Source organism: Brevundimonas variabilis, assembly GCF_014199945.1.
GTDB classification, from domain to species: Bacteria; Pseudomonadota; Alphaproteobacteria; order Caulobacterales; family Caulobacteraceae; genus Brevundimonas; species Brevundimonas variabilis.
The window spans coordinates 171,088-272,602 of the sequence record NZ_JACHOR010000006.1 but is presented as its reverse complement, the minus strand read 5'-3'; the positions used below and the strand labels follow the sequence as shown (position 1 = coordinate 272,602).

At 64.0% G+C, this 101,515-nt stretch carries 82 protein-coding genes (1 of these 82 cut by a window edge); 36 read left to right on the top strand and 46 right to left on the bottom strand.

The window, feature by feature from the left end; translation table 11 throughout:
• Together GGR13_RS16455 and GGR13_RS16450 are read left to right on the top strand one after the other, a co-directional pair.
• Positions 1-440, top strand: a 440-nt coding sequence (locus GGR13_RS16455; protein WP_183214677.1) for a response regulator, incomplete at its 5' end; no start/stop codon positions are given.
• Positions 437-892 carry a chemotaxis protein CheE gene (locus tag GGR13_RS16450; RefSeq protein WP_183214676.1) on the top strand — a complete coding sequence of 152 codons (456 nt, stop codon included), beginning with the start codon at positions 437-439 and terminating at the stop codon, positions 890-892. The genes GGR13_RS16455 and GGR13_RS16450, both read left to right, overlap by 4 nt.
• Positions 893-904: 12 nt before the next feature.
• On the opposite strand, the gene GGR13_RS16445 is transcribed toward GGR13_RS16450, so the two are convergent.
• Positions 905-1,879 carry a sodium-dependent bicarbonate transport family permease gene (locus GGR13_RS16445; protein WP_183214675.1) on the bottom strand — a complete coding sequence of 325 codons (975 nt, stop codon included), beginning with the start codon at positions 1,877-1,879 and terminating at the stop codon, positions 905-907.
• A 99-nt stretch (positions 1,880-1,978) separates the two neighbouring features.
• Here GGR13_RS16445 and GGR13_RS16440 point away from each other — a divergent pair, with 99 nt between their 5' ends.
• On the top strand, positions 1,979-2,848 hold the full coding sequence (locus GGR13_RS16440; RefSeq protein ID WP_343060470.1) for a LysR family transcriptional regulator: 870 nt from the start codon (positions 1,979-1,981) through the stop codon (positions 2,846-2,848).
• A gap of 61 nt (positions 2,849-2,909) precedes the next feature.
• Here GGR13_RS16440 and GGR13_RS16435 read toward each other — a convergent pair whose 3' ends face one another.
• Entirely contained in the window at positions 2,910-3,974 is a 1,065-nt protein-coding gene (locus GGR13_RS16435) for a TerC family protein (protein WP_183214673.1), read from the bottom strand.
• 739 nt (positions 3,975-4,713) lie between these two features.
• On the opposite strand from GGR13_RS16435, the gene GGR13_RS16430 reads away from it, so the two are divergent.
• The 3 genes from GGR13_RS16430 (at position 4,714) to GGR13_RS16420 (ending at position 8,373) form a co-directional block, all read left to right on the top strand.
• Positions 4,714-5,739, top strand: a complete 1,026-nt coding sequence (locus GGR13_RS16430) for an extracellular solute-binding protein (RefSeq protein ID WP_246347928.1) — start codon at positions 4,714-4,716, stop codon at positions 5,737-5,739.
• 62 nt (positions 5,740-5,801) lie between these two features.
• Positions 5,802-7,361, top strand: coding sequence for an ABC transporter permease (locus GGR13_RS16425; RefSeq protein WP_183214671.1), 1,560 nt, complete (start codon positions 5,802-5,804; stop codon positions 7,359-7,361).
• Positions 7,348-8,373 (top strand): ABC transporter ATP-binding protein, encoded by a 1,026-nt coding sequence (locus GGR13_RS16420; protein ID WP_183214670.1) that lies wholly within the window; start codon positions 7,348-7,350, stop codon positions 8,371-8,373. The genes GGR13_RS16425 and GGR13_RS16420 overlap by 14 nt, the downstream gene beginning before the upstream one ends.
• 28 nt (positions 8,374-8,401) lie before the next feature.
• On the opposite strand, the gene GGR13_RS16415 is transcribed toward GGR13_RS16420, so the two are convergent.
• Positions 8,402-10,465, bottom strand: coding sequence for a TonB-dependent receptor (locus tag GGR13_RS16415; protein ID WP_183214669.1), 2,064 nt, complete (start codon positions 10,463-10,465; stop codon positions 8,402-8,404).
• Between the two features lie 212 nt (positions 10,466-10,677).
• Here GGR13_RS16415 and GGR13_RS16410 point away from each other — a divergent pair, with 212 nt between their 5' ends.
• Positions 10,678-11,070, top strand: a complete 393-nt coding sequence (locus GGR13_RS16410; RefSeq protein ID WP_183214668.1) for a dihydroneopterin aldolase — start codon at positions 10,678-10,680, stop codon at positions 11,068-11,070.
• A 22-nt stretch (positions 11,071-11,092) separates the two neighbouring features.
• Here the strand turns inward: GGR13_RS16410 and GGR13_RS16405 are convergent, their stop codons facing one another.
• The 3 genes from GGR13_RS16405 to GGR13_RS16395 form a co-directional block, all read right to left on the bottom strand.
• Positions 11,093-11,662 carry a pyridoxamine 5'-phosphate oxidase family protein gene (locus GGR13_RS16405; RefSeq protein ID WP_183214667.1) on the bottom strand — a complete coding sequence of 190 codons (570 nt, stop codon included), beginning with the start codon at positions 11,660-11,662 and terminating at the stop codon, positions 11,093-11,095.
• Positions 11,659-11,871: a DUF2805 domain-containing protein gene (locus GGR13_RS16400; protein WP_183214666.1), complete on the bottom strand. Its 213-nt coding sequence runs from the start codon at positions 11,869-11,871 to the stop codon at positions 11,659-11,661. Before GGR13_RS16400 ends, GGR13_RS16405 begins: the two co-directional genes overlap by 4 nt.
• Before the next feature lie 157 nt (positions 11,872-12,028).
• The gene (locus GGR13_RS16395) at positions 12,029-13,564 is read right to left on the bottom strand and encodes an ATP-binding protein (protein ID WP_183214665.1); all 1,536 of its coding nucleotides are present in this window, start codon (positions 13,562-13,564) and stop codon (positions 12,029-12,031) included.
• A 498-nt stretch (positions 13,565-14,062) separates the two neighbouring features.
• Here GGR13_RS16395 and GGR13_RS16390 point away from each other — a divergent pair, with 498 nt between their 5' ends.
• Positions 14,063-14,386: a hypothetical protein gene (locus tag GGR13_RS16390; RefSeq protein ID WP_183214664.1), complete on the top strand. Its 324-nt coding sequence runs from the start codon at positions 14,063-14,065 to the stop codon at positions 14,384-14,386.
• Complete coding sequence (locus GGR13_RS16385; protein ID WP_183214663.1) at positions 14,386-16,017, top strand: methyl-accepting chemotaxis protein; 1,632 nt, start codon at positions 14,386-14,388, stop codon at positions 16,015-16,017. The genes GGR13_RS16390 and GGR13_RS16385 overlap by 1 nt, the downstream gene beginning before the upstream one ends.
• Before the next feature lie 99 nt (positions 16,018-16,116).
• On the opposite strand, the gene GGR13_RS16380 is transcribed toward GGR13_RS16385, so the two are convergent.
• Positions 16,117-16,782 (bottom strand): response regulator, encoded by a 666-nt coding sequence (locus tag GGR13_RS16380; protein WP_183214662.1) that lies wholly within the window; start codon positions 16,780-16,782, stop codon positions 16,117-16,119.
• Positions 16,779-18,695, bottom strand: coding sequence for an ATP-binding protein (locus tag GGR13_RS16375; protein WP_183214661.1), 1,917 nt, complete (start codon positions 18,693-18,695; stop codon positions 16,779-16,781). The genes GGR13_RS16380 and GGR13_RS16375 overlap by 4 nt, the downstream gene beginning before the upstream one ends.
• A 217-nt stretch (positions 18,696-18,912) precedes the next feature.
• Between GGR13_RS16375 and GGR13_RS16370 the strand changes: the two genes are divergently transcribed.
• A complete protein-coding gene (locus tag GGR13_RS16370) occupies positions 18,913-19,368 on the top strand; it encodes a peptidase S1 (protein ID WP_183214660.1) in 456 nt (151 codons plus the stop codon).
• Positions 19,369-19,509: 141 nt separating this feature from the next.
• Here GGR13_RS16370 and GGR13_RS16365 read toward each other — a convergent pair whose 3' ends face one another.
• From GGR13_RS16365 to GGR13_RS16290, 16 genes are all read right to left on the bottom strand, one after another.
• On the bottom strand, positions 19,510-20,781 hold the full coding sequence (locus GGR13_RS16365; RefSeq protein WP_183214659.1) for a TadE/TadG family type IV pilus assembly protein: 1,272 nt from the start codon (positions 20,779-20,781) through the stop codon (positions 19,510-19,512).
• A gap of 84 nt (positions 20,782-20,865) precedes the next feature.
• Entirely contained in the window at positions 20,866-22,662 is a 1,797-nt protein-coding gene (locus GGR13_RS16360) for a hypothetical protein (protein ID WP_183214658.1), read from the bottom strand.
• On the bottom strand, positions 22,659-24,821 hold the full coding sequence (locus tag GGR13_RS16355; protein WP_183214657.1) for a DUF4175 family protein: 2,163 nt from the start codon (positions 24,819-24,821) through the stop codon (positions 22,659-22,661). Before GGR13_RS16355 ends, GGR13_RS16360 begins: the two co-directional genes overlap by 4 nt.
• The gene (locus tag GGR13_RS16350) at positions 24,818-25,972 is read right to left on the bottom strand and encodes a BatA domain-containing protein (RefSeq protein ID WP_183214656.1); all 1,155 of its coding nucleotides are present in this window, start codon (positions 25,970-25,972) and stop codon (positions 24,818-24,820) included. Before GGR13_RS16350 ends, GGR13_RS16355 begins: the two co-directional genes overlap by 4 nt.
• The gene (locus GGR13_RS16345) at positions 25,969-26,856 is read right to left on the bottom strand and encodes a DUF58 domain-containing protein (protein ID WP_183214655.1); all 888 of its coding nucleotides are present in this window, start codon (positions 26,854-26,856) and stop codon (positions 25,969-25,971) included. The genes GGR13_RS16350 and GGR13_RS16345 overlap by 4 nt, the downstream gene beginning before the upstream one ends.
• A 7-nt stretch (positions 26,857-26,863) precedes the next feature.
• A complete protein-coding gene (locus GGR13_RS16340) occupies positions 26,864-27,865 on the bottom strand; it encodes an AAA family ATPase (protein WP_183214654.1) in 1,002 nt (333 codons plus the stop codon).
• A gap of 14 nt (positions 27,866-27,879) precedes the next feature.
• Complete coding sequence (locus GGR13_RS16335; protein ID WP_183214653.1) at positions 27,880-28,599, bottom strand: DUF4159 domain-containing protein; 720 nt, start codon at positions 28,597-28,599, stop codon at positions 27,880-27,882.
• Between the two features lie 11 nt (positions 28,600-28,610).
• Positions 28,611-29,936: a TldD/PmbA family protein gene (locus GGR13_RS16330; RefSeq protein WP_183214652.1), complete on the bottom strand. Its 1,326-nt coding sequence runs from the start codon at positions 29,934-29,936 to the stop codon at positions 28,611-28,613.
• A 22-nt stretch (positions 29,937-29,958) separates the two neighbouring features.
• On the bottom strand, positions 29,959-31,587 hold the full coding sequence (locus GGR13_RS16325; RefSeq protein WP_183214651.1) for a TldD/PmbA family protein: 1,629 nt from the start codon (positions 31,585-31,587) through the stop codon (positions 29,959-29,961).
• Positions 31,588-31,827: 240 nt separating this feature from the next.
• On the bottom strand, positions 31,828-32,262 hold the full coding sequence (locus tag GGR13_RS16320) for a Na+/H+ antiporter subunit G (RefSeq protein ID WP_183214650.1): 435 nt from the start codon (positions 32,260-32,262) through the stop codon (positions 31,828-31,830).
• Positions 32,259-32,540 (bottom strand): K+/H+ antiporter subunit F, encoded by a 282-nt coding sequence (locus GGR13_RS16315; RefSeq protein WP_183214649.1) that lies wholly within the window; start codon positions 32,538-32,540, stop codon positions 32,259-32,261. The genes GGR13_RS16320 and GGR13_RS16315 overlap by 4 nt, the downstream gene beginning before the upstream one ends.
• Complete coding sequence (locus tag GGR13_RS16310) at positions 32,537-33,028, bottom strand: Na+/H+ antiporter subunit E (RefSeq protein ID WP_183214648.1); 492 nt, start codon at positions 33,026-33,028, stop codon at positions 32,537-32,539. Before GGR13_RS16310 ends, GGR13_RS16315 begins: the two co-directional genes overlap by 4 nt.
• Positions 33,025-34,566 (bottom strand): monovalent cation/H+ antiporter subunit D, encoded by a 1,542-nt coding sequence (locus tag GGR13_RS16305; protein WP_183214647.1) that lies wholly within the window; start codon positions 34,564-34,566, stop codon positions 33,025-33,027. Before GGR13_RS16305 ends, GGR13_RS16310 begins: the two co-directional genes overlap by 4 nt.
• On the bottom strand, positions 34,563-34,913 hold the full coding sequence (locus tag GGR13_RS16300) for a Na+/H+ antiporter subunit C (RefSeq protein ID WP_183214646.1): 351 nt from the start codon (positions 34,911-34,913) through the stop codon (positions 34,563-34,565). Before GGR13_RS16300 ends, GGR13_RS16305 begins: the two co-directional genes overlap by 4 nt.
• Positions 34,910-37,768, bottom strand: a complete 2,859-nt coding sequence (locus GGR13_RS16295) for a monovalent cation/H+ antiporter subunit A (protein ID WP_343060473.1) — start codon at positions 37,766-37,768, stop codon at positions 34,910-34,912. The genes GGR13_RS16300 and GGR13_RS16295 overlap by 4 nt, the downstream gene beginning before the upstream one ends.
• A gap of 221 nt (positions 37,769-37,989) precedes the next feature.
• On the bottom strand, positions 37,990-39,168 hold the full coding sequence (locus GGR13_RS16290; RefSeq protein ID WP_183214644.1) for an SGNH/GDSL hydrolase family protein: 1,179 nt from the start codon (positions 39,166-39,168) through the stop codon (positions 37,990-37,992).
• A gap of 180 nt (positions 39,169-39,348) precedes the next feature.
• Here GGR13_RS16290 and GGR13_RS16285 point away from each other — a divergent pair, with 180 nt between their 5' ends.
• The 4 genes from GGR13_RS16285 to GGR13_RS16270 all read left to right on the top strand — a co-directional run bounded on the left by GGR13_RS16285 (position 39,349) and on the right by GGR13_RS16270 (position 44,846).
• The gene (locus GGR13_RS16285; RefSeq protein WP_183214643.1) at positions 39,349-40,515 is read left to right on the top strand and encodes an L-lactate dehydrogenase; all 1,167 of its coding nucleotides are present in this window, start codon (positions 39,349-39,351) and stop codon (positions 40,513-40,515) included.
• A gap of 166 nt (positions 40,516-40,681) precedes the next feature.
• Entirely contained in the window at positions 40,682-41,788 is a 1,107-nt protein-coding gene (gene bglB, locus GGR13_RS16280; protein ID WP_183214642.1) for a beta-galactosidase BglB, read from the top strand.
• An 18-nt stretch (positions 41,789-41,806) separates the two neighbouring features.
• Positions 41,807-43,459, top strand: coding sequence for an MFS transporter (locus GGR13_RS16275; RefSeq protein ID WP_183214641.1), 1,653 nt, complete (start codon positions 41,807-41,809; stop codon positions 43,457-43,459).
• Positions 43,460-43,472: 13 nt separating this feature from the next.
• Positions 43,473-44,846, top strand: coding sequence for an oligogalacturonate lyase family protein (locus GGR13_RS16270; RefSeq protein ID WP_183214640.1), 1,374 nt, complete (start codon positions 43,473-43,475; stop codon positions 44,844-44,846).
• Between the two features lie 13 nt (positions 44,847-44,859).
• Here GGR13_RS16270 and GGR13_RS16265 read toward each other — a convergent pair whose 3' ends face one another.
• Genes GGR13_RS16265 through rhmD form a run of 4 tightly spaced genes read right to left on the bottom strand, consistent with a single transcriptional unit; the run spans position 44,860 to position 48,590 of the window.
• Positions 44,860-45,765 carry an amidohydrolase family protein gene (locus GGR13_RS16265; protein ID WP_183214639.1) on the bottom strand — a complete coding sequence of 302 codons (906 nt, stop codon included), beginning with the start codon at positions 45,763-45,765 and terminating at the stop codon, positions 44,860-44,862.
• Positions 45,766-45,774: 9 nt separating this feature from the next.
• Complete coding sequence (locus GGR13_RS16260; RefSeq protein ID WP_183214638.1) at positions 45,775-46,524, bottom strand: 3-oxoacyl-ACP reductase FabG; 750 nt, start codon at positions 46,522-46,524, stop codon at positions 45,775-45,777.
• On the bottom strand, positions 46,521-47,393 hold the full coding sequence (locus GGR13_RS16255; protein WP_183214637.1) for a fumarylacetoacetate hydrolase family protein: 873 nt from the start codon (positions 47,391-47,393) through the stop codon (positions 46,521-46,523). Before GGR13_RS16255 ends, GGR13_RS16260 begins: the two co-directional genes overlap by 4 nt.
• Before the next feature lie 18 nt (positions 47,394-47,411).
• Positions 47,412-48,590 (bottom strand): L-rhamnonate dehydratase, encoded by a 1,179-nt coding sequence (rhmD, locus tag GGR13_RS16250; protein ID WP_183214636.1) that lies wholly within the window; start codon positions 48,588-48,590, stop codon positions 47,412-47,414.
• Between the two features lie 155 nt (positions 48,591-48,745).
• Here rhmD and GGR13_RS16245 point away from each other — a divergent pair, with 155 nt between their 5' ends.
• Genes GGR13_RS16245 through GGR13_RS16235 form a run of 3 tightly spaced genes read left to right on the top strand, consistent with a single transcriptional unit; the run spans position 48,746 to position 50,708 of the window.
• The gene (locus GGR13_RS16245) at positions 48,746-49,591 is read left to right on the top strand and encodes an IclR family transcriptional regulator (RefSeq protein WP_183214635.1); all 846 of its coding nucleotides are present in this window, start codon (positions 48,746-48,748) and stop codon (positions 49,589-49,591) included.
• A 14-nt stretch (positions 49,592-49,605) separates the two neighbouring features.
• Positions 49,606-50,367: an L-rhamnose 1-dehydrogenase Lra1 gene (gene lra1, locus GGR13_RS16240; RefSeq protein WP_183214634.1), complete on the top strand. Its 762-nt coding sequence runs from the start codon at positions 49,606-49,608 to the stop codon at positions 50,365-50,367.
• Entirely contained in the window at positions 50,364-50,708 is a 345-nt protein-coding gene (locus GGR13_RS16235) for an L-rhamnose mutarotase (protein WP_183214633.1), read from the top strand. The genes lra1 and GGR13_RS16235 overlap by 4 nt, the downstream gene beginning before the upstream one ends.
• On the opposite strand, the gene GGR13_RS16230 is transcribed toward GGR13_RS16235, so the two are convergent.
• From GGR13_RS16230 to GGR13_RS16215, 4 genes are all read right to left on the bottom strand, one after another.
• Complete coding sequence (locus GGR13_RS16230) at positions 50,699-51,391, bottom strand: DUF6250 domain-containing protein (protein WP_183214632.1); 693 nt, start codon at positions 51,389-51,391, stop codon at positions 50,699-50,701. The two genes, GGR13_RS16235 and GGR13_RS16230, sit on opposite strands and share 10 nt — an antisense overlap.
• Positions 51,392-51,474: 83 nt before the next feature.
• Complete coding sequence (locus tag GGR13_RS16225; RefSeq protein ID WP_221230774.1) at positions 51,475-52,341, bottom strand: glycoside hydrolase family 43 protein; 867 nt, start codon at positions 52,339-52,341, stop codon at positions 51,475-51,477.
• A gap of 56 nt (positions 52,342-52,397) precedes the next feature.
• Positions 52,398-53,588 (bottom strand): rhamnogalacturonan acetylesterase, encoded by a 1,191-nt coding sequence (locus GGR13_RS16220; protein WP_183214698.1) that lies wholly within the window; start codon positions 53,586-53,588, stop codon positions 52,398-52,400.
• Positions 53,589-53,614: 26 nt separating this feature from the next.
• On the bottom strand, positions 53,615-55,537 hold the full coding sequence (locus tag GGR13_RS16215) for a rhamnogalacturonan lyase (RefSeq protein ID WP_183214630.1): 1,923 nt from the start codon (positions 55,535-55,537) through the stop codon (positions 53,615-53,617).
• Positions 55,538-55,767: 230 nt separating this feature from the next.
• Here GGR13_RS16215 and GGR13_RS16210 point away from each other — a divergent pair, with 230 nt between their 5' ends.
• From GGR13_RS16210 to GGR13_RS16200, 3 genes are all read left to right on the top strand, one after another.
• Complete coding sequence (locus GGR13_RS16210; RefSeq protein ID WP_183214629.1) at positions 55,768-58,932, top strand: TonB-dependent receptor; 3,165 nt, start codon at positions 55,768-55,770, stop codon at positions 58,930-58,932.
• Between the two features lie 97 nt (positions 58,933-59,029).
• The gene (locus GGR13_RS16205) at positions 59,030-61,771 is read left to right on the top strand and encodes an exo-rhamnogalacturonan lyase family protein (protein ID WP_183214628.1); all 2,742 of its coding nucleotides are present in this window, start codon (positions 59,030-59,032) and stop codon (positions 61,769-61,771) included.
• Positions 61,772-61,815: 44 nt separating this feature from the next.
• Positions 61,816-64,224 carry a glycoside hydrolase family 2 TIM barrel-domain containing protein gene (locus GGR13_RS16200; protein ID WP_246347927.1) on the top strand — a complete coding sequence of 803 codons (2,409 nt, stop codon included), beginning with the start codon at positions 61,816-61,818 and terminating at the stop codon, positions 64,222-64,224.
• A 107-nt stretch (positions 64,225-64,331) separates the two neighbouring features.
• Here the strand turns inward: GGR13_RS16200 and GGR13_RS16195 are convergent, their stop codons facing one another.
• Entirely contained in the window at positions 64,332-64,919 is a 588-nt protein-coding gene (locus GGR13_RS16195; RefSeq protein WP_183214627.1) for a hypothetical protein, read from the bottom strand.
• A gap of 870 nt (positions 64,920-65,789) precedes the next feature.
• Between GGR13_RS16195 and GGR13_RS16955 the strand changes: the two genes are divergently transcribed.
• The 7 genes from GGR13_RS16955 (at position 65,790) to GGR13_RS16160 (ending at position 74,459) form a co-directional block, all read left to right on the top strand.
• Positions 65,790-65,876, top strand: coding sequence for a potassium-transporting ATPase subunit F (locus GGR13_RS16955; protein ID WP_332640023.1), 87 nt, complete (start codon positions 65,790-65,792; stop codon positions 65,874-65,876).
• 12 nt (positions 65,877-65,888) lie between these two features.
• Entirely contained in the window at positions 65,889-67,598 is a 1,710-nt protein-coding gene (gene kdpA / locus GGR13_RS16185) for a potassium-transporting ATPase subunit KdpA (RefSeq protein WP_183214625.1), read from the top strand.
• 15 nt (positions 67,599-67,613) lie between these two features.
• Entirely contained in the window at positions 67,614-69,683 is a 2,070-nt protein-coding gene (gene kdpB / locus GGR13_RS16180; RefSeq protein ID WP_183214624.1) for a potassium-transporting ATPase subunit KdpB, read from the top strand.
• Positions 69,684-69,706: 23 nt separating this feature from the next.
• The gene (locus tag GGR13_RS16175) at positions 69,707-70,492 is read left to right on the top strand and encodes a TorF family putative porin (RefSeq protein ID WP_183214623.1); all 786 of its coding nucleotides are present in this window, start codon (positions 69,707-69,709) and stop codon (positions 70,490-70,492) included.
• Positions 70,493-70,504: 12 nt separating this feature from the next.
• On the top strand, positions 70,505-71,083 hold the full coding sequence (kdpC, locus tag GGR13_RS16170; RefSeq protein ID WP_183214622.1) for a potassium-transporting ATPase subunit KdpC: 579 nt from the start codon (positions 70,505-70,507) through the stop codon (positions 71,081-71,083).
• Positions 71,084-71,168: 85 nt separating this feature from the next.
• Entirely contained in the window at positions 71,169-73,763 is a 2,595-nt protein-coding gene (locus GGR13_RS16165; RefSeq protein ID WP_246347926.1) for a DUF4118 domain-containing protein, read from the top strand.
• 6 nt (positions 73,764-73,769) lie between these two features.
• Entirely contained in the window at positions 73,770-74,459 is a 690-nt protein-coding gene (locus GGR13_RS16160; RefSeq protein ID WP_183214620.1) for a response regulator, read from the top strand.
• A gap of 59 nt (positions 74,460-74,518) precedes the next feature.
• On the opposite strand, the gene GGR13_RS16155 is transcribed toward GGR13_RS16160, so the two are convergent.
• The 3 genes from GGR13_RS16155 to GGR13_RS16145 all read right to left on the bottom strand — a co-directional run bounded on the left by GGR13_RS16155 (position 74,519) and on the right by GGR13_RS16145 (position 80,303).
• Positions 74,519-75,211, bottom strand: coding sequence for a fumarylacetoacetate hydrolase family protein (locus GGR13_RS16155; RefSeq protein ID WP_183214619.1), 693 nt, complete (start codon positions 75,209-75,211; stop codon positions 74,519-74,521).
• Positions 75,212-75,610: 399 nt separating this feature from the next.
• Complete coding sequence (locus tag GGR13_RS16150; RefSeq protein ID WP_221230770.1) at positions 75,611-78,064, bottom strand: TonB-dependent receptor; 2,454 nt, start codon at positions 78,062-78,064, stop codon at positions 75,611-75,613.
• Positions 78,065-78,449: 385 nt separating this feature from the next.
• Positions 78,450-80,303 carry a methyl-accepting chemotaxis protein gene (locus tag GGR13_RS16145; RefSeq protein WP_343060464.1) on the bottom strand — a complete coding sequence of 618 codons (1,854 nt, stop codon included), beginning with the start codon at positions 80,301-80,303 and terminating at the stop codon, positions 78,450-78,452.
• On the opposite strand from GGR13_RS16145, the gene GGR13_RS16830 reads away from it, so the two are divergent.
• Both GGR13_RS16830 and GGR13_RS16140 read left to right on the top strand, forming a co-directional pair.
• Positions 80,257-80,385, top strand: coding sequence for a hypothetical protein (locus GGR13_RS16830; RefSeq protein WP_281380636.1), 129 nt, complete (start codon positions 80,257-80,259; stop codon positions 80,383-80,385). The two genes, GGR13_RS16145 and GGR13_RS16830, sit on opposite strands and share 47 nt — an antisense overlap.
• A 372-nt stretch (positions 80,386-80,757) precedes the next feature.
• The gene (locus GGR13_RS16140; RefSeq protein ID WP_183214616.1) at positions 80,758-81,810 is read left to right on the top strand and encodes a DUF2332 domain-containing protein; all 1,053 of its coding nucleotides are present in this window, start codon (positions 80,758-80,760) and stop codon (positions 81,808-81,810) included.
• 139 nt (positions 81,811-81,949) lie between these two features.
• On the opposite strand, the gene GGR13_RS16135 is transcribed toward GGR13_RS16140, so the two are convergent.
• Entirely contained in the window at positions 81,950-82,957 is a 1,008-nt protein-coding gene (locus GGR13_RS16135) for a hypothetical protein (RefSeq protein ID WP_183214615.1), read from the bottom strand.
• 336 nt (positions 82,958-83,293) lie between these two features.
• Between GGR13_RS16135 and GGR13_RS16130 the strand changes: the two genes are divergently transcribed.
• Complete coding sequence (locus tag GGR13_RS16130; protein ID WP_183214614.1) at positions 83,294-84,907, top strand: NAD(P)/FAD-dependent oxidoreductase; 1,614 nt, start codon at positions 83,294-83,296, stop codon at positions 84,905-84,907.
• 84 nt (positions 84,908-84,991) lie between these two features.
• Here GGR13_RS16130 and GGR13_RS16125 read toward each other — a convergent pair whose 3' ends face one another.
• Positions 84,992-85,780, bottom strand: coding sequence for an SDR family oxidoreductase (locus tag GGR13_RS16125; RefSeq protein WP_183214613.1), 789 nt, complete (start codon positions 85,778-85,780; stop codon positions 84,992-84,994).
• A complete protein-coding gene (locus GGR13_RS16120) occupies positions 85,780-86,106 on the bottom strand; it encodes a nuclear transport factor 2 family protein (protein WP_183214612.1) in 327 nt (108 codons plus the stop codon). Before GGR13_RS16120 ends, GGR13_RS16125 begins: the two co-directional genes overlap by 1 nt.
• Before the next feature lie 103 nt (positions 86,107-86,209).
• On the opposite strand from GGR13_RS16120, the gene GGR13_RS16115 reads away from it, so the two are divergent.
• Complete coding sequence (locus GGR13_RS16115) at positions 86,210-86,572, top strand: winged helix-turn-helix transcriptional regulator (protein WP_343060463.1); 363 nt, start codon at positions 86,210-86,212, stop codon at positions 86,570-86,572.
• A 118-nt stretch (positions 86,573-86,690) separates the two neighbouring features.
• Here GGR13_RS16115 and GGR13_RS16110 read toward each other — a convergent pair whose 3' ends face one another.
• Together GGR13_RS16110 and GGR13_RS16105 are read right to left on the bottom strand one after the other, a co-directional pair.
• Positions 86,691-87,191, bottom strand: coding sequence for a thioredoxin family protein (locus GGR13_RS16110; protein ID WP_221230769.1), 501 nt, complete (start codon positions 87,189-87,191; stop codon positions 86,691-86,693).
• 188 nt (positions 87,192-87,379) lie between these two features.
• Positions 87,380-87,985: an arylesterase gene (locus tag GGR13_RS16105; RefSeq protein ID WP_343060462.1), complete on the bottom strand. Its 606-nt coding sequence runs from the start codon at positions 87,983-87,985 to the stop codon at positions 87,380-87,382.
• A 164-nt stretch (positions 87,986-88,149) separates the two neighbouring features.
• Between GGR13_RS16105 and GGR13_RS16100 the strand changes: the two genes are divergently transcribed.
• Positions 88,150-88,839 carry an ABC transporter ATP-binding protein gene (locus GGR13_RS16100; protein WP_183214610.1) on the top strand — a complete coding sequence of 230 codons (690 nt, stop codon included), beginning with the start codon at positions 88,150-88,152 and terminating at the stop codon, positions 88,837-88,839.
• Positions 88,836-91,355: an ABC transporter permease gene (locus GGR13_RS16095; RefSeq protein ID WP_183214609.1), complete on the top strand. Its 2,520-nt coding sequence runs from the start codon at positions 88,836-88,838 to the stop codon at positions 91,353-91,355. Before GGR13_RS16100 ends, GGR13_RS16095 begins: the two co-directional genes overlap by 4 nt.
• Before the next feature lie 128 nt (positions 91,356-91,483).
• Here GGR13_RS16095 and GGR13_RS16090 read toward each other — a convergent pair whose 3' ends face one another.
• Complete coding sequence (locus GGR13_RS16090) at positions 91,484-92,911, bottom strand: rhamnogalacturonidase (protein ID WP_183214608.1); 1,428 nt, start codon at positions 92,909-92,911, stop codon at positions 91,484-91,486.
• A gap of 632 nt (positions 92,912-93,543) precedes the next feature.
• On the opposite strand from GGR13_RS16090, the gene GGR13_RS16085 reads away from it, so the two are divergent.
• Positions 93,544-95,760: a putative bifunctional diguanylate cyclase/phosphodiesterase gene (locus GGR13_RS16085; protein WP_183214607.1), complete on the top strand. Its 2,217-nt coding sequence runs from the start codon at positions 93,544-93,546 to the stop codon at positions 95,758-95,760.
• 163 nt (positions 95,761-95,923) lie between these two features.
• Here GGR13_RS16085 and GGR13_RS16080 read toward each other — a convergent pair whose 3' ends face one another.
• A complete protein-coding gene (locus GGR13_RS16080; RefSeq protein WP_183214606.1) occupies positions 95,924-97,492 on the bottom strand; it encodes a DHA2 family efflux MFS transporter permease subunit in 1,569 nt (522 codons plus the stop codon).
• 183 nt (positions 97,493-97,675) lie between these two features.
• On the opposite strand from GGR13_RS16080, the gene GGR13_RS16075 reads away from it, so the two are divergent.
• Complete coding sequence (locus GGR13_RS16075; RefSeq protein ID WP_183214605.1) at positions 97,676-98,728, top strand: type III polyketide synthase; 1,053 nt, start codon at positions 97,676-97,678, stop codon at positions 98,726-98,728.
• Positions 98,725-99,228 carry an isoprenylcysteine carboxyl methyltransferase family protein gene (locus GGR13_RS16070; RefSeq protein WP_183214604.1) on the top strand — a complete coding sequence of 168 codons (504 nt, stop codon included), beginning with the start codon at positions 98,725-98,727 and terminating at the stop codon, positions 99,226-99,228. The genes GGR13_RS16075 and GGR13_RS16070 overlap by 4 nt, the downstream gene beginning before the upstream one ends.
• 121 nt (positions 99,229-99,349) lie before the next feature.
• Here GGR13_RS16070 and GGR13_RS16065 read toward each other — a convergent pair whose 3' ends face one another.
• The 3 genes in view from GGR13_RS16065 to GGR13_RS16055 are tightly spaced (at most 1 nt apart) and all read right to left on the bottom strand, a layout consistent with a single transcriptional unit that may run on beyond the window.
• Entirely contained in the window at positions 99,350-100,384 is a 1,035-nt protein-coding gene (locus GGR13_RS16065; RefSeq protein ID WP_183214603.1) for a DUF2891 domain-containing protein, read from the bottom strand.
• A gap of 1 nt (position 100,385) precedes the next feature.
• Positions 100,386-101,351, bottom strand: coding sequence for a DUF979 domain-containing protein (locus GGR13_RS16060; RefSeq protein ID WP_183214602.1), 966 nt, complete (start codon positions 101,349-101,351; stop codon positions 100,386-100,388).
• Positions 101,348-101,515, bottom strand: the 3' end of a protein-coding gene (locus tag GGR13_RS16055) for a DUF969 domain-containing protein (protein WP_183214601.1). Its footprint extends 558 nt past the window's final position; the window shows 168 of its 726 coding nt (coding positions 559-726); the start codon falls outside the window, past its right edge; its stop codon occupies positions 101,348-101,350. Before GGR13_RS16055 ends, GGR13_RS16060 begins: the two co-directional genes overlap by 4 nt.

The window sequence follows — 101,515 nt, the reverse complement described above, 5'->3', positions numbered from 1 at the left end:
TCCTCAAGCGCAAACCCGTCGACCTCATCCTCGTCGACTGCGCCATGCCCGAAATGGACGGTTACGACTTCGTCAAATGGCTCAGACGCGAGATGCCCTCGCCGATGTGCGAAACACCGGTGATCATGCTCACCGGGCACCCCATTTCCGCAAAGGTGTTCAAGAGCCGGGACTGTGGAGCCAGTTTCGTCGTGACCAAACCGCTGACTCCGTCAATCCTGCTCGAGCGGATTCGCTGGCTGTCGAAAGACACGCGTGCATTCATAAGCTGTGAAAGTTATGTCGGTCCCGATCGTCATGTTCGGAACCTCGGGCCCCCGCCCGGAACGACGGGACGCCGATCCGGCGATCTGTCGGCTGAGGTCGGCGAGGCGACGGAGGGCAATATGGATCAGTCGGCCATCGATGACCTGATGAAACCAAGGCGAGTGTCCCTATGACAACGGTCAAGATCACGCGGAGCAAGTCCAGCCTTTCCCGGAAGATGGCGCGTCCGGGCGGGAGAACCGTTCAGGAAGCCATCGACATGGCCGAAAAGGGTCTGGAGAGTCATCGCGAGGCCGGCATCGCCAAGATGACCAGCCTCCTGGTCCAGCTCGAGGAGGCCACAGCCCTGCGAAGCGCGGAAAGTCAGGTGGCGATCTATGCGCTGGCGGCCGATCTTCTTGATCTGGCGGGGTTCTTCGAAACAGGGCCCCTGTACACGGCGACCTTCAGCCTGTGCGACATCGCCGATCGCATGCAGGTCGACGGCACCTGGGACTGGCCGTCAGTCGCTGTCCATGTCGGTGCCATGCGTCTCATCATGAGCGACGGATGTCAGGCCAACAAGACGTCCGAAACGGTGCTGCAGGGTCTTGAGGCTGTGCGGCTGCGCATCCTGACCCACTGAGATCCGCCGCCCTCAGCGCCATAGCCACAGGGTCGCGGCCGTATAGAGCGCGATGCCGATCGTGAGGTTGAAGGGAAAGGTGATGGCGAGCGACGCGGTCACGAACACGCCCGTGTCGGCCTCGGGGGCCGCCAGCCGCATGGCTGCAGGGACGGCAATGTAGGATGCAGAGCCCGCCAGGATGGTCAGAAGCGCTGCATTGCCCAGATCCAGCCCGGCAAGCCGTGACAGCCCAAGCGCCATCGCCGCCGACAGGAGCGGGAAGCCGATGGCAAAGGCGACGACGGACGGCGTGAGCCTGCGTCCACCCTCCATCAGCCGGCGCGCCGCGGTCAGTCCGATATCCAGCAGGAAAAAACAGAGAGCTCCCTGGAATAGGGGGCCGACGAACAGCTCCAGCCGGACCATCCCGGCCGTGCCGGAGAGCATGCCGACCAGAAAACTCCCGAGCAGCATGACGGTCGCAGCCCCCACGAAAACCTCCTTCAGGACCGTGCGACGCTGGCCCGGGACGCCGCGACCCGCGCCATTGAGGAGCAGCAGCGCTGTGAGGATGGCCGGTGTCTCCATCAGGGCCAAGACAGCCGCCATATAGCCGCCCGATGAAAGACCCAGCGTCGCCAGGTGCTGCTGACCGGCGGCAAAGGTGACGACCGAGACCGAACCATAGGTGGCCGCCATCGCGCACACGGTCGACCGGTCCAGCCTCGGCAGTCGCTTCAGGAGCATGTAGGCGAGGAGGGGCATGAGGGCGCTGAGCGCCAGACCGAGCGCTGCGACCGCGAGGAAATCGCCGTTCAGGCCAGCCGTTCGGGCTTCCACGCCCCCTTTGAAGCCGATGCAGAACATCAGGTAGAGCGACAGCGCCTTGGCCACGGGCTCCGGGATCGACAGATCAGAGCGCGCAAACGCCGCAGCAGCCCCCAGAAAGAAGAACAGGATTGCCGGCGAGGTCAGCAGGGCCGCTGTTGCGGAGAGATCAGGCATGGGAGAATGGGCTCTGTCGATGGGATGCCTCCTCTGGCCTCGACCCGACCCTCGTTCCAGTTTATAGATGTAATGATTGCCATAACGGAGGCTAATGCCGTGTCCGCGCGTCAGGTCAACCTCGAGCTGGATCTCCTTCGCGCCTTCCTCACCGTTGTGGAGACGGGGAGCTTCACCCGAGCAGCCGGTCTTCTGGGCCGCACCCAGCCGGCCATTAGCCTGCAGATCCGCCGCCTTGAAGATCAGCTGCGTTCGCCCCTGCTGGATCGCTCTGGCAAGGGGATAGCCCTCACGACGGAGGGGGCAGGGTTACTGCCACAGGCGCGGCATCTGCTGCGCCTCAACGATGAGATCATCGCAACGCTCGGCGAGGGCGATCTGGAAGGCGAGGTACGGTTCGGTGCGCCCGAGGACATCGCAACCATGCACCTGCCGGGCATCCTGGGCGCCTTTGCCCGGAGCCACCCGCGCATCAGGCTTTCGGTGACGTGCGACTATACCGCCAATCTTCTGGACCAGATGTCGCGCGGATTGCTGGACCTGGCCCTGATCAAGCGGGAGCCTGTTGGTCCTGAGCTGGGCGTGCGGGTCTGGAGCGAGCCCCTTGTTTGGGTTGCGCTTGATCCATCGATCCTTGAGGCCTCTCCGTTGCCGGTCATCCTGGCACCTGCCCCGGATATCTACCGCAAGCGCGCGCTGGCCGCGCTCGAGGCCGCAGGGCTTTCCTTCCGTGCCTCGTTCACCTCGCCCAGCCTTGCAGGACAGATGGCAGCGCTCCGGGCCGGCCTCGGGGTCGGCGTCCTTCCAGCCGCGATGGCACCGCGGGATCTGAGTGTCCTGCGCGATATCCTGCCGCCGCTCAGCGACAGCGAGATCGCCCTGGTCTCGATGCGGGGCACGGGCGGGCCAGCGGCACTGCTGGCCCAGGAGGTGCTTCGCGCGCTGGAGCGCGGCCCCTTGCTGCCGTGATACGCGTATTTCAGGGACGAAGAGCGTTGTGCCGCCGATCACGCGATCGGCGGCACATCATTCAGGCCGGGTTCTGCTCGCCACGGGTCTTGATCCAGGAATAGGCCATGGATCCCCCGATCAGTCCGAGTGTGGCGATGAGAGACCACTGGGGTTCAAGGTAGGGCACAAGGGCCTCGCCCGTCATGTCCTTCCAGCCCTTGTAGAGCCCGAAGTTCCAGATGATCTTCACGCCGATCAGCACGAGCACCATCGACAGGCCGTACTTTAGATATTTGAAGCGCGCGACAGCCTCGGCGAGCATGAAATACATCGATCGCAGACCCAGGATCGCGAAGATGTTCGACGTGTAGACGATGAACGGATCCTTGGTGACGGCAAAGATCGCCGGCACGGAATCGACCGCGAAGATGACGTCCACGACCTCGACCATGACAAGGGCGAGAAAGAGGGGCGTTGCAAACAATACGAGCCGTCCCGAGCCTTTGGGATCGGGTTTCTTCACGAAGAAATTGTGGTTCTCGATCGTGTCCGTGATGTTCATCCGCTTCCGGAGGAATTTCAGAACCGGATTCTTGTTGAGATCCATCTCGTGATCGCCGCCGAAGATCATCTTCCAGCCGGTGTAGATCAGGAACGCGGCGAATATGAAGAGGACCCAGGTGAACTCGTTCACGATGGCAGCGCCGAGCGAGATAAAGATCGCCCGGAACACGATGGCTCCCATGATGCCCCAGAACAGCACGCGGTGCTGGTATTCACGCGGGACTGCAAAGAACGTGAAGATCATGCCGATGACAAAGATGTTGTCAAAGGCGAGCGCGGTCTCGAGCAGGTAGCCTGTAAAATACTGAAGGACGGCCTGCTGGTTCAGGTTGTCCGGGCTCATGTAGTAGAGCGGATCGGGCTCGTACACGAAATAGACATAGGCCCCGAAGGCGACGGCGATCGCCGAGAACGAAGCCCACATTCCAGCTGATTTTTTGGCGGAGACGACGCCATCCTTGTTGTTGACGACCCCGAGGTCGATCCAGAGCAACAGTCCGATGAACGCCAGAAAGGCTAGCCACAGCCAGATCGGTTGTCCGACATAGGTGGCAGCAAGAAACGAAAGGGACTCATGCATCCCGTACCCCTGATGTGTTGTAGAAGCGTCGCGTTACGCTATCCATACGGGGATCCGACATCGCAGCCGACGCCTCGACTGCCAGAGGGGCCCGGACCCGTGGAGATTGGTGTAATGGCGATAGATGTGCTGTAGGTCAACGCTTGGCCAGAAGAATAACGATCATCAGGCCTGCGACGGCATCTTTCTCGACGTCGCATAATACTGGCTCATGCGAGTCATGATGATTTCTTATTGGCGGCGCGGGACGTTTGGCTGCAGCTTGCTTGTGCGGCCCGGGCCCCTCTGACGATCGATGGCGATCGTGATGTCGGACCGCATCGGGTGCGCTCGATGACGGGGTCCGGCTGCATTTCCCCCAATCCGACCGAGGCTACGGCATCGAGCGCTCCCGACCAGAGAAGGAGAGGCTCAATGACCCGGAGTGGATATTGCTGAGCCTGTCACATGGCTGATGCACCAACCCGGGCACTGTCAGGACCTTGATCCGGAATTCGAGCGATCGGTCCTTCGCTGGAGAATCGCAAGATCTTCGCGGGCAGCCGTGAGCCTGAGCAGAAGGGCCAACTGACACTGATCGCCCGGCAATGCCGTGTTTCGGTCGGGAGAATGCGAATGGCCTGGCGGTCCCGTGCGGGTCTGCCAGCACGCAGCAACCGTGTCGCAGGGCGTTAGCCCTTGACCTCCCGAGCAATCGCACGGATTAGATCGCTTCATGCACATGCGAACCAACATCATTATGTCGATCGGCCTGGCGGCCTTGCTTGTGGCTTGTGGACAGGGGGAAACGCCCGCGCCGGACAAGGCGGGTGCCGGTGTCGTCAACCTCTATACCGCGCGCCACTACGACACCGATGCCGCGCTCTATGCGCGCTTCACCGAACAGACCGGTGTCCAGGTCAACGTGATCGAGGGCAATGCCGATCAGTTGATCGCCCGCATCACAAGCGAGGGTGCGGCCAGCCCTGCGGATCTGTTCGTGACAGCCGACGCCGGCGCGCTCTGGCGGGCACAGAATGCCAACCTGCTCCAGCCAGTGACGTCAGAGGTTCTGACCGCCGCCATTCCTGCCAACCTCCGCGATCCCGAGGGGCGCTGGTACGGTCTCAACCGTCGCGCCCGCATCATCGCCTACGACTCGACGAAGGTTCAGCCTGCCGACATCGACACCTATGAAGAGATTGCCTCGCCCCGGTTCCGTGGCAAGCTCTGCGTCCGCTCGGCCGACAGCGTCTACAACCTCTCTCTGGTCGGGGCGTTGATCGAGGCCTGGGGGCCGGAGCGGACCGGCGCGTGGACGCGTGGTGTCGTTGCCAACATGGCCCGTCCGCCTGAAGGCGGCGACCGTGACCAGATCCGCGCCGTCAATGCCGGGGTGTGCGAGATCGCCCTGACCAACAGCTACTACTATATCCGGATGGCGAACTCTGACGATGCTGCGGATCGCGACGTCACGACGAGGGTCAAGCTGGCCTTCCCGTCGCTGGACGGGCAGGGGGCGCATGTGAATATCTCCGGGGGTGGCGTCGCTGCCAATGCGCCAAACCGGGCGAATGCCATCCGTCTGCTGGAGTTCCTGGCATCGCCCGAGGCGCAGACCATGGTGTCGGCGGGCAACAACGAGTTCCCGGCCAGTCCGAATGTCCCGGCCCCGCCGCCGACCGATGCCTATGCCAACTTCAAGGCCCATCCGATGTCCGTGGCGACCTATGGCCCCCGTCAGGCCGAGGCTCAGAGCCTGATGAGCGCGGCGGGCTGGCGATAATCACGGCCGAGGCCAGAGCTGTTTCGGGCCCCCGCGCGCCACGCGTGCGGGGGCTGACGGTTTTGCGGCTGCTTGCCTTCCTGGCGGCAGCGGTCGCCATCGCACCCCTGATCGGTGTCGTGGCGGCCGCTTTCGGAGACGGTCGGGCGGACATCGCCGCTGCCGATCTCGTTCGCTACGCGCTGACGTCGATGGCTCTGGCTTTCCTGGTCGGCCTGTCCACGGCCGTGCTCGGCTCGGTGTCGGCCTGGCTGGTCGTGATGCACAGCTTTCCCGGGCGTAACATCTTCGCCTGGGCGCTGGCCCTGCCGCTGGCCGCGCCGGCCTTCGCTGTCGCCTATGCCTATGCCGACCTGTTCGATGTGGCCGGAGAGCTGAGGACCTGGATGCGCGCTGTGCCGGGCCTCGACTGGGGGCCCCAGATGCGCAGCCTGCCCGGGGCGGCGTTCGTGCTGTCCCTGGCCTTCTATCCCTATGTCTATCTGACGGTTCGCGCCGCGCTGGTGAACCAGTCGAGCCAGGCGATCGAGGCGGCCCGCAGCCTGGGGTGCTCTCCAACCCAGGCCCTTGTCCGGGTGGCCTTGCCCCTGCTGCGTCCAGCGCTCGCGGCAGGCGTCGCCCTTGCCGTCATGGAGACGCTGGCGGATTACGGAGCCGTCCAGTTTCTGAGCGTCCAGACATTGACCACGGGCGTGGTCCGGTCGTGGTTCGTTTACGGCTCGCTGGAGGCAGCAGCACGGCTGGCCTTGCCGCTGCTTGGGGCGGCGGCCCTGCTTCTGTGGATCGAGCGGCTCAGTCGCAAGGGGAGAACCGACGAGGCGGCGCGGGCCCGCTGGCGTCCGATCCAGCCTACCCCCCTGGAGGGCGGCCGTGGTCTTCTGGCGTTGGCCTTCTGCATCGGATTGCTGACACTGGGTCTCTTTCTCCCGGCGGGTTGGCTGGCGATCAAAGCGCTCGATATCAGCCCGGACTGGCCCCGGCTGGTGCGCGCGGCTTCCCACAGCCTCGGCCTCGGGCTCGGTGGTGCGATTGCGACGGTCATTCTGGCGACCTGTCTGGCGCTCTCGGCGGAACGGATGCCCTTCACGGCGCGCATCAGCAGTCTCGGCTACGCCACGCCGGGGGCCGTCATGGCGATCGGGCTTCTCGCCCCGGCCTCGCTGCTCTGGCAGAACGTCCCGGGCGCCGTGTCCGGGCTTGGCGTCGGCCTGCTCCTGCTGATCTATGCCTATGCCGCGCGGCTGATGGCCGCTGCTCTTGAGCCGGTCGAGGCCGGCCTGACGCGGGTCACGCCCTCCATGGTATCGGCTGCGCGTACCCTGGGGCGAAGCGAGACCGGGGCTGCGCTCGCTGTTCGTTTGCCGATCGCGTCCGGAGCCATGCTGACAGCCGTGCTGGTCGTCTTCATCGATGTGGTGAAGGAACTGCCTGCGACCCTGATCCTGCGGCCCTTCAATGTGGACACCCTGGCTGTTATTGCCGACAATTATGCCCGCGATGAGCGACTGCCGAACGCGGGATGGCCCAGTCTGATGATCCTTGCCTTGACGCTGCCCGCGGTGATCTGGCTGACCCGCAAGATTACCGCCTCGCGGCCCGGAGACCTGAATGGCCGACACTGACGCCATGGTTCTGGTGACCGGGGTCAGCCGGGTCTTTGGCCGGAGGATCGCGATCGATCGGGCCGACCTGACCCTGATGCGCGGCCGTATCCTCGGCCTGCTGGGGGCTTCGGGCTCGGGAAAAAGTACCCTGCTGAGGACGATCGCCGGGCTTGAGTCGATCGACGCCGGCACGATCGCCATCGACGGGCGGGTCGTGTCGACGCCTGGTCTGGCATTAGCTCCCGAGAACCGCAGGGTCGGGATGGTTTTCCAGGATTTCGCCCTGTTTCCCCATCTGACCGTGGCCCAGAATGTCGGCTTTGGCCTGAAGGGCAGGGCGGATCGTGATGCTGTGGTCGGCAGGCTTCTGGAGCGGCTGAGGATTGTCGACCAGAGCCAGGCCTTTCCCCATACCCTGTCCGGCGGGGAGCAGCAGCGCGTCGCCCTTGCCAGGGCTCTTGCGCGCGACCCGGCCGTCATCCTGCTGGATGAACCCTTCTCCAGCCTTGACGGGTCGTTACGCGGCGAGGTCCGTGAGGATCTGATGGAGACCCTGCGTGAAACCGGCACTTCTGCCATCGTCGTGACCCACGATGCCGAGGACGCCATGATCATGGCGGAGGATCTGGCCCTGATGGATGGCGGCCGCGTGATCCAGACGGGGACCCCGCGTGACCTCTATAACAACCCGACCTCGGTCGCCGCGGCCCGCTTGCTCGGCCCACTCAATCTTGTGGAGGCCAGGGTGCATCAGGGCGTCGCGACCTCGGTCCTCGGCCAGAAGTCTGCGATCCTGCCCGACGGTCCGGTGCGGATGGGGATCCGGCCGACCGACCTGCGACTGACCGGTCCCGCTCAGGGGCTTCAGGCCCGGGTGGCGTCCGTCAGCTTTGCCGGAGGCTATTGTGTGGTTCGCGTGAAGACCGACACGGTAGCGTTGTCTCTCCATCTCCCGGGCGAAGCCCCTCGGACAGGGGATGTCGTCGGCCTGACAGTGGATCCGGCACGGCTGATGGTGCTGCCAGATTAGGCATCCGGCTGCCCGGCCGGTCCACGCTTCAGAACCGTGTGCTGATCGTCAGCCGGGCATTCAGGGGCGCGCCTGTGGAGATGTTGGCGTTGTTGTGGGCATCCGGGAAATAGGTTTCATCGAACAGGTTCTCGATATTGAGCTGGACCTGAACCCGGTCTGACAGGTCATAGAAGGCGGCAGCATCGACACGCACGAAGCCGGGCAGGCGCGTAGTCGCATTGCTGGTCCGGATGGCCGCGAACTGGTCCGACTGGTGGGTTGCTCCCAGACCCAGGCCGAGGCGGTCGGTAACGTTGAACCGGTTCCACAGGCTGAACTGCTGCTCAGGGACCTGAGCCAGGCGGACAGAGTCATTGCCCGCGAGCACGGCGTCCTGCCACGCATAGCCGGCGCTGATCTGCCAGCGGTCGGTGATGTTGCCGGTCGCCGAGAGCTCAAGTCCCGTAGTCCGGGTCTCGCCCACATTGATGCTGAGCGCAGGGTTATTGGGATCGGGGGTCGTGGCATTGGTCCGGTCCAGCTGGAACAGGGCTGCTGTCAGGATCAGGTTCGGCCGGGCCTGCCATTTCAGACCGGCTTCCGTGTTGGTGAAGCGCTCCGGCTCGAGGTCTTCCTGGGCGCTCGTCAGGCTGAGGAACTGGTCGCCGGCACGCGGCAGGAAGGACCGGCTGTAGCTGGCATAAAGCGACAGGTCGGGTTGAGGCTTGAAGATCAGCCCGAGCCGGGGCGACACCTTTTCGTCGGTGCGCGCAAAGGGCCGGTCGACCGCCGGCAGGAAGTCGGTGCCGTCGATATCGAAGCGGTCGAACCTCAGGCCCGCGACGATGTCGAACCGCTCCCCGAGGCTGATCTGGTCCTGCACATAGGCCGACACGGTCTGGACGGTGGAAACCGTATCCCGGACCGGGGCACCGAAGGTCACGGTCGGGAAGACGGGGTTGGTCAGGCTCAGGGCGGAGTTCGAAAGGACCCCGTTTCGGCGCTGGTTCGCGGATGTCTGGTCGCCATACTCGAGGCCGAACAGCATGCGGTGATCCAGAGGACCCGTGCGGGTCTCCCAGAGGAGATTGCTCTGGACGAGGAAATTCTCACGGGTTGTCGGGTCCGTATAGGCCGACAGCGGCACCGTGCCCGTCTGGCTGGTCGCCGGACCACCGGGGAAGACGTTGGTGTAGAGCTTGTCGAAATCGCCGTAGAGCACCGTCGTTGACATCGAAAGGCCCGGTGCCAGGTCCCCGTCGATCCGCCCCTTCACGATGTGGGCTTCCAGCGTTGTCCGGTTGACGCCGGGCACGCCGAAGAACCGGTCGCGATACCCTTCGAGGGGACGGTTGTTGAGCGACGGCACGCCGCGGTCCGTGACCCGGTCATCATCGACATATTCGTAGGACAGGCCGGCACGCCAGCTGCCACCGAGGTCAGCCGCCAGATACGGATTCACCGCAAAACGCTTGCCCTCGTAGGCGTCCCGGTGATTGGCCAATTCCTCGTACATGGCATTGAGGCGGAAGGCGGCCCGGTCGCCGAGTGGCGTGTTGAGGTCGCCCGAAATGTCGTACGCCCCGAAACTGTTGGTCGAGACCCGAGCGTTGGCAAAGGCGCTGGCACCGTTGGGTGTCTTCTGGACGCGGTTTATGATCCCGCCACCACCCCCGCGACCGAAGATCAGGGCATAGGGGCCTTTCAGCACCTCGACGCGTTCGAGATTGTACAGCCCGCGGTAATACTGGACGTCGTCGCGCACCCCATCGAGGAAGAAGTCAGCGGTGGTGTTCTGGCCGCGCAGCGTGATCTGGTCGCGGTTGCCTTCGCCCTGTCCGACGGTCACCCCCGGGACATAGCGCAGGACATCGGAGAGGCTGTAGGCGGCCTGGTCGTCCAGTTGTTCGCGCGTGATCACACTGACGCTCTGGGGAACGTCGATCAGGGGCGTGTCGGTCTTGGTCGCCGTGACGGAGTTGACGGCGACATAGCCGCGCGTCTGCCCCGTGACGATGATCGTGCCCAGATCAGCCGCCTTCTCCTGCGCTTGGGTGCCCGTTGGCATGACCAGTGTCAGAGCGGCCGAAGCCAGAAGGAGACGCGACATGAACGAGAACCCGAGCTGAAGGGCGGTCGTGATACTGCGACACATTCCTAATTGCAAATACCAGATTGCCGCGCGCGGGGCAGGGTGCTGGCGGGCGACTGGAAAAACCCCTGCGATCCGATGCCACGCCGGCCAGACGTGTCGAAACTGGTGCCAGGGTCTGGCAGGCGATACGGCATCGCCCTTCATCAGTCCGGGATCAGGCGGCCACCATGCACAGTCAGATTGAGCTGCGGGACCTCGTACTGGACGTCGAGATCGGAACCTATGGTCCTGGGGATGTCGTCCCGGAGCGGCATCTTCTCGACCTGACCCTCACCATCGATGCTTCGCTCGTCTTCATCCCCGAAGACGGAATGGGCGCTGTCTTCGACTATGATCCTCTGATCGCCAGGATCGACCAGATTGCGAGGGCGACGCGCTTCGAGACTCAGGAGCGCCTGATCACACTCATCGTCGAGGCCTGCGCGGGTTATCTCGCGATCGAGGCCGTGGAGGTCTCCCTGCGCAAGACGCCCGTCCTGGCCGGAACAGGCACTCTGGGTGTGCGTCTCGTGCTGGATGGCGAGGGTCTTGCGCGGGTAAGGCGAGATCAGCGCGCGTGAGGCCGTGTCCGGGTCGCGCTGATCAGGGTGACAGCCAGACGCCTTGCCATTCACCTGCGCGCTCGAAGCGTGCCCGCCTGTGCTCACGGCCCAGATGCAGGACATCGATGGCGGTGATGCGGAGTTGCAGCACGGCAAAACGGGCGGGCTCCGCCAGCCTCGTGTAAGCCAGCCCGTCGTCAATCGGGCTTCCGGGAACGGGCGTTCCGCCATAGCTGGACCGGGATGTTTCCGGCACACGGGCCCAGATCTCGGCCACATCCGCTCCGGACGCGATCGTGACGTCGGCTTCTGCCCGGATCTGCAGATGGGCGGATCCATCCCAGACATGCAGGCTGGCGAACGGGGTTGCGTGCAACTCAGCCACCTTGGCGGAACGAAGATCCGTGTGGATGTCGAGCGTGCCCGAGAGGCGGTCCGCTCGGCGCAGGACCACTGTGCGGGCTCGCGGCCGGCCCTCCGGTGTAACCGTCGCAAGCGTCGGGTGCCGCGACGGCGAATGGCGATCACCAACGCCTCGGACAAGCCTTTGCCAGACCTGACTGTAGAGCGCGGGCAGATCCGACGCCCAGGGGTGCAGGGCGTCCGTCATTTGTAGACGTCCCGACGATCGCTGAACTGTCGGACGCGCTTGCGCCACGCCCGATAGCTGCCCGTCCTGAGGCGGCTGCGCATGAGCGCCTTGACCTCATCGGGGCCCATCCCGTGGAGCGCCCGGATATCCTCGAAACTGACATGGTCGCTCAGCGCCATCTCGATGATTTCGCTCTCGGTCGAAACATCGATCACAGGAGGGGGCATAAGCTCGAAGTTCCGTTCAAACGCATGTTGCGGCCAGGCGGTTTTCCGGGCTCGATACTATATCCTCAAGGGCATGAGCGGATTGCCGCGAGGACGGTGTGTCGCACTGGAGCCGTGACCGCTGGCCGTGCCGTGGGCAGCCGATCTGCACGCGCGCCTATGCCGCTGGTCTCAGGTCATCCAGCCTGGCGGCCTGTACGCAATGCAGGATGGTCGTGATCAGGAGCCCGTGCTCGATGGGCTTGGCCACAAAGCCGGCCGCCCCAACCTGCGACCAGGCCTCACGGTGCACATCGAGCACGTTGGCGGTCAGGGCGATGATGGGCGTCGCCGGGGCCAGGTTCTCGGCGATGATCTGTCGGGACGCTTCGAGCCCGTCCATGACGGGCATCTGCATATCCATCAGGATGACGTCGAACCGGTTCGTCCTGCAGTGGTCGACAGCGATCGCGCCGTTTTCGGCAAAGCTGATGACCGCCCCGAAGGGTTCGAGGACATGCGCGATGATCTTGCGATTCACCGGGTGATCTTCGGCCACAAGGATGGACAGCCCTGCGATGGACCCCGTGGGAACCTCGGTCGGATGCGCAGCCTCGACAACATCCGCGAGCTCGCAAGGCATCTGGGCGACGAAGCGTGACCCAAGACCGACTTCGCTGCGAACCACGAGGCTTCCGCCCATGAGTTCTGCCAGCCGTCGGCTGATGGCGAGGCCCAGACCTGTGCCGCCGAACCGGCGGGTGGTGCGGGCATCTGCCTGTTCGAAGACCTCGAAGATTGCGCCGAGGCGATCGGCCGGGATTCCGCAACCGGTATCCTCGACCTCGATCTCAAGCATGTTTTCGGCTGCCGACCAGTGTGCCCTGACGTCGATGTGGCCGTCCTGCGTGAACTTCACCGCGTTCGATACGAGGTTGAAGACGATCTGCTGGAAACGGAGCGGATCGAGATGCAGCGCTGACGGGACCGAGTCGTCGATGGTCAGTCTGAGGTCTGAGCCTGCCTGTTCTGCACGCTCCGACCATATCCTCTGCATGGCCTTCAGTCGCTCGGGCACATCGACCGACGCCGGGTTCAGCTCCATTTTGCCGGCCTCGATCTTCGAGAAGTCCAGGATGTCGTTGAGCAGGGCCACAAGGATGCCGCCTGAATCGAGCAGCATCTCGACCTGGTCACGCTGTGTTGCGTCCAACTGGGTGCGGTTCAGCGACTGACCTGCCGAGATGACGGCGTTCATCGGCGTGCGGATCTCGTGGCTTATGGTTGCCAGGAAATCGGATTTGGCGGAGCTGGCGATGTTCGCGCGCTCTGCAGCCGCGCGCGCCAGTTCATTCGCTTCCTTCAAGGCCTTGGTGCTTTGCGACCCCTGCCGGATCGTGACGCCCAGGTGAGTCATGTAGAGGATCCCGCCAACGGCAATCAGAAGGTCGAGCGGCTCGCGCGTCATGATCGACTGCACGATTGGCAGACCCAGAAAGTACAGGGTGTAGGGGATGATCGAAGCGATGACGAAGGCGCGAACGTCATGCATGTGGACGCTGACATGGAGCATTCCTCCAGCAAGCATCACCATTCCGAATACCATGCCGGCAGCATTTCCGGAAAACCAGAGGTAGATTGCCAGTGAGGCGTATACTGCAACGTTTACTGTAACGGAGCCGATCAGGATGGCGCGCAGGCGCGCAGAAGGCATGAAGCCCTCGTCCTGACGGAGCGGAGAAAAGAGCGTCGAATCAACAATTTGTGTAAGAAAAACAGCGAATAGCCAAGCGATCGGCCATGCTGAGGGTGCGAGGAACCATCCCGTCAGCGCGATGAAGCTCGCGATTGCAAGACGAGTTCTGAGTTCTCGCTGACGCGTAACGGCCAACCGGAAGTAACGCGACGGATCCGTGGACGGCGTGAACATGCCAAAGAACATAACGTCAGAACTAATAACAATGGTTTACCGAACGCCAATGGTCCTGGTCTCGTATGGATTGGGCGACGGTCGCAGGGCAGGCGGTGAGCCTCAGTCGGCTTGGCTTCGAGCCCTTGCCGCAGTAGCGGTTGCTGCGTTTCCAACGCCACGAACGCATTGTGATTGTCGATGCATCGTCCGGTCGAACCGAGTTAGGTAACAGTACCTAGGCGATTGTAACTTATCGATTTGTTCAGATCCTGCGCGCATCGGTCCTCAGCAGGAGTGCGTATGGATCTGACCATCCCCAGAAGACTGATCGAGCTCGGCGTGTCTGCCATGGCCATCCTGGCCAGCACTGTCGCCGTTGTTCTGGTGTCAGCGCCTCCGAGCTCGGCTTTCGTCGTGACAGCCGTCTTCCCACCCTGGTGGAGCGCTGCCGAGATCCGTCAAGCGGTCACGCCGATCGGTGTGGCTGCCTCGGTGGGGCGGACCGGAAATATCGTGACGATCTATGGCGGAGTCGACCTGCAGGCTCGCCTCCAGCGGGCCGGAGCCTGGCTCATTCTCGACCCTCGTCTGCTTAACTGTGGCCCCTCCCCGGAGCGAAACTGATGATTTTCCAGACCCGTGATCTTGCCCACCAGCGTGCCGTCGGGAGCACCGTGATCTTTTCGCTGTCCTGGGTGCTTGCAGCGGCTGGCCTGGCCCAGAGCCTGATGCTCGGGTCTGATCTTGTCAGGACTCTGTTGCCGGTCGTGCTTATCGCGGGGCTTCAGACGGTTGCCTGGGCAATGTTCCGGGCGCGCTCGATCGGGCGAATGCTTTCGGCCATCCTCCTGATGGCCCAGGTGTCCACACTGGTTGCGGCGCTCGCAGGCCATCCCTTCCAGACGGACATGCACATGGCCTATTTTGCAGCCCTGGCCGTCGTCGTGATCTACTGCGACTGGCGCGCCATCATCGGGGGTGCCGCAACCGTGGCCGTGCATCACCTCGTGCTCAGTTTCGTCTTGCCGGACCTGGTCTTTCCCGGGTCAGCGGATCTCGGTCGGGTCATCTTTCATGCCGTCATCCTGATCGTCGAGGCGGCCGTCCTGGCCTGGAGTGCGGCCAGCGTGACCGCCATGTTCGCAGCGAACGCGCTCAGTCAGGCCAAGGCGGACGAGGCCACGGCCCGCGTCGTTGATGCCTCTGCGGCACTGGCGGTTTCGCGTGCCGAAGCCGACCGCATCGCAGCAGAGAAGCAAATGCGTGATCTGGAGATTGCGCGCGAGCAGAGCCTGATCGTTGAACAGACCGCTGCCGGCCTCAGTGCCCTTGCCAGGGGCGACGTCACCTATCGGATCCCCGGGCGGTTCCCCGGCCAGTACGCCAAGCTTCAGGACGATTTCAACTCGGCGATCAGTGCGCTTCAGTCCGACCTGACTGTGATCGATGCCAATGCCCGATCCATCGTCTCTGGTGCCGGCGAGATCAGCTATGCATCCGACGATCTGTCCCGCCGGACCGAGCAGCAGGCCGCAGGTCTCGAGGAGACGGCTGCTGCGCTCGACCAGATCACCGCAACGGTAAACCGGACGGCATCCGGGGCCCGGGAGGCGTCTGCCACCGTCCAGGCGGCCCGAAGCGACGCGGAAACCAGTGGCGCGGTCATGCGGGAAGCCGTGTCCGCCATGGACGCCATCCATACGTCAGCTCACCAGATCACCCAGACCATCGGGGTCATCGACGAGATCGCCTTCCAGACCAATCTGCTGGCGCTGAATGCGGGGGTCGAGGCTGCGCGGGCCGGAGACGCCGGACGCGGCTTTGCCGTGGTGGCCTCCGAAGTCCGGGCCCTGGCCCAGCGATCGGCGATTGCCGCCAAGGAGATCAAGGTCCTGATCTCGAGCTCGACGACCCAGGTGAATGCCGGTGTCGCGCTGGTCGGCCAGACCGGTGAGGCGCTTCAACGCATCATGGGCCGCGTTGCCGAGATCGATGGCCTCGTGTCTGAAATCGCAGCTTCGACGCAGGAGCAGGCAACAGGGCTGCGCGAGGTCAACAGTGCGGTGAACATGATGGATCAGGTGACGCAACAGAATGCAGCCATGGTCGAACAGTCGACCGCAGCGAGTCAGAGCCTGACGACCGAAGCGGGTCAGCTGGTCAAACTCATCGCCCGGTTCCAGTTGGGCGATGTCGCTCGACAGGGATCTGTGCGTTCGTCCACCGGGCGTTTGGAGACACGGGCCGCAGCCTGATCCGGCTTTCGATACCGGCTCGGTCCAGTGTGAACCCTGCGGGCATCACGGTGGCTTGACGTCGACCGCCCTACCCGGCGCCTTTGCCCGCGCGCCGGGTCACACCTGCAGATCTCCCCGGCGGATCGCGGCATAGACAGCCTCTCCGCGCGAGTTGACCTCAAGCTTGCGATAGATGGCCTTGACGTGATTGCCGACCGTGAGCGGCGAAATGCCGAGGGAGCGCGCGGCCTCCTTGTAGCTCTGGCCGCGGGCGAAGACCCTGAGAAGTTCGATCTCCCGCGGGGTGAGATGCTCCACCCGCTGGTCCGGGTCCCCCACTCGCTCCGGCTCACGCTGGCGCAGGCGATCGAGGAGATAGACCGCCGCCGAGGCGCTGATGGGCGCACCGCCCATGAGGGTCACGTGGATACCTTCCAGGATGACCTCAGGAGAACTGTCCTTGAGCAGATACCCGTCCGCCCCTGCCGCGAGTGCATTGACCACGGTGTCACGATCGCCAAACGCCGTCACGACCAGCGTCTTGCACGCCGACCCGGCCTTCAACTCCGGAATGAAGTCGAGCCCGCTCCCGTCCGGAAGGCCGATGTCGGTCAGGACGAGGTCCGGATCCAGTGCAATCATCCCACGCGCCTCTGCGATCGAACTCGCCGTGGCGCATATCTCCATGGACGTTGAGGCCGAGATGATTTCCACGAAATGGGCGAGGACATCGGGATCATCCTCGAGGATCGCGATACGGCGGCGCGGCTCGATTTCGGTCATGGTTCCCTCGGAACAGGGCGCAGGATCAGAATGACATCGGTCCCGGCGTCGGACGCATCAATGGTCAGGCTGGCTCCGATCAGCGTGGCGCGCGTCCTCATGTTTCGAAGACCGTGGCCCGGGGTACTGGCCTCGCTGTAACCCTTGCCGTTGTCGCTGACATTCACGCGAACCGTGCCTGCCTCACCTCCGGGACCGACACCGATCTCGATCCGGTCCCCGCCGGAGTGTTTCAGCGTATTATTGACGGCCTCCTGCAGGATGCGGAAGACCTGAAGCACCACGCGAGGCGGATAGTCGGGCAGGGGCGTGTCCAGCAGGCTGTTCCACGTCAGGACGAAACCGGCCGCCTCGATGCGGGGTCGCACGCGATCCTGGAAGGTCGTCAGGGCAGACGCCAGCGACTCGCCCACCGAGTCCATGGAGTCGATCATCAATCGCATCTCGTCGATGACGGACTGCAATCCTTCGGCGATGGCGGCGGGCTCGGCCTTGCCGCGCCGGGCCGCGAGCAGCATGCCCATCAGCTGGCTGCCCAGTCCGTCATGCATGTCGCGCATGATCCTGCGCCGTTCGTCGTTGTGTGCCTGCAGGCGGACGCGGTCGTGTTCGCGGGCCTGCGCCGCCTGCAGTTCGATCTCCCGTTCGGCCAGTCGCTCGGCCAGATGGGCGTTCAGGTCCCGGGCGGACTGGAACAGGGTGAAATTCCGCTGAATGAAGGCGGCGACCAGAGCAAACAGGAGCACGGGCGCGGACTGGATCACATACTGGCCGCCGTTCAGGCCGAAATAGGTACCAAGCGCATCAAGCACGATGCAGACGGCCACCACACTGAGCAGGGCAGCCTCGATCCGGCGATCTTCTCGCACGCGGATGAAATGCCAGGCGAGGCGAAGTACCACGCCCACGCCCATCACAGTCGTGAAGACGGACCAGATCAGCGCAGGGGCGTCATAGCCCTCGGGCATGGGTCGATAGATCAGCCAGTAGGCTGAAACGAGCACCAGCGTGGTCAACGCCAGCACCGCCAACGGCTGAAGCCAGGGCAGTGGGCGGCGTGACCACGCATCGACAAAACAGAGAAGGGCCGTGGAGACCAGACTGTTGATCGCGAAGAAAGCGATCATCCTGATGGTGCCTCCCACTGGATAGTCCAGGACGAGCGCGTAGGCGGCCAGTGCGCTCCAGCTGAAACAAAGGATGGCCAGCCAGGCCGCAAAGCTGCGCTCGCGCGAGCGAAGGATTATCAACGTAGCCAGCAGACCGAGAATGAACGTCGTCCATCCGGCAAACAGTTGATACTCGCCCTGCTGCCAGAGACGGCGTGCAGCCCAGGGCTCGACCTGCTCAATCGGGGCCAGGATGGGTGGATAGAGGTCCGTATAGGGAAATCCGTCGCGAACGGTGATGAACGACAGGGTGTTGGCCCCGGGCCGAAGCAGGCCGGCGGGAATTCGCACCACCTGTCCCTTCTGGCCCTCAAACGTCTGACGGCCGAACTTCATGACGCCATCGGCGGCGATCACCGAGCCGTTGACCTGGATGATCATGTTGTCGACCTGATGATAGGCCAGCAGCCCGAGTCCCTCCGGGGGCACCTCGGCGACGGTGAAGTCGAGCATCAGCGACAGGTACACAGGGTCGCAGCACACGGTATGCGGCAGGGTGACAGGCTGGTGATCCGCCGCCGCCGCGGCCTCGGGCGTTGGCGCTGGCAGCTCCGAGAGCCGGATGTCGGTGAACGCGACACGGTCGAGCTCGGCGGATGGCGGCGTGCTCAGGAACGGCTGGTAGACGCCGAACCAGAAGATCGTCTGCACCACCAGGACGACGACGGCGAACAGCAGGAAGCTTTGCAGCAGACGGGTTTCGGTTTTCGCCATGCTGACGGAACTGGCCTTCGATACTGTCATGGGGTCGGACCGGGAATCGCTGAGAGTCACATCGTTCTATCCGAAAGCTTTGCTGTGACGGATTCGCCGGGCATGGGCGACCACCATAATCATGGTGGTAGCCGTTAAACATATCGCCGTTCTACATCGCTGTTCTCGGCCCCGCAGATAACCAGGTTGCAACGGGTGCCAGACTTCTGACGGACACCATGGTGTGTCGTTCTTTGGGAAAAAAGTGATGAAATTCCGTGTTTTGGCGTCAGCCGCTCTGGTTGCGTTCGTGGCTGGTCCGGCCTTTGCGCAAAACGCCGGGCTGAGGGCGGTCTCGGGCGAGATCAATCTGAGTGCCGGGTTCACGCCCGATCCGTACCGGGTCTCGGTGACCGCGGGCGGCAGCGTCGACGGGGCCCGTCTGCCCGGCTCGTGCACGGGCCGCATCAGCGACGCCCCCGATTTCGAGGTGACCTATTCTGCCGGCAGCCTGCCCCTCGTGTTCCGGACCGTGTCGTCGGAAGACACCACCCTGATCATCAACGGCCCGAGCGGCGACTGGTCCTGCGACGATGACAGCTACGGCGACGGCGATGCCGAGGTGCGGTTCAATCGGCCTCAAAGCGGGACCTACGACGTCTGGGTCGGGACTTTCGGCGGTGGCACAGCCTCGGCCACGCTGCTGATCACCGAGACGCCCTGACGCCCGAGGCTCAAGCGTGTTCAGGAGGGCCGGGATCGGGCAATCGCCCTGAGCCCGGCCTTCTTCGGTATGCCTGCTGTTCCTGCGGCCGCTCCGCTCGAGCTCGACGTCGACCGCAGCGGGAACGCGTCCGGTGGTCCACTAGTTTGTCAGTCGAGTGCCCGTCATGATGCCCCCGTTGGGACCAACGCCAGCGGGAACAGGGACGTCGCTTTTTTCGTAGTCGGCATTGATCTTGAGGCTTGCGTTCCCCGACAGCTGGATCTGGTTCGCGACCACGACGGTCCAGTCGCTCTCGCCGGCCGCTTCTCCGCTGCCGGTAACGCTCAGCATCCCCCGGCGCGCGTAGACCACGCCCAGCAATCTCTTGACCCGGCTGCCGGGGATATTGATGTCGGGCTGGTTGCCGGCGATCGTGGCCATGACCATGCCTGCGTAGGTCCCGCTCTTGCGACCGACCAGGTCTATCTGAATGTTTGGTCCTGTGAACTTTGGGTCGGAGCCGTGGTCAAAGAACAGAAAGACATCGTCGCCGATCAGCTTCGCCGACCCGAGGACGGAAAGGTCCTTGTAGAACAGATGCACGCCCGGCTGCAGGATCAGGGTGGTCGCGTTCCTGATGGTGATCGGTCGGCAGTGTAGTCCCGGCTCGAGATAATAGGTCGTGTTTTCGGGATAAACGATCGGCCAGGCCTGACCGTTGTTTGGATTCTGGGTGCGACAAGGCGTGAGCGATGGAAACACCATCGAAGAAAAGGGGTCCTCGATCGGAACCGCGCCCTGGTTCGCCGCCGGCGATATTCCGCTTCCCGTCGCGCCCTTGACCGTCTGGACGGCCGATGCCGTGATCCAGGCCGTGTTCCTGACGAGAATGTTGGCATTGGAATGCACCATGCAGTCCGGTGCCCTCAGCCGGGAGTCTCCGATGGTCAGAACGGAGTCCAGATCGTTGCCGCCGGTCCCGATCGCGCAAAGCGGGGTCTGGCCCACCGGGGAGGCTGTGGCGTCACCCGAGAAGTGCCAGCCGCCGGGCGGGAGCATGCTTCCGAAGAAGGATGGACGATGGCCATTCAGGGTCACGCGCAGGCGGCGACCGTACTTGTCCTCGATCACCGAATACGACGCCGTATAGGTCGGGGCTCCCGGCCACTGGCTCATCTCGGCCCGCACCATGTCCGCTGCCCGTTCTTCGGCCAGGACCTTGTCCGCCGCGAGAGTCAGCGAGCGCGCCCCGGCCAGGGCGGCGTTGTCAGCGATGGTCTGGAGCTGGGCCTGGGTCGATCGTACGGCCAACAGATCGACGGATCCGGCAACGATCAGCGCAATCACAGGCACAGCGAGGGCGAATTTGATCGCAATGGTGCCGCGACTGTCATCGGCAAGACGTCTGAAACAAACCAGGACGCCGTCCATTCGGAAGCCTCCACGGCACTCGTTTGACACGACAATGGTATGTGGGAACCGTCAAGCTTGGCTTAACGTGTAGCAGGATCGAAGTCAGGCCTTGGCAGGACGCCTTCGCTCCAGCCACCAGAGCAGGGCTGCGATGACAAGCAAACCGGCGAACCAGGGCCAGGACGAACCCGGTGAACCGGTCCTGCTGGTCCCTCGCGCCGGGCCGACTGCGCCGGTGAGGGCCAAGGTGGCCTGCCGGTCGGCCCAGATCGCGAGCGATGGAGCCGATGTTCTGGACTGGGCGTAGAAGGGTGTTTCCCGACCCTGCCCATCTCGAACGACATGCCATCCGTCGAGGGCGGGCCAATAGGCCCCGCAGGCCTGATCCCCGGATTGTGGATCAGTCAGCAGAGCGCCCTGCGTACCATCGGGGGCAAGGATTGTTGCGGTCCCTTCGATCCGACAGACCTGTGTCCTGCGGCCCGTGAGTACGAGCCCTTCGATTTTGGCAGGATTGTCGCCACTGGCCCGGGCAAGCGTGGAGAAGAGGTCGCTCCAGAGGTCTGCATAGCGTGCGTCATCGCCGGTGAGGACAAGGGCGTAGCTGTCGGTAATCGTCCACACCCCGATGCGGCCGCGTCCCCGCGAGCGCCAGCTGGCCAGGGCCACGCCATCGGCACTCCGCAGCAGCGAAACGGCATCGGATCCGGGATCGGCCAGTTCGCGTCGCGTCAGTTCCACAACGGGGTCACGCGTACGGGTGTCGCTCCGGCCAGCCTGTTCTCCGACGGCTGAAGGCGGGTCAAGTCGGGTCGCAACGCTGTCGCCTGCGCCGGTCAACGGAGCGCCCATTGCCGCCCATTCCCTGCGACTGGTCGGCGACAGGGTTCCTGTCGGGCGAAGCAGAAGGCCCAGACCTTCGGAGACGGCGTCCGTCAATATTGATCGCTCGCTCGCACCAAGGCCTTCCCAGCGGCGATCGTCAATCACGAGCAGATCGATGTCGGCAAGGGCGGCCCGTGTGATCGCAGTCCGGCCATCCCCGAGCTGCACGCCAGCACCGACATCGATATCCAGCCCAAGGTCGATGCCGGCTTCACCTGCCCACCGCCGCAGGAATTTGGTCTCCGGGCCGGGGGCACCGGCCAGCACGCGAACGCGAGGCGGAGCTTCATTTCGGGTCTGAACCGGCACGGTCATCTGTTCCACGGTGCCGCCGCTGGCATCACGGAGACGCAGGGTGAACAGCGCAAGCTCCGGGGTCCTCGCCGTTCCGGTGACGATGAAGCGGGTACCGGCGGCCACCGGTCTGCGACTGGCAACAGTCCCTGCCGGGTCAACCAGTTCTATCGACCCGCGGGGTAGCGACCCGATCTGGCCTCCCACGGAAAAACTCGCCCCGGCTGCGACCCGATCTGGCAGCGCGACCTCGATCAGGCCGCGCGGTGCGGCAGGCGGATCATAGACAAGGTCCTTTGGCGCGATGCCCTGATCTCGTGGGGGCAGACCTTGGCCAAGGATCCTGATTCCCGAGGCATCGGGGAACTGACGAAGCGCGGTTGCCAGATCGGGAACGCGCACTGCGCCTTCAATCGCTCCCGCTTCGGGCAGGGCCACGAGGATGTCGCCGGGCTGCAGATCAGAGGGCTGTTGTGTGGCCTCCGTAGCGACAAACAGGGCTCCGGCTCGCACCGTGTCGCTGGGCGGGAAGAGGCACAGGAACAGCAACAGGCCTGATGCCATTTGAAGACCGCCAAGCAGCGCGAGGCGCACGGGAGGCGACCGCTCTGCGACCGGTGCAGATCTCTGCCAGAGCAGCAGCCGAACGATGCCCAGCAGGACGCCAAGGCCAATGAGAACCAGGGTCCACGGGCGGGGATCGAAACCGTCGCCAATCATTCCAGCGCGTCCAGATAGCGGCGACCGCGTTCATTGAGTGCGTCGCGACGCTGCACCCTGGCTGTCGGCTGTTCGAGTGCTGTCCACAGAAGTGCGCGCAGGCGTCGGCGGCATGGGAGACAACCGGGCTCATTGCGAACGGTATCGATCGCTGCCGTCAGCGCGAGGGCATCCGACAGACGACCACGATTGCTGGCAACCCAGCGCTCAAGCTCCGAGAGGGGCAGCGGAGCGCCTTGCCGGGACCCCGGACGTTCTTCCAGCGCGCGCCATGCTCGGACTGGTACGGTATCCACGGGTGGCGGTGTCGGACGGATCAACCGGTCGGCCACAATGCCTTCCCGATCTCCGCTCAGCCGTCGGGACAGGTCGATCGGCGGGAGCCTGGATCCGATGCGCGGCAGGAAAATCCGTGTCGCCTGTTGGGCGTCCTTCAGCAGTTCAAGGGCACGGTTGGCGAAGGGCAGGGCATCCTCCGGCCGACCCTGACGCAGCGCACGTTCCGAACTCCACATGGCATCGAGGGCCTGGGCCAGTGTCGACCGTGTGCCGGGGTCAAAGAGGGTGGCGGACTCACCCGTGTCGTGGGCATGGCCGTACTGGGCGAGGACGGCCTCCGGTGAGCCGGGCTCGACGGGGTGTTCCCCCTCGGCATGGCCGTGACCCGAATGGTCCTCGACGGGAGCCGGGCGGCGAGGGGCGGGCTCGGCGTCATTTGTCGGCAGTGCGGGCCGCGCCGGTTCGTCGTTGGTCGGAAGCGCAAGGCCGCCACCGCCACCGCCTTCGGCCTCCTCGCCCATGAACTGGCCATAGCGCAGGCGTAGCTGGGCCTGATCCTCGCCGATGGCGTTGGAGCGGTCCACGAACTGATCGGCTGGGAGGCGGCGTCGCTGGGCGACCAGCGCTTCGGTATCGATGATGATCTGTCGCTGGCTGCGGAAATAGGCGGGCATGACGGGCTGAGCCAGGCCATCGAGCCCGTCCGCCAGCGCCAGATCGGAGGGCCAGCGCAGGATGATACTGGGGCCCTCCACGGTCTGGCGTTCCGGTGCGCGATTGTCGCTGACAACCAGCTGGACGATCAGGTCGCTGCCCGGAGCCATGCCCTCCCTCGCCAGATCGAGTGAGGTCGAGAAAAGCCGCGCGCGGGCCGGGCCGCTGCCGGTCAGGGTCGAGGTTCTTTGGATGACAGTAATGTTCTCCCCGTCACCCTGGGTCACGGTGATGCGAAGAAGCGCGGCAGACTGGACCCCATAGTCATCGGTTGCCTCGAAAGCCGGGGTCCAGCGGGTCTGGCCGGGGCGGACCATGACAAGCTGGCCGACCGTTCCTTCGGGTCGGACCTCGGGCGGCGCGTCGGCGACGACATCGATCCGGCTCAGCCGCTGACGGGCAAGGCCGGGCGCTTCGATCCGGTAGAGCATCGGCGCGTCGATCGTCCGACCGGCGGCCCAGCTAGAGGCCTTCCGTTGGAGCGCAACGGGCACACTGTCAGGAAAGGTCAGGGCGGCCGAGACAGGTGCGGGGTCCAGAGCCACTGTCCATTCGATTCGGGAACCCTGAGGCACGCGCGCGTCGAGGGTCAACTGCTCCCGCACGGGCAGACCGGTATAGGCGGGAGGCGTGATTCTGAGACGCGCGCCGGTGATCCGGGGCGGACCTGCGACAGCCTTCGAGTCCGTGCTGGCAAGCGGACCCGGAGCCCGATCGGTAGCCGGGACGACAAGTATCGCGACGATCAGCGCGGCACCGGCGGCCCACATCACGGTGATGGCTCTTCTGGACCAGTCTGGCGCGAGGTCGATCGACGCAGCCTGGGGGAGGCGTGACAGGAGCCGGTTGCGCTGGAGGGCCGCAAGGCCGCTGGCCTGCCCTGAATCCTGGAACAGCAGCGCGCTGCTGTCCTCGAACTGAGGCAGCCGGGCGTCCAGCTGCCGGATCAGCCAGTCCCGGTCGAGCGGCCGGATGCGGGAGAAGGCAAAGGCGGCGAGACCGGCACTGCCGACAAGGACACCGCCCGCCAGACCGGCCAGGTCGAACAGCCGCCAGCCGAGAACGGCCAGCAGCAGAGTGACAGGCAGGCCGATTGCGAGGGCATCCAGACCGGCGCGTCGCCGGGCTGCCATCTGTCGCGCACGCAGGATCGGTGCGGCGGTCATGGTGCAACGGCCCGCGCGGATCGCGTTGCCATCCACCGCTCGGCACCGAACAGCAGGGCGATCACGAGGGCCAGCCAGGGTCGAAGATCGAAGGGCGGCTGGTCGTACGGGCTGGCCCCTTCCAGCGGCGCATGAGCTGCAGCGGCCACACGGGACGGGGCCGGGGACGGGGTTAGAAGGCCGAGAAGAGTGTCGGGGAAGTCCGCCTCCAGCAACTCAGGCAGGGCAGACGGCTCCAGGGGTCGGGTCAGACGGATCACGCGACCCCGGCCGGCGGTCTCGGCGGTGGCCAGCGGTAGACCGATCGCATCGCGCCAGGCCACGGTCGCATGGCCCTCGATCGGAAGCCGGGTGTCCATCGACAGAAGCGCAGTTCCACCGTCCTCGATCCAGTTCACCACGGGTTCGGGCAAGGCTCCCGGAGCCGTCCAGACCAGAGCAACCGTGCCCCTGTCCAGAGGTACCGCAGCAGGTGCAGCCTGGAAACGAGGCCCGGTTCCCGGGGCGGCCCAGGCCGTTGCCGCAGCGCGGAAGTAGCGTACGGGATCGGTCACTCCAGGTGCGTGACGGACGACGAGCACTGGCACGGGGCGGGCCGATGGCCGCTGCGCTGCCAGGGTCGAGTCCGTGACCACCCATTCGACCTTGCGGGACAGAATGGGCCGCTGGGCATCGGCACCTTCGAGAATCTCGGGAACGACGAGCGTCAGCGGCGTCGCCGGGGGCAGCTCGGCATCCAGTTGCCGGATCAGGCTTACGGTGCCGCTGGTGCTGGCAGGGGGCGATCCGTCAAAGCGGGGAAAACCCGGAGTCAGCCAGACAACGCGATCGCCTGCGCCGGCCAGCGACTCCTTGATGCCGGAGGAAACGCCGGGCGCAACCGCGACAACCTTTCGATCGTCCGCAGCACCCAGGATGACGGGACGCGCAAGCCAGAGTGCCAACGCCGCCAGCAGCAGCAGCCGGAGGGCCAGAAGCAGCCGCTCGTCGATGCGGGGCCGCTGGCGGGGCTTGGGTCTGGCCTCAAGCCAGCGAAGGGCAGCGAAATCCACCGTGCGGCTCTCGGTGCGGCGCGCAATGTGGATGACCAGAGGGATCAGCAGGGCGGCCAGCGCGGCCAGCGCAGCAGGAAGGAGCAGGGCCGCGTTCATGGCCGCGTCGTTTCCCTGGACAGGGCCCGGATCGGCTGGTCCGGGCTCTCGTCTACGAAATGACTGACCAGCCGGATCCCTCGTCCAGTCAGCCGGCTTTCGAGTTCCGTCCGGGCTTTGGCAAAGCGCGTCAGGAAGTCCTGGCGCAGTGCGGGGCCGTCGCCCACCAGTGCCGCACCGCTCTCCGGGTCGTGGAAACGATAGCCCGTTGCGAACGGAAAATCGCGTTCATCGGCGGTCAGCACCTGGATCATGGAGACGTCACGACCGGTCGCGGCCAGTCGCTCCGCTGCGGCGATACAGGGCTCATCAAACCCGTCGGTGATGAAGAAGATCAGGTCGCTCGGCCCGATTCGTTCGCCGAAGATCGCGATGTCCCGCTCCCACTGCGCCACGCCAGCGGGCTTGAGGGGAGCGAGGGTCAGCAGAAGTCGGTCGCGGTGGCGAGCACCGGACCCGGGGGCAAGGACTATGGGTCCCTGTGCCGCTTCGACGATGAGACCAAAGCGATCGCCCTGATGAAGCGCGACCTCGACCAGGCTGGCTGTCATATGCCGCGCCGAATCGAAGCGAGACCAATCCGGGGTGGCAAGGTCGGCCTGGGCCATGGAGGCGCTGGCATCCAGCACGATCCAGATCGCGACAGGACTCTCGCGCTCCGCATCGCGGACGAAGAACCGGTCTGAACGCGCGTAGAGTTTCCAGTCAATCTGGCGCAGATCGTCGCCCCGCTCATAGGCCCGGTACTGGGCGAACTCGAGCCCGCCCCCGCGGTTGCGACTGTCGTGCATGCCGGCGCTGGCGAGGGCCGCTGGCCGACGCGGGACGATCGACAGGCGGCGCAGGCGGCTGCGCAGGTCCGGAGAAAGCTCGAGCGGCGACATGCCTTGCTCAGTCGGGCCCGGGGGCGGGCAGGGCCGAGAGCAGGGCCGCCACGACGTCGTCGGTCGTCTTGCGCTCGGCCTCGGCGGCGAAGGACAGGAGCAGGCGATGGCGCATGACGGGGGCTGCAAGCGCCGCAACGTCCTCGCGCGTCGCAGCCAGCCGACCGTGCAGGAGAGCGCGTGCCTTGGCCGCCAGAACCAGCGCCTGTCCTGCGCGCGGCCCGGCACCCCAGCGGACATAGTCTCGCACGGCGGCCGGGGCCTCGGGTCCGGGACGGCTGGACCGGACGAGGGCGGTGATCCAGGACAGCAGGCCAGCGCCGACGTGAACCTGCCGGACCCAGGCCTGAAGCGCGACGATGTCTGGCCCCGTCATGACCTGCGGCACGGCAGCGGTCGTCCCGCCGGTGGTCTGGACCAGGATTTCGCGCTCTTCGGCGGCGGTCGGATAGCCGACGCGGATGTTCAGCAGGAAGCGATCCAGCTGGGCCTCTGGCAGGGGGTAGGTCCCGGCCTGCTCCAGCGGATTCTGGGTCGCGAGGACGAAGAAGGGCTCAGCCAGGCTGTGGGTCACACCCGCATAGCTGACCGTGTGCTCCTGCATGGCTTCCAGCAGGGCGGCCTGGGTCTTGGGCGGCGTGCGGTTCAGCTCATCGGCCAGAAACAGGTTGGTGAAGACTGGACCAGGCTGGAACCGGAAATGACGGTGGCCGGTGCCGTGATCCTCTTCCAGAACCTCGGTCCCGAGAATGTCGCTGGGCATCAGGTCCGGTGTGAACTGCACCCGCCGGAAGTCGAGGGACAGCGCCTGGCCAAGGGTCCGGACCAGCAGTGTCTTGCCCAGACCCGGGACGCCCTCGATCAGGCAATGTCCGCCCGCCAGCAGCCCGACCAGCAACTGTTCGACGACGGCGTCCTGGCCGACGATGGCCTGGCCGATCGCGCCACGCAGCTGGCCGAGTTGATCCAGTCGGGCGGCGATGTCGGCTTCTGTGGGCGTTGAGGTCATCTGGGTTCCGGCCATCAGGCTGTCAGGGCGTAGATCACGATGTTCACGGCGAATCGGGTGTTGTCCTGAGCCAGGAAGCGCTTGTTCCGCCAGTCATAGTCCCACTCGCAACCGTAATCCTTGTTGCTGTAGAGCACACCCAGCCGGCCATTGATCTCGATCCCCTTCAGATAATCATGGACCAGATCATCGCCCCAGCCATTCAGCTCGAAGCTGGTTGCGGGCGGGCCGTCGAAAGCGAAGAAGCTGCGGTAGATCGGGTGTGTGTTCGGCAGTTTCTTCAGCGCAGTGGCTCCGAAGATGGCGGTCATCTGCCGTTCGAAGGACCGGGCAAACAGACCATCGATGTCGTGGTTGCAGTCGTCGACAAACACGAAGCCGCCGTTCCGGACATAACGCTCGAAATTGGCAGCTTCCGCGCTGCTGAACTCCACAAGCTTGTGTCCGGCCAGATAGCAGAAGGGCGCGGTCAGCATGGCGGGATCGTCAAGCCGGACCACCCGCTCTTCCGGATCGACGCGCAGGTTCGTGTAGTCGACGAGCGACGTCAGGATATTGGCCGGCATCCTCTGGTCGACGTCCCAGTCGCCGGAGTCATAGCGCAATCGTGTGAACCAGAAATCGAAGGCGGGCCTGGCCGCCGCCGGTGGCGAGAAGGCACCGGTCAGCAGCCCGGCCGCACTTCCGGTCAGCAGCCGCAGGCAGTCGGCGCGTGTCAAACGGACATTCGACACGCGCCCTCCGGTCAGACAGCGTCTGAGAGCGACGTGAAGGTGAAGTCGCGCAGGCGCATCGGCGGGATCATCATCGGTAGTCCATCGCCCACCCTGACAGGCCGGCCCAGTTCGTCGATGTTGTTCAGCATGATCACGGGCGACTCGTTGAAGCGGAAATTCTTCAACGGATACTTCAGTTGGCCGTTCTCGATGTAGAAGGTGCCGTCCCGGGTCAGGCCGGTCAGCAGCACCGTCTGAGGGTCCACCATCCGGATATACCAGGTGCGGGTCACCAGAATGCCCCGCTCGGTTTCACGTACCAGATCGGAAGTCGATTTGGTGCCACCGCCCATGATCAGGTTGCCGGGCTGGCCCATGGCCGTCTTGCCCTGCTTCTGGGCCCAGAAACGGGAATAGTTGAGGTTGGCGATCCGGCCATTCTCGACCAGGGCCATGCGCTCGCGGGGCAGGCCGTCACCGTCCCATGGCAGAACGGGCACATCCGGATCCCAGGGATCGGCATACAGGTTGACGCGCGGATCATAGACCTGCTCGCCGATCTTGTTGCCGCCTCCCGCCTTGGACAGGAAGCTTCGCCCCTCGTCGGCCTGACGGGCTCCGAAGAAGCCGCCCATGAAGGAGATCAGGCCTGCGGCCGCGGCAGGTTCGAGGATGACCGTGTATTTCCCCGGCTCCAGCGCCTGTGCCTCGACCGAGGCTGCGGCTTTGCGCATGGCGATGTTGACGTCGCTGGCAGCGTTGAAGTCGCTGACGTCCTGGAGGCTGCGGCCGACCCAGCCCGAGCCCTGGCCGTCCTCGGTGCGTACGGTGCAGGTGTAGTCCATGTCGGTCGCACGCTGGTAACCGAAATTGCCGTTCGAGTTGGCGAAGGCCGCGAAGCTCTGGTTGTCGGTCAGGAACCCTGCCGCGATCAGGTTCTGGGCCTTGCAGGGCTCGATCGAGGCCCGCGCAATCTCGGCCCGTTGACCCGGCGTGATGGCGGCGGTCGCCTCGACGAAGGTGTTGCTGGGACGATAGGTCTGCTTGTCGACCGCCGGCATGAACTCGGGGTTCTCGGGTGCCAGTTTGGCCAGATCCTCGGCACGCTTGACGACCCGCGCGAGGGCGGCGTCCGAGAACTCGTTGATCGTGGCCGTACCGACCCGCTTGCCGAAGGCGACCTCGACAACAAGGCCGGTGTCGCTGACGACACCGCTGGTCGAGACATTGTTGAGGGCGAAGCGGATATTGCCTTCGATCGATCCGCCCAGCCGTGCCGTGCACTGATCCGCGGTCGACAGCGCAACCACCTTGTCGAGGATCGTTTTCGCCTCGTCTTGCGTCATGATGCTCATTTGATTTTTCCCCGAGGTCAGATCAGCCGAGCGAACGCGCGGTGTTGATGACATTGATGCCGTCGAAACGCGTCGTGGGCGATCCGTGGCTGACGGCAGACGACTGGCTGGGCTGCCCCTTTCCATCGTTGAACGACCCCCACGAGCGATAGTCGCGTTCATCGCAGATGGCGCTGCAGGCGTTCCAGAACTCTGGCGTCCGCATCTGATAGGCGACATCCTCGAGCGGCTGGGTAATCTGGCCGTTCTTGATCTCGTAGAAGAGCGTGCCGCCGAACTGGGCATTGTAGCGCTGCTGGTCGATCGAGAAGGAGCCGCGACCCAGGATGTAGATGCCGTTGTCGACGCCGGCGATCATGTCGGCGACGCTCATCGGCACCTTCCCGGGCTGGAGCGAGACATTGGGCATGCGCTGGAACTGAACGCTCGACCAGGAGTCGGCATAGGAACAGCCATCGGACTCGGTCTTGCCCAGGATATGGGCCTGGTCCCGCGTGGCCTGGTAGTCGACCAGCTTGCCGTTCTCGATGAGAGGCCAGGACTTGGTCCTCACGCCCTCGTCGTCGTAGCCGACAGCGCCCAGCGATCCGACCTCGGTCTTGTCGGCAATCAGGTTGACGATCTCGCTGCCGTACTGAAACCGCTGCTCGCGCTTGTCGAGCGTAGCGAAGCTGGTGCCAGCATAGTTGGCCTCGTATCCCAGCACCCGGTCCAGTTCGAGCGGGTGGCCGACCGATTCATGGATGGTCAGGCCGAGGTGGTTGGGGTCCAGCACCAGATCGTACTGGCCTGGCCGGACCGACGTCGCCGTAAGCTTCTCGCGGGCCTGCCGGGCTGCAGCGATCGCGTCCTCGCGCATGTCGTAGGACTTGCCGTAGCTGACCACGCCGTTGGGCGCCGTGCTCTTGTGAGCGGCGTCGCCGTCCAGATATTCGTAGCCCATCCCCATGGGGGTCGACAGACCGTCGCGGGTCCGGAATTTTCCGGTGCTCCGATCGATCGCGGTGACGGTGAAGGGCGCGAAGATGCGGTGGACGTCCTGGTCGATGTAGGACCCGTCCGTGCTGGCGAAATACTTCTGCTCGTTCACCAGGAACAGCGACGAGTTGACGAAGCTGGCACCGGCGTTGGTGGCGGCCGCATTGACGCCCAGCAGCAGATCGACCTTCTCCTGAATTTCGACTTCCATGCCGTTGCGCCGGATAGGCGTACGCCAGCTGACTTCGCCGAGGCTGGGCGTCGGTGCCAGCCGGACGGGCGCCGTCTGGCTGCGGGCGTTGGCCTTGGCGATCTCGGTGGCCAGTCGGGCTGATGCCGCGACGGCCTCGGCCGACATGTCGTTGGTAGCGGCGAAGCCCCAGGCTCCGTCGGCGATGACCCGGATACCGACGCCCGAGGATTCGGTGTTCGTCACGCCCTGCACATTGGCTTCGCGAGTGACGACGAACTGGCGCATGTAGCGACCGATCCGGACGTCGCAGTAGGACGCTCCGGCGGCGGTCGCGGCGCTCATGGCCGCGTCGGCCAACCGTTTCTTGACCGCAACCTCGACCGTTTCGACCAACTGTTCGGCTGCGATTGCGCGAAACCCGGGCAGCAGGAGCCCCCCTGCACCAATGCCGCAGGCGGCCAGGAACTGACGTCTTTGCAAGTGTTTTCTCCCCCGAGCGATGCCGCGAACGGCAAACGAAAACAGAAGTCTGGCACCGTCACGCCCGGCCACCGTGCCCCAATCTCAGTCATCATTGACTGGGGTTTGTCCGGGGTCAAATGGCCGGGCGGAGATTTATGAAAATGCTGCGTCAGGGCGAGTGCTCTTCACCGCTGGTTGGTCAGGACCCGCGACACTCAGGCGCTGCGCACCGCCGAAAAGCCTCAGGATGGCGTGGGCTCAAGACCGCCTGTCGCCATCGGCCTCACCGGGTATCGCCGTGTCAGTTGTCGTGCCACCCGCAAAGGTCGCCCAGTCGGCAGTTCCGAGCGGAGGCGGGAGGCCATCGACGATCTGGTCGCTGGGGTTGGGATCGATGCGCCGCCCCTGTCGGTGCAGATGGGCCTTGGCGATCAGATTGGCAGAGACGGGCGCGGTCAGGAACAGGAACAGGGTGATCAGCAGTTCGTGGGCAGACCATGTCCCGCTGAAGAACGGAAAATAGATCATCGAGGCGATCAGACAGGCCCCGACGCCCAGGGTGGTGGCCTTGGTCGGTCCATGCAGTCGGGTCATGACAGACGGCAGTTTGGCGAGGCCCCAGGACCCCACGAGGACAAACACTCCGCCCAGCACCAGCAGGGCCGAGACCAGTATTTCGGCGAAGAGTGTCATTCGACAATGTCTCCCCGCAGCAGGAATTTGCAGTAGGCCACAGTGCCAACGAAACCGACCATCGCCAGCAGCAGTGCGGCCTCGAAATAGTCGGGCGTGGTGTAGGCAATCCCGAACAGCACGATCATGGCGATGGCGTTGATGGTCAGGGTGTCGACCGCAAGAATCCTGTCCGCCGACAGAGGCCCGCGCCAAAGTCGGAACAGGTTCAGCACGATCGATGCGCTGACGCAGACAAAGGCAAAGCCGAGGGCAATCGGCAGGATCGATCCGGTCATGCGAACACCCTCAGGAGACGAGCCTCATAGCGGCGCTTGATCCGTGCGACCTCGGCCTCCGGGTCGGCGACGTCGAGCGCGTGAACCAGCAGCGCCCGGCCGCACCCCGAGATGTCGCTGGAGACGGTGCCGGGCGTCAGGCTGATGGTGCCGGCCAGGGTCGTGATCGCCTCGGGCGACCGAAGCTCCAGCGGGATCACCAGCCAATGGGATCGCAGGTCCCGGTTGCGTCGCGTGACGATGATCCAGGCGACCTGGAAGTTAGCGATCAGGATGTCGTACAAGACGATCCCGACGTAGCCGATCATGTCGGGTCCAAACCGGACAACCGGCCTCGCTGGCCAGAACCGGCTTGTGAAAAGCGGGACCAGGACGCCGAAAACGAGGGCCAGAAACAGGGCGCCGAAGGTGAAATCATTCACCAGCAACAGCCACACGACCACCAGCATGGCGCTCAGGCCGGGGTGAGGCAGTATACGGCGGATCATCGCCGGCCTCCGGACTGGGGACCAAGAACGGCCGCTATGTAGCTCTCGGGTGCGAATAGCTGGTCCGCCGCCGCCGCGGTGTATCGGGTGATCGGGCCCGCCATGATGGTCAGCAGGGCAAGCGCAAGCAGCAGACTTGCCGCAGCAGCCATCCCGCCCCGCCTGCCACGCAGGGACCGGAGCGCAATCTCGCCATCCAGTGTCGCACTTTTCCAGAAGATCATGCTGCCGGCGCGCCCGAATGCCAGAACACCGAGGACAGTCGTTATCAGGATCACCGTCCAGATCCAGACAGCGGCAGGCGAGGTGCGCACGCCATCGAGCACCAGCAGCTTGCCCACAAAGCCCGAGAGCGGCGGTAGCCCGACCGTCGCGATGGCGGCCAGGAAGAAGAAGCCTGACAGAATTTCTATCTGGGTGAATCGCGGGGCCAGAGTGATGGCGTCACCGTGTTCTGCCCGCCTCTGTGCGATCAGGTCGACCACAAGAAACAGGGCCGCTCCGGCCAGCGTCGAGTGCAGGATGTAGTACAGGGCGGGTCCCATGGCCTGAGTGTCGAAGACGGACACGGCGCAGAGCAGGGTCCCCATCGATCCCACGACGGCCCAGGCCGCGAGATCCCGCAATCCCCGCGCTGCGAACATGCCCACGAAGCCGATGATGATCGTTACGAGCGCGGCCGGCAGCAACCACGGCGCGACCACGAATGCCGCGCCGCCTGCATCCTCGCCGAAGATCAGGGTGCTGGTGCGGATGATGGAATAGGCCCCGACCTTGGTCATGATGGCGAACAGGGCCGCGACCGCTCCACCGGTCGCCGCATAGGTGCCCGGCAGCCAGAAATGGAGCGGGACCAGAGCCGCCTTGAGACCAAAGACGGTGGTCAGAAGCAGGGCCGAGGCGGCGATGAGACCCTGATCACCCGGCGGTGCCGCCGCAACCTTCACGGCCAGGTCCGCCATGTTGAGGGTCCCTGTGACGCCGTAAAGAAGGCCCACACCGACCAGAAACAGGGTCGATCCCACCAGATTGATGATCACATACTGAACGCCTGCCTTCAGTCGCTCGCCGCCCTGGCCGTGCAGCATCAGGCCGTAGGACGCGATCAGCAGCACCTCGAAGAAGACGAACAGGTTGAACAGGTCCCCGGTCAGGAAGGCACCGTTCAGACCCAGCATCTGGAACTGGAAAAGGGGGTGAAAATGCCATCCCTGACGGTCCTTCCCCGTACTGATCGCATAGACAAGGACGATCAGGGCAAGCACGGCCGTCAGCAGGACCATCATCGCTGACAGGCGGTCCAGCACGAGGACAATGCCGAAGGGGGCGCGCCAGTTACCGAGCGCATAGCTCTGGATCGTCCCGCCGTTCGCTTCGTGCACGAGCATAACCGCGATGATGACCATCACGATGCACGACCCCAACGCGGCGAGGCGCGACAAAGCGAGGTGGTGACGAAGGAACAGGAGGATACCAGCCCCCACGACGGCGGGCAGGATCACGCTGGCGATCACCCACCAGGACACGATCAGGCTCATGGTTTGCCCTTCTCGTCGGGCATTCCGTCGACCCGGTCGATCCCGGTTTCCAGATAGCTGCGCAGCGCCAGCACCACGACGAAGGCCGTCATTCCGAAGGCGATAACGATGGCGGTCAGGACCAGGGCCTGGGGCAGGGGATCAGTGTAGCCGTCTGCCGCCTTGTCGTAGAGGGGTGGGCGGTCGATCACCAGGCGTCCCATGGCGAACAGGAAGACATTGATCGCATAGGACAGGAAGGCCAGACCCAGGACCACAGGAAACGTCCGTCGGCGAAGCACCAGATAGACGCCCGCCGCCGTCAGGACGCCGATGGCGGATGCCACGAGGAGTTCGAGACTGATCATTTGACCGTCTCCTCTGGAACCAACGGCGGACCGTCGCGCGATGGATCGATGTCCATGGCGGAGGGCGTCTCGAGGGGCTCCTGTTTCTCCGCGCTCTGGGCGACCTGGGAAAGCTGGGCGAGGGCCAGGATGACCGCGCCAATGACCGTCAGTGCCACCCCGACGTCGAACAGCATGGCGGTCGCCAGTTCAAACTCGCCAATGATCGGAAGGCTGAAATAGTCGAATGCGGTGGTCATAAAAGGCGCACCGAACAGCAGCGACCCCAGCCCCGTCGCCGCTGCGATCAGCACGCCAAGCCCGATCAATGTGTGATGGTCTGCCCGCAGCCGCTGTGCGGCAAACTGATATCCTGAGGCCATGTACTGCATCAGTATGGCAATGGAGATGACCAGACCCGCGATGAAGCCGCCCCCGGGCTGGTTGTGGCCCCTCAGGAAGATATAGAGGCCCACCATCACCGCGAGAGGCAGCAGCAGGCGCGTGGCCACGACCAGCATCATCGGATGATGCTCGGGCGAGCGCGGGGTATCGGGCTGCCATGCCAGGATCCGGCGTCCGCTCGCGCCTGTGCCGGCCGTTTCCAGCAATGAAAAGATGCCGAGCGCGGCAATGCCGAGGACGATGATCTCGCCGAAGGTGTCAAAGCCCCGGAAATCCACGAGGATTACGTTGACGACATTGGTGCCGCCACCGCCGGATTTGGCGTTCTCCCAGAAATAGCCCGAGATGCTGTCGACAGGGCGGCTCATGACAGCCCAGGCGGCACCGCCGACCCCGAGCCCGGCGAGCGCGGCCAGCCCGCCATCGCGAAAATGACGGGGCAGGGAACTCTCGCGCGGGCTGGTCTTGGGCAGCAGATTCAGCGCCAGCAGCATCAGCAGGATGGTGACCACCTCCACCGAAATCTGCGTCAGGGCCAGATCCGGCGCGGACAAGTGGATGAAGCCCAGCGAGATCACCAGACCCACGATACCGATGTAGATCAGGGACACATATCTCGCACGGTGGTTCACCAGCACCAGCGCCGTTGCCGCGATCAGCGCCAGCCATCCCACGACGGCCATGGGCGACGCCGCTGTCGTCGGCCGATTTCCTGCGACGAAATCCGATCCCAGAAAGCCTGCGAAGCCGACAACGATGGCCGTGCCGATGAACATCGCGATGTAGCGTTCCAGCGATCCGTTCTGTGTCCGGGCTGTGAAGGCCACAGCGCCGCGCGTCAGACCCGAAAGGGCTCGATCGAACAGGGCCTTTGCATCAGGCAGGGCAAGCCCGTGCCAGACCGCAGCGATCTGGCGGTGGGCGCTCAGGATTACCAACCCGATCCCGATGGCGGCGATGCTCATGAACAGGGCAGGCGTCACGCCGTGCCAGAGCGACAGTGAGTAGTACGGCGTCTGGCCGCCGATGACGGCCCGTGAGACCTGCTCGACCAGAGGGCCAGCGACGACGGCCGGGAACAGGCCGATGGAAACCACGAGCGCAACAAGCACAGCGGGCGGTCCCCACAGCCCGATGCCGGGATCATGGGGCGGCCGCGGATAGTCGTCGCGTTTCCTGCCGAGATAGACGTGGACGATGTAGCGAAAGGAATACGCCACCGAGAACGTCGCCCCCAGGGTCGCGAGGGCCGGGACCAGCCAGGGCTGGGTCCACCAGACAGTATGCGAGGCTTCTTCCAGCATCATCTCCTTGGAGATGAAGCCGTTCAGAGGCGGTATGCCCGCCATGGAAAGTCCGGCGACCACGGCCAGGGTCGCCGCGATCGGCATCAGGGTCGCCAGCCCCCCCAGACGCTTGATGTCCCGCGTGCCGGTCTCGTGATCGACGATGCCGGCGTTCATGAACAGTGCGGCCTTGAACGTCGCGTGATTGATGATGTGGAAGACCCCGACGACGGCGGCCATGGGCGTGCCGAAGCCGAACAGCATGGTCAGGAAGCCCAGATGGCTGATCGTGGAATAGGCCAGCAACCCCTTCAGGTCGTCCTTGAACAGGGCCACGACCGCGGCAAACACCATGGTCACCAGACCGGTCGTCGCGACGAGATAGAACCAGGTTTCCGTCCCGGCCAGGACCGGCCAGAGGCGTGCCAGCATGAAGATGCCGGCCTTCACCATGGTGGCGGAATGCAGATAGGCGCTGACCGGGGTTGGCGCGGCCATCGCGTGCGGAAGCCAGAAGTGAAACGGGAACTGCGCGGACTTGGTGAAACAGCCACCCAGGATCAGCAGAAGTGCCGGCAGATAGAGTGGCGACGCCTGGATGGCCTCCCGGTTCTGCAGGATGACCGTCAGGTCATAGGATCCGGCGATATTGCCCAGGATCAGCAGGCCTCCGATGAGCGACAGCCCGCCGGCACCCGTGACAGCCAGTGCCATCCGTGCCCCCTGCCGACCCTCGGGCAGATCACGCCAGAACCCGATCAGCAGGAACGACGTCAGGCTGGTCAGTTCCCAGAAGACAAGTAGAAGCAGGATGTTGTCGGACACGACAATGCCCAGCATCGCGCCCTGGAACAGCAGCAGATAGGTGAAGAACCGCCCCATCGGATCGGCCTTGGCCAGATAGAAGCGAGCATAGATGATGATCAGCAGGCCGATCCCCAGGATCATGCCGGCAAACATCAGTCCGAGTGCGTCAAGGAACAGATTGAGGTTCATGCCCAGCAGGGGCACCCAGTCGATCCGGACCTGCACCGTCTCGCCGGCCATGACCGCTGGGGCCAGCATCGCCAGCACGACCAGTGCCGCCAGCGTCACGGTACCGGCTGCCATCGCACAGGCATTGCGTCCGACTCTGATCGCCAGGGCAGGAGCCAGCGCTCCGACAATTGGCAACAGGGCAAGCACAAGCAGCAACGGGCACCTTCAGGAACAGGGATCGGGCGGTGACGGCCTCTGTGGAGGAGAGGTGTCGCGCGGACCTTAGCCGATGGGGTTGACCGGTGGCGACCCGGAACCGTTCACAAAAGGAACCGTCGGCATCACAGCCCCGCGCTCACGCACGCTGCGTCTGGCAGGCGTATTGGCCTGAAGACCGGTTTCCGGACCGTCAGGCCACCTGCGCAGTGTCAGTCGCAAACCCCGAGGGGTATGGCCTCGGCCATCGCCGCATAACCGGCATCGGACGGATGGAGGCGGTCGCCACTGTCGTAGACGGCGAGGAGCGAGGTTGGTCTGTCAGGGTCCCGTGTCGCCCTGTCGAAATCGATGAAGCCATCGGCCTCGCCGGCCGTGCGAATCCAGGTGTTGACCTGCTGGCGAATGGCTTCGCCGTTCTCGGAGAAATAGGGCGCGCCTTCGAAGGGCATGATGGTCGCGAAGACCACCTTGATCCCGGACGCGTCACTGCGGGCGATGACCTGCCGGTATCCGGCAATCAGGTCTTCAGCGGTGATGGGTTCATGGGCATAGGCGGCTTGCATGGGGCGGCCGATATCGTTGATCCCTTCCAGAACGATCAGACACCGGGCCCCTGGTACGGCAAGAGCGTCAGGGTCGAGGCGCTCCAGGCCCGACGGGCCCGAGCCACGGCGCAGGAGCCGGTTTCCGCCAATCCCGGCGTTGACGACCGACCACCGATCGGATGTTCCCCAAAGGCGCGACGCCAGGCGTTCAGGCCAGCCACCCGGCCCCCCTGGGGTGGCGCTGACGCCTTCCGTGATCGAGTCGCCAAAGGCGACGATGACGCTGGTGGAGCTGTCGGTCTGGACATCGATCCCCTGGAGCAGCACGCCGAAGCGGGCGGGGGCGCTGTCGTTCGGCAAGGGGCGAGGTGTGGTATTGCCCGCACTGACGACCTGGCGCAGCCGATGCGACGGAAGGCTCGTCTCCTCGGGGTAGAAGATGCTGACCCTAACGTCGTCCAGTGCCTTGACCGGAACCATGACGGGATCGGACAGTCGAGGTGCCCCGGCCGGGATGCTGACGCCGGACCGCCCATCAAAGGTCACCGGCAGACTGCGTCCATCGGAGAGCGACACGGTCACGGCCCCCAAAACAACGGGGGTCGCACCGTACCTGTTGGAAAGTCGGAGGCGGAGCGCCGATCCGGACGCCGTGACCCGCAGGGTCTGGGTCAACGTCTGATCCGTCACGGTGTCCGGTCCCAGCGGTCCGCGGATGTCATTGGGATTGGGCGGCGATGGCGGGGTTGCGGGCCCCATCGTCGTTGTTGGCACGAAGGTCCATCCCGAGATCCAGCGCGACTGGGCCGAAGCCGGTGCGCTGGCGATGATCGCTAGGATCAACCCAGCAAAGAGGCCGGCGGCAAGGGAATGTGGCAGGAAGAACCAGCCTATCGATCGGACGTTGCGGCGGATGCACATTCGGTCAGAATCTCGGTCAGGCTGACGTTGTCTAGTCCCAATATATGAACTATCATCCCGATATACGTTCGTCAAATAGCCGCTAGAAGGAGATCCGGCCGCATGATCCTCGCCGATGTCATGGACTATCGCGAAGCGGCCAGGCGCCGGATCCCGCAGTTTTTATTCGACTATATCGATGGCGGCGCCTTCGCCGAGACGACTCTGCGCGACAACATCGCCCGTCTTCAGGACGTCCGTCTACGTCAACGTGTCCTGACCGGAGCGGATGGGGTGTCGCTGGCCGGGACTTTGCTGGGTCGGACGGTGAAGATGCCTGTCGCTTTGGCGCCCGTCGGGATGGCCGGTCTGAACGCGCGTCGCGGCGAGGTGCAGGCCGCAAGGGCGGCCGAGGCGCAGGGCGTGCCCTTCTGTCTGTCGACTGTGGGGGCCTGTTCGATCGAGGAAGTGCGGGCCGGAGTGCAGACGCCGCCCTGGTTCCAGCTCTATGTCACACGGGATCGGGGCTTCATGCGGGACATGGTCGCCCGTGCCCACGCGGCAGGGTCCGAGACCCTCTTTCTGACAGTCGACATGCCATCGCCCGGGCCCCGGTACCGCGACAAGAGATCCGGTCTGTCGGGGGGCACGCCTCTCCAGAGGCAGTTGATGCGCATCGCTCAGGTCGTCACGCGTCCTGCCTGGGCCTTCGATGTCGGGCTGCTGGGCGGTCCGCATACGATCGGCCACGTGTCCACAGCCGTTGGAGCCGGAGCCGGGATCGATGACTACTGGTCCTGGATGGCCAGCAATTTCGATGCTTCCGTCACGTGGGACGATGCCGAGGAAATCCGTGCGCTCTGGCCCGGTCAGATGGTCATCAAGGGTATCCTCGACCCCGAGGACGCGCGCGAAGCAGCAAAGAGGGGCTTCGACGGCGTGGTCGTGTCGAACCACGGCGGACGCCAGCTCGATGGCACCCTCGCAGCCATAGATGCGCTTGGTCCGATCGCGGAGGCGGTGGGGGATCGGATGGCCGTCCTCATGGATGGTGGAATCCGTTCGGGCCTAGACGTTCTACGGGCCATGGCCAGCGGTGCGGACGGCGTTCTTCTGGGGCGGGCCTGGGTCTATGGGCTAGCCGCTGACGGACAGCGCGGAGTGGAGGGGGTTCTATCCCTGATCGCTGCCGAGATGCGCGTGGCCATGACGCTGGTAGGTGTCAACCGCCTCGATCAGATCGGCCCCCATCTGCTCGTGACCCAAACCGGCTCAAAAGCTCCGACTTGACGGATCAAGAACTACCACATTATGAGATAGAAAAGCATAAAATGAGATCAGGGTGCTGGTGGGGCGGAGGACCTGTCGGTGTCACGGCAAGACAAATGCCGTTTTCGATCCGGTGTCCACAGGGCAAGGAGCGGGAGCGATCGACCCCAGGAATCCGGACAAAGACATGCCAAACCTTGCCCATGACATCTCCCGAGACAGCCTCGACCAGACGCTTGCCCGGCTGATCGATAACCTGGTCAACATCAAGGATACGACGGGCGAATTCCTGCTGCGGCTTGATGACGGGCGGGTCATCGACACCAAGGGCTGGAACGACTGGGAATGGACCCATGGTATCGGCCTCTACGGGCTTTACCGCCTGTACGAGCAAACCGGTGACGAGGCTGTCCTGCAGATCATGCTGGACTGGTTCAGGAACCGCTTCGAGGCCGGCACGCCGACCAAGAACATCAATACGGTCTCACCCTTCCTGACCCTGGCCAATCTCTACGAACACACCGGCGACGAGACCTACATCCCCTACCTCGACACATGGGCCGAGTGGCTGATGGACGGTCTGCCGCGGACCGAGGAGGGCGGGTTCCAGCACATCGTGTTCAACGACGAGAATCCTCAGGAGCTCTGGGACGACACCCTGATGATGAGCGTCCTGCCGTTGGCGCGCATCGGGCTCCTGCTGGATCGGCCGCACTACGTGGAGGAGGCGAGGAAGCAGTTTCTGATCCACATCAAGTATCTGTTCGACAAGAAGACCGGCCTCTGGTTCCACGGCTGGAACTTCATCGGGCGGCACAATTTCGCGGATGCGCTGTGGGCGCGCGGAAACTGCTGGGTCACCATCGCCATCCCGGAATTCATCGAGATGCTGGACCTCCCGCCGGAAGACGCCCTGCGGCGCTTCCTGATCGAGACGCTGGAAGCCCAGGTCAAGGCGCTGGCTATTCACCAGGATGAAAGCGGCCTGTGGCGCACCCTGATCGACGATCCATCAAGCTATCTGGAAGCCTCGTCGGCGGCCGGGTTTGCCTACGGAATCCTGAAGGCCGTCCGCAAACGCTATCTTCCGGTCGAATATGAAGCGATGGCGGTCCGCGCGTTGAAGGGGGTCCTGGCCAATATCGGCGAGGACGGCGAACTCAGGCAGGTGTCGTTCGGCACGCCCGTATTCGATACCCTTCAGGGATATCGCGACATTCCGCTGACCTCGATGCCCTACGGCCAGGCAATGGCCATCATGGCGCTGGGCGAGTTCCGGCTTCGTTACATCTAGGTCGGGGAGGGCGTGACGATGGCGACCGTGCAGATGCGCAAGCCCACCTGGATCAACTACTGGGGTTGGGGTTCGGGCGACATGCTCGGCGCCGGGGCCCAGGCGGTGATCACCGGCTGGCTGTTCTACTTCTTCACCACCTTCTGCGACCTGACGCCGGTCGAGGCGGGGCTGATCCTGGGGCTGCCCCGGCTGCTGGAGGCGATCACCTGCCCGCTGATCGGCTACATCTCCGACAATATGCGGCACACATGGATCGGTCGCCGGATCGGCCGGCGCAAATTCTTCCTGCTGCTGACCATCCCCCTTCTGCCCAGCTTTGCCCTGCTGTTCATCACCGGCCAGACATTCACCTACTACCTGGTCGTCTTCATCTTCTTCGAGCTGCTCTACACGATGTTTCTCATTCCGTGGGAGACGCTCGCGGCGGAGATGACCAAGGATTACAAGGAGAAGGCCAAGTTTGCCGGAGCGCGTATGCTGGTCGCTCAGACGTCCGCGATCCTCGCTTCCTATCTCCCGACGCTGCTGATCAACAATTTCGGTGGCAAGGATTCTCCTTCGACCTTCCTGATCATGGCGGCCATCTTCGGCGTGATCTTCAGCGTGGTTGTCACCCTGGTGGTCCTGCTCAGCTGGGAGCGGCCGTATACCGAGGCCGAAAAGTCCTTCCAGCCCCCGCCCTTCAGTCTGAAACGGGCCGCACTCATTCCGGTGACGATGTTCCGGGATTTGTTCTCGACGCTGAAGATCCGGGCCTTCCGGCAACATCTGTCGATCTATCTGGGCGGCTACATCGCCCAGGACATCTTCAATACCGCCTTCCCGATCTTCGTCGTGACAGTGCTGCTAGGCGGAACCCTCATCATTTCCCAGCTGATGACAGCGATGTATGTCGCCCAGCTGATTTCGGTGATGATCGCGATCAATGTGGTGATCCGGACCGGACCGGTCCTGGCCTATCGGTTTGCGGTCAGCCTCTTCAGCCTGGCGCTCCTGCTCTATCTGATCTTCTATTTTGTCAAGCCGACCGGTTTCGGTGCCGGGCTCGAGGCGCTCGACGGCAATGTGCTCAGTGCCCTGAACCCGTTTGGTGCAGCCTTCAGCCCGACGCTGGTCTTCTGGCTGTTTGCACCTATCATCCTCGCCGGGCTTGGCCGCGGCACGCTGAATTTCGTGCCGTGGAGCGTCTACAACTACCTGCCTGACGTCGACGAGGCCGTGACGGGTCAGAGGCGCGAGGGCATATTCGCCGGTGTCATGACCCTGGTGCGCAAGGTTGCCCAGTCGGGGGCCATCATCGCCACCGGCTGGATCATCGGAGCCGGAGGATATGTATCGGGCACAGATGGCGTCACGGTCGAACAGACCCCTCAGGCCGTGAACACCATCGTGGCCTTGCTGATCGGCGGACCGATCGTGGTCATGTTCCTGGGCCTGGTGATCTCATGGCGCTTCCGGCTCAATGCCCGGACCCACGGCGTTCTCATGGCCGAGATCGACCGGTTTCATGCCGGCGAACGGACGCCATCCAGCCCCGAAGCCAAGGCCGTCGTCGAGGACCTGACAGGCTGGTCGTATGACCGTTTGTGGGGTGCCGGCAAGGGAGCGGCCGCCCCTCAATCCACCCGCACCGGCCCGGATATCGACCCGGGCGTCGGCCCCACCTGACCGGAGCCCAGCCATGCCCAGCCTGACACGACGTGCCGCCGCCAGTGCTCTCGTCCTTGCGGGCATCGGCAGCGCTGCCTCCGCAGCGGCCCGGACAAGTCCCGCAAAAACGGCCGCACCAGTACAGGCACCGGCGGGTGAACCGCCCCGCGACTGGATCGACCCCGATACGGGTCACCGGGTCGTCCGGCTGTCGAACGAGGCCGGCAGTGCAAGCCTCTATTTCCATCAGAATGCCTACCTTCCGGACAGGCGGACCCTGCTGATCACAACGCCAGGGGCGATCTCGGCTGTCGATCTTGAGACCCGCCAGGTTCGCCCGATTATCCAGGGGGAGGGGCTGGTTCTGCTGTTCGCCGGGCCTCGGACCGGAGACTTCTATTTCACGCGCACGACACCTGGTGACGGCTCATCGCAACCGCGGTCGACGACGATCTATGCCGCCAGCGCGACGACCGGGGCCGAGCGGACAATCGGGACGATCGCCTCGGGCAGCATTGGTTCTGTGAACGCTGACGAGACGCTGCTGCTTGGGCAATGGACCGAGCGGGACATGCCCCTTCAGCCGAACGCGACGCGGGGGCGCGACGGCCGCTATGACCAGGCAGCCTATGCCGCGTCCTGGCCGGACGGCACGCCGATGACCTTCGCCGATGCCAAGGAGGTGCGGCTGAACGACCGGCTGGAAGCGCGCATTCCGATGGAAATCTTCACCCTTGATGTCCGCACGGGCGAGCGAAAGGTCGTTCACCGGGCGACGGACTGGCTGAACCATCTGCAGTTCTCGCCGACGGATCCGCAGCAGATCATGTTCTGCCACGAGGGACCCTGGCACAAGGTCGATCGCATCTGGACCATCCGCACAGATGGTTCGGGGCTGACGCGTGTGCACGCCCGAACGATGAACATGGAGATTGCGGGGCACGAGTGGTTCTCGAGCGACGGACAGACCATCTGGTATGATCTGCAGACGCCAAGAGGCCAGAAATTCACGGTCGCGGGTTACAATCTGCAGACCGGAGCCCGGACCCATTATCATCTCGAACGCGATGAATGGTCGGTCCACTTCAACAGCTCGCACGATGGTGCCCTGTTTGCCGGAGACGGCGGTGACGCCGAGATGGTTGCGCGCGCGCCGGATGGCAAATGGATCTATCTGTTCAGACCTGAAGCCATTTCGGATGTCGCCGGCCTGCACGCCCCCAATGCCGACGACCTGATCCGCCCGGGTATCTTCCGTTCCGAGCGCCTGGTGAACATGGCGGCCCATGACTACAGACTGGAGCCAAATATCACCTTCACGCCTGATAACCGCTGGATCGTCTTCCGCTCGAACATGCACGGGGCCAACCACGTCTATGCCGTCGAGGTAGCCAAGGCTGGCTGATGCCCGTCTCGCCTTAGAGCCGGTAGATGGCAGTCGCCGTGCCGGCAAACAGGTTGCGCCGGTCAGCATCGCTGAAATCCGCTGTCAGGGCGTCATAAGCCTCATAGTGTTGGCTGAAGTCGCCATACAATCTGTCGACGGGGAAGTTGCTGGCGAACATGGTCCGCTCCGACCCGAACAGGTCGATCGTGGTCAGTACGAAGGGACGGATCGATTCCGTCGTCCACGACCGGTCCACCATGGCCAGGCCTGAAATCTTCACGGCCACATTGGGCTGGGCGGCCAGCAAGGCCATGCCGTCTCGCCACGCGGCGAGCCCGGTTTCATCCCGATCGGTCGGCATTCCAGCATGGTTCAGGATGATCCGTGTGTCTGGATGCCGTGCCGCGAGCCTCGCGGCCTCGGGCATCTGCGACGGATAGATCTGCAGATCGAACGACAGGTCGTGCTTGCGCAACAGGGAGAATCCCGCGCGCCAGTTGTCGTCCAGCAGAAGGTCACGCGGGCCGTAGGTCCGGGCCGGATCGGCATGCCAATTCACGATCTGGCGGATCCCCCGAACAGCCGCTGACTGGCGATGCGCACCCAGCAGGGCGTCGAGTCCGGCGAGAGGCTGGTTGAGTGCGGCGTAGGCCACGATGCCCGTCGGCAGGCCGCGGGCATCGGAGGTCTCCTGCAGCCAGCGGGTCTCGTCCAGCGCCTGATGGGCATCGGCGCCGGCATCGACATGGACCGTGCCGATCACGTTCCAGCCCGCGACGTCCGCCAGATAGTCATCAAGCCCATAGGGCCGCGCGATTGTCTTACAGTCCCCGGCAGGGTTCGGGGGCAGGGGGTCATCCATCAGCCAGCCGTAATGCTGACGGGTGAAATCCCACAGGTGCTGATGGGGATCGACGATCGGCAGTTCGTGCGCCATCCCGGTTCCTCAGTAGGTCGTGCGTCCGCCCGAGATATCGAAGGTCGCCGCCGTCGAGAAGCTGCACTCCTCGCTGGCGAGCCAGCAGATCAGCGATGCAACCTCGGCCAGCTCGCCCAGCCGGCCCATGGGAATCTTGGACTGCATGTAGTCGATCTGGCTCTGCGGAAGTTGCGCAAGGATAGGGCTCTTGAAGGTCGCCGGTGTGATGGCATTCACCCGCACGCCGGTCTGGGCCAGCTCCTTGCCCAGCGACTTGGTAAAGCCCAGGAGGCCCGCCTTGGAGGCTGAATAGGCGGAGGCGTTCGGATTGCCTTCCTTGCCGGCGACGGACGACACATTGACGATCCGGCCATAGTCATTCTTCAGCATGTGCGGGACCACCGAGCGGCAGCAGTAGAAGGCCCCGTTCAGATTGATGTCGATGACCCGACGCCAGCTGTCGATCGGAAACTCCCACACCGGACCCGTGGCTCCGGTCACGCCAGCCCCGACCACAAGGATGTCGATCCGGCCCATGGCTGCAGCACTGGCGTCAGCCGCGCGGGCCACAGCCTCGGGATCCGAGACGTCCAGAGCCTGATAGTTGATGGCGCCGATTTCGCCGGCGACCTGCGCAAGGATCGTTGCGTCCAGGTCCCAGAGGCAGACCTGTCCCCCTTCGGCGATAATGCGGGCTGCGGTTTCCCGGCCCACGCCCGAAGCGCCGCCGGTCACGACTGCGCAGCGGCCTTCAAATCGTTGTGCATAGGCGTTCACGCGACATCTCCCGATCCAGCGGCGCGCCAGGGCACCACGGTCTGTGATTGTTCTCCGAGCCCCTCGATGCCCAGTCGCATAACGTCGCCGGGTTTGAGGTAAAGGGGCTCGGGCTTCTGGCCAAGGCCAACCCCGGGCGGGGTACCGGTGGTGATCAGGTCGCCGGGCTCTAGCGTCATGAAATGGCTGACGTAGGATACGATCTCTGCGACGCCGAAGATCATGGTCCGGGTATTGCCGGTCTGCATCCGCTTGCCATTCAGGTCCAGCCACATGTCCAGATTCTGGACGTCCGCCACCTCGTCCGAGGTGACCAGCCAGGGACCAACAGGGCCAAAGGTGTCGCACCCCTTGCCCTTGTCCCAGGTGCCGCCGCGTTCGATCTGATAGGCGCGTTCCGACACGTCGTTGATCAGGACGTAGCCGGCGACATGGTCCAGGGCATCGGGCAGTTCGACGTAGGAAGCCGGCTTTCCGATCACGATGCCCAGTTCGACTTCCCAATCCGTCTTCAGCGAGCCGCGCGGGATCACGACATCGTCATCCGGACCACTCAGGCAGCTGATGGCCTTCATGAAGATGACAGGCTCGGAGGGTTCGGGCAGGCCCGACTCGGCGGCGTGGTCCGCGAAATTCAGGCCAATGGCAATGAATTTCCGGCTGCCGCTGAGCGGCACGCCATGGCGGACTGGGCCTTCGACAACCGGCAGGGAAGCCGGGTCGATCTGCATCAGCCGCGACAGCCCTTCGCCGTGGATCAGATCGGGGGTGATGTCGGTGACCTGCCCTGACAGGTCGCGGATCCCACCGCTGTCGTCCAGCAGGCCCGGCTTTTCATGGCCCTTCGGCCCGTAACGCAACAGTTTCATCGACGGTGTCCGGACGGTTCAGTGGGTGTAGGGGCGATGAAGCGGGACATCGGGATTCAGCGTCACCCCGAAACCGGGCGTGTCGGGCACCTTCAGCCTGCCGTTGACCGGCACGGGCTCACGCATCAGCAGAGGCTGGAACATCGGGACGACCTTGTCGGCCTTGGGTGCCATCATCAGGAACTCGGCGAACGGGCTGTTATGGCGCGTCACGACGAAATGGTAGCTGTAGACGCTCGAGCCGTGCGGGATGACCATCACGCCTCGCGCGTCCGCCAGGGCCGAGATCTTGATCAGTTCGGTCATGCCACCGCACCAGCCGACGTCAGGCTGGATGATGTCGCAGCAGTCCATCTCCAGCAGCATGCGGAAGCCCCAGCGGGTGGCTTCGTGTTCGCCGGTCGTGACCAGCATCCCCTTGGGAGCATTGGCCTTGAGGTCGCGATAGCCCCAGTAGTCGTCCGGGCTGAGCGCCTCCTCGATCCATTTCAGACCGTACTCATGGGCCTTGTGCGCCAGCCGGGTTGCGTAGTTGAGATCCAGAGACATCCAGCAGTCGAACATCAGCCAGAAGTCCTCGCCGACGCGATCGCGCATCGTCGCCAGTTCCTCGATGTTCTTGCGCATCCCCTCTTCGCCTTCAGCCGGCCCGTGGTGAAGCGGCATCTTGCCCCCGATGAAACCCAGCGACTTCGCCAGGTCCGGGCGCGCGCCGGTGGCATAGAAGGTCAGTTCGTCACGCACCGCTCCTCCCAGCAGGTGGTGCACGGGCTCGCCCCGAAGCTTGCCCATCAGGTCCCAGAGCGCCAGATCGACACCGCTGATCGCGTTCACGACCAGTCCCTTGCGACCGTAGTACTGGGTCGAGAAATACATCTGGTCCCAGATCTTCTCGATCTCGTTGGGAGCCCGGCCTTCGAGGAAACGGGCGAGGTGCTTCTCCACGATATAGGCGGCTGGCTCACCGCCCGTCGTCACGGCGAAACCGATCGTCCCGTCCATGGCCTCGATCTCGACGACGAGGGTGCCCAGCACATTGATGCCGAAACTCTGGCGACTTTGCCGGTACTCGGGATAGCGCGACATGGGCGTGGCGATGTGGTCGTCGATCCAGTGGCCTTCGCCCTGGTCGTGATAATCAGCCCCGCCACCGCGAACGACAAAGGCCCGCACGTGACGGATCAGGGGAAAGGCCATTGCGGCGTGGTCTCCGGATGTCAATATATGAGATTAAGGGTCTGCGACTCGGCGAGCGCGTCAACATCTGTACGAGCTGGCATGTCCGGATCCCCTACAACTCACAGGCCCAACGCTTGTGCGTCGTGTCAACATATGAAATAGGACGTTACGAGATGAGAATATCGGCGTCAACACAGTTAGAGGCCGGCGAGGGGCAGGGCGCGGGCAAATCGTCCAGCAGCCAGACGCTGCTGCGCGGGCTGGACGTCATTGAGGCTGTGTCGGACGGTGTCATCGGTCTGGCGGAATTGGCCACCCGGCTCGGGTTGACGCGCAGCACGACGCACCGATTGGCCGCGGCCCTCGTCGAGCGGCAGTACCTGAATTTCCTGCCGCGCGAAGGCTACGTCCTGGGGCCGAAACTGCTCGAGCTCGGGTTCAAGGCGCAGCAGCAGAAGGACCTGCCGCGGGTCGCCAGGCCCTATCTCGAGGCTCTGGCCGCCGTGACGGAAGATACGCTCCATCTCGGTGTGCTGGACAAGGGTCGGGCCCTCTATCTGGACAAGATCCCGGGTCGGCGCAGGATCGAGATCAGTTCGCGCGTCGGCGAACGCCAGCCTCTTCGATCCACCGGTCTCGGCAAGGCCCTGCTTCTGGATGAAACCGAAGTCCGCTGGGCCGAGATGTTCGACACCGAAGAAGCGATCAGCCGCAGTGCCGTGGATCGGGAAACCTGGCTGAACCGGATGCGAGACTATGCGGAAGCCGGCCATGCCTTCGACCTCGAGGAGAACGAGGACCGGATCCGCTGCGTGGCGGCGCCCATCCGCGATGTCGCCGGTCGCATCGTCGGGGCAATCAGTCTGTCCAGTGCGGCACAGTATATGGACGATCGCCGCATGGCCTCGTTGCCCCATCAGGTCCGCGAAACCGCCTATGCCATCAGCCGTGAGCTGGGTTGGCGTGAAGATGCGTCGACTGACAGCGCACCGCATTCCAAGCGTTCCACGCGACCCTAGCAACCGGAGGCCCCATGCTGCTCGAAGGAAAGACCGTCCTGATCACAGGGGCCTCGGGTGGCATCGGACGGGCGGCCGCCATCGGCTGTGCACGGCATGGCGCCAACGTCGCAATCAACTATCTGAATGATCGCGAGGGTGCAGACAGCGCGGTCGCGGAAATCGAAGCCCTGGGACTGCGCGCGATCGCCGTGCGGGGGGACGTCTCGGACCCGGCTCAGGCTCCCATCTTTGTCCAGGCTGCCGTCGATGCCTTTGGCTCTGTTGATGTGTTCGTCAGCAACGCCGGCATCTGTCCATTCCACAGCTTTCTGGACATGCCGCTGGAAGTGCTCGACCGGACATTGCGCGTGAACCTGCACGGAGCCTGGTACATGACCCAGGCGGCAGCCAACCGGATGGTTGATCAGGGGCGCGGCGGGGCCCTGATTGCGGTTTCGTCCATCAGCGCCCTAGTAGGGGGCGGAATGCAGACGCACTACACCCCGACAAAGGCGGGCGTGCATTCTCTCATGCAGTCCTGCGCCATTGCGTTGGGCCCGCACGGCATTCGCTGCAACTCCGTCCTGCCGGGCACGATCGAGACCGACATCAACCGCGAGGATTTGGCCGATCCGAAGAAGCGCGAATACATGGCCGGCCGAATCCCGCTGGGACGGCTGGGCGAGCCTGACGATCTTGCGGGCCCGATCGTCTTTCTCGCGTCGGACATGGCGCGCTACGTCACGGGCGCAGCGCTGCTCGTCGATGGCGGTGCCTTCGTGAACCTGCAATGAGCGCCCCTGCCGTCGAGACGGTCGCCTTCCGGATGACCATGAATTCGGGGCAGGCCGAAGAATACCGCCGCCGCCACGATGAGATCTGGCCAGACCTCTCGAACGCGCTGATCGCAGCAGGGGTGGTGGACTATAGGATCTTCCTTGATCCCGTGAGCGATGCCCTGTTTGCCGTTCTTACCCGACGGGTCGATCACAGTATGGATGAGCTGCCGCGAACACAGATCATGCAGGACTGGTGGGCCATGATGGCCGACATCATGGAAACGGGTCCGGACAATGTGCCGACCCAGGTCGATCTCCAGCCCGTGTTTCGCCTGGGCATTGCGGATCAACGTTGATGGATTGAGGCCTCGGGTTGGCGCATGCTTTCGGCAGGGGTCAAGGCGTAGACCCTGAACTGGCTGATCCTTAGATGGCTGGCCGTTGTGCGAATCCCGAACCAGCCTCTGCGGTACGGGGTCGGATCATCCATCCGGAACACCCGTCGACCATCGCGCCAGTATTCGATCCGATGCCCGTCCGCCACCAGACGAACCCTCTGCACGACATTGGGTCGGAGCAGGTCCTCCGAACCGGACAGGTCGTGGCCTGCAAGCAAGGGCCGGTTTGCCGCCTCGCCGACATAACGGCGCATACGGGTCGTCGTGTTGCCATTGCCACCCTGGCCCACATAGTAGGTCAGCAGGGTGTCATAGCTTGCGAATGCGCCTGAGCGCGGAAACGGAATACCGTCCGTTCTGGACGGGTCAGTGGCCATCCAGAACGCATTCAGGTCGCTGACGCGATCGTTGGCTCCGCCTTCATCGACAGCCACGGCCTGATACTCGATCATGACGGGGCCCTGCAGCGCTGTCCGGAACCAGACCGTTGCACCCGCCGGCACATCGATATGCATCGCGCCGGCCTTGGCTTCCACGCGCCCGCCTCGCTCCAGATCGACAGCCCAAAGGGACAGCCCCGACCTGAAATCGTCGGTGTGGATCAGCCTCCCGGAGACGGCTTCGACCGATGGGCTGCTCATGGGGCCCCCTGGGAAGGTCGTACAGGACGACAGCACGAACCCTGTCATCACGGCCGTTACTGCAGCTAGACGGGCCAGCCCGGTCACGGCGCCTCTGACGGCGTCTGTTTCAGCACCGTGAAATGGCGGACGGTGCCGGACAGTCCGACCAGTTCCCGGCGCGGGGTCCATTGGACGAGGTCGTCGCTGTCACTGTACCAGTAACGCCGCTCTACATATTCGTCGAAGTAGATGCGCCATCCACCATCGGGACGACGCACGAGAGCAGGACCCTCGGTCCACGACCCCCAGCCAGCCCAGTCTCCCGTTCCGACATGCGTCCAGGGTCCTTCCAGTGAAGAAGCGGTGGCGCGTTCGATCAGCTTGGTCGTCTCGTTCTTGACGAAGGCCTGATAGCGGCCGTCATGATGCACAATGAAGGTGTCGATGGCGTTGGGCCCCAGGCCCTGCATCGGGCGCGGCGGGCCCCAGCCGCCCAGGTCTCTGTCGAGGGCTGTCATCAGGTGCGGGACGAACGGTCCCCCGGTGCCGCTGCGCGACAGCGAGACGACGATGTGGGTTGAACCATCCAGGTCGACAAACCACTCCGGAGCCCAGGCATTGGTGATGCCGTCCAGCGGGAGATGCAGGTTCTTCTGGTACTCCCAGTGCAAGAGGTCGCGGCTGCGGGCGAAGCCGATCTCCGAACCGTTCCAGTCCGTTGTATAGACCACATGATACCAGCCGTCGGAGTGTCGGATGATGCTGGGGTCGCGGATCAACCCTGTAGGCGGACTGTAGACGGCGAGCGCCAGCGGCGTGAACGTGGCGGCGTCGTTGGATGTATACACACTCATCGCCCGGGCATTGCCGTTGGCAAATGAGGTCAGCACATAGCGGTGAGGATCAGACTCGCTTTCCTGTGCGGCGGCGCCCGATCCTGAACTGGTGCCGAACAGGGCCAGGGACATGACGAGCCAACGACCGATCGACCGCCCTGACCGACGTTGCTGAAGACCGCTTGAGATCATGATCCGGCAGGCTTTTCGCTTGCCACCGACAGCATGGGCCGCAGCGTGAAGTGTTCCGGACCGGGGGGATGATCAGGGTCCAGCGGAGGACCATCCGTTATGACCTGGGCGACGGGATCATCCAGACCCCGAAGGCCATCAGCCACTGCCCAGGCCAGCATATAGGCCCCATAGGCATTATGATGCGTCCGGTCTCGCCCACTGTCGGCGAAGGCCAGATGTGCTCGATCGGTCCCGAGCGCCTCATACAGGCGGGCGCTGGCGAGCGTGAGATCGATCAATGGCACGCCCTGCTCTTCGGCGACCGCGCGAACGGCGTCCGGATAGCCGCCGTGGCTGTTCACGATATGCCCGTCCGGATCGAACGTTCGTCGATGGGGTGACGTCACCAGCACGGGTCGAGCGTCCCGCCTGCGGATTTCATCGATGTAGACCCGCAGGTAGCTGCGAAAGGTCGTCGCTGCATCGGCGTAGGTCTGAGGCCACTGGACCTTGGAGTCGTTGTGGCCGAACTGAACAAGGACGATGTCGCCGGGCCGCAGCTGGCTGAGTGCCTTGTCCAGCCTCAGTTCCGTGATGAAGGACTTGAGGGTCTCGCCCGACTCGGCGTGATTGGCCACGGATGTCGTGCCGTCGACGAAACGGGGCAGCATCTGGCCCCAGCTGGCATAGTCGCCACCGGGCTGGTCGGCGACCGTGGAGTCACCCAGCAGCACGAGACGCGTCGCCTGAACCGGCTCAATCTCGATCCTGGCGACAGGTCCGTCCAGGCCCAGTGTCAACCGGTCGTCCCAGGATCGCGAACCTTGCTCGCGCGGTTTGAGCCGGACCCGTTCTCCGCCCGGCGCATTGTCGGGCAGAGTTGCAAGTTCGGGGCGTCGGACATTGATTGTGAACCGCGCCGGGCCTGCGGCGTCCCGCACCATCAGTCGTCGGCTTTCGGCCCATACGGTCATCGGTCGGTCGTCCGCGGGCCAGACCGTCACGCGATAGTCGCCCTCGGGCACGGCGACCGAAAACAGGGTGTCTCCGTTGCCTCGCGGTTCGAACCCATAGCCGGAAGCCGGGTCATAGACCGCGTCGGGTCGAACGCTTTGCCAGCCGGGGCGGGCGATCTCCGAGGTCAGATCGAACCGTTGGGTCTGAGCGACTGCGGGCAAGGCATAGACCATCACACCGGCTGCCATCGCCAACAGTAGACGTCCATCGATCTTCACCTCGCCGGCAAAGCCATGCCGTCCCCCAGATAGAAGCCAGTATGCGGAGGCTGGTTGTAGGCTGTGTTCTGCCAGGCGACCGCCAGCCGATAGACGGGATCGCTCATCAGGGTGATCATGCGGATGTCGGTCGGATGCGGCGTCAGATAGATGCGCAGTTCAGAGTTGTCCTCGGCCCGCAGGATCAACTCCTCGCGCCAGTCGCCGAGAATGTCGGCGGACAGCACGGGGTTTGCCTTTGTGCCGTTGTTCGATGCTGCGCCGGTAGCTGTCAGTAGCGGGCTCGCGTCTTGCGTATCCCAGTTCCACTTCGAGATCGTGGTCCCGTCAAGCAGTTCCCGCAGCAGGTCGCCGTCCCACCAGATGCCGAAATTCTGCTGTCGGGGTCGACGGCCTATCGGTTGGCCTTTCACATCGTAAAGGATGTCAGACCCGCTGGCCCAGGCCTCGGCGCCCGGGTGACGCGGATCGATGTCCATGGCGACACCGCGACCCGTGTCCCTGTCAGCGGGTGTGCTCCACAGTATTTCGCCGGTGCGGGCGTCCAGCATGGCCGACCCGATGCCACCGTTCCGGCCCGGACTCTCATGCACGCCGAACTTTTCGAGACCGGGCCGCGACGGGTCCAGGTCTGACAGATGCATGGCGTCTCCGTGGAACAGTCGAGCGCTCCAAAGTCCCCGACCATCGTCGTCGATGGCCATGGAACCGTAGACGATCTCGTCGCGACCATCCTCATCGAGATCGGCGACACTCAGCTGGTGATTGCCCTGTCCCGAAAATGCGTCATCCGCGCTGCCGGTATCGAACATCCAGCGTTGTGCCAGCCGGCCGTCACGCCAGTCCCAGGCCGCGACGGTTGTCCGGGCATAGTAGCCTCGCCCCATGATGATGCTCGGTCTCGCACCGTCCAGAAAGGCTACGCCAGCCAGATAGCGGTCGGATCGGTTGCCGTAGGCATCTCCCCAACGTGCCGTTCGCTGCTCCGCCGTCGGGTTCGCGTGTTCGGGGTCTCGGGCGGGCGTGAAGGGCTCCGTCGCAAGCGCTCGGCCTGTCCGACCGTCGAACACGGTCAGAAACTCGGGACCGTTCAGGATGCGACCGGTCAAGTCGGCATAACGACTACCGTCCGCCCTCACTGCGGCACCGGTCCTGTCGGACTGCGGGGCCTCGCCGCCGCGCTCGCGCCAGTCTGCGGCCGCGTCGCCAATGATCACGCCCTCGCCATCGACCGTGCCGTCGGCAGTCTTGGCGACCACTTCGGAGCGTCCGTCGCCATCGAAATCGAAGACCAGAAATTGCGTGTAGTGGGCACCCGCCCGGACATTGGGACCCAGATCGATGCGCCAGAGCCTGCGGCCGTCCAAGGTGTAGGCATCCAGCAGTGCCGAGCCGGAATAGCCGGAAAAGGCATTGTCTTTGGAGGTGGTAGGGTCCCACTTCAGCACGATTTCGTATCGACCATCACCGTCGAGATCGCCGACGCTGCCGTCATTCGCGGTGTAGGTATAGGCCTCTCCGGCTGGCGTCGTGCCGCCCGGCGGCTGCATCAGCGGTATGGACAGATAGCCCCCGGCCCGAGCGCTCTGGACCTTTTCTGATCTCGCCTCGGAAACTATGCGCACGTCATAGGTGTCGTTCGGTTGTCCGTTCGGATCGACCAGATTGGTGCTGGTCGTGATGGGGTCCACGTTCACCTTCTGGCCATTGCGATACACGTCAAACGCCAGATCCGGCGCGTCGCTCGCCCGCAGTCGCCAGCTCACCAGCATGCCACCATTCGCGGCTGGCGCAGCCACCGCGCCTCGGTCGAGGTCCTCCTGCTGCCGTCCTGTCCCGGTCTGTGCGAGGGCATTGCTGCAGACCATGGTCGCAAGGATCAGCGCATTGGCTGCCACAAGGGTTGGCCTCAGCGTCATCGGATACTCCTCATAACTTTGATCAACCGAGCTGTGGACCGCCGATCTCCTACGACGATCTGTTCCATAGAATGCATTGACATGTCACCATATGACATTAACGTCCATCTCGTCGAGACCGAAGCCTTTGGGACGGAGGGTGTTCGACAGGGAGGGCGCAAGTCCAGATCGCCCGCAAGAGGCGAACGGCCAGCGCCCATGGACTCGCGTTCGGTATAAAAGGGGCTTCCATGTCGAAATTCTCACCCACTCGCCGGCGCGCCATCAATGGCACCTGCCTGACCGCTATCAGCCTGCTGGCTCTCGGCACGGCGGGGGCCGCTGCTGCCCAGACGGCAACGCCGGCTTCAGGCACAGAGCCAACGACGACCGTCGAAGAGATCATCGTGACGGGCACGCGCGGAAGCCTTCGCTCGGCCATTGATCGCAAGCGGACGGCCAACACGACTGTTGACTCCATCGTTGCCGAGGACGTTTCGCAGTTCCCGGACAAGAATGTCGGCGAGGCGCTGCAACGGATCACGGGCGTCTCCCTGACCCGGGACCTTGGCGAAGGCAGCCAGATCAGCATTCGCGGGGTCGAGCCCGACCTGAACCGCGTCGAGATCAACGGTCTGAGCGTTCTCAACAACAACGGGACCGGCGCGCGCGGCGCGAGTTTCCAGGAACTGGCGTCGGAACTGATCGCCTCCATCGACGTGTTCAAGGGCTTTACCGCCGACATGACGGAAGGTGGCGTCGGCGGGACGGTCAGCATTCGCACCCGTCGCCCTCTCGACCTCACGGAGCCTCTGCTTTCGGCCTCGGCCTCCGGCCAGTATTTCGACCTGCTGGAGACGACGAAGTTCCGCGGCAACATCACGGCCGGGACCAAATTCCTCGACGACCGTCTCGGGTTCATCATCAACGTCACCCGTGACGAGAACGATACACGCGGTGATTTCCTGCGCGGTACCAACTGGATCCGTTTCCCGACGACGGTCGGAACAGCAGGGGCAACTCTCGGCGTCGTGACGGCGTCCGGTGACTACGACAACTCGCCGGACCGGACTTTCGTCAATCCGCTCTATGCCTCGGCTGCCAGCAAGGCCCAGTGTCCCACGGATGCCAGCACGGCCAGCGGGCGCGCGGCGATCCAGGACTGCCTGGCCCAGTGGAACGACTTTGTGCCGGCGATCCCTCGCTATGGCCTCTGGTTCCGTGAGGACCAGCGGACCTCGGCAAACCTGTCGACCCAGTTCCGGGTCAACGATGCCCTTTCGGTGTTCGTCGACTACACGGTCAACGACCGTCAGCAGCATCTGACCGACTTCAACTATACGGTTGATGCCTCTGCACAGAGCCGCCTGAACGCCACCACCTACGGCCGGAACGGCCAGGCCATAACGACGGCTGGCAACCAGGTGGCGACAGTCGATGCGGACCACAATGTGGTCGGATTCAACACCGCAGCCCGCTCGACCAGCGGGACGGTTGGTGCCGCCAACATCTTCAGCACCCAGAACCGCGAGTTCGACTTCTCCTATCGCTCCGAATATCTGTCGGGTGGTTTCCAGTACAAGGGTGATAACCTGACGCTGGACGGTGTGTTTGCTCACACCACCGGTGCCGCCTACAGCGACAGCAACTCGGTCACCTTCAACGCCTCCATCCCCAATATCCGTGTCGATATCTCGGATCGGGGCGTTCCTGCCTTTACCTTCCCCACCGGCTTCAGCCCAGCCGATCCGGCGACCTACGGCATCTTTGCCAACAACGGTGCCGGGACCAACTATGCGACGACTGCGGTCGTGGTGAACTACGAACCGTCTGAGACCGATACGTTCGAGGACACGGCCAAGCTCGACCTCGACTACAATTTCGACTCCGGCTTCTTCACCAAATTCGAGTCCGGATACCAGTATCGCTCTGCCGGAACGCTCCAGTACTCCGTCGGGGGCTATACGAGACCGGACGGGACGATCGTTCAGGGCGCACGCGCGCGTCACAACCTGGTGCTGACGCCGGGCGCAACGGCCAATGGCGCGACCCTGTTCAACCCCCTGACGCTGCCGCCGACCTACAACACGCCCTATACCCAGGCGAACCTGATCGCTCTGCTCAGGAACATTTCCCGGTCCACACCGACCAACTTCTATCAGGGCGGGCGGGACGATCCGGGCGTTGCCCTGCCGAATGGCTGGTTTGCCCCCAGCTATGGATTGACGGCGACGGGGGCCAATCTCGACCTGTCCCTGTTCGATCGCGAGAACATCAGACGCGCGCCCGGCTATACGGCGGCAGGCGTGCTGGTCGGCGAGTTTGATCAACCACCCGCACTCGACGTCGTCGAGGACGTCCATGCCGCCTATGCCCAGGCCAGCTGGGCGGGCGAGATCTGGAACATGCCGATCAGCGGCAATTTCGGGGTTCGCTATACGAAGACCATTCTCGATGCGACCGGGGCCTATCTCCAGCGCGAGACGGTGGACAATCCGGCGATACCGGGCACGACCATTACCCGGAACCTCGGGACGACGATCACCACCCTCAACAACGAGTATGAAGACTGGCTCCCGACGTTCAACGTGGCGCTCGACGTCACCGACAAGATCGTGGCCCGGTTCGGCTATGCCAAGGTCCTGGCCCGACCGAACCCTACCTTCCTTGTCCCGGCCGCGACCTGCACGTTCAATCGTACGGCAGCGGGTCTGGTCGATGATCTCGAGGACGTCTGCAGCGCGGGTAACCCGGCGCTACAGCCCTATCGGGCGGATCAGTTCGACCTGAACATCGGCTGGTTCCAGAACCGCGACACGCTCCTGAACGCGGGCTTCTTCTACAAGAACATCGAGTCCTTCGTGGTCGGTCCTGTCGTCGTCCAGAACGTCGATCTGTTCGGCGACGGCACCCTGTTCGATGTGACCCAGCGGATCAACGGCAACGGTGCCAAGATCCAGGGCGTCGAACTGTCGGCGCAGACCGCATTTACCTTCCTTCCGTCGCCGTTCGATGGCTTCGGCGGGATCGTCAACTATACCTACAGCGAAGCCAAGGATGTCGGCCTGTTCTCGACATTGACCCAGGAAGAACTGCCCTTCCCGGGACTTTCAACGCACACCTACAACATCATCGGATACTACGACAAAGGACCGATCAACGCCCGCCTGGCCTACAATGGACGCAGCGGTTATCTTCAGACCGCCATCGATGCCCGCGGCAATCCGGTCTATCGTGACAAGACCGGCTACCTCGATGGCCGTGCGGCCTACAAGATCTCGGATCAGCTGACGGTCTTCATCGAAGCGCGAAACATCACGGGCGAGAACGAGCGCAGCACGAATGACTCCATCCGGCTCGTGGAGGATGTCTATTCGGGCAAGCGTTACTTTGCCGGTCTGACGTACCGCTACTAACGACTTCCTCTCCTGGAACACCTGACGGCGGATCTTACGGGTTCGCCGTCATTTTTTCCGGGGCCCGTGTCTGCTCGGTTTGTATCGGATCCGCGTCATGACCAGTCTATCGCTTAGTCGCAGGGGATTGATGGCCTGTGCAGCGACGACCGCACTGGGGGTGATCCCTGCGGCAGCCAGGGCTGAGCAGGGCGCAACACTCGATACTGAACTCGGGTGGCTGGACGGCATCCCGCCCGCCCGCCACGAGGGACTCACCTGGGGTGTGCCTTGGCCCCAAGGCGTCCACAGACGGGGACAGGCCTTTGCGGCCCTGGATGCTGCCGGACAGCCGGTTCCGCTCCAGACCTGGCCATTGGCGACCTGGCCGGATGGCTCCCTGAAGTGGACGGGCCACAGCGTTCCAGCGTCGAAGGCGCCTGCTTCCGCCCTCAGGATCGTCAGCGGTCGTCCTGTGCTTCCCCGGAATGCCGTGACTGTGCGCACTCTGGCGGGCTGGTTCGAGGTCAGTGTCGGACCCATCGTCTGGACAGTCCCGCATTCGGGATCTGCCCTGATTGCGTCTGCTACGCGAGACGGACGGACCGTCATGGGTGATGTTCGACTGGTCTGTCTGCGACAGGACCAGCCGGAACTGTCTGAAACCGCTCCACTGGTCCAGCAGCGGTTCGAGAGCGAAATCAGAGAGGCCGTCCTGGAACAGTCCGGGCCCGTCCGGGCCGTCATCCGGCTTGAGGGCACCCACCGGTCTGGCGATCGTTCCTGGCTGCCCTTCACCGTGCGGCTCTACTTCCATGCCGAGGGCGAGGCTGTACGGATCGTGCACAGCTTCATCTTCGACGGAGATGAAAACCGTGACTTCATCCGGGGGCTGGGAATCGAGGCTTCCGCGCCGCTTCGCGATCCCTTGCACGAGCGTCATATCCGCTTCGCAGGCGAGGGCGGTGGTCTGTGGGCCGAGGCGGTGCGTCCCCTCACGGGCCTTCGGCGCGATCCAGGCAAGCCGTACCGGGATGCCCAGATCGCTGGCCAGGCCGTGCCACCGGTCGAGCAGATGGATCCGCGGGTCCGGGATCGGCTTGATCTGATCCCGGCGTGGGGTGATTTCACTCTGTCCCAGCCGACCTCGGACGGCTTTGCGATCCGTAAACGCACCGGACCCGGTCATGGCTGGATCGATGCGGCAGGCGGCGAGAAGGCCCCGGGCCTGGTCTATGTCGGCGGAGTTTCGGGCGGCGTCGCCATGGGCCTCGCCAATTTCTGGAAGGCCGGACCCTCTCGGCTCGACGTCCGGGGCGCCGCGGAAGACGAAGCGCGCGTGACAGCCTGGCTCTGGTCGCCCGACGCCCCGGCCATGGACCTGAGATTCTACCACGACGGTCTCGGCATGACGACGCATGCGCGCCAGAATGAAGGCCTCGAGATCACCTACGAGGACTATGAGCCCGGCTGGGGAACACCCTATGGCGTGGCCCGGACCAGCGAATTGACGCTCTGGGCTCTGGGCGAGACGCCGTCGCGCGACGCCCTTTCGGAGATGGCCCAGGGCGTCGAAACCCCGCCGCGCCTTGTTTGCGCGCCCGCCCGGATCCGTTCCGTCGAGGTTTTCGGCGACTGGAGTCTGCCCGACCGGTCAACGCCCTTGCGCACGCAGATCGAGCACCGGCTCGACGGCCTTCTGGACCTCTATCGCGACCAGATCGTCCAGCGGCGCTGGTACGGATTCTGGAACTACGGTGACGTCATGCACAGCTATGACGCCGACCGCCACGAATGGAAGTACGACATCGGCGGGTTCGCCTGGGCCAACTCTGAACTCTCGCCGGATCTCTGGCTCTGGTACAGTTTCCTGCGCACGGGCCGTGCCGATGTTTTCCGGATGGCCGAGGCCATGACCCGCCACTCCAGCGAGGTCGACTGCTACCATATCGGACCGCACCGGGGTTTCGGCACACGTCACGGCGTGCAGCACTGGGGCGACAGTTCCAAGCAGCCGAGGGTCAGCAACGCCGCCTTCCGACGGATCTATTTCTACCTCACGGCCGATGAGCGGATCGGCGACCTGATGCGATCCCTTGTCGGGTCGGACGAGACACTGACGCGCGTCCAGATCCGGCGAAAACGCCCGGCTGCGGGAGATCCCGCTCCGGGCGGACCGATCGTCGATGCGGGCTTCGGCACGGACTGGAGTTCCTTCCTTGCTGCGTGGATGACGGAATGGGAACGCACCGGCGACACCCGCTGGCGTGACCGGATCGTCACCGGAATGCGCAGCCTGGCCGCCCTGCCGCGTCGCTGGTTCCACGGCGGCGGGCATTATGATGTCAGGACCGGACGGTTCGTCAGTGCGGGAGACGGGATCTCAATCTCGCATCTGAATGCCGTGTTCGGGGCCGTGGAAACCCACTCCGAGCTGCTGCGGCTGGTGGATGTGCCCGGCTACCGTGCGGCATGGATCGAATACTGCAAATGGTACAATGCGCCGGCGGCCGAGCTTGAGGCCCATCTGGGCGGACGGGTCGGAACGCGTGGCCTGCCGCAGGGTCATTCCCGTCTGACGGCCTATGCTGCTCACCACCTGCATGATGAACCGCTTGCCCGCAGAGCGGCGCACGAGTTCCTCGACCAGACCCATTTCGAGGACTTCCGCCTGGAATCCCGCCGGCGAACGGTCGCGGGCTCTGACGTGCTGAACACCGTGGAAGAGGACCCGGGGATGTCTACGAACGGCGTGTCGCAGTGGGGCCTCGCCGCGATCCAGACCCTCGCCCTTATCCCGGATGCTCTCGACGCTGTCGGCACTTCAGACCCGTCAGCAACGACCGGGCGTCCACATTGAAGCCTGCGCCGAAGCCGCTTGAGTAGCATTTCAAAGGAGGGGACATGTCCTCGATCAGATCGTGGTTGATGGGACTGAGCGCAGTTTCAGTCCTGGTACTTCCTGCCGCGGCAACAGCCGAGCCGCGCATCACGACCCCACTCGCCGATGGCTGGCGGTTTTTCCAGGGCGACCCTGAGGCCACCGAGCGCCGTGACTTCGATGACAGTGGCTGGGCGGTGGTTTCCGTTCCGCATGACTGGGCAATCGCGGGCCCGTTCGATCAACAGGCAAAAGGGGCCGGCGAGAACGGTTTCCTGCCGACCGGCGTGGCCTGGTACCGTCGAGACCTCGACATCCGGCCAGAGCCCGGTCGTCGCTATTTCGTCGAACTGGACGGGGTGATGGAGCGCAGCGGCGTCTGGATCAATGGCCATCATGTCGGGTTCAGGCCCATGGGCTATGTCAGCCTTCGCTACGATGTGACCCAGCACCTGCGGACCGACGGCCCCAATGTCCTTGCGGTGCGCGCCGATACCTCGGCTGCCCCATCCTCCCGCTGGTACAATGGGTCAGGCATCTATCGCCATGTGCGGTTGATCGAGACCGATGACGTGCACATCCCCCAGGGTGGAGCGTTCGTGTCGGCGCGTGATCTGACCGCCGACCACGCCACGGTCACCGTCTCGGTCGAGGTCCAGAATGCTGCCACGCGCAGTCGCCCCGCCATGGTCGAGACGACGATCCTCGACCCGACAGGCCGTGAAATCGCGAGCACGCGCAGCCCCGTGACGACGATCGGTGACGGCCGGACAGAGGTGCTGACGACTGAAATGGATGTGGCCAATCCCGCGCGCTGGGACATTGACAGCCCGACCCTTTACCGGGCTGCGGTCCGGGTGCTGGACGAAGACGGCGACGTTCTGGACGATCAGGTTGTTCCCTTCGGCATCCGCGAAGCGCGTTTCGATCCCGCGACGGGTTTCTGGCTGAACGGTCGGAACCTCAAGATGAAGGGCGTCGCCCTGCATCATGATGGCGGAGCCGTGGGGGCCGCTGTTCCGCTGGACGTCTGGCGTCAGAGGCTGACGGCGCTGAAGGCGCAGGGGGTGAATGCGATCCGCACCGCGCACAATGTCCCGGCACCCGAGTTTCTGGACCTGACCGACGAGCTTGGGCTGCTGGTCATGAATGAGCTGTTTGATCAGTGGAACGTCGCCAAGACCCCGAACGACTATCACCTGTTCTTCAGCGACTGGCACAAGCGGGACGCAGCCGACATGGTGCGTCGAGACCGTAATCATCCCAGCATCGTCATCTGGAGCGCCGGGAACGAGATTCACGACACGGCCTATCCTGTCCAGGCCAAGGCTGCGCTGCGCAGCATCATGGACGTGATCCGGGCAAACGACCCGACCCGCCCCCGGACCCTTGCCCTGTTTCGCCCGAACGTGACCGGCGATTACGAGAACGGTCTGGCCGACATGCTGGATGTTGTCGGGCAGAACTATCGCGAGAACGAATTGATCGCGGCCAATCGACAGAACCCGGCGCGCAGCATTGTCGGCACCGAGAACGGTCACAACCGGTCGAACTGGGTCCCGGTGCGGGATTATCCGGCCTTCTCAGGCATGTTTCTATGGACCGGGATCGATTATCTCGGCGAAGCCAATCGCTCGGGCTGGCCCAACATCCAGAGCCCTTCCGGACTGCTGGACCGTACCGGTGCGCAACGGATACGGGGAATGGAACGTGAAAGCTGGTGGTCGGAAAAACCCGTCGTCCACGTCGTCCGCAATGCCAACACGAACGCAGCCGGTCCGGCAATCGATGGCGCGGGAGGTCCTAACCAGCCCGCCGTGCCGACGATGATTGCCGTCGCAACCCCACCTGCGCCCGTGGCCCTGTTCGACGACTGGACGCCCGAGGCACTGACGCCCGGTCCTCAGACCATTGAGGTCTACAGCAACTGTGAAAACGTCGAGGCCTTCCTGAATGAGCGGTCTCTCGGGCGCATGCCGATCAATGCAGACGCCTCTCCACGGCGATGGTCTGTTGAATTTGTGCCTGGGTCGGTCAGGGCCATCTGTGTTGATACAGGTGTGCAGGGGGTAGAGGACCGGCTGGACACGGCCGGCCCCCCTGTGGCGATCGCCCTGGTGCCGGATCAGAACGAGGTCGGCTCCAGTTTCGACGACCTCGTCTATGTTCGGGCCCGCGTGGTCGACGCAGCAGGGGTGACCGTGCCGAGGGCTGACCACCGCCTTCGGTTCTCGGTGAGCGGCCCTGGAGTTCTGGTTGCCACAGACAATGCCTCATCCACGGACCACACACCGTTCGGTTCACCGGACCGGGACGCCTTGGGAGGCGTAGCCGTTGCGCTTGTTCGCGGAGCGGGGCGGGGAGCGGTGACGGTAGAGGCCCGTGCGGATGATCTTGAAGCGGGCCGGGTCACGATTTCGGCGGTCGAGTAGGTTCGCATGCATCCAGCATCAGCCCGATGCTGGCGACCCCATCAACGGTTTCCTGATCGAACTGCGACGGGTGCCCCACAGCGCCGGCTATCGGCTGACTGCATTCGTCATGGCATCAGCGGGTGCAGGGGCGTCTCTGAGGGAGGCGTGTGGACGATGACGCCCGCCCTGAAGAGTTTCCAGACGGTCTGGCGAGTGCTGACGTCGGTCTGGGTCTGAAGATCCACCCAGGGGATCATGCGAGCGGGATCGGAAAGGTCGATGACCTTGCCGCCATCCCGTTGCGTCACGGCGCCCATTTTCTCGAGTTTCAGGATCTGACGTCTTACCGTCTCGTGGGGTAGGCGGGTGAATCGAGACAGACGCGACACGGACACCGCCTTGAACGTGGGGGCCAGATACGCCAGACGCCCAGCGCCTTCGGGAAGGCCGGGCTGGACGCGCAGTGCCGCTCCGGTCAGGTGAGCGAGCGCAAGCGCGATGTATTGAGTGGACAGACTGACGGACGGGTTCAGGTCTGTGGCACTTTCGATCCCTCGCAGGACGTGTGCCGTCATCAGTCTCGTGGTGATGCCACCGATAGACCACGGCGGGTTCGCCATGCGGTCTGTGCCAAGTACGCCGCAGGCTTCAAGAACAGACAGGCCCGAAACAAACCTCGAGGTCGCGCTGAGATAGCTTGCGATTGCCATCATGAATGGCTCCGACAGGATAACGGCGGAGCTCAGGAAGATCCCGTCTCCCTTTCTCGTCAGCACGCCCCGGTTCACCAGGTCCGCCAACTTCCTGCGCGCAGTTTCTCTCGGAATTCCCAGAGACAGCGCGATGCTCACCGCGTTGACCGGTCTGCGTTGATCGTCCGGCAAGTCGCTCGGCGTCGGATAACGATCAAGATCTCCAGGATGCAGCTGGGTCGCTTCGATGTTTGCGATCGAGACGCCCGCCACGAGCAGGGCCGACAGGAGATCGCCGTCAATCGATCGTCGCGAGGCGTCAATGAACTCAAGCGTCAACCGGACATTCAGCCAGGCGACTTGAGCTGCTCGAGTCCCGGCCAGCATTTTTGCTAAAAACTTTCAATCAGCTAGGCTGAGTATGGCCGTCGCTCAGTTCTCTTTGGTAGTCCATGGCCTTTGTCCCCAAATTGGTGACTTTCAGCGAACTTCGGTTGATGGCCCTTGGCGGGGCCTCCGCCGGGCTTCGCCCGCATGCGGCGTATACGTGGTTTGAGGCATGAGGCAGGCCAAGCCGACTTTCGACTGATGCCGCTGCCTCACGGGCCACCGACCTTCGTCGACCCCCCTGGCACACACTGAGCATAAGCTGTCTCGAGCAACACGCCGGCGTGTGCTCCTGACGTTTGCCAATCCGCTCTCCCGAATCTTTACGCCCGCCTTATGCCCATGGCCCGTTTGCACATGGAGGGCTTACGCGCATCGGTGGTCTGCTGACGGTTCAAACTGAGCTGGAGGCATCGGCATGGCCGATCTGATTTTTCTGGCGATCGGCGGCGGGGCGTTTGTCGCCTTCGCCGTTCTCGCCGTTGCATTGAAGCGGGTGTGACGATGCTGGTCGCCATACTCTGGGGGGTCGGCGCGGTCGTCGTCGCTGTTTACATGGTCGCGGCGCTGCTGCGCCCCGAGCGTTTCTAGGACGCCACAGCCATGAACATACAAGGATGGGCGGAGATCGCCCTGACCCTCGGTCTCGCCGCGCTTATCGGCTGGCCGATCGGACTCTATATGTCACGCGTCTGGAATGGCGAACGGACCTGGCTCGACCCGGTGATGAAGCCGGTCGAGGCCCTGTTCTATCGCGCAGCTGGCGTGAGCCCCCGGCAAAGCCAGGGCTGGCTAAGCTATGCGGGTGCCCTGCTGACGTTCAACGCGGCGGGCTTTCTGTTGTTGTACGCGATCCTGCGCCTGCAGGCTGGTCTGCCCCTGAACCCTCAGGGGTTCGAGGGCGTGTCTCCGCATCTGGCCTTCAACACCGCCGTCAGCTTCGTCACCAACACCAACTGGCAGTCGTATGGCGGCGAGACGACGATGTCTACGCTGACCCAGATGACCGGGCTGACCGTCCAGAACTTCCTTTCGGCCGCGACCGGCGCGACGATCGCCGCCGCTCTGGCGCGGGCCTTCGTGGCAAGTCGAGGGGAGGGGGTGGGCAATTTCTGGGTCGACATGACCCGCACCACCCTGTGGGTTCTGCTTCCGCTTTCGGCGATCTTTGCCGTTGTCCTGGTTGGCCTCGGCGTGACCCAAACCCTGCAGGCCTCAGCCGCCGCGACCGGACTTGAAGGCGGATCCCAGACCCTGTCCCTGTTCCCGACCGCGAGTCAGCTGGCGATCAAGCAGCTGGGCATCAATGGTGGGGGCATCTTCAACGTCAACTCGGCGCATCCGTTCGAGAACCCGACGCCGCTGACCAACCTGCTCACGGCCATCTCGATCAATATGCTCGGCTGGGCGGCCTTCTTCGCTTTTGGCCGTACCGTTCTGGCCAGAAAGGACGTGCGCGCGCTCGCCATCGCGGCTCTGGTCCTGCTCAGCCTGTCGGGCGCGGCCATGTATGCCATCGAGACCCAGCCGGCGCCTGCCCTTGTCGCGGCCGGTGTCGACGCTTCCGCGAATATGGAGGGCAAGGAGGTCCGCTTCGGTGTGCCCGCCTCCGTCGTCTGGGCTGTCCAGACCACCGGCGCGTCCAGTGGCTCGGTCAACTCCATGCACGCCAGCTACATGCCGCTCGGCGGGGCGCTGCAGATGTTCCTCATGCAACTCGGCGAGATCCTGCCCGGCGGCATCGGGTCAGGCATCGCCATCATGGTCGTCATGGCCGTGCTGTCGGTGTTCGTGGCCGGTCTGATGGTCGGGCGAACGCCCGAGTATCTGGGCAAGAAGATCGAGGCCCGGGAAATCCAGTTCGCCATGATCGCGGTGCTGGTCCTGCCCCTGGCCGTTCTGGGATTCACCGCTGTCGCAGCTATCCTGCCGGCGGCGCTGGCCGGGCTTCTGAACGACGGTCCTCACGGTCTGTCCGAGATGCTCTATGCCTACACCTCGGCGGCGGGGAACAATGGTTCGGCCTTCGCAGGGCTGACGGCCAACTCGCCCTGGTGGAACACGACCCTGGGCATCGCCATGCTGATGGGGCGGTTCGTTCCGGCCATTGCCGTCCTGGCCATCGCGGGCAGTCTGGTCGCCAAACCGAAGCTCGCTCCGAGCCCCGGCACCCTGCCGACCCATGGCCCGCTGTTCATCGGTCTGGTGATCGGCGTCATCCTCATCCTGGGCGGGTTGCAGTTCTTCCCGGCCCTCGCCCTTGGTCCCATCGTCGAACACTTCCAGGTGCTCGATGCCGTGGCCCGGCTCTGATCCGGAAATCCTGACATGACCTTCGCAAACCCCGAGCTTCCGGGCGATCCCCGCCCGTCCGCTCCCCTGGCCGGTGGATTGTCCGGCCCATTGCTTGGCCGGGCCATCGGCGACGCCGTCGTCAAGCTGGATCCCCGCAGACTGGTGCGGAATCCGGTGATCTTCACGACCTGGATCGTGGCCCTGCTGGCAACGGTATCGGCGATCGCGGCTGTCATGGCCGGCGAGGCGGCAGGCTTTGCCATCCAGCTGGCCATCTGGCTCTGGGCGACAGTCCTGTTCGCCAACATAGCCGAGAGCGTCGCCGAAGGACGCGGGAAAGCCGCGGCAGACTCATTGCGCGCCACCCGCGTCACGACCAAGGCCAAGCTGATCGTCGATCCGGCGACCGGGCTGACGGTGCCAACGCCGGCCGGCGATCTGGAGGTCGGCTCGATCGTGCTGGTCGAGGCCGGCGACGTCATCCCTTCGGACGGAGAGATCGTCGAGGGCATTGCCTCGGTGAACGAGGCGGCCATCACGGGCGAGAGTGCGCCGGTCATCCGCGAAAGCGGCGGCGACCGGTCGGCGGTGACCGGCGGCACCACCGTCGTGTCGGACTGGATCAAGGTGCGCATCACCTCGGCTCCCGGTTCAACCTTTCTGGACCGGATGATCGCCATGGTCGAAGGGGCCAATCGGCGCAAAACGCCCAACGAACTGGCCCTGTCGGTGCTTCTGGCCGGTCTGACGCTGGTCTTCCTGATCGCAGTGGTGACGCTGGTGGGGCTCGGTGCCTATTCCGGCATCGATCTCGACCCCATCGTGCTTGGCGCCCTGTTCATCACCCTGATCCCGACGACCATCGGCGGGCTGCTGTCCGCTGTCGGGATCGCCGGGATGGACCGGCTGCTGAAGGTCAATGTCCTGGCCACATCGGGCCGCGCCGTCGAGGCAGCCGGCGACGTCGATACCCTGCTGCTCGACAAGACCGGGACCATCACCTTCGGCAACCGCATGGCGACCGAGGTCATCCCGAGCCCCGGGGTTCGCCCGGAAGCCGCAATGCGCGCAGCCGTCATGGCATCGCTGGCGGATGAAACACCCGAGGGCCGTTCGATCATCGAGCTGGGGCGGAACGCCGGCGTGGTCGTCGACCTTCCGGCGGGGGCCAAGGCGATCGCCTTTTCGGCCGCGACCCGCCAGTCCGGCGTCGATGCGGACAGCAAGTCCTGGCGCAAGGGCGCGGTCGACGCCGTGCTTCGGTCGCTGGACCTGACGGACTCACAGACACCGGCCGAGTTTCGTCAGGCGGTCGACCGGATCGCCCGCTCCGGAGGCACGCCGCTGGCGGTGGTCGAGGATGGCGTTCTCGTGGGGATCATCCACCTGAAGGACGTGATCAAGCCCGGCATGAAGGAGCGGTTCGCCGACCTGCGCCGCATGGGGCTGCGGACGGTGATGATCACGGGCGACAACCCGGTCACAGCCGCCGCCATCGCATCGGAAGCCGGGGTCGACGACTACCTTGCCGAGGCGACGCCCGAGGACAAGATGCGCCTGATCAAGGCGGAACAGGCCAAGGGGCGTCTGGTCGCCATGTGCGGCGACGGGGCCAACGATGCTCCGGCACTGGCGCAGGCCGATGTCGGCGTTGCGATGCAGACCGGGGCTCAGGCCGCGCGCGAGGCCGGCAATATGGTCGACCTCGACAGCGACCCGACCAAGGTCATCGAGATCGTCGAGGTGGGCAAACAGCTGCTGATCACGCGGGGTGCCCTGACGACCTTCTCGATCGCCAACGATGTGGCCAAGTATTTCGCCATCATCCCGGCGATGTTCGTGGTGGCCCTGCCGGCGCTTGGCGCGCTGAATGTGATGGGGCTGCACAGCCCGCAGAGCGCCATCCTCTCGGCGGTCATCTTCAACGCCCTGGTGATCGTGGCCCTGATCCCGCTGGCCCTGCGTGGGGTGAAGTATCGGGCCATCGGAGCTGGAGCCCTGCTGTCCCGGAACCTGCTGATCTATGGCCTCGGCGGCCTGATCGCGCCGTTCGTCGGCATCAAACTGATTGATCTCGTCATCTCGGGGCTCGGCCTCGCATGACCTTCCAAAGAAGGACCATCCCCATGTCGCGTAGATCCCGCCCCAAGGCCTCAGGCTCGAACGACGCCTGGTTTGCCGGAGCCTGTCTTGTCGGCATTATCGTCTTCGGCCTGGCCTCCAGCGCCCGGGCCCAGGCCATCGAGGCGACATCAGCCCAGAACCTGTCTCAGGCCGTAGCCGAACCTGCCACGCCCGCCATTGCCTGGAACGTCGCCGTCGGGTCCGACTATGTCTTCCGGGGCGTGAGCCAGACCGAGGAGGACGCCGCAATTTCAGGCGGCGTGGATCTGACCAGCGGCACCTTCTACGCCGGGGCCTGGGCCTCCAACGTCGCCTTTCCGGGCGATACGGATACGGATGCAGAGATCGACCTGTATGCGGGCATTCGCCCCGAGTTCGCCGGCTGGAACTGGGACGTCGGCGTAGTCGGCTATCTGTATACGAGCCAGCCTGACGCTGCCGACTACGACTATGTGGAAGCCAAGGTCGCGGCCTCGCGCGCCGTCGGCCCCGCCACCATCGGAGCCGCTCTTTACTGGTCGCCGGACTTCTTCGGGGCGGCCGAGGACGAGGCCACCTATGTGGAGGCCAATGCCGCCTTTTCACCGGCGGACAAGTGGACGATTTCGGGAGCCGTCGGACGCCAGTTCGTGTCCTCGGACTTTGACTACATGACCTGGAACCTGGGCCTGGCCCGGCAGCTGACGGACACCCTGGCTCTGGATGTTCGCTATCACGATACCGATGAGCACGACTTTGGCGACATCTACGGCAGCCGCGCCGTGGTCTCGCTGAAGGCCAGCTTCTAGAGGACGACGCCCATGCTCAGCCAACTCCGCCCCGCGATCGTGATGGTCGCCCTTTTCACCCTGTTGCTCGGTGTGGCTTATCCGCTCGGGATCACCGGCATCGCCCAGGCCGCCTTCCCTGGCCAGGCCAATGGCAGTCTTGTTCGTGACGCAGATGGTCAGGTCGTCGGCTCGGCCCTGATTGGCCAGCCGTTTGCCGAAGCACGATATCTGCATCCCCGGCCGTCTGCTGCCGGCGATGGCTATGACGCCTCGGCCTCGTCGGGATCGAACCTGGGGCCTCTCAACACGGATCTGGCAGACCGGGTGAAGACCGATGCCGATGCCATCCGCGCCGAGACTGGCACGCAGGTCATTCCTGCCGATGCAGTGACCACCTCGGCTTCCGGCCTCGACCCGCATGTCTCGCCGGCCTACGCTCGGCTTCAGGCAGCGCGGGTGGCGCGGGCCAGAGGGGTCGATGTGGCGGCGGTGCAGGCAGTGATCGACGACCATACCGACGGTGCCCTGCTTGGCTTCATTGGCCAGCCACGTGTCAATGTGCTGCTGACCAACCGGGCGCTCGACGTCCGCTTCCCCGTCGGAACCTGACTTGCCGCAGCCGCCGCCCCAACCTGATCCCTTGAAGGTCGCATCGCAGCGACCCCGGCGAGGTCGGCTCAAGGTGTTCCTCGGCATGTCGCCTGGGGTGGGCAAGACCTATGAAATGCTGCGTGCCGCCCGACGCCGAAAGGCCGAGGGCGGCGACGTCGTTGTCGGGGTCGTCGAGACCCACGGCCGACGAGAGACCGAGAGCCTGTTGCGCGGCATGGAGGTGATGCCGCGAGCTCCGATCGACTACAAGGGGCGCGCCCTGATGGAGTTCGATATCGACGCGGCGCTGGCGCGCAGACCGGGGCTTTTGCTGGTCGATGAATACGCCCACTCCAATGTCCCGGGCTCACGACATCCGAAGCGATGGCAGGATGTCGAGGAAATCCTCTCGGCGGGCATAGACGTCTGGACCACGCTGAACGTCCAGCATCTGGAAAGCCTGTCGGACGTGGTGCTCCGGATCACCGGGGTGCGACAGCGAGAAGCCGTTCCTGACAGCGCGCTGAGCCGTGCCGACGACATCGAGGTCGTCGACATCACGCCTGACGAACTGCGCAAACGCCTGTCAGAGGGCAAGGTCTATGTGCCCGAGACCGCGCGCCTGGCCTCGGAGAATTTCTTCAAGGTCGAGAATCTGACGGCCCTGCGCGAGATGGCGCTTCGCCGGGCCGCGCAGACGGTCGATGACCAGCTGCTGGCGACGTTACGCGAGCGCGGTGTCGAGGGGCCCTGGGCGGCGGGCGAACGGATCCTGGTGCTGGTCGGAGGGGATGCCATCGCCGCGTCCCTTGTCAGGGCGGGGCGCCGACTCTCCGACATGATGATGGACGCACCCTGGACCGTCGCGCATGTCGAACGACCGAACCGACCGGTGTCGGGTCCCGGGACGGGCACCCGATTGCGCGAGGCCTTCCTGCTTGCCGAACAGCTCAGCGGACGGACGGTGGTCCTGACGGGTGACGACGTGGTCAAGGCGGTGATGGATCACGCTCACCGCAACAACGTCACCCAGATCGTCATCGGCAAGAGTCGGGGCAGTCGCATCAACGATCTGCTCGGGCGCTCCCTGGCGGTCGGCCTCCTGCGCTCGGCCCGGGGCGTGGCGATCCATGTCATCACAGAGCCCGGCGGAGCCCCCGTCGAGCGTCGGGAAAAGGTCCGTTCGATCGCCCGTCCTCACCATTGGCGAGGCTATGCCGTCGGGGCCAGTTTCATCGGGGTAGCAACGGCGTTTGCCCTGTTTCTGGACCGGACGTTTGCACGGGTCGATCTGGGGGTGATCTACCTTTCCGCTGTCCTGGCGGCGGGGGTCCTGTACGGCCTTCGTCCGGCCCTGGCGGCCGCGACCGTTGCCTTTCTGGTCTACAATTTCCTGTTTCTGGAGCCCCGCTACAGTTTCGCCATCGGCTCTCCCACAGACCTTCTGACGCTGGTTGCCTTCTGGGCTGTTGCACTGGCAACCGGAACCCTGGCAGGACGCGTCCGCGATCAGGCTCTGAATGCCCAGCGCCGCGCCGCAGCCGTGTCGGCCCTGCTGGCTGCCAGCCAGGCCCTGTCGGCCGCGGATGACCCGCTGGACACTGCGACCGTTCTTGCCGAACAGACCGCCGCTGCGACGGGCGCAAGGACGATTGTCCTGTTGCCGCGTGACGGTGACATCACGCCGGTCGCCGGTGCTCCGGCCCTTGAAACCCTGGGTGCCACGGCCATGGCGGCCGCCCGATGGGCCTGGGAGCGCGGTGAGCCTGCAGGGCATGGAACGGGCACGCTTCCCCAGACCAGCTGGACCTTCCGACCGTTGCAGGGCGTGCGTGCCCGTTCGGGCGTGGCAGGGATCGAGGCCGATGCCCTGGCGCCGGGCTCCGACGAGGAACGGCTGGCTCTGGCCTTGCTGGAGCAGGGCGCCGTGGCTTTGGAGCGGGCGCAACTGGCTGGCGACGCCGTGGAAACCGAGACGCTTCGCCGGACAGATCGCTTCCGCGGTGCCCTGATGAACTCGGTCAGCCACGATCTGCGCACGCCGCTTTCGACCGTCCTCGGGGCCGCTACCACCTTGATCGACTATGGAGCGACCCTGAAACCGGCGGTCCACAAGGACCTGCTGCTCAGTATCCGCGAAGAGGCCGAGCGCCTCAGCCGCTATGTGGGCGATCTGCTGGACATGACCCGGCTCGAGGGCGGTGCGCTCAACATAAAGGCCGACTGGACCGATGTCCGGGATGTATTGAACGCGGCCGCAGAGCGTGTGTCGCGCCGGCTCGGATCACGCAATCTGACGCGCGACTTTCCTGCCCAGCTGAGCGCCGTCAGCCTCGATCATGGCCTTCTGGAGCAGGCACTCGTCAACATCCTGGAGAACGCCATCGCCTATAGCCCCGATGGCTCCACCATTGAGCTGGCCGCCTATGAGGACCGGGGCTCGGTTGTGATCAGTATCGAAGACGAGGGTAAGGGCATTCCCACGGCCGAACTGGAACTGGTTTTCGATAAATTCCGCCGGATGGAGGAACAGCCGGACCGCTCCAAGGGGGCCGGGCTCGGTCTCGCCATCGCCAAGGGCTTTGTCGAGGCGATGAATGGCCGGATTGCTGCCGCCAGCCCCATTCACAACGGGCTGGGAACCCGGGTTCTGATCAGTCTGCCCAAATCCGTCGCCACCCATCCGAACCTGTTATAAAGAACGATGTCGGCCGTCAGACCCCGTATCCTCGTCATCGACGATGAACCGCAGATCCATCGCTTCCTGTCACCCGCGCTGGACGCCGCTGGGTATGAGCCGAAACGGGCTGACAGCGGTCAGGAAGGGTTGCGCGGCATTGCGCTGTGGAGCCCCGATGCCGTGGTCCTTGACCTTGGGCTGCCTGACCTTGACGGCAAGGACGTGCTCAAGCGCGCCCGCGAATTCTACAAAGGGCCGATCATCATTTTGTCGGCTCGCGACCGCGAGGCCGAAAAGATCGAGGCTCTGGACCTTGGGGCAAACGATTATGTCGAAAAGCCCTTCGGCGTGGGCGAGTTACTGGCGCGCATCCGAGCCAGCCTGCGCCACGGTGCGGATACCGCCGCACCCAAGGGTCCGGTCGTTGCCGGGGACGTCACGATCGACCTCGATCGGCGGCTTGTGACGCGAAACGGTCAGCCCGTACGGCTGACGCCAAAGGAATACGACCTGCTGGGCCACCTTGCCCGGCACGCGGGCAAGCTTGTGGGCCACTCGGATCTGCTCACAGCCATCTGGGGCGCGGCCCATGCCGCTGACACTCAGTATCTCCGGGTGGTCATCGGACAGCTTCGACACAAGCTGGAAGCAGACCCAGCCCAGCCGAGCCTGATTCTGACCGAACCCGCCGTAGGCTACAGGCTTCAGGTCTAGACGGACGCGACGTCAGTTTCGTCTCACCCGATTGCCGCGCAGGTTGATCGACTGAACGTTCAGGCCGCGAGAGGGCCAACGGTCACCGTCAATTCGCCAAGGCCGTCGATGGCTCCGACCAGAACATCGCCCGGGACCACGGGGCCTACACCCGCTGGGGTCCCCGTGTAGATGAGGTCGCCCGGCTCAAGACGATAGAATTTCGAAAGGTGAGCGATCACTTCCGGAACTGACCAGATGAGGTCGGCCAGGTCGCCAGTCTGTTTCGTCACGCCGTTGACGGCAAGCGTGATGGCTCCCTTTGATGCGTTGAAGTCCGCCGCTGGATGGATCGTACCTAAGGGTTTGGACCCCTCTACGTTCTTGCCTGCGTCCCAGGGTCGCCCGGCATCGCGAGCGATAAACTGCAGATCGCGCCGGGTCATATCCAGACCGATGGCGTAGCCAAACACGAGGTCCAGCGCGTGATCAGTGGAAACCTCCCGACCGGACTTGCCGATGGCGATGACCAGCTCGATCTCGTGCTGATAGTCCGAGGTGGCCTGAGGATAGGCGATGATGCTGCCATCCGGTACGACCGTCTCGGCCCAGGCGGTAAAGAAGAAGGGCGGCTCGCGATCCGGATCCTTGCCCATTTCACGCGCGTGCGCAGCGTAATTTCGGCCGATGCAGAACAGACGGCGAACAGGAAAGTAGTCACTCGTCGTGGTCGGGGCCAGCACGGGCGGTACCGGTTGAAAGGTCAAGGTCACGCGGCTTCTTCTCTGTGAGTATTGATCTCTTCCTTGCAGGCCTGGTCCGAATCTCCAAACATGACAAGGGCGGTGACTGGATCGATGTGTGATGTGGTCAGTGACAGGTTGCGTCGGCGTGCATCATCCGACGCGGTGTCTCCATCGGTGGTCACGGTGAGTGAACAGCGGCAGACGGAGCGAAGTGGATTTCGCCCGGTTGTCGGTGGCAAACGTCAGACGGGTATCTGAATCTCCTGAAGCAGCACAACAAAATGGGGCCGCCCCGGTGAAGAGCGGCTCTGATTTGGCTGAACAGCGACGGCTTCCCAGGCAGATCGGTTGTGTCCAAAGATCATAGTGGGGCGCGCGATAAATGCGCGCCCCGCCAGTATCTTTCTAGATAACAGGGAGTTCCGGTCAGAAATAGAAGCGGACGTTGGCCGAGACCGTACGCCCCGGCAGCGCCTGCACCAGGGTCACACCGCTTGTCGGCAGCGAGACCGAAGCGACGTCCGTCAGCGCCAGTTCGTCAAACAGGTTGGTGGCGGTCAGCGACAGCACGACCCGATCGACCAGGCGAACCTGCACGAAGGCATTCACGGTCGTGTAGCCGGGGATCGTGAGCTGGTTCTGGTCCTGGCTGAAGCTTTCCGTCGTGCCCACCAGGCTCGCGCCGACCGTGAAGAGGTCGGTCTCGTACTGGGGGACCAGCTGGAAGATCATGTCGGCCTGGCGGCGCGGCGTATTGCCGATCAGTGCCCGGTCGGCGGCTTCCGTGATCTCGGCGCTGGTCAGCGTCGCGCCTGCCGTGAGGCTGAACGGACCCCGGCGGATACCGCCCTCGATCTCGGCACCCTTGGCCGTGTAGCCCTGGGTCACCAGGACCAGCTCGGTCTGCCCGCCGGCGCCGGGGCGGATCTGCTGGTTCGTCTCGCTGACCTCGGCCCAGAAGCCGGTGAGGTTGGCGAACAGGCCATCCGTGCGGAACTTGAAGCCGATCTCGGCCTGGTCGACCGGGTCATAGGCTGTGTCCTGCAGGGTGAGGCTGCCGTTGGCGGGGTTGATGGCCGCCGTCCGCAGGATCTTCTCGCCCGCCGCACGCCCGCCGCTGCTGTAGCGCGCAAATGTCGAGAACTGCTGCGAAACCCGATAGTTGGCACTGACCGAATAGGAGGTGTAGTCGTAGTCATAGTCGACCGGGATGGCGTTCGCAGCCGGGGCAAAGGCAAAGCTTCGTTCAGCCTCGGAAAGCACCCCGTCGTTGTCGACATCAATGGTCCGCACGTTCGTGGGGCCGTTGGCGGTGGTGAAGCCACTGACCTGGCCACTGTCGAACCGCACCGAGCCACCGACCGCCAGCTTGCCGATCCGGTAGTTCAGCGAGCCGTAGGGGGCCATGACACTGTAGCCGACATCATAGCGAACATTCGAGCCCGGGTTCGCTGTCGGCCCGAAGAAGTTGTAGACGCCGTCCTGGGTGCGGGGCGTGCCGTTGGTGTTGATGATATCCACGTGGGCGGAGTTCCCGCCGCCGACAACATCCTGGAAGAAGGGGATGTACTGGCGGTCGAACTGCACATCCTGTTCCGAGTTGTAGACGCCGACCGTCGTCGTCAGTTCGCCCCCGCCGATGTCCCAGACGCGGCTGGCGCGCAGATCGTTGGTGAAGTTGTTCAGGCTGCCGATCTGGGTATTGACCAGGGTCGAATAGGCAATCAGTCCATTCCCGTTGAGGGTGGTCGGATTGGTGATCGGCTGTCCCTGCCGTGGGCCGGAGGCATAGGCCAGGCTCCCGGGTCGTGCACCGAAGGCCAGCGGCAGCAGGCCGGCCGGGGCGATCGCCAGAGGGTAGTTCAGGACCTGGCTGCCTGACTGGTCCGCAAAGCGCATGCTGTCGGAAATGCTCCATCCGCCGAGGGTGAAGCGGGTCTGGAGGCCGATCGACTTGACCAACGCATGGTTGCCCGTGTCGAGGTTGGCCCGGCTCAGTTGGCCGTCGCCATTGAGATAGGGGAAGCTGGCAAGGTTGGCCGTCGTCAGGGTATCTTCCGTGATCGAATAGTTGGGGACGTCCCTGTATTGCGGGTCGTCGTTGCTGCCCGTGACCAGCATTGGCGCAGGCGCATATCCGATGACGCGATCATCCAGCAGCTTGGCCTCCAGACGGATGAAGCCGCCCTGGAACTCCTTGGTGATGTTGGCCTTGATCTGACCACCGCGATTGCCGTCGAAACCGGCGTTCCGGACACCTTCGCCCTCTCGGTAGAAGCCGCCCACGTGGAAGCGCAACGTATCCGAAAGGTGGCCGCCGTAGCTGAAGTCGCCGCGATAATTCTCGTAGTCCAGGCCGGTCGAGGCCTGGAACGACCCGCCTTCGACTTCACCGGTGTGCGAGATCAGATTGATGACCCCGCCCGGTGCATTGGAGGCGAACGTCGAGGACGAACCACCACGGATCGACTCGATCTGGGCGACGTTGAAGTCATAGCGCATGAAATAGTCGGGCGTCAGCGCCAGGATGTCGCCAAACTCAAGGATCGGAAGCCCGTTCTCCTGGAACTGAAGGTATTTCGCACCGCTACCCACCATCGGCAGGCCCCGGATGGTGTAGTTGCCGTTGACCTCGCCATAGGCGGCCTCGGCCCGAATGCCGGGGATGGTCCTGAAGATGCCGCTGATCGAGGACTCGCCGATCTTGACGATGTCGACGTCGGTGATCGAGCTGGTCGAGGTCGCGCTGTCCAGACGGTCTCGCGCACGGGCCACGCCCGTGACCACCATTTCGTCATTGGCCCGGGTGCGACTGGCTTCCCAGGCCGTCGGCCGGGCTTCCTTCTGCTCTGTTTGGGCATAGGCGGGCAGAGCAAGCAAGAACGGCGCGATCGCGACCGAAACGTACAACGACTTCATAGAATTTCCCAGACTGAAAACAAAGCCAGCTTCAAATGCCGCGCTTATGGCCAATCTAGTTCAAACTACTTAAGCTACTCTGAAGTGATGTATATGTATATTGTCGTACTTGGGTCTCTCCGACCCCATAGGCTCTCAAATATCAGTTTAAAAGCCCTGAGATCGATTTGACTCGGGTGCACCGATCAGGATGGCCGTGAAGCTCAGGTTCCGCCTCGGCCTTGCTGTTGAGGGCCAAATTCTGAAGCCGCCAGCAATCGACTGGGCTGGGCTGCTGTCCGGTTGACGAACTGACGGCCCTTTCCAACGCGCTCCTGCTTCTGAAGCTTGCGTGAGACTGGGTTCGTCAGAACTCTTCCCATTGGTCGTCACTCGCGGACGGGCTCAGCGCCAGGTTGCCAGAAATCCGGGGAAGACTGCGGGGCGTTCTGGTCGTGTCACGGGCCGGGGCTGGCTTGGCCTGGGGTGTAGCGGTTCTTCCGGCATTTGCTCTTGGCGCCTTCAACCGGAAGCGCGCCACCAGAGTGGCCAACTCGTCGGCCTCGGTCGCAAGCAGCCCCGCGCCGGCGGTGGCCTGCTCCGCCATCGCCGCATTCTGCTGGGTCATGTTGTCCATGTTGGCGACCGAGCCATTCACCTGTTTCAGGTTCTCGGCCTGGGTCTGCGCGCCTTGTGCGATCTCCGTGATCAGGGCGTTGGTGTCGCTGATCTTGGCGACCACGCGCGCCAGCATCTTGCCGGTCTCCCCGACCCGATCGACGCCGCTTTTCACCTCTTCTGACGCCCTGTTGATCAGGCCCTTGATCTCCTTGGCGGCATCGGCCGTGCGCTTTGCGAGCTCACGCACCTCTCCAGCCACCACAGCAAAGCCCCGACCAGAGTCTCCAGCCCGCGCGGCTTCGACGCCAGCATTCAGAGCCAGCAGATTCGTCTGCAGGGCGATGGCATCGATCATGTTGATGATCTCGGCGATCTTCTGTGAGCCGGTCTCGATCGCGCCCATGGCCGAGATGGCCTCATCGACAATCACCCGGCCGTCCGCTGCATCGCCATTGGCGACCGTGATGGCAGCCTTGGCGTTGGTCGCGCTGTGGGCCGTCTCGCCAACCATGCGGGTGACCTCGTTGGTCGCCATGGTCGTTTCCTGCAGGCTGGAGGCCTGCTGTTCGGTGCGGCGCGACAGGTTCTCCGACGCGGAGTAAATCTGCGTGGCACCCGAACGGACACTGTCTGCAGAGGCAGCCACCCCGGAGATGCTCTGCTCCAAACCCTCCACCGCAATGTTGAAGGCCTTGCGCAAGCGCTCATATTCGGGCGCGAACGGCGTGTTGATCACATGGGTAAGATCGCCGGCCGCCAGGGCGTCCAGGGCTGTGTCCAGGGCTTCCACGACGTGACGCTGCGCCTCGTCGGCCTCCGCCTTGCCACGCTCTGCCTCAGCCTTGGCTTGGTCTGCCAACGCCTTGGCGGCATCGGCTTCCGCCTTTGCCAGAGCGGTGTCACGGAACACCAGAACAGCCCGCGCCATCTCCCCCAGTTCATCGGCCCGGCCGGAGTCGACCTCGATGTCATTGTCGCCCCGGGCCAGTTGCTCCATGGCCTCGGTCAGCGTCGTGATCGGACGTGCGATCGTCCGGCTCAGCAGGATCGACAGGGTGACCGCGATGAGAATGAGGGCGATGCCGCCGATGACCAGAGCGACGATGGCCGTAACGATTGCGGTTTCCTGACGCTTGCCGTTGGCCGCCGTCAGCTCGGCCTCGCCCTCGCGCAGCTCGCGCAGTGGCAGTACCGCCGCACTGACGAGGACCGCCGTGCCGGCATCACGCACGGCCTGCTGAGCCTCTTCTCGCCGGCCCGCCCGCACTTCGGCGATCATGGCGTCGCCCCAGTCGCGGCGCCACGCAACCGTCGCCACGCGCGACTGCTCAATCAGTTGCAGTTTGGCCGGGTCTTTCAGAAGTCCCTGGAGCGTGACGACAACCTCGTCATAATCCGTGCGGCCTTCGTCATAGGATTTCAGGTAGCTCTCGTCTCCTGTAACCAGAAAACCCCGAAACTGGCTGTTCTGGCGCAGGATTGCGGTTTCGAGAGACATGGCGTGAGCTTCAATCGACCGGCTGAGATTATTGCTCTCCGTCGAGCTGCGAATCATGAGTATCGTTGCAAAGAATACTGCCATCATGACGGCAGCTGACACACAGATCAGCACGAATGACAGGCTTAGCTTTCGCGGTATTCTCATAGCTGAAATCACGATACGTCAGTCCATTGGTTTATGATCGGCATATATCGAAAACAACTCGCCGCCGCCCTATCGAGCGCGATCCACTCCGACCTGGAAGTGCAGGTGGTTCTGCGGCAAGACGAAATCGAACCCGAAAGCCATGGGTGTTCTAGGTGTGCGCAGTTGAAGGCATCGTTAACAGCAGCAGCAACGAGCGCGCCATTTCGCAGATGAACTTTATAAGTCCGGCGAGTTTCTATCGGTTCACCGGCCGTTAAAGGAATACGACTAGCTATTAGTAGTTCGGTTTCGCCTACGTAGAACTACTTATATGGGCATAACTTGAATTGAGGCCCTCTTAGCTTCAGCACGGGGGCGTTTCGCGCAAGAAATTCAGGAAGCGTATGCCTATGCCGTTGGTGATTCTATGAATGGTCTCGCGGCTTCGGTTGATGAAAATGAGTTCCTGAAGCAAGCTCGGCGATGCCGTTCGATGGGGTCCTCGTTCGTGGCCTCTGTCCTCGAGGCCGCTGACCGGCAGCTGGCTCAGGCACCTGTGACCGCCCAGATGATTCATCAGTGGCCTGGTGATCCGGCTGCTGCGGCCTTGGCGATGCGGGTGAATGCGGCACTTCATGCCCTGGCCCGACGCGCGACCCCGGAAAATCTCGCGAGCTTGTACAGCGGCGAGCATAACGATTTTGATGGTGCCATAGCCGAGGCGTTTGCGCAGCAGGACGCGTTTATCGCAGGCTGGATCAGCACACCCACTCAGACAAATGAGGTCGCGCGCGCCGGTGCGATCATGTCTGCCCTGATGGCCGCACCGCTGGCGCGGCCGATGCCGTTTGAACTCCTCGAAGTGGGTTCGAGCTGCGGCCTCAATCTCAACCTTGCGCGCTATGCCTATAAACTCGGGCCGGTCTCCGCCGGTGACCCATTATCGGCTGTCAGGATCGAGCCCCGTTGGCGAGGTCTGGCGCCTCGCCTGTCCCCCGTGTCAATTATCGCGGCTCGTGGCGTGGACCTCCAGCCGCTGAACGCTTCGCACGCTAGGGATCGCGAGCGTCTGCTCGCCTTCGCCTGGGCGGATCAGCCGGCGCGCTCCAAGCGCCTCGATGAGGCTCTGAAAATCGCTGTCGAGCATCCGCCGCGGGTCGACTGTGGTGATGCCGCGACCTGGCTGGCCCGGCGCATGGTCGAGCCGCAGAGGTCAGGGACCTGTCGTGCCGTCGTGCACAGCATGGTCCTGCAGTACCTGCACGAACATGAGCGCGAGGACATTGCCGCGACCATGGCTGCTGCAGGTGCCCGGGCGACCGATGATCGCCCGCTCGTCTGGGTCAGTTTTGAATGGACGACAGATCGCCGCGAAGTCCAGTTGCGCCTGACGTGGTGGCCGACCGGAACCAGCGTGGTCCTGGCCCGGTGCGACCCGTATGGTGACTGGCTGGAATGGCTGGGTGCCAGCCTCAACTAGAGCGCGGCTGACCAGGTGGGGTCCATCGGCTTCCCCGTATTGTGCTGAAGCAGTTCCCTTGCACACAGACACCTGACCCGCCGCGCATGTTTGTCACCCATCTACGGGTTGCAGTTTCGTTCAAACAGTCCGGGACAGTTCATTCCGTCGTGTCGAAGCGTTGAGTTCGTGTGTCCCACTTCAGCCGAATATTCGGACAAGATGAGTCGGATCCGCAGTCTGGATTGCTGATCAGGATCGCCGGTCTGGACGCTACGTCATAGAGGGGCTGCTCTCCAGCCCGTGACGTGAATGCGAGTTCCGGATCCTGCCCGGCACGGGACACGTATATCCTGTAGGGCTGCTGCTCCCCGTATGACGTATCGTTCCCCGGACACTCCGCGGGTGCCTGGAAAAACCAGTCACGGACGCGATCTCCATCAAGATCAGGGACTGAATGGATTGTCGCGTACGCGACAGACAGGCCTTCGTCGTCTGTTGGGGCTGGGCAGGCTTTGGCGGTATCGCGCCAGAGGCGTTGAAGCGCTTCAGGAGCAGCCTCTGGAAACTGAGAGCCCGCTCTCTGGGAAGGATCCAGAACGCCGATGGGCGCGCGCACCAGGGTTTCTCCTCGCCGATTGGGGCGCTCGACCAGTCGCTTCAGCGCAGGGTCCCAGGCAAAGGCGTAGGTGCAGTCATCGTTGAACGGCGAGCACATGACTCGATGGACTGATACATCGATGACCCTCTCGTCATTCCGGTCGCCGATCGCAAAATCCAGGGTCTGGTCGTCAAAGGCCAGGATGTAGCCAGTGTCCGCATCGCTAACGAACAGGCTTTTGAGACAACCACCGGTACCGCAGTAGTTGAGGCCAGATTTCGAATAATCCACCAGCCAGTCCGCGACACCATCGTCTGACACATTGACTTCGATTATGACGCCTTCTGGTACTTCCCTGATTGGGGCTGACTGTTCAAATGGATATGAGCGGTCGAAATTGGCACCGTTGATCTCGTGCAAGACCATCCACTCGAGAGACTCACGCGGCCCCGGTCCTGATGACAGTGGAGATTGACCCTCCGCTTCCCTGGAGCAAGCTGAAGCAAACAGCATGGCGCTGAAGGCAAAAAAGGTCGGCAGGTTTCGATGTCTAGGCATCAGTTCCATTTTTAAAACCTCTGACAAGTCAATTTTTATAGTTGAATCAATTCAAGATAACAGCGCTTTTTTGTAGATGGTTGGAGGGGGAACGCTCGGCAGCACAGTCGCGGTCGACCGCGTCCCTTAGGGGAGTACCGGGTACCGAGGTCTGTGATACCGTTGTCGCTGGGCGTCTCAACGGCACCTCCCGCTGTCGATGGTTTGTTTGCGCTCCTGACCGATGGTCCTACACGCCAATAGCAGGCAGGCAGTGGCAATCTGACTGCGCCATGTCGGGTCTGACGATCGTTCTGTTTGGCTGCCTGGATGCGTTCGTCGCTGCGAGGCGCTACAAGCACGCCGATGCTACGCCTGTCAGAACTCAAATTGCCGCTCGACCACCCTCCAGAGGCGTTGCCAACCGCGATTGCCGCCCGGCTGGGCGTGTCGTCGGGTGATCTTGTTTCATGGTCGATCTGGAAACGGGCGCACGACGCGCGGAGGAAATCCGCGATTCTGAAAGTCTATATCGTCGACGTGGAGGTGAAGGGTGAGGCAGCGGTGCTTGCGCGCTTCGCAAACGACACACACGTATCGCCCACACCGGATGTCGCCTATCGCCCGGTCGCTGCTGTCCCCAAATCTGGGCGTCTGCGTCCTGTCGTGATTGGCGCCGGGCCGTGCGGCCTTTTCGCCGGGTTGATCCTGGCGGAAATGGGCCTTGCGCCGATCATCCTCGACCGTGGCAAGGTGGTGCGCGAACGGACCAAGGATACTTGGGCGCTTTGGCGGAAAGGCCGGCTGGACCCTGAGTCCAACGTCCAGTACGGCGAGGGCGGTGCAGGCACATTCTCGGACGGCAAGCTCTACAGCCAGATCAAGGATCCACGCTTCCTGGCACGCAAGGTGCTGACCGAGTTCGTCGCTGCCGGGGCACCAGCGGACATTCTGACCGAAGCGCACCCGCATATCGGCACATTTCGCTTGGTGACGATGGTCGAGGCCATGCGGGCCAAGATCGAGCGGCTGGGCGGCGAGTATCGCTTCGAGCACCGCGTTACGGACATCGATCTGGACAAAGGCACCTTGCGGGGCGTGCGCCTGCAGACCGGCGAGACTCTCGAGGCCGACCACGTGGTCTTTGCCATTGGTCATTCGTCACGCGATACCCTGCACACGCTCTACGACCGCGGCGTCCATGTCGAGGCCAAGCCGTTCTCGATTGGTTTCCGGATTGAGCATCCGCAATCGTGGATCGACCGGGCCATGTTCGGCCCCTGTGCCGGCCATCCCGATCTGGGCGCAGCGGCGTATACGCTCTCGCATCACTGCAGCAACGGCCGAACCGTCTACAGCTTCTGCATGTGCCCGGGCGGCACGGTGGTGGCGGCGACCAGCGAACCCGGGCGCGTGGTGACCAATGGCATGAGCCAGTATTCGCGCAACGAGCGGAACGCCAACTCCGGCTTTGTGGTCGGCATTTCGCCGGAAGACTATTCAAGCGACCACCCTCTGGCAGGCATTGATCTGCAGAGGGACCTCGAGAGCCGCGCCTATGCGGCGGGGGGCGGCGACTATTTTGCGCCGGGTCAGCTGGTCGGAGACTTCCTTGCGGGCCGGCCTTCGACTGCGTTGGGGGAGGTCGTTCCCAGCTACAAGCCGGGCGTGCGTCCAACAGATTTGGCACCGCTGATGCCCGACTATGTCATCGCTGCCATGCGCGAGGCCTTGCCTGTTTTCGGCCGCAAGATCGCCCGCTACGATGACGCCCAGGCGGTTCTGACCGGCGTAGAGACCCGCAGCTCGTCGCCGGTTCGCATGACCCGCGGGGCTGACTTTCAGAGCCTGAACGTGCGCGGCCTGTTTCCCGCTGGCGAAGGTGCAGGCTATGCTGGCGGCATCCTGTCTGCTGCCGTCGACGGCATCAAGGTGGCCGAGGCTGTTGCCCTTTCCATGGCCGGCAAGGCAGCGGCATAGGCCGAAGGAGCCGGGTCAGCCGGACTTTCAGACGGATAGGGCGCGGCACACTTCACAGCCACTGAAGGCCCGGACGGGGCCACACTAGATCGAGGGCATGGTACCTCCATCGATCACGAAATTGCCCCCGTGAATCGCTGTGGCCCGGTCCGAGGCCAGAAAGGCGATGAGCTCGGCAACCTCCTGCGGGTCAGCAGGCCGGCCGAGAGGAATCCCACCGAGGCTGGCCAGGACGCTTTGTCGGGCGTCCTCGATCGTGCCGCCTGAGCCTTCAGCGATCCGCTCGAGCAGACTTCCAGATGCCTCCGTCATGATCCAACCGGGCGAGACCACATTGACCCGCACGCCCTTGGGACCAACCTCCTTGGACAGCGCTTTGCTGTAGGTCGTCAGCGCAGCCTTCGCTGCAGCGTATGCCGTCGTCGAGTCCGGGAGTGGCAATCGACCCTGAATGGAAGCGAGATGGACGATGACACCGGAACCACGCTCGATCATCTGCGGAACAAGCAGCCGGTCGAGGCGAACGGCTGGCATGAGGTTGATGTCCAGCTCCGCTCGCCAGTGATCCTCCGTCAGAGCCGCAAAGCCGCCTGACGGCGCGGATGACCCGCCAACGACGTGAACCAGGGCATCAATGCCGCCGAACCGAGAGAGGGCAGCCTCGGCGAGCGCCGCGGCACCTTCGGGGGTCGTCAGATCAGCCTTGATGAACTCTGCGCCTGTTGGCTCGTCCGGTCGGGAGCGTGCGGCCGTGATGACCTGAGCTCCGCCAGCAAGAAAGCGCAGGACGGTAGCCCGACCCGTGCCCTTTGTGCCTGCGGTGACGAGTACCCTTTGGCCCTTGAACTCCGAGGGATCCGGTCCAGACGCCATCACGAAATCTCCAGCGCGCGGATGAGGCTGTCTTCGAGTGTGAATCGCAGGGTGAAGCGGATCGGGCTGCCCTGGAAATTGCCGTGGGTCAGACCGTTCAGCACCACCTGTCCGTTTTCCTCCTGACAGGTGTCGGGCGTGAAGACCGCGCTGGCGGCCAGCGTAGCGTCCCTGATCCAGCCCCGTAGCGCCTGCCGGCCACGATGCTCGCCGCCGTCGTCACGCACCACTGCGTCGCTGGCGAAGGTCTGGAGCATACCGTCCAGGTCGAGACGCGCATTTGCCGAGACGTAATCGGCGATGGGCTTGGGAAGGGTGGGCGTCATCTCGGTCTCCAGTTGGGGAGTTGTTTCGACACCAAACTGGAAATAAGCTACCTCAATGGCAAGTACAGACAAAAAAGTAAGGTACTCACCTGACGGTGAGCGGGTGGACTATACGGCTCAGACTGCGGCCTCGAGCGCGCAGAATGTCATTCGAATCCTGGAAGGACGCTGGAAGCTGGTCATTCTGTTCCAGTTGTTCGGCTCGAACGTACGCCGCTTTTCCGAGCTGGAGCGCGCGATCCCGGAGGTCTCTCAGAAGATGTTGATCCAGCAACTGCGGCAGTTGGAACTGGACGGGGTTGTGGCCCGGACTGTCTATCCGCAGGTCCCGCCCAAGGTCGAGTATCGACTCACGGAGTGGGGTCAGTCCCTGTGTCCAGTGCTGGACAAGCTCCTCTCATGGGCGGAGACGGCACCCGTCGAGGTCCGCGAGCGGCTGATCGATGCAGAACAACGCCCCGAGTGAGCCGTCCTGAGTGAGTATCAGCAGGGAGGGGTTCGCAGAGGCTGAGCCAAAGTGTGAGGGGGCAGGCTCTGACGCAATGACGTCAACCGCCGCAGTCTGGTCGTTCGGTTATGTTGGATCAGACCGGCAGATCAGCCAAGGTCGCCAACTCGGCGTAGATCGCTTCGCCCGTCCGGGTCTCGGCGTTTCGCCAGGTCGTTGCGGTCGTCGGGTTGACCAGAACGCCTTCGCTGGTGAGCACAAGAACATTCGGCGAGCCCGGCAACTCTGGAACGCCGAAGCGACGCGCGATCTCCAGGTTGGGTCTGTCACCATTCCTCGGCATCCCGATGTCGACGAAGACCATTTCGTATTTCCGTTCGACCAGCTCCGCGAAACGATCGGTTGCTAGCCAGCCGGCGAGGACCCGGCTGTCGTGGCACCAGTTGGCTCCCATCACGAGTAGAACGCGTTTGCCCGACTGTCTGGCGCGGGCCAGCGCTGCGTCAACGTCGGCCGACGCATTGTCACTCATGTGATAGGCGCGGGCCTCAGGTTTGGGTGCCACCGTCTGTTCGGGCACTGCGGCGCACGCTGCTAAAGCCAGTGACACTGAGACGATCAGGAAAGCGCGTTTCACCCGGCAAACTCCCAAGGACGATGCGGTCAGCAATCGACCGGCCTACGGAACGCTCTACAACCCTTTCAACGTCCAGCGCCATCTGAACAGCAGACCCGCACGTCTGCCCGATTACGCTGGTGCGGCCCAGACGCGACCGGGGGAGGGGACTTGCCTCGGTCCCTCTCCGCAGCAATGTGAAGGCATGCTCAGGGTGGTGCCGACCGTCCAAGCGCCTCGATCACAACAGGTGCAAGACCCAGAGCGATGATTTCAACGCCCCTGGCATTGGGATGAATGCCATCGGCCTGGTTCAAACGGGAATCCAGGGCGACGCCCTCGAGCAGGAAGGGATAGAAGTCGAGGCGACGACTGCGGGCCAGATCCACGAACACCGCGTCGAACTCCTCAGCGTATCGCCCATAGCTTGGCGGCGCACGCATCCCGGCAAGGAGCACCGGTATCTTTCTGTTCGCCAGCCTGTCGAGCAGCGCCGCCAGATTAGACCGCATCGCTGCGGGCTCGATGCCCTGAAGAAGATCGTTACCACCCAGCGCAACGACACACAGGTCGGTATCGTCCTGAACACTGAAGTCTACCCTTGCGAGACCGCTCGCCGAAGTGTCGCCCGAAACACCTGCAGAGCGAACGCGAACGTTCGTGCCGAGATCTGACAGCGCTTCTTCCAGCCGCACCGGGAGGGCGTCGCGCGATGGAAGGCCAAAGCCTGCGGTGATGGAGTCACCCAGCAGCGTTACGACGCGCATGTCGACCTCGGGCGCGCCGGGCGCCGACGGATCCGGTGCGGTGGGCACCGGATCTGAACGTCGCCTGTCACAGCTCGAGAGACCGAGCGCTGCGGCACCAAGCAGCATGGCGCGACGTGGGAGGGAGGGGTCTGATGCGGTCATGAGGCGTTGGCGTATATAGGACTCGCGAACGGGCTTTGAATGGCCCTTTCTCAACTGGAGCGACATGGATGCCTCATCCCCTCGTCCTCGACTCGGTCACGCTTGATCTGTCCTCTCAGGCAGGCGTGGTTCACATCCTCCGGGGTGTCGATTTCAGCGTTCATTCCGGCGAGACGGTTGCCGTGATCGGTCCTTCCGGTTCGGGCAAGTCGTCGCTGATCGCGGTCGCTGCGGGGCTGGAGAAACCGTCATCGGGCCGGGTGACCCTGTTCGATCGTGATCTCGGCACCTTGAGCGAGGATGGACGTGCCCGGCTGTGCCGGGGGCGCGTCGGTCTGGTGTTCCAGAACTTTCATCTGCTGCCGAACATGACAGCGCGCGAAAACGTGGCGGCTCCTATGGAGCTTGCCGGTCGCGCAAACGCGATGGCTGAGGCGGAGGAATGGCTCGAACGAGTCGGGCTGGGGGCCAGAAAAACTCATTATCCGCACCAGCTTTCGGGTGGAGAGCAACAGAGAGTGGCTTTGGCGCGTGCTCTCGTGGTTCGTCCCGACCTTCTGTTTGCCGATGAGCCCACCGGGAACCTGGACGCGGAAAACGGCGTCAGGGTTGCCGACCTCATGTTCGATCTGGTGCGAGAAACAGGCGCGGCCATGGTCCTGGTGACCCATGATGATCGCCTGTCCCTTCGCGCGGACCGGACGCTTCGGATGCTGGACGGACGAATGTCGGCAGTCTCGTCCGGGGTAGCCGGATGAGGATCGCGCTGCGCTTTGCCGCGCGAGAGTTGAGATCGGGCGTGGCGGGCTTCCGCATCTTTCTGGCCTGTCTGGCACTTGGCGTGGCTGCGATCGCGGCGGCGGGGTCGACGGCCGAGGCGTTCCGTCAGGGACTTTCCAGTCAGGCTCGCGAAATCCTGGGCGGCGACGTTATCTTCACCGTCGAGCAACGGCGGTTTACCGCAGACGAGCGGGATGTGTTTTCGGCGTTCGGACCCACCGCCTATTCCGTTAGAGCCAACGCCATGGCCGAGACATCGGCCGGCCTGCGTCGGCTCGTCGATGTGCGCGGTGTCGGAGATGAGTATCCGCTGGTCGGCGACGTTGTGGTCGCTGGCGCGCCCAGCCTCGCCCTGGCGCTGATGCCTCAGGCGGGTGTGCCCGGCGCTGCCGTGGAACAGGCTCTTCTGGACCGGCTGGGGCTTCGTCTCGGGGATCAGTTCGTGATCAACCGAATGCCCGTGGTCGCGCGTGCGGTGCTGGTCTCCGAACCCGACAGACTGGGTCGAGGCTTCGCGCTGGGGCCACGCGTGTTGTTGCGAGCATCAACGGTTGAGCGGGCCAGTCTGCTAGGCGAGGGCGGTCTTTTCGGCGAAAGCGTCCGGCTGGTCCTTCCCCTTGATTCAGAGCCCAAGGCGGTGATCGCGGCGGTTCGTCAGCGTTTTCCCGATGCGAGCTTCGAAGCCCGAGACCGGTCCGAGGCGGCTGCAGGGGCGGGACGGCTGATCGATCAGCTCGAATACTTCCTGGGCTTCATAGGGCTGGCCTCCCTCGTGGCCGGCGGACTTGGCGTTGCCGGCGCGGTATCTGCATACCTTGACGAACGGAAGCGTTCGATCGCGACGCTCAAGGCCCTGGGGGCTGAAGGGGCATTTGTCCGTGATGTTTATCTGATCCAGATCGGCGCACTCGCCGCGCTCGGTATCCTCATCGGGATCATCGTCGGTGCCGCGACTCCGCTCGTCATCGGCCGGCTCGCCGCCGACAGCCTGCCCGTTCCAGCGTTGTTCGCCATCTATCCGCAACCGCTGGCGCGCGCCGCCATCTTCGGAGTCCTGGCGGCGGCCGCCTTTTCTCTCTGGCCGCTGGCCAAGGCGCGAACGACACCACCGTCAGCGATGTTCCGGCAAGAGCTCGCGACCCGACCGCGGATCGGAATCGAGGCCATAGGAGCCATCGTCGCCGGCATCGGCCTCGCCACGCTTGCGGTTCTGAGCGCGCCAAGTCGTCTTGCGGCGCTCGCGATGATCGGAGGGACAATCGTCGCCTTCTTCGCGCTTTGGGGGCTCGGGCTGGCGTCTGCAGCGCTCGCTGGTCGCCTGCGAGGACTGACACGGGGAGCGGTCCGGTTGGGATTGGCGAACCTGTCAGGCCCCCGATCGGCGGCGCGAACCGCCTCGCCTGCGATCGGGCTCGGTGTGGCCCTTCTGACCACGATCATCCTCATACAGTCGAGCTTGCTCGCCCAGATCGGCGAGGTTGCACCCAGAACGGCGCCATCGATGGTGTTCACCGAAATTCCCGGTGACCGGGTGGCCGAATTTGACGCCGTGATCGCACGCTCCATGAACGAGCCGGCGGCAGATCGATACACCCGGCTTCCTCTGATCACCGGGCGGATCACCCGGATTCACGGCCGTCCGGTGGATATCGAGACGATCGATCGCGACGAACGCTGGGCCTTTGATCAGGACCTGATCCTGTCGGCGCTCGACGGAGAACCGGTGCCGTCCGGGACGACCGCAGGCCGCTGGTGGACTGCAGATTATGCAGGACCACCCCTGATCGCCTTCGAACAGGACGCAGCACGCGCGGCGGGGCTCGGCGTCGGCGATACCGTGACGCTTCAGGTTCTGGGCCGCGAGATCGATGCGCGGATTGCTGTGCTGAGAGAGATCGACTGGGGCGGCTTTGGCGCGAACTTCGCCGTGATCCTGAACAGCGCTGCCGTCGAAGGCGCAAATCCTCGCCATGTGGCGATCGCTCGCGCCAGTCCTGCGCAGGAAGAGACCGTGACCCGGGCCCTTGCTCGGGACTTTGGCGCGGTGAACGTGATCAGTGTGCGCGAACAGCTCGAACAGGCCGCTACGCTCTTCGACCGCCTGGCTCTGGCTATCCGGGGGGCTGCCGCCGTCGCCAGCGGCTCGGGGGTTCTCGTGCTCGTCGGGGCCATAGCTGCGGGTGCTCGTCTGAGAGCGCGGGAAGCGGCGACCCTGAAGGTACTTGGCGGCACGCGCCGCCAGATCTTGACCGCTTATCTCGTTGAATACGGGCTTGTGGGAGCCATTGCGGGTACAGCTGGCGTCGCGCTCGGCACTGCGGCCGCTTGGCCGGTCGTGACGCTGGTGTTTGATGCGGCGTGGCGTGTTGACTGGATCAGCCTGTTCACTCTGATTGGCGGCACGACCGCCCTTGCTGCAGTCGGAGGGGGGGTGGCGGGCCTGGTGGCACTATCGCGGCGACCGGCCTCGATCCTGCGTCGTTCGCTGTCCTGAGGTGGTGGGTGCGGCGCTTCCACGGGCGGCAGTCCCGATGCGGTGGGTCCAGCGCCACCGTGTCGAACCCGATGTCGCGCGATCAACCGCTCAACGCCATCCATTCCAGCTGACCATGCTGCCGGGAGTTAGCTCACGTCGTCGAGCACGATGGCGGGGCGCGCGTCGGAAGTCTCCGTCGCGAAATCGACGCGTTCCAGCTCCAGTCCCCGGACGTGGCGGGCGAACAGGCCATGGGCCACACTGACACCAAACATGCTGGGCTCGGGATAGGCGTGCGGCAGCTCCGGGACAGCGCGCAGCGCGTCCTCCGAGGTTCCTCCGCCGCGATAGGTCAGGTGAATATCGCGCAACTGCACATTCTCGATTGGATGGCCCGGCAGACCGGACACGGTCGCCGCATAACGGGGGTCAATGCCGGTCGCGACCAGATTCTGGATGGATACACGGCGCATGGCACCAGCGGTCGTGCCTTCCGGACCTCGACGACGGTCGCCGAGGCGCAGGAAGATTGGTGCCGTGGTGACATCGCGCATGACGATGTCACGCACGATGATGTCCTCGATCGTCCCGCCATCGACCGTCTCAATCGCCAGACCACGCGATCGGTCGAACTGGCAGTCAGCGATCTCGATGTCACGGAAGTCTCCGTTCGATTCTGTGCCCAGCTTGATCCTGCCGGTGACGCGGTCGAGGTCGGGTGACAGTTCCTGGGATCGACCGAATGTTTCATCCAGCATGGTCCCCATATCGTACCCGGATACGCGGCAGCCTGTGATCTGGATCCGCTCTGTCGATCGTCTTTCGCCCAACGCATAGGACGTCTTGAGGACGATCGCGTCGTCATTCGGCGTATTCACCCGGAGATTCGAGAGGCGCGCGTCCCGCACGCAATCCAGGTCAATGCCATCACGGTCCGTGTCTATCCGCAGGTTGTCCATGGTCAGCCCATCGACACCGGTGAGGAGGAAAGCGAAATGGCCTCCTTTCAGCACGGCAAGATCGCGGATGATGACGTTGCGTGCATGCTTCAGGGCAACGGCCTTGTTGCCCTGACCGACCATGGCCGCCTGTTCGGCCGCCAGCGCCGCCATCGACAGCGCCTCGACAGGGCCCATGCTCAGTGGCCGATCTCCAATGTGATCGCGCGACCAGGGGGCTCCGGGACCCTCGCGCGTAAGCCCTATTCCATGAATCATGCCCGGACCGATCAGGGCGACGTCGTGTACGCCTTCGCCCCAGATAAGGCTGTTGTGCCAGTGGCTGTGGCCAAAGTCCTGGTAGGCGTCGTGAACGTTTGCCTCGGGCGCGTCGTATTGCCCGTCGTGCCTTGCCGGGTCGGCTGCTTCCAGGACGGCTCCCGCCCCGAATTCCAGAGTAATCCGGCTTCTGAGCCTTATCGAGAAGCTGAGATAGCGCCCAGCCGGAAGGACGACGTGTCCCCCGCCGGCGTCCGCAGCCGCCTCGATCGCGGCATTGATAGCGGCTGTATCCAGGGCCAAGCCATCTCCGACGGCCCCGAAATCGTGCACACAGAAAATTTGCGCGGAGGTCATCGTATCGCCAGGCTGCACAAACGAAAGGTCAGGATCCCAGATAGCCCTGACTGGATTCTGCAAGGCAAACGCAAAAATGTCTCTGGGTGGCGGCACGAGCCTCTTTCGGGTCTCATGCTTTGCCTGGATGCCGTCGTTCGGGCGCTTCCAGTTTCCGGCGGTCGTGATCATGGTCACCGGCCGTTGGTCGACCGGTCATGGGAGACGAACTGGCTCGTGAACACAGCTCGTTCGTAGGCCATCAAGAACAGCAGGCCCGGGTGTCAATCTTGGATCGATCCAACCAGATGCGACAGGGGTCGCCAGAAGCGACATAGCCGCATCGAGATCGCCGGTCGGCAGGGCAGGCACGGGCGGCGCGTGGAGGCTCGGTAGGACCGCTGCCCGACTGACTTCCTGACAGCGTTCACCACGCCTGTACCGTGTTCTTCTTTCTACTGCTTGTTGTTCACAGGGCGGCGGGGCAACGGGTAGACCCGACTATTCTGTCCCTGAAACGACGATGGCAAAGATCGGTCTGATCGACTGTGTTCCGTGAACGGCGTTCACCATACCTGATGCGGCCGCGTTAGCACCTTGGGCTTATGCTTTGAGCCCTCAGTTGGGGATGGGTTTTGCCGCAAAGCGCCAGATTGCGAAATCAGTTCTGGGCAGTCGCTGCCGGCGGCGGTCTGGCGATCGCCTTGCTGGGTTTCACACTGGACCGCATGGCGGCGAACTTCGACGCGGTTTCGCTGAAGCGTGAGCAGGAGGTCGTTCAGAACGGTCTGGCATCCCGGATAGACGAAGTCGGGCGACAGGTTGTGCCGCAGGTCGTCTGGGACGACGCTGTCGTCAATCTCGACAATCGGCTGGACAAGTCCTGGGCACGCGACAACATCGGGATCTACCTGCATGTGACCAGCGGCTTCCAGTTCTCCTGGGTGCTGAACGCCGATGACCAGCCGGTTTATGGCATGATCGACGGCAGAGATGCCGAACTGGCGGAATTTGCCGGTCTATCCGATTCCGTCGCACAGATCGTACGACAGGTCCGGGACGCGGAGGCACTCAGGCGGGAGGTGGCGGCAGAGACACTGGTGGAACCTCAATCAGCGATCGTGGCCAGTACGACCGACATGGTGGGAGCGGACCTGACCATTCTGTCGGCGACATTGGTCCAGCCGGATTTCGGAAGCGCGATCGTCCAGGGAAGGCGCGCACCTATCGTCATCACCGGACGCCTGATGGACGCCGCCTTTGTGGACTCTTTCAGCCGTCGATACATGCTGGAGGATGCTCATCTGCATGAAGGCGACGCGCGTGGCGAACCAGGACAGGCTCACGCCGGCATAGTGGGACCGTCTAACGAGATTGTTTCCACGCTCGACTGGTCGCCACAGCAACCGGGCGATGCATTGCTGCGAACGTTCATGCCTCTAACCTTGGCGCTGCTGGCGGGGATGCTGGCTCTGGCGCTTCTGGCCTATCGAAAGGCGCGCGCCGGCGCACAGGCTGTGGTCGCCAGTGAACAGCGTGCCCTTCACATGGCCCATCATGATGCGTTGACGGGACTTGGAAACCGTCATGCGATGGATCAGGCGCTGGCCCAGGCCGCCACAGCCTTGCTGACCGGTGGGCCTCGATACGCCCTCCACTGTATCGACCTAGATAACTTCAAGGAAATCAACGATTTGGCTGGGCATGCTGTGGGGGATGAACTCCTGCGTGTCGCGGCGCGGCGTCTCACCAAGATTGCGGGCGGGCGGGCGCATTGCTTTCGGCTGGATGGCGATGAATTCGCGGTGCTTCAGCCCGTTACGGCCGACGAAGAGGCCGAAGCCCTGGCAGACAGTATCTGCCGGGTTTTGGCCAAGCGCTTCGCGCTCACCGTGGGTCGGTTCACCTTGACCGCCAGTATCGGCGTTGGCGTCATGGACACTGCTGACGCGACAGCCACCGAAGTCTTGCGCAAGGCCGACCTGGCGCTCTTCTCGGCCAAGCGGGACGGACGCGCAAAGTATGCAGTGTACGATTCGGCCATGGATGAACTGCTTCGCCGGCGGCGGGGCCTGCAGGATGCTCTGCGGCGTGACCTTCAGGCGGGTGCGCTGACCATGGTCTATCAGCCTCAGGTCGATCAGGATCGAAACCTGATCGGTGTGGAGGCTCTCGTGCGCTGGACCTCCGAGGAGTTCGGCAAGATCTCGCCTGCGATCTTCGTGCCTCTGGCTGAGGAGAGCGGGATGATCGAGGCTCTGGGCGCTTTCACGCTGAAACGCGCCTTTGAAGACAGTCGGCGCTGGCCGGACCTCAAGGTGGCAGTGAATGTATCGGCGCTACAGCTGCGTGATCCCGGCTTTACGGACCGGGTGCTGTTGCTGGCGACCGAGGCCGGCGTGCGTCCGTCGGGGATCGAGCTCGAGCTGACGGAAGGCGTGCTCGTGGAACGGGGGCAGGGGGCGTCATCTCGGCTGGACGCCTTGCGCGACGCAGGCTTCTCGATCGCGATAGACGATTTCGGCACCGGCTATTCCAGCCTTTCCTACCTGAGTCGCTTCCCGATCGGCAAAATCAAGATTGATCGGTCATTCGTGATCGACATGGGACGTTCGAAGTCCGCCGACGCCCTCGTTTCATCGATCGTCCAGCTGGGCCGATCCCTGAACATGCGGGTGATCGCGGAGGGCGTGGAGACGCCCGAACAGTGGCTTCGGCTTGCGGCGGCGGGTTGCCGCGAGTTTCAGGGCTACCTCGCCAGCCGACCTGTCAGTGCAGAAGACATCGACCGCCTCTATGCCGGTGAGACCATCGGGGCCGCTGGTCAGGACCCCGACTACGCTCCCAGCTGGAAGCGCTCAGCTGCTTAGCGCAAGTCGAAGCGCCATCAGCGTGACCAAACCGAGCGTGCTCGGGCATGGCTCCAGCCGTTACGCCTTTCCCCTCGTCCCGCGCCAACGCCGTGTGACGACATTTCGCAGCCAGCGACTACGCGCGACGATAGATGTCTGAAGTACACACCAGACCGCATCATCAATGGCCCGCTTTCGCTTGCAACTGGGGGCTTGCGATGGATTGTGCCCTGGCAAAGGGCACGGAGCAAAGGGCCACGAGGGTCAGCAAGGCGATCATCGCCCAGGCCTCGTTGATGGCTTGGACCAGCGCCAGCTTCTCGACGAGCGGGGTCAACAGGGCGGCCGTGCCGGCGTCGGCCGGCTGGCCGATCCGGCTGGCGAAGACCGATGCGGGTATGCCCAGGGCCTGAGCAGTCTCGACATCGCCGGCTTGCAGCCGCGCGACAATCTCTCGGCCCAGCACCGGTGCCCGACCGTAGATCACGGTGTCGATCAAGGCCAAGCCGATGGCTCCACCCAGGTTTCGCATCAGATTGAACAGGCCGCTGGCGTCCGGCACCTGGGATGGCGGCAGGTTGCCGAGCGCCAGCCGGGTTGGCGGCAAGAGGCACAGCATGATGGCTACGCCCCGGAGAATCTGGGGCCACAGCATCTCTTCGAAATCGGTCGCTGACGTCTGGAAGGCACTGAGCCCCAGCCCCAGAGCGAACAGGCCAAATCCCATGGCGGTCATCAGCCGAGCGTCCATCCGGCGCTCCATCACAACCGCGACAGGCGCGGTGGCGAGCTGGGCCAGACCCGTGACAAGCATGATCGTCCCGATCGCCAGCGGACCGTGCCCGCGCACGAAGGCGAGGAAGACCGGCATCAGATACACCGAGCCGAACAGACCGATTCCCAAAACGAAGCTCAGGACGCAGCCGATCGCGAAGCTGCGATTCATAAGGGTCTTCAGTTCGACGACAGGATGGACGGCGGTCAGGCTTCTTCGAACGAAGGCCAGGCCTGAAACAAGCGACAAGGCGGCCAGGCCGATGACCAGAGGTGACGCCCAACCGCGCTGGGGTGCCTCCTTGAGCGCGATCTCGAGTGTGGCGAGCGCCAAGGCCATCAGGATCAGAGACACGAAATCCAGGCGGCGGACCGCACCCGGGTCGGCCCGGTCACGCGGCAGCAGCCAGACGGCCAAGACGGCACAGACGATGCCGGGTGCGAGATTGATCAGGAACAGCCAGTGCCACGAGTAGGTCTGGGTGATCCACCCACCAACGATTGGACCGACGGTCGGGGCCAACACCGCCAGTACGCCTGCGATGGTCGTCGCGATCCCCTGACGGTTCTGTGGGAACAGCAGGAAGACAGCCGAGAAAACCCCCGGGATCAGGGTGCCACCCGAAAAGCCCTGGATCACGCGCCAGAAGATCAGGGAGGTGAAATCATTGCTCAGCGCGCAGCCGAGTGACGCCAGGCTGAACACGCTGATCGCGACGACGAACAACCAGCGCATGGTCATGGCGCGGGTCAGGAAGCCGGTCAGCGGGATCGCGATCACCTCGGCGATGAGGTAGGCGGTCTGAACCCAGCTCATCTGGTCGGGGGCGACGCCGATTGCCGCCTGAATGGTCGGCAGGGATGTTGCAACGACCTGGATGTCCAGGATGGCCATGAACATGCCGACGCACATGATGATGAAGCCGGCCCAGAGTGTAACCGGACGCGTGGGCTCGGGCGTGTCGTTTGATGTCATCGAAATCTGCCGGGCGATCGGTCAAGTGCGGTTTCGGTGTGCATCATCAATCCAGACGCGCTGCGCGTGATAAAGTCACGCCCCATCATTCGACTGGAACCGAGGCTGGACGCATGATGTTCTGCAAAGTCGCCGCTCGCGATGATTTCCAGATGGAGATCGATGAGGCGGTGGGAGCCATTGATGACCGCGCCTGTCGCCCTGCTGTCCATCGGGACCGCTGACGCTCCCCATAACATGGCTCAGACAGACGTCGCCGAGGTTGCCCGGCGGCTGTTCCAGGACCGGTTTCCTCAATTCGATCGCATGGCCAAGGTTTTCGACACAGCTGGCATCCGTCAGCGCCAGTCGGTCTTGCCGATCGATTGGTATACGACGCCCCGGACATGGCCGGAACGCACCGAAGCCTACCTCGTCGGTGCGGTCGATCTGTTCAGCCGGGCGGCGGAAAATGCCTTGTCCGGTGCCGGACTGACCGGAGCGGACGTCGATATCATTGTCACCGTCTCGTCGACCGGGATCGCCACTCCTAGCCTGGAAGCCCGCGCCATGGAGCGCCTGGGTTTCCGGTCGGATGCGGCGCGCATCCCCGTCTTCGGGCTGGGCTGCGCCGGAGGCGTCACAGGCCTGGCGATCGCCAGTCGCCTGGCGCGGGCCAGTCCCGGCGCTGTGGTGTTGCTGGTCGCGGTGGAGGTCTGCACCCTGTCGTTCCGCATGGAGGACCTGACCAAGGCCGACATAGTGGCTACCGCCCTGTTCGGCGACGGCGCGGCGGCTTGTGTCCTTCGTTGCGGAGACGGCGGCTTTGCGCACGTCGATGGGACCGCAGAGCATACCTGGCCGGACACGCTCGACATCATGGGCTGGCGGGTCGAGCAGGACGGGCTGGGCGTCATCTTCGCCCGCGCCATCCCGCCTTTCGCGCGCGAGCATCTGCGTCCGGCGATGGACCAGATGCTGGCCACCAATGGCAAACGGGTCGAGGATATCGACCGCTTCATCTGCCACCCCGGCGGCATGAAAGTGATCGACGCCATGGAAGCGTCTCTGTCAATGGACCAGGGCACGCTTGATCATGAACGCGGAGTGCTCGCCGACCATGGAAACATGTCTGCGCCAACCGTACTGCACGTCTTGAATCGTGCTCGGCATGCCGGTCTGCCCAAGCGATCGGTGGTAACCGCCTTGGGACCGGGCTTCACTGTTAGCACTGTCACCCTGAGCAGCGCGGCATGATCGCCTCCGTCGTCATTCTGATCCTTGTGACGGTTCAGCGGCTGGGCGAACTGGTGCTGGCAAGGCGCAATACCGCGCGGCTTCTGGCGAACGGTGGGGTTGAGACGGGCGCGGGCCACTACCCGCTGATCGTAGGGTTGCACGCGGCTTGGCTGATCGGCCTGTTCATCCTGGCCTGGGATCAGCCAGTGAACTGGATCTGGATGGCAGTTTTCGTCCTGCTCCAGCTCGCGCGCGTCTGGGTCATAGCCTCGCTGGGCGGCCGCTGGACGACGCGGATCATCACGGTTCCGGGCGAGACCCTGGTCCGTCGCGGTCCCTATCGGTTCATCTCCCATCCAAACTATCTGGTGGTCGCCGCCGAGATCGCCGTACTTCCGTTGGCCTTCGGTCTGTTCGGCTATGCGGCCGTGTTCTCTATTCTGAATGCCATTGTGCTGACGATCCGCATCATGGCGGAAAGCCGCGCGCTGTCGGAGAGCGGGACGCCAGCCGTTTAGCCTGGATCCCTTGGGGTGGCGGCATCCTCGGTCCATCGCCGAGCTTCCTGCGCGACCATCGCATGGCCTGCGACCCCAGACGATTTCAGGGCTGGACAGGGTGATTGGCGATTGGGCTCTGTTAGACGGCCAAGGCTGCGACCCGCTCGTCACCGGGCTCGGCGAGCAGCGCCAGCAGGGCGAAGCTGGCCAGCCAGTGCTCGCCCATATAGTCGCCGGTGACATGGGGCAGTGCGGCGTCCAGATGGGCTTCAGCGGCATTCAGTGCGACCGCTCGGCGTCGGTCGCCCGCGGGCAAAGATGAGGCGATCTCTCGCCAGCACCACGCACGGCTCAGGTTCAGGCCATCGAGATGGGCGATCTTCCCGTCCGAACGATCACTGACGCCCGCAGGCTGGAACAGGGCTGCTGGTTCCGTCTCGCCCATACGGGGCAGGAAGTCGGCAAACCAGTCAGCAAAGTCAGCAGGGTTCATCACCCGTCGCATCAGAACAGCTTCCATCAGGGCCGGCGAGAGGAACTCGTCCTGCGAAGGCTCCCACGCCTGGCAGTCACGGTCATCCTGGTGCCAGTCCAGGGCACGCTTTCGGCAGAGGGTAGCGAGCGCGTGGTCACCGTGGCCCTCGGCGTAGTCGAGCGCCAGCCTCAGGGCGAAGGCGGTGTTGTAGTGGGTCCCGACGCGCACCGGATAGTCTGCCAGTGGCAGGAAGGCCGCGAACCGCATTGCGAAGGCGCGGGCGAGCGGGCGCAGGACCTCGGCGCGATTGTCGCCATGGCGTTCGAGTTCCGCTGCCAGCATCAGCAGCCAGCCCCAGCCATAGGGGCGTTCGAAACCCCGGCTCTCCGGGCGGTCCAGATAGGCCGTTTCTGTGGCGACGTTCTCCGCAGTGAACAGTTGGTCGGCCAGGGTGTCGATCCGGCTGGCTTCAGCCATCTCCGGGTACAGACGCCGCAGGGTGAACAGGGTCCACCAGCCATGGACGCAGGAATGCCAGTCGAAGCTGCCAAAAAAGATCGGATGCAGGGCCCGAGGGCCCTGGACGTCTTCCGGACCGGTGAGGACGTGATCCATCTTGTTGGGATACTCCCGCGTCACATGGCCGAGGGCGGCCGAAGCAAGGCGGGAGGCGGTCGCGGCGTCGAGCCGATGGGTCATCTCAGAACCTGAAGGCAAGGAAGTACATCAGCGCGATGTTGACCCCGAGAATGATCACAGCCGTCGGCATCTGGGCCCGAATGACGCCGTTGAAAGGGGCTTCCCGATCAGGGAGTTCAAGCAGGTTCGCCGGGACCACATTGAAATTGGCTGCCATGGGCGTCATCAGCGTACCGCAGAAACCGGCCAGCATGCCGATCGCGCAGACAATGGCCGGATTGCCGCCGAACTGACCGACCACGAACGGAAGCCCGATCGCGGCGGTCATAACGGGAAAGGCGGCGAAGGCATTCCCCATGATGACCGTGAACAGGGCCATGCCCAGACAATAGGCGGCCACGGCCAGCAGGGGCGAGGTCAATGGGACCGCCTGCGTGACCAGTTCGCCGACGACGCCACCAACGTCCGCCGCCAGGAACACAGCGCCCAGCGAGGCCAGCATCTGGGGCAGGAGTGCGGCCCAACCGATCGAGTCCATCAGCCGCCGTCCTTCCTGCACAGGAGCCATGACCGGGGGCCGCAGCCAGGCCATGGCGATGAAGAGCGAGAGGAGACAGCCGAGCCCGAGCGCGATCAGCGTCGTCTGGGTCGAGGAGATCAGCCATTGTCCCGCGCCGGTGTGTTTTGCCGCCAGGGTTCCACCGACGGCCGCCAGCGGCACGATCAGCGCCGGAATGAAGAGGCTGTTTCGTCTCCGGGCCGCGCTGTCGCGTCGCTGCTCCAGAGTGGTCGTCGATGGTCGACCCACGCCCAGCGCTTTGAGACCGCCGACAACGACCAGCGCCAGAACCAGAACACCATTGCCGAGCCCGCCGAGCCAGGAGCCGAACAACATGGAGGCCGCGACGAGGGCCCAGAACACAGCGCTGCGAACACGGGTCGGATGCTCGGGGTCTCGAAGGGTCAGGATCGAGAAGGCCAGGAACATCAGGCCAAGCAGAACATAGGCGTGGTCGAGCGTGATCATCGGCCCGTCTCCGCGTCACGTGCAGCCAGACCACGGCGGATTTCCCGGTCGAAAAGCAGCAGCCGCACACCGTGGACAACGAAGGCGGCGATCGCGGTGGGAATCGCCCAGACCGAAAGCTGCAAGGGCTCGACGATGATCCCCGCCTGTTCAAGAAAGCCGAC

Bases quoted from the DNA above. Each gene is read 5' to 3' on its own strand.
- GGR13_RS16060 (WP_183214602.1), bottom strand. From the start codon at position 101,351: ATGATCACGCTCGACCACGCCTATGTTCTGCTTGGCCTGATGTTCCTG.
- GGR13_RS16315 (WP_183214649.1), bottom strand. From the start codon at position 32,540: ATGACCGGATCGATCCTGCCGATTGCCCTCGGCTTTGCCTTTGTCTGC.
- GGR13_RS16305 (WP_183214647.1), bottom strand. From the start codon at position 34,566: ATGAGCCTGATCGTGTCCTGGTGGGTGATCGCCAGCGTGATCCTGCCC.
- GGR13_RS16375 (WP_183214661.1), bottom strand. From the start codon at position 18,695: ATGACAGTATCGAAGGCCAGTTCCGTCAGCATGGCGAAAACCGAAACC.
- GGR13_RS16225 (WP_221230774.1), bottom strand. From the start codon at position 52,341: ATGTCCCTGGCCCTGTTCGGCACCAGTTCAGGATCGGGCGCCGCCGCA.
- GGR13_RS16175 (WP_183214623.1), top strand. From the start codon at position 69,707: ATGTCGCGTAGATCCCGCCCCAAGGCCTCAGGCTCGAACGACGCCTGG.
- rhmD (WP_183214636.1), bottom strand. From the start codon at position 48,590: ATGGCCTTTCCCCTGATCCGTCACGTGCGGGCCTTTGTCGTTCGCGGT.
- GGR13_RS16330 (WP_183214652.1), bottom strand. From the start codon at position 29,936: ATGAGCATCATGACGCAAGACGAGGCGAAAACGATCCTCGACAAGGTG.
- GGR13_RS16080 (WP_183214606.1), bottom strand. From the start codon at position 97,492: ATGACATCAAACGACACGCCCGAGCCCACGCGTCCGGTTACACTCTGG.
- GGR13_RS16345 (WP_183214655.1), bottom strand. From the start codon at position 26,856: ATGTCGCCGCTCGAGCTTTCTCCGGACCTGCGCAGCCGCCTGCGCCGC.
- GGR13_RS16275 (WP_183214641.1), top strand. From the start codon at position 41,807: ATGGCGACCGTGCAGATGCGCAAGCCCACCTGGATCAACTACTGGGGT.
- GGR13_RS16160 (WP_183214620.1), top strand. From the start codon at position 73,770: ATGTCGGCCGTCAGACCCCGTATCCTCGTCATCGACGATGAACCGCAG.
- GGR13_RS16435 (WP_183214673.1), bottom strand. From the start codon at position 3,974: ATGCATGAGTCCCTTTCGTTTCTTGCTGCCACCTATGTCGGACAACCG.
- GGR13_RS16235 (WP_183214633.1), top strand. From the start codon at position 50,364: ATGAGCGCCCCTGCCGTCGAGACGGTCGCCTTCCGGATGACCATGAAT.
- GGR13_RS16400 (WP_183214666.1), bottom strand. From the start codon at position 11,871: ATGCCCCCTCCTGTGATCGATGTTTCGACCGAGAGCGAAATCATCGAG.
- GGR13_RS16200 (WP_246347927.1), top strand. From the start codon at position 61,816: ATGTCCTCGATCAGATCGTGGTTGATGGGACTGAGCGCAGTTTCAGTC.
- GGR13_RS16205 (WP_183214628.1), top strand. From the start codon at position 59,030: ATGACCAGTCTATCGCTTAGTCGCAGGGGATTGATGGCCTGTGCAGCG.
- GGR13_RS16350 (WP_183214656.1), bottom strand. From the start codon at position 25,972: ATGAACGCGGCCCTGCTCCTTCCTGCTGCGCTGGCCGCGCTGGCCGCC.
- GGR13_RS16380 (WP_183214662.1), bottom strand. From the start codon at position 16,782: ATGACCGAAATCGAGCCGCGCCGCCGTATCGCGATCCTCGAGGATGAT.
- GGR13_RS16120 (WP_183214612.1), bottom strand. From the start codon at position 86,106: ATGACGCCCACCCTTCCCAAGCCCATCGCCGATTACGTCTCGGCAAAT.
- GGR13_RS16165 (WP_246347926.1), top strand. From the start codon at position 71,169: ATGTCGCCTGGGGTGGGCAAGACCTATGAAATGCTGCGTGCCGCCCGA.
- GGR13_RS16245 (WP_183214635.1), top strand. From the start codon at position 48,746: ATGAGAATATCGGCGTCAACACAGTTAGAGGCCGGCGAGGGGCAGGGC.
- GGR13_RS16210 (WP_183214629.1), top strand. From the start codon at position 55,768: ATGTCGAAATTCTCACCCACTCGCCGGCGCGCCATCAATGGCACCTGC.
- GGR13_RS16385 (WP_183214663.1), top strand. From the start codon at position 14,386: ATGATTTTCCAGACCCGTGATCTTGCCCACCAGCGTGCCGTCGGGAGC.
- GGR13_RS16265 (WP_183214639.1), bottom strand. From the start codon at position 45,765: ATGGCGCACGAACTGCCGATCGTCGATCCCCATCAGCACCTGTGGGAT.
- GGR13_RS16140 (WP_183214616.1), top strand. From the start codon at position 80,758: ATGAATGGTCTCGCGGCTTCGGTTGATGAAAATGAGTTCCTGAAGCAA.
- GGR13_RS16830 (WP_281380636.1), top strand. From the start codon at position 80,257: ATGAGTATCGTTGCAAAGAATACTGCCATCATGACGGCAGCTGACACA.
- GGR13_RS16360 (WP_183214658.1), bottom strand. From the start codon at position 22,662: ATGATTGGCGACGGTTTCGATCCCCGCCCGTGGACCCTGGTTCTCATT.
- GGR13_RS16195 (WP_183214627.1), bottom strand. From the start codon at position 64,919: ATGATGGCAATCGCAAGCTATCTCAGCGCGACCTCGAGGTTTGTTTCG.
- GGR13_RS16310 (WP_183214648.1), bottom strand. From the start codon at position 33,028: ATGATCCGCCGTATACTGCCTCACCCCGGCCTGAGCGCCATGCTGGTG.
- GGR13_RS16135 (WP_183214615.1), bottom strand. From the start codon at position 82,957: ATGGAACTGATGCCTAGACATCGAAACCTGCCGACCTTTTTTGCCTTC.
- GGR13_RS16070 (WP_183214604.1), top strand. From the start codon at position 98,725: ATGATCGCCTCCGTCGTCATTCTGATCCTTGTGACGGTTCAGCGGCTG.
- GGR13_RS16215 (WP_183214630.1), bottom strand. From the start codon at position 55,537: ATGACGCTGAGGCCAACCCTTGTGGCAGCCAATGCGCTGATCCTTGCG.
- GGR13_RS16405 (WP_183214667.1), bottom strand. From the start codon at position 11,662: ATGACGGACGCCCTGCACCCCTGGGCGTCGGATCTGCCCGCGCTCTAC.
- GGR13_RS16395 (WP_183214665.1), bottom strand. From the start codon at position 13,564: ATGCCTTCTGCGCGCCTGCGCGCCATCCTGATCGGCTCCGTTACAGTA.
- GGR13_RS16415 (WP_183214669.1), bottom strand. From the start codon at position 10,465: ATGTCGCGTCTCCTTCTGGCTTCGGCCGCTCTGACACTGGTCATGCCA.
- GGR13_RS16410 (WP_183214668.1), top strand. From the start codon at position 10,678: ATGCACAGTCAGATTGAGCTGCGGGACCTCGTACTGGACGTCGAGATC.
- GGR13_RS16090 (WP_183214608.1), bottom strand. From the start codon at position 92,911: ATGACCTCCGCGCAAATTTTCTGTGTGCACGATTTCGGGGCCGTCGGA.
- GGR13_RS16095 (WP_183214609.1), top strand. From the start codon at position 88,836: ATGAGGATCGCGCTGCGCTTTGCCGCGCGAGAGTTGAGATCGGGCGTG.
- GGR13_RS16430 (WP_246347928.1), top strand. From the start codon at position 4,714: ATGTCGATCGGCCTGGCGGCCTTGCTTGTGGCTTGTGGACAGGGGGAA.
- GGR13_RS16065 (WP_183214603.1), bottom strand. From the start codon at position 100,384: ATGACCCATCGGCTCGACGCCGCGACCGCCTCCCGCCTTGCTTCGGCC.
- GGR13_RS16125 (WP_183214613.1), bottom strand. From the start codon at position 85,780: ATGGCGTCTGGACCGGATCCCTCGGAGTTCAAGGGCCAAAGGGTACTC.
- GGR13_RS16300 (WP_183214646.1), bottom strand. From the start codon at position 34,913: ATGATCAGTCTCGAACTCCTCGTGGCATCCGCCATCGGCGTCCTGACG.
- GGR13_RS16320 (WP_183214650.1), bottom strand. From the start codon at position 32,262: ATGACACTCTTCGCCGAAATACTGGTCTCGGCCCTGCTGGTGCTGGGC.
- GGR13_RS16130 (WP_183214614.1), top strand. From the start codon at position 83,294: ATGCTACGCCTGTCAGAACTCAAATTGCCGCTCGACCACCCTCCAGAG.
- kdpB (WP_183214624.1), top strand. From the start codon at position 67,614: ATGACCTTCGCAAACCCCGAGCTTCCGGGCGATCCCCGCCCGTCCGCT.
- kdpC (WP_183214622.1), top strand. From the start codon at position 70,505: ATGCTCAGCCAACTCCGCCCCGCGATCGTGATGGTCGCCCTTTTCACC.
- GGR13_RS16365 (WP_183214659.1), bottom strand. From the start codon at position 20,781: ATGGACGGCGTCCTGGTTTGTTTCAGACGTCTTGCCGATGACAGTCGC.
- GGR13_RS16255 (WP_183214637.1), bottom strand. From the start codon at position 47,393: ATGAAACTGTTGCGTTACGGGCCGAAGGGCCATGAAAAGCCGGGCCTG.
- GGR13_RS16230 (WP_183214632.1), bottom strand. From the start codon at position 51,391: ATGAGCAGCCCATCGGTCGAAGCCGTCTCCGGGAGGCTGATCCACACC.
- GGR13_RS16445 (WP_183214675.1), bottom strand. From the start codon at position 1,879: ATGCCTGATCTCTCCGCAACAGCGGCCCTGCTGACCTCGCCGGCAATC.
- bglB (WP_183214642.1), top strand. From the start codon at position 40,682: ATGCCAAACCTTGCCCATGACATCTCCCGAGACAGCCTCGACCAGACG.
- GGR13_RS16270 (WP_183214640.1), top strand. From the start codon at position 43,473: ATGCCCAGCCTGACACGACGTGCCGCCGCCAGTGCTCTCGTCCTTGCG.
- GGR13_RS16370 (WP_183214660.1), top strand. From the start codon at position 18,913: ATGAAATTCCGTGTTTTGGCGTCAGCCGCTCTGGTTGCGTTCGTGGCT.
- GGR13_RS16220 (WP_183214698.1), bottom strand. From the start codon at position 53,588: ATGGCAGCCGGTGTGATGGTCTATGCCTTGCCCGCAGTCGCTCAGACC.
- GGR13_RS16075 (WP_183214605.1), top strand. From the start codon at position 97,676: ATGACCGCGCCTGTCGCCCTGCTGTCCATCGGGACCGCTGACGCTCCC.
- GGR13_RS16450 (WP_183214676.1), top strand. From the start codon at position 437: ATGACAACGGTCAAGATCACGCGGAGCAAGTCCAGCCTTTCCCGGAAG.
- GGR13_RS16285 (WP_183214643.1), top strand. From the start codon at position 39,349: ATGATCCTCGCCGATGTCATGGACTATCGCGAAGCGGCCAGGCGCCGG.
- GGR13_RS16420 (WP_183214670.1), top strand. From the start codon at position 7,348: ATGGCCGACACTGACGCCATGGTTCTGGTGACCGGGGTCAGCCGGGTC.
- GGR13_RS16390 (WP_183214664.1), top strand. From the start codon at position 14,063: ATGGATCTGACCATCCCCAGAAGACTGATCGAGCTCGGCGTGTCTGCC.
- GGR13_RS16340 (WP_183214654.1), bottom strand. From the start codon at position 27,865: ATGACCTCAACGCCCACAGAAGCCGACATCGCCGCCCGACTGGATCAA.
- GGR13_RS16955 (WP_332640023.1), top strand. From the start codon at position 65,790: ATGCTGGTCGCCATACTCTGGGGGGTCGGCGCGGTCGTCGTCGCTGTT.
- lra1 (WP_183214634.1), top strand. From the start codon at position 49,606: ATGCTGCTCGAAGGAAAGACCGTCCTGATCACAGGGGCCTCGGGTGGC.
- kdpA (WP_183214625.1), top strand. From the start codon at position 65,889: ATGAACATACAAGGATGGGCGGAGATCGCCCTGACCCTCGGTCTCGCC.
- GGR13_RS16100 (WP_183214610.1), top strand. From the start codon at position 88,150: ATGCCTCATCCCCTCGTCCTCGACTCGGTCACGCTTGATCTGTCCTCT.
- GGR13_RS16355 (WP_183214657.1), bottom strand. From the start codon at position 24,821: ATGACCGCCGCACCGATCCTGCGTGCGCGACAGATGGCAGCCCGGCGA.